This is a genomic window from Gemmata obscuriglobus (assembly GCF_008065095.1).
Lineage (GTDB): Bacteria > Planctomycetota > Planctomycetia > Gemmatales > Gemmataceae > Gemmata > Gemmata obscuriglobus.
This window is the reverse complement of sequence record NZ_CP042911.1, coordinates 4,652,193-4,767,535: the sequence shown is the minus strand read 5'-3', so window position 1 is coordinate 4,767,535 and position 115,343 is coordinate 4,652,193. Positions and strand designations below refer to the sequence as shown.

Here is a 115,343-nt window from a genome sequence, read left to right as displayed (position 1 = left end):
GCGGACATGACGGAACCCGTGAAGCCGGTGTGAAGAGCCCTAGTTAGCGTAGGGGAACGGGGGACCGAAAGAACAAAAACCCCGCGGCGCTCAATGCGCCGCGGGGTTTTCGGCCGGTACGGGCGGAACTCACTTCTTCTCGTTGAGGAGCTTCTCGAACTTGCGCCGCAGGTTCTCGAAGCCCGGCGGTTCGGTGGTGACGGTGCCCGCCGTGCCGGACGACATACCGGGGCGGCTTTCGACCTTCCCGCCGCTGCCCGCCGTGATCGGCCGGTCGGGTTCGGCCGGTCCCTTCGGCGGCGCCTTCTCGCCGCTTGCGGAGCCCTTGTTCACGTCGTCGCGCAGCTTCTCGACGTGCTTCTCGTAGCCGCGGAGGAACTTCTCGTACTCGGCGTCGGTGAAGCCCTGTTTGCGCTTGAACGCCTCGTCGTACCGCTTCTTCTCGAACTGGTCCAGTTGCAGCTCCGCGGTCTTGAGCCGGTTCCGGGCGTCCTCCTCCATCGCCTCCTTGGTCGGCACGCTGCCAGCGGGTCTGTTACCGGGCGTGCCTTGCGGTTGGTTGGCGTGGTTCTTCGCGTGCTGCTCCACCTGTTCGCGCAGCTTCTGCTCCTGCTCGGGCGTACCGGGTTGCTGCTCCTTCATCTTCTCCTGGAGGCGCTCGCGGTTCTCTTTGCCGATCTTGTCGTCCAGTTCCTTCTCGGCCTGCTCGCGGGTCTTCTGGTCCTTCGATTGAAGATCCTGGGCCTTCTTCGTGAGGGCGTCGAGCTCCTCTTTCGAGAGCTCCTGACCCTTCGCACTTTCTTTGTCCTTTTGCGCGTTTGGATCGTCGATGGGCTCTTTGCCCTTGCCGCTTTCGCCGTTTTTCTTGGCGTTTTCTTCCGCGGCGCGCTTCTCCATCTCCTTCTTGAAGTCGTCAAACTTCTGCTGCGCGGCGGCCTGCTTGTCCTTGTCGTCGGACTTCAGGTCGTTCATGAACTGCTCGGCCTCCTTGCGAGCCTGCTCACCAAAGGTTTTATCGAGCTTCTTGCGGGCGTCGGCCTTCTGCTGCTCGTTGCCGGACTGAAGGTCCTTCATGGCGTCGGCCATTTCCTTCTTCTGCTTCTCGTCGAGTTTCGGCGCGTCGCCGGGCTTACCACCGGTCTCGTTCTTCTTGCCGTCGGTACCGCCCTTCTTGTCGGCGGGGCCGTTCTGGGCTTCCTTCTTGAAGTCATCGAACTTACGCTCGGCGTCCTTGCGGGTGTTCTCGTCCGGCGACTGGCGGTCGTTGGCCACCTTCTCCAGTTCCTTGCGCTTCTCCTGACCCATCGTCTTATCGAGCTTGTTGCGGGCGTCGGCCTTCTTCTGCTCGTCGGGCGAAGTGAGGTTCTTCGCGGCTTCGTCAAACTCCTTGAGTTCCTGCTCGCTGGGCTTCTTGTCCTTGGGCGCGCCGTTGCCGGAACCGCCCTGGGGCTTGCCGGCGTTGTTCGGGTCGGGCTTTTCTCCGTTGCTCTCGTCACCCTTCTCGTTGCCCGTGCCACCGGTCGGCGGGTTCATCGCGTCGGGCTTCTGAGGCTTGGTTTCGGCGGCGCGGGTGCCGTTCGGCTTTTGCGGCTGGTTCGCGCCGTCGGGTTCGGGCTTCGCTTCCGGTTGCCCCATCCCGGCGCCGGGGTTCATCGCGTCTTCTTTCGGCGGCATTCCTTTCGATTCCCCGGCCGGTGGTGCCTTATCCGGTTTCGCCTCGCCGCCCTCGGGCTTGGTTTCTCCCTTGGCTTCCGGTGGCGCGGTGCGGCCTTTCGGGTCGGCGGGCTTCTCGGCACCGCGTGCCGGGTCCGGCGCCGGCTTGGCTTTGCTCCCGGCGTCTGCCGCGGGATCGGACTTCTCGCCAGGGTTGGGTGCGCCCATCGGGGGCTTATCCGCATCCTTCAAGGTTGCTGGCTTGGCGCTACCGCCCGCGTTCTGATCTTGCTTCGGGTTCGCCTCTTTCGGCTCCTTCGGTGCGGATTGCCCTGCTTGTGGCTGCGCCTTCTCGGTGCCCGGAGCGTTCTCGATCGGTTCGTTGCGCGGTTCGGGGGGCGCGCCGTTCTTGGGCTCCGACCCCGACATCGGGTCCGGCTGCTTTGAGCCGTCCGGCTTCGTGGTCGAGGGCTCGGGGGATTTCTCGGGGTTCCCCTCTGGCTTGCCGCTGGCGGCCGCGCCCTTTTCCGGTTGCATCGGATCGGGCTTTTGTTCGGGCTTCTGCTCCGCCATGCCGCTGGTGTTGCCGCTATCGTTCTTCGGCTGGGGCTTGGCTCGGCCCGGGTCGGTGCGTTCTTGCGCGCTCGGGGCCTCGTTCGGCTTCACGGACCCGCCGCTCTTGTTCTCCTCCTCGATCGCGTTCTTGAGCTGTTCCGCCTTGTTCTGAACGTCCTTCTCATCCGGCGTCTTGGGCGGCGGGGCGGTTTCCGCTTGGTTCATGCCGCCCGTTCCAGTGCCGTTCGGGTCGTTCGGCTGCATCGGGTTGGGCTGGGCATCGTTCATGCCCTTGGACGGATTGTCGCTCTTCTCGCCGGCCCCCTTCGGCATCGGGTTGCCTTCGTTCGAGCCCTTGTCGGGTGTGCCGTCCGCTTTGCCGCCGGAGCCGTCCTGCTTGCCCTCGGGTTTGTTCGGCTGTCCCTTTTCCTTCGGGGGCGGGTTCGCGCCCATCGGGTCGTTGCCGTCCCGCTTGGGAGTGGCGTCGTTGCCCTTTTGGGGCTCGCCCTCTTTGGGCTGTTGCTCGCCGTTCTGCTGCTGCTGCCCGCCGTTCTGCGGCTGGTCGCGCCTCTCTTGCTCCAGCTTTTGTTGCTGGTCGTCGTTGTGCTTCTGCTCTTCGTTCTTCCGTTCGTTATTTTGCTGCTTCTGTTCTTGCTTCTTGGGCTCCTCGACGACCGGCGGTGCGAGGCGCACGCGCTTGACCGCGGACCTGCCGACGTTCGGCTTTGGCTCGGTGCAGTTGTCGGTGGCCTCGAGCCAGTACTCGATCACCATGTCCGGCTTGGCCTCGAACGGCACTCCGGCGGGGGCCTTCGTCAGCTCGGCGAAGTTGACCGATCCCTTGTACTCCACGTCAGTGGGGTAGGTGCCGTCCTTCTCGCGCTTGAACGATTTGCTCTTGCCGTACAAAAAGGGGCGTTCCAACAGGTCGCGCGCCGTCGCGCCGGTGAGACGCATCTTCAGCGTGATCGTGTCGACGCCGAAGTCGTCGCCGACCTTGCCGTCGATCGCGAGCTGTCCGTTCGCCGGGACGGTGACCTCTTCCTCTTCGGGCTTGTCGATGACGAGGGTCGGCGCGGCGTCGTTCTGGACCACAATCGTGGACACGAACGGCTCGGCGCTCTTTTCGCCGTCGGTGGTGGTGTAGGTGAGCCTGTACCGGCCCGACTCCTTGAGCTTGAACCGGAACTGGAGGGCCTTCGGGTCGTCCGCGGTTGTGGTGCCCGGAACGACGGTCCCGCCGGGCTCGATGACCATCGCGCCGTCGCGAACGTCGTGGTTGGTTTGTGCGGTGAGGGTCACCGTTGTGCCGCGGTACCCCTGGATGAGCGGGCTGCTGATCGTTTCGGCCTTGCGGCGCAGGTACTTCGGGGACTCGTAGGTCGCCTGGAAGTGTGTGAACAGCGGCAGCGACCGCACCGTCACCTTGTACTCGTCCGTTTGGTCGTCCCCGGCGGCGACCTTGTACCAGAAACCGTTCTGGACGTGGTGGTTGGGCACGCGCAGCTCGAAGTCGCGGGAGGTCTCGGCTTCGACCATCGGCACTTCGATGTAGTTCGGGTCCGCCGGGTTGTGCCGGATCAGCAGCCGCACCCGCTCGGGGCTGTCGGTGCTGGGGACCTTTCCGCCGATGTGAACCGCGACCGTGACCGTCTGGCCTTCGGTGATGGTCGGTTCGGCGGGTTCGGGCTTGGTCAACTTGATCTGTGTGCGGGTCCCCACTTGCGTTGAGATGAATGGTACGAACGCGCGGGTGAGGAGCGATCCGAACTGCGACGGGCGGAACACGAAGAACAGGACCACGAGCGTAAGGGCCAGCGCGATGGCGGCGCCGCCGAGGTAGAGCAGGCTGCGGTGGTCGACGGCCTTGTTCACGTCGGCCTCGGCGACCGACTTCGCCGCGCGCCGCGCCAGGGCGGCCTTCACGGTCGCGTTGAGGGCGCCCTTCTGTTGGGCGTCGACGTACCCGGTGACGCTGTTCTTGGCGTCGTCGATGGTGCTCTCGACCTGTTTCGCCGCGTAGAGCGGGTTGATCTTCTTGCGGAGCGGGGTCACGATTGTGAGGTAGGTGATGGCCGCGAGCGCCCCGATGAACCCGAGCAGCGACAGTTGCCGGAGCCACTGCGGGAGGTCGATGAATTTGTCGAGCAGGATCACCGCGGTGGCGTAGGCCAGCACGAACGCGACGAGCACCAGCGCGCCGAGCGCGAGGTCGTGGGCGCGGATGCGGGTCGTGGCCTGTGCGAGTTGCTCGTCCACCTGCGAGCCGAGCTTCGCGGCGGCTTCCGTGGGGTCTTTCGGTTCGAGAACCGCGGCCATTTCAGCGATCTCCGAAGGCAGACGAGCTACCTGGCGTGTTCGGCACCGGGGCGTTGCGGAAACGCAATACCCGATTATACCCCTTAGACGAAGGGCCGCCACGGTGGGATTGCCCACGACCGGCGCGAAGCTGGGTAGTTACAATTCTGACCGACGCCGTGGCTCCCGCTTCGGGCTGGAACCGGCAAAGGGAAAATGGCGTTCGCAACGTCACTTCGCACAAAGCGAGGGATCATCCCAACAAGCCGTAAGTGGGTTTTGAGAGAGCGTCCGCACGTTTTAGCACTTGTGCCGCGAATTCCTGAAATTCGCCTCTGGTGTATTCGCGTCCGTTGAGTGTCAGCGATTGTAAGTTGGGGAGGTTGCCGAGCCCGACGATCGCCGTCTCGTCGTCCAGAGTGCCCAGGTCCAGTGTCGTCGAGCCAGCCGGCATATACGAGCCGCGGCGTATCACCGTCCGGCTCAGCGTCGATCGCTCGCCGCAGCGCCGCTTCATCGCTCATCGGAGCCCCTACCAGATGGCAATGCCTCGCTGGCCTCCGTATCGGTTGGCCTCAGGCGTTGCCACTCCTGAAGGACACAATGAGCGGCGAGACTGACCGCACATGCTAAACCGGACCATCGGACTCGCCGATATACCGAGGTCGCCAGACCCGCTATCGCTCAACCGCACTGACTCTCGGAAGAGGCGCGAAATGAGTATGGCCGAGGAGTCACGAATCACTCGAGCCGTTCGCCGAAGTAGTCCTTCCAGTTCTGCGGCAGCACCGGGGACCGCATGACCCTGCGGAGCAGGGTTTGGTTCTTTGCTTCCACTGTGAACAGTCGGACCACATCACTCACGGTCAGTTCGTCTTGCGATTCCTGAACCAACTCGATGGTGTCGCCGGCACCGATCTCGCCCTCAACCGCTACCGAGAAATAGAACCCGGTTCGGCCGGTCCTGAGCATCCGGCGGAGTACGTCTTGCCGCCCGAACTTGATCCCCAATTTGAAGCAGGGCATGCGGGGCTGGGTGACAACGAACTCGGCCGTCCCGATTCGGAATCGGTCGCCGATGCGCACCTCTTCCGTCAGCCCTTCGGTGGTCAGGTTTTCTCCGAACGCCGCTTCGGACAGGTCCGCGCCCGAGAGGTCCTTCTGCCACAACGGGTAGTGCTCGGACGGGTACGCGTACACGGCCTTCTCGGTCCCGCCGTGGACCGACAGATCCGACTGCTCGTCTCCTTCGATGTTGAGCGCGGAAACCCGTAGCCGGCGCTCGGTCGGCGTCTTGAAGATCGAGGTCCGCACCGTATCGCCGTTCCATTCAATCTCGCGCGGCCCGCCGACACTCAGCGCGACGACTTTCATGTGTGGCCCTCAAGATCGCCGCCCGAAGTGATCGCCCGGGCGCTTCCGAAGCAGCATTCCACCAGTCGATCCCGACATCAATGATACCACGGGTGGACTTCCGGCACGGGGGCATCGGGTGAGTCGCGTCGACGAGCCTCCGCGCCAGGGTCGGATTTAGCCCTGGCAAACTCGCGCTCAGCCGGGCACCAAGCACATGTGCCCGTCGTTCTTGCTTCCCAGGTCCATCTCGGTACCGATTTGTCCGATCCGCCGGGGGCGACACTTTCAGTCAGGGCGGCTGTAAATTCGATCTATTGATAAGGCGATTATAATTAATACTCTCTGGCTCGCCCGTATTGATTAATTACCCCTGCAAATTACCCGGCCTCGGTTCGATGATAGCTGTGCCCCCGGCCTCACTCCCCGGGGCGCTGTTTCAGAGCCAGCAGCGACCGCGGCCCGTGCTGGGAGCGGGTCGCGGTGCCTTCGCTCTCTTTAACCGGCTCCGGCGGACCCCGACCCAAGGGCACTCCGCCGGAGCCGCTAACGTTTTGCCGCCGGTCGCGCCGCAGCACCGCCTTCGCCCGTCTGTCAGTGGCCCGCGCCTGTCGCGTCGCTGTCAACGGCGGTGCGCGCCGGTCACCCGCGCTACACCGCGGCAGGCGCGTGATTGGTGCGTTTCAGTTCCACAGGCGTGGCAACACACGCCTCGGGGCAGCGGTCCAATCGCATTGTGCGGAAGCCGACGGCTGTGCGGGATCTCGGACCGTGTGCGATCGGTCAGGCGGCACTGCTCGCTCCGTTCGGCGGTGCGTAGCATACCTGCATCTCGCCACGTCTTTTTTTTGGAGTCCAACGATGTCCGCTTTGCCCGTCAAGAACCGCCAACTGTTCATCAACGGGGCGTGGTGCGAGTCGTCCACCGGTAACAAGCTCCCGGTCGTCAACCCCGCGACCGAAGAGACCCTTGCGGACGTCAGCTTCGGTAACCGCGCTGACACCGCCAAGGCCGTCGCGGCGGCGTCCGCGGCCCTTCCGGGCTGGATGAAATTGACGCCCTACGACCGCGCGAAGTTCTTGAAGAAGATCGCCGACCTGATGCGCGAGCGCGCCGATGCCATCAGCCGGGTGATGACGATGGAGCAGGGCAAGCCCCTCGTCGAGGCGAAGGGCGAGGTGATGCACTCCGCGGACACCTTCGAGTGGTTCGCGGAGGAGGGCAAGCGGGCCTACGGGCAGGTGATCCCGCCGGCCAACGCCGCCAAGCGGCACATGACCATCAAGCACCCAGTCGGTGTGGTCGGTGCGATCGCGCCGTGGAACTTCCCGCTCACGCTCCTGTGCCGCAAAATCGCGCCGGCGCTGGCCGCGGGTTGCACCATCGTTGCGAAGCCGTCGGAACTCACCCCGCTGTGCGGCATCGCGCTGTTCGAACTGATCGAAGACGCCAAGCTGCCGCCGGGCGTCGCGAACATGGTGCTGGGGCCGGGCGAAGAGGTCGCGACCGAGTTCATGGAGAACCCGGCGGTGCGCAAGGTGAGCTTCACCGGCTCCACGCGGGTCGGCAAGATCCTTATGAAGCAGGCCGCGGACCAAGTGAAGCGGCTCAGCCTCGAACTCGGCGGCCACGCGCCGTTCATCGTGTTCCCGGACGCCGACCCCGAAGTGGTCGCCAAGGCCGCCGTACTCGGCAAGTTCCGCAATAACGGACAGGTGTGCATCAGCCCCAGCCGCTTCTTCGTTCACCAGGACATCGCGAAGAAGTTCACCGAGGTGGCGGTCGAAGAGGCCAAGAAGCTTAAACTCGGCAACGGACTGGAAGACGGGGTCGTCGTGGGGCCGATGATCGAACAGAAGCGGGTCGACGCCACCCGCGAACTGATCGCCGATGCGACGGGGAAGGGGGCCGCTTGCCTGACGGGCGGCGGTCGCCCCAAGGGGTCGGCGTTCGAGCACGGCTACTTCATGGAGCCCACCATTCTGCGGGGTGTAACGCCGGACGCGAAGATTTTGACGGACGAGCCGTTCGCGCCGGTCATGCCGGTGCTCGACTTCTCCAAGCTCGACGAGGTGATCGCTGCCGCCAACAGCACGAAATACGGTCTCGCCGCCTACGTGTTTACGAACGACCTGAGCATCGCGTGGCGGATGGCGGAGGGGCTGGAGGCGGGCATCATCGGGCTGAACGACCCGGTTCCGGCAACGCCACAATGCCCGTTCGGCGGGATGAAAGAGTCCGGCATGGGGCGCGAACTCGCTCACGAGGGGCTCGAAGCATACCTGGAAACGAAGTATGTCTCGATGATGCTGCGAGGATAGCACGCGGTCCGATCGTCCCTCGGCTGCCGCTGTAACGGGGGTTACAGCGCCACTTGACGGGAGTTGGTGGGTTGTCGGCTGGACATTCGCTGCCGGCCGACTGGTCAGGAGCTGGCAGTTCACTGGCCGTTCGCTACCGCAGAAATGCCCCTTCTGGGCTCGGTTTCGCTATCCAGATCGACCGGCAAAGTCGTTCAACAGGCAGGCTAATTGTGATGCCTTCTTCATAATTCGGCCGCTCAGGTTCAGTTACCAGCGTAATCCAAGGGTTGGTTCGAGCGATTTCACGCACGATATGGGTGGGAGAACTCTATCTGTCCGCAGGTGTTAGACCGTTCATGAAAAAAACTCTACCCAAGCCGCTGCGGACGTGGTAAAGATGTAGGTGATTAGGTACGAAGAGTTAGATACCGCCCAGATCGGGCGCACCTGTCAGGGTGACTGCCATGACCCGCATGTCGCGTGAGCTGTCTCTTGTTGTGCTCGGTGCTACCGTACTCACGGGCGCGTATTTCGTGTGGCCCGAAACGAACTACGAAACGGAAGCCGACAAGCAGGCGGAACGGCGCACGGGGGGGCGATCCCGGAGCGGCGGGGGTACGTTCATTTTCATCGGCCACTTTGGCGGCGGCGGCCCCTCCGCGGTGAGCGGCCGTGGGGCGCGCCCGCCGGCGATGGCGAGCGTGTCCAAGGGCGGCTTCGGGACCGTCGGCAGCCGCGTCGGCGGCGGCTTCGGCGGCTGATCCACACGCATTCGGCGGGCGGCCGGCGCGAGCTGGCTGGTCAGTGGTGACGACACCACGCCAGCCCGGTTGCGCCGGCCGCCCGCGCTTCCGCGCACCTCGCGACCGGCCCGTTCGGTAGGAGTTCTCATGCGCAGGGTCAGCGTCGATCCCCGTCCGAACTGGCAAAAACGGGTCGAAGAGTTCGGCCTGTTCTACCACACCCTGCGCGGCGAACCGTATTGGGACGAGTCCGCGTACTACCAGTTCACCGAGTACGAAGTCGAGCGACTGTACGAAGCGACCACCGCGCTGCACAAGATGTGCCTCGACCTCGTGCAGGACGTGATCGACAAGCGGCTCTTCGGGCTGTTCATGATCCCGCAGGAGTTCGAGCAGTACATCATCCGCTCGTGGGAGAACGACGAGCCGTCCGTCTACGGCCGGTTCGACCTGGCGTATGACGGGGCGGGACCACCGAAACTTCTTGAATACAACGCCGACACGCCGACCGGTCTGGTCGAGGCGTCGGTGGCGCAGTGGATGTGGCTCAAGGACGTGGACGAGCGCGGCAACCAGTTCAACAGCATCCACGAGGAGCTGATCGAAGCCTGGAAAGAAGTGCTGAAGCGGGACAGCGGTCCGATCCACTTCGCGGCGATGACCGAACTCGACACGCCCGAGGACTACATCACCGCAGAGTACATGCGGGACGTGGCGATTCAGGCCGGCGCGAAGACCACGTTCATTGATGTCGCGGAGATCGGCTACGACCGGCCGCGCAAGGTGTTCGTGGACAACACCGGTTTCCCGATCCACCGGTGCTTCAAGCTGTACCCGTGGGAGTGGATGGTGCGTGAAGAGTTCGGCCCCCACCTCGGCACCGCTCCGACCCGCTGGGTCGAGCCCCCGTGGAAGATGATTCTGAGCTGCAAGAGCATCCTGCCGCTGCTCTATGAGCGGCACCCGGATAGCCCGTTCTTGTTGCCGGCGTCGTTCGACCCGCTCACCGACGGCAGCTATGTGAAGAAGCCGGTTCACGCCCGCGAGGGGGCCAACATCGAAGTGGTGATGGGCGGGCGCCTCGTGCAGAGCACCGACGGACCGTACCAGGGCGGGCCGTATGTGTATCAGGCGCTCGCGCCGCAGATGAAGCCCCACGACGGCCGCTACCCGGTGATCGGGAGCTGGGTGGTGAACGGCGTGGCGTGCGGGATGGGCATTCGCGAGGACGATTCGCTCGTCACCCGAAACACCAGCCGGTTCGTGCCTCACCAGATGGTGGGCTGAGCGCTTCGGGTTCGCGAGGGGTAACGTTGAAAGCGGAACCCGCCTGCCTCCTGGCGCCCGGATTCCGCCGCCTGCTCTGTGCGCGGCGTTACGGCTTCCGACGACACGACTTTCGACTTCGACCGACTATCGTAGCGGAGTGCGAATGGCCACGACGTTCATTTTCGAGGAACTCGACGAGGCGACGCGCGAGTACCTCACCGCTGTGCGCGACAACGAAGGGGTCGGGTCGCCCGGCGTGTTCGCGTCGACCAGCGATTCGCTCCCGGGGTGCGGGTGCATCGCCGGCCCGCTTATTATCGGCGCCACGCTGCTCTTCACGCTCATGCCCTGGCTGGGCATCATCCTCCACGAACCGCTCGGGGTCGCGTGCCTCCAGACCGGAGGCATCTTGCTCGGCGGGTGGCTGCTGATGGCCCGGTTCCGCACGCGCGGCGGGGCGAACGCCGGCACCTGGGTGTATGCCGACCCGCTGCACCTGTACGAAGCCTTCCGCGAGCAGGTGACCGTCACGCCGATCGACGACGTTTCCGACGCCAGCTACACGCACAACTACGACAGCAACGGGAACTATCAGAACAGCGTCATCAGTATCGCTTACGGCAAGCGCGGACTCACCACGGTGACGCTCACCAACGAGGCGCGTTCCGAGTACTTGGTGACGTACTTGAACTACCTCGCGTGGGCGCGGGGTCCGGACGGCGGCGAGCGCGGGGAACTCCCGCCCGCGGACCTGGGCGGTCTCGCGCGGTACGTCGTGCGCAACGGCGACGAGCCGAAGGACGCCGAGAACAACATCAACCTGAGCCTGATCGAGTTGGACATCACCGAGGTGCCCGAAGAGCCGGGGCGCGAGGGCCGCGCCGCGCCGCCGCTGCTGCCCTACGTGTTCATGTTCGTGGGGGCGCTGCTGTGCTTCTTCGTCATGGGTGTCATCGTTAATCCGGTGGTCCGGGACAACACGATCTTCGACACGGTGATGAAGGACAACCCGCCGCCGTCGATGACCGAACCGCGGTTCCTCCGCGCTTACCTCACCGACCCGCGGAACAAACTCCACCGGGACGCCGTGACCCGGCGGCTGGCGCAGTTCTACGCTCCCGCGATCACCCACGTCGAGACGCGGGCGGAGAATAAGCTGCTCGGCCGCGGAATGGCCGAAGTGCTGAAGGGGTTGGGCACCGCAGAGCAACCGGTGGTGTCGCTGCGGGTGAGCGAGACCGCAACCCCGCCAGGGGCAGGCACCAAAGAAGGGCGCGAGGAACGCATCCGAACCGAGTTCGCCAACGCGGTGAATACGGCATTCGCGAACGAGTCCTGGGGCAAGGCGATTCAACCGCCGCCGGGTGAGGTCTTCACCCCTGAGTCGCAGCCGCCGCCGATCGGCCATCAGCTCATCGCGTTCGTCGAACCGCCGGACCCGGACGCCAACGGGAACCCGAAGCCTGTTCACTTCGATATCGCTTATGCCCTTAAGGATGCGGGCAACGGGCTGTTCACGATCGTCGTCAATGTGACGCTGAAGGCGGACGTGACGCAGGATGACGTGGGACGCGGGCAGTTCACGCTCCCGGGGACGTACGGCCTGACGGACTTTGAAACCCGTGCGGTTCCAGCGATCCGCGACACGCTCATCCGGCAGATGATCGGTCCGCCCGGGAACCCAGGAATGCCTGGAATGCTCAGAGCGCCGTGAGGCGTGCTCTGGTTCGCTGACGGACCGCCCCGCGCGTTCGTAACGAGTGCGGCTCGCGGTGCGAAGTGCAACGGCTGACGGGCGCACACAATCAGGCGCCCGCAAGCCGATTTCGGGCCAAGACCACCCGGCGTCGCACCGCATCGAATACGGATTCAACTAACGACCACGCCGACGAGAATGTCGTAGCCGGCGTGCGCGCCCACTGCGATCCCGAACCCACGGAACACGAACAGCGAGGTGAAGAACAGCCCCGCGATCGTGCGAAACACGAAGTAGTCCGCACGCATCGGCTCGCCATAGGGGCCGACGTGGTGAGCTGCTGCAAACGCCAGAGCCGCTGCGAACGCGGCTAACGGCAGCGCCGCAACTCCCGGCAGGCCGACGACACGCAGGAGCAACACGAGACCACCGAACAGCCCGAGCCGGAACAGCACTTCCTCGTAAATGCCTGCACCGATGAAGGTGAGGATTTGGGCCGCGGGGGCGGTTTGGAAGGTGAGTTGGAGCTTGATGCCCAGGCCGTCGATAATCGGGCCGAAGTTGCGGCTGAACTGCCACAGCACGACCGCAAACAGCACGCTCTCGAACGCCATTCCGAAGAGCGCCGTCAGCGGGTCTTCGGGCCGGTCGGACCAGCGCCACCAACTCCAGAGGAGCAGCAGCCCGAGTACGATGAGCGGTGCGACGAGCACGTGCCCAGCGCCGAACAGCTCAAGTACCCACCGGAGCCACGCATCGGCACCGTTGCGGAGCCGAGTCGCCTGGTCGCCTCCGATTCGGTACAGGCCACCCTCGTAGGCTGCAATGAGCGGCAAGAGAAACAGAAAACAGACCCAAGGGTGTCGCGTTGCCGCGAGGTACGATTTCATTTCGGAGCGATTGTCAGCGGTCAGTGAGCGGCTCGCCCACCGACCGCGATCAAACGAGGTCCGGGTAGCGGGAGCCGAGCAACTCGCGCCGGCGCGCGAGGGGCACCGCTTTCACGATGCTGCCGCGATCGGAGGCGGACAAGTCGAGGTGCTCGGCGCGCGGCAGGATGGCGCCTTCCGCGTCCGTCAGAACCGCGACGACCGGGCGCCCGGGCGCCCGCGGGTCCATGCGGTTGGCGTGATTCGCCACCACGACCCCCACTCGCCCGTCGGTTAACTCGACGACGGTGTTGACCGGGTAGAACGACAGGTGGAGCAGGTATTCGGCGAAGTCGCGGTCGACCTGGCTTTGCTCGGCCAAGAGGAGTACGTCGGTCAGTGCCGCGCGCGGGTCCGACGCGGGGCGGTGGGGCCGCTCCTCGTTGAGCGCGGCGTACACGTCTGCCACGCGGAGCAACCGCCCCAGCGCCGGGATTTGCGTACCAGCAACGCCGGCCGGGTAGCCGGTGCCGTCGGTCCGCTCGTGGTGCGTGGCAACGGCTGCCGCCAGCGGGCCGGCGAGGTTCGGGAAGCGCCACAAGAGCAGCTCCGCGCCGAGCCGGGGGTGGGCCTCGATCGCCCGGCGCTCGTCGGCCGTGAGCGGCTCCGTCTTCGCCAAAACCGCGGCCGGGATCTTGAGCATCCCGCAATCCATGACGAGCGCGCCGACGACCGGCGCGAGCGGCCGGCCGGCCCACTCGTAATCGAACGGGACGAGCCGCGCGACGACCTGCGCCACGTTCAGCGCGTGGGCCGCTACGTACCGCGCCGGCACCGCATACGCCTGCGCCCCGCCCGGCGCGCTGGCCGACATCACCGGGGCGGACAGGTACCGAATGGACCGCCCCTGCCGCGCCTCTTCGAGCAGCTCTTCAGCGAGTGCTGCGACCGGCTCCATCGCCACCGGCAAGTTGCAGTGCAAGGCTGTAAAAAAGCCGGCGAGTTTGTCGATCCGGTCTTCGTCGCGGCGGCGGCGCGCGAGCAACTGCTCTTGGACGGCGAGCCGGTCCTGAACGACGCCGAGCAGCCCGTTAAGGCCGTCGCAGAGCTTGAGCTGCCCCCCAGCCGAGTCGGGTAGTCCTTGCGCGAGTCGCACCACGGAGTCGAGGATGCCGACCGTCTCACGGTGGTAGCAAACGAGCGGGTCGGTTTCGTCTGCGGCGCACGCCGCGACGAGCGGGTCGTTGGTAAACGTGCGCTGACGGTCCAGTAATGCCTTGGCACGCGTCAGGAGCCGCTGGGCGCGGTCGGTGTAGTGCGTTGTCGCCCCTTCGCCGACGGTCCCAGGGATGCGGCGAAGGGTGAACCGGAACGCCTCGACCTCGGACACGACGGGCACAACCGCTCCGGTACCGTCCACCGGGAGCGCTTCGGGGATGAGATTCGGCGTCGAGTCGAGCCGCTGGCGAAACGCGGAGATACGGTCCAGAAGGTTGCGCGTATCGCTCATTACCATCCCCCGTCCGGTCCGACAAGTGTTCCCCAACACCGGTTCAGACCCGTTGTCGGAGTGTATCGGTTGTACCGGTTGGTGGACTTGAGCCGATTTTCATTCCGAGTGTCGCAGTGCTTCGAGCTCGGGTGCTTGAGGTAAATGGGAGGAATGGGGCGACTAATCTCGTTTTCGCTGGTTGTAAACGATCCGGTGGACCTGATTGCCCTTCGCGGCATCGAGAATTGCTGTAATAACGCCCCAGGGTACGGCCTTATCGCGGTCGAGCACCATCTCCTTACGCCCCGTTGAGTTGATGACGCTTTCCATCTCTTTGAAGATCTGTTCCTTCGCGACCTCTTTGTCCTCGATCTTGATGACCGGGCGCTCCCCGTCCATCCGAACAACGACTTTGAACACCCGGTCCTTGATGTCCTTGTACTCCACCCGCGGGGTGCCTTTGCCCTCGGGGGTGTCTTCGGGCACTTCAATCGCGCGCTCGACCGACGCGTAAGTGATGGTGAGGATAAAGAAGATGAGTAGCACCAAACACACGTCGATTAGCGGGTTCATGTCGAGGTGCGTGTCGTCCACTTCCTCGGGCGGTAGCGGCTCGACATCTGCGGCGGCTTCCGCGAACGTGGGGTGCGTCTCGATCGGTTGCCAGTCGCCATCGGTCGGCCCCTTGACCTCGTCGGTGGGAAGGAAGTTGCCGTCCCGCAGGCCCGCCAGCACCTCGGCGGCGTTGGGCAGCGCGAGTACCTCAACAGCACCCTCTTTGCGAACCTGCCACTGGCTCATTTCTCGTTGACCTCGACGACGGTGGCGACGGTGGAGTTGACCAGCCCGCTTTTCCGGAGCTTCTCAAGCTCGTGCTGCAACTCGTCCACCCGCTCGCAGGGCAGACCTTTGTGGCACGCGATCCGCACTTCCGGAGCGCGAGAGGCGCCGGTCGATTTCAGCAGCGACTGGAGCGCCTGAAGGGCCGCCGCCGGCGTGGGTAGTTGGTCGTGTTCCGGTCGCGGGGCGACGTTGCCGACCCGCACCGAATAGTACACGCTCTCGGCGTTCAGCTTGTCGACGGTGATGGTCACGGCGTCGGGGTCGCCGGTGAGTTGCCCGGCGTACTTCATTTCCGGTACGTCGATCGGTGCGAGCGCTCCGGACGCCTGGATCATGATGAAGAACACCAGCAGCACCATGCTGATGTCGATGAGCGGGATCATGTCCACCTCATCGTCGTCTTCGGGCCGGCGGACGCGCCCACGCGGTTCCGGGTCCGGCAACTCGACCGCCTCGTTCGGTCGTTCGGCCGGCGCGTCGGCCGCGTCGGGTTCCTGATGTCGTGCGGGTGCTGCGGCCGGACTCGCCGGAACGGCCGTTGCTGGGGACGGGCGCGCGACGTAATCGGCGAGCAGTTCGTGCTTGCCGACGGAAACCCACGGCACTTCCGTGCCCGCGGGCCGGACCTTGTCGGTCCGGCCGAGCCGGCCCTGCGCGGTCCAGTCGGCGACGACGTTGTACGGCACGGCCTTGTACACCGTGTTCGCGGTAACGAACCACACGTCGAACGCCTTGGGGGGCTTCACAACGGCCATGTCGGGGCCTTCATAGGATGGGGCACGTCTTCGCGGGTTGGTCGCTGCGAACAGGTGGAACGTCTCTGCCGTCACACTCCGGCAAATGGCACCGCGGCTCAGTCCGCCCGCGCGCGCCGCCTGGACCTGGCGGGGCGGCCCTCGTCTTCGTCGTCTCGCTCGCCTTCCTCGCTGGTGTCGAGCAGTTTGGGGTCTTTCTTGTAGTTGGTCACGAGAGTGATGAGCTTTTGCGACGAGGATTTCACGCGGATCTCGAACTTGGCGATCCACTCTTTGAACAGCACGTGACTGAACACGAGCGGGATCGCAGTGAACAGACCGAGCGCGGTGGCGAACAGCGCGAGGCCAATTTTCGACGCGTGCCCGCCGATCTCCTTCGCCTTACCGGTTGCCGCCCCTTCGCCGATGGCATTGAACGTGTTGATCATCGAGATGACGGTGAAGAACAGCCCGACCATCGTAGCGATTTTGGCGATCGCGAGAATGGGCGCGAGGAGGAAGTGAAGCCGCGGGACGATCTCCAACTCGTTCTCGTTCGCCATACTCCGGCGCATCGCCGCCGCGCCCTGATCCGCTGCTTCGAGCCCAGCAACGAACAACCGGCTGGGGATCAGTCCCTTTTCCTCCTTGCACAGCGCGATGGCGGCTTTGACCCCGCCTTTGCGGAGGGTCTGCTGGAACACGGGCAGGAAGTCGTCCATGTCCGTTTTGGCGGAGTTGTTGAGCAAGATCCGCCAAATGACCAGCGCGCCGGCGATCAGCGACATGATCACGAGCGGGATCGAGAAGTACCACTCGTTTATGAAGAAGTCGTAAACCGCTTTCATTGCGGAGGGTCCCAAGGGAGCGAGCGAGAGGTGCCTGCTTTAGGAGTATCGACGGTTCACCAGTCAGGCGAGCAGGGCTCGCGCTGTCCAAATGACGAACGTGCGGGTCGCATTTGCGTTTGCAACGGTCGCGCAGGGCAGCGGGGGGCGACTGCCCCCCTGGTGCGTAACCGAAATTCGCATGTTCTCTAACCGACAGAGCACACCCGTTCGTCGCGACCGTTACTCCTCGTCTTCGTCCTTCTTGAGTTGTGCCCGGCTCGCGATCTGCTGCTGAACGGCGGCGGGCACCATCTCGTAGTGGCTCAGCTCCATCGCGTATGAGCCTTGACCCTGGGTCATCCCGCCGAGCTGGGCCGCGTACTTCGCCACCTCCGCGAGCGGCGCGCGGGCGTAGATCACCGTCATGTCGCCCGGCAGGCTGTCCTGGTTCTCGACGTGGGCGCGCTTGGTCGGCAGGTCGCCGAGTACCGCCCCGGTGTACCGGCTCGGGGTCGTGATTTCGAGCTTCACGATCGGCTCCAGCAGCGCCGGGCGGGCGGTCATGAACGCCTTCTTGAACGCGAGCCGGGCCGCCGTTTTGAAGGCGGCTTCCGACGAGTCCACGTCGTGGTACTTACCGAAGTGGACCTCCACCGCACAGTCCTGGATGCGGTACCCGGCGAGCACCCCGCGCTCGAGCATCTCCTTGCACCCCTTCTCGACCGCCGGGATGAAGTTGGTCGGGATGCTGCCTCCGACGGTGTGGTCCAGGAACGCGAAGTTGAACGCCGGGTCGTAATGGACGCTCCGCAGCTTCTCGAACCGCGACTTGTTCGCGAACTGCTCCTCGCACTGCTGCTGGGTCGTGATCTCGCGCGGCAGCGGGTAGATGCGCAAGTGGACCTCCGCGAACTGCCCCCGCCCGCCGGTCTGCTTCTTGTGCTTGTGATCGCCGGCGCCGTCACCCTGGATCGTCTCGCGGTACGGGATCTTGGGCTCTTTCGTGTTCACCTCCACGCCGAACCGGGCCTTCAGCCGCTCGCGGATGATGTCGAGGTGGAGCTGGCTCACCCCACTGATGACAAGCTCGTGCGTCTGGGCGTCGTGCGTCACCTTGACGGTCGGGTCTTCGGACGCGAGCTTGTGCAGCCCGATGGAGATTTTCTGCTCGTCGCCCCGGGTCTTGGGTTCGATCGCCAGCCCGAACATCGGGGCCGGGAAGTGCGGCAGGGGCAGCTTCGGTGCGTGGTTCGTGTACGCGATCGTGTCGCCGATCTCCAACCCCTCCACCTTCGCGACGGCAACGATGTCGCCGGGGCCGGCTTCGTGGACCTGTGTGGTCGCCTTGCCTTGCGCTTCTAGCAGGTGCCCGATGCGGAGCGTCTGCCCGTTGCGGAGGTTCACGACGTTGTGGTTGTGCTGGAGCTTCCCCGCCATCACGCGCACGAAACTCAGGTGCCCGACGAACTTGTCGTTGACCACCTTGAACACCTGCCCGACGAACTCTTCCTGCTCGGTCGGCTCGATCTGGTGCGTCGAGCCGTTGTGCCCGATCTGGAACCCGTCGAGCCGCTTGCGGGCGAACGCCGGCGACAGCCCGTACCGAGCGAGCGCGTCGAGCAACTCGCGGACGCCCTTGTCCTTCTTCGCGCTGACGCAGAAGATCGGGATCAGGGTTCCCGCTTCCAGCGCGCGGGTGATGTCGGCTTCGAGTTCCGCCAGCGTGACCTTGCCTTCGCTCAGGTACTTTTCGAGGAGCGCCTCGTCTGATTCCACGACCGCTTCGATCAGCGCCGAGCGGGACCGCGCCACGTCCACCGGCACCGAGGGCGGGAGGATCTGCTTGGGGTCGAGCAGGCAGTAGATCTCGCGCATCCCGGGGCCGGTGCGGTCCGGCACGTTGAACAGCACGCAGTTCTTACCGAACGACGCCTGGATGTTCTCCACCAGCGAGGGCAGGTCAACGCTGTCGGCGTCGAGCTTGTTGACCACGATCGCGCGCGACAGCCCGAGGGCGGTCGCTTCGGCGAACATCTTGCGCGTAACCGCCTCCACCCCGTTGACCGCCGACACGACGATCACCGCGGTCTCGACCGCCGCCAGCGCCTCCAGCGCCGCGCCGATGAAGTCCGGCGAACCCGGCGCGTCGAGGATGTTCAGGTGCTTACCGTCGTGGTCCGCGTGGAGGACGTGCGTGTCGATGGAGAAGTGGTGCTTGTGCTCCTCGGCGTCGGCGTCGGCCACCGAGGTGCCATCATCGACGCTGCCGAGCCGGTCGACCGCGTGGGCGTCGAAGAGCAGGGCATCGGCCAGGCTGGTCTTGCCCGCGGCGCGGTGCCCCACGAGTGCAATGTCCCGAACGTTCTCGACCAGGTGCTTAACGGCCATGACATGAACCCTCGCGGAGAGGAGCCTCAAGTCATTCGGTCGGAAGTCGTAAAGTCGAAGACGGTGAGGTGCAGGGTTTCGACTTTATGACTTGGGACTTTCGGACTTTCGACTCAAGGAAAGAGCGGCTGCGAGATCGAGAGTCCCTTCGTACAGCGCCCGGCCGATGATGCAGCCCGGAATCCCTTCGTCGATCAACCGGCGGACGTGGCCCAGTTCGCACACCCCGCCGCTGGCGATCACCGGGAGCGGGGTCGCGTTCTTCATCTCGACGAGCGCCTCGAAGTTGGGGCCGCTCATCATGCCGTCCTTCGCGATGTCCGTGTACACCACGGCCGCGAGCGGGGCGTCACTGACCTGCCTCGCGAGGTCCGTCGCCTTGGTGCGCGACACTTCGAGCCACCCCTCGGTGGCAACGTACCCGCCTTTCGCGTCCACCCCCAGGACAATGCGCTCCGGGTACCGGTTCGCAACGGCGCGGGTCCAGTCGGGGGCTTGAAGCGCGCGGGTGCCGAGTACGGCCCAGCGCACCCCCCAACCGAAAACGGTTTCGAGATCCTGATCGGTTCGCAGGCCGCCGCCGAGCTGAACGGGAACGCCGGCGGCGCTCACGATGGACTGAATAACGGTGCCGTTTACCGGTTTACCGGCTTTAGCCCCGTCGAGATCAACAACGTGGATTCGATCCGCGCCGAGTTCGACCCACTTACGGGCCACGGCGGCGGGGTCGTCCGAGAAGACCGTTTCGCGCGAGTAGTCGCCCTGCCGGAGTCGCACGGCTCGGCCGTTCAACAGGTCGATCGCGGGGAAGATGAACATGGAGACTGTCCTTCGCTCTGCGGGTATTCTCGACAGGCCGCTCGGGGAAAGCAACTCTTTTGAGGGAATTGTGAAGCGCGGTGCCGGAAACCGCCCGCAGATTCACGTGCTCTGCCGCCAACTCGGTCGTAGCAGGAAACGCCCGCTAGATCCCGTAAAGACCGTTAAATCGGCCACTGAACTTGCCCGGTAGCACTTCCAGAAGTTCGTGCTGCCGGACCGAGTGGCCTTTAGTAGTGCTTTCCTCCGGCAAGTCAAACCGGCAGGAACGGTTGATTCTGCTGTAAACAACGAGAGGGGAATACCTTGTGGCGGATCAAGTGGTGAGGGCTGAAAGTGCACCCGCGACGCGGAGCGCGAGATTCGGTGGTAGCGATGCCCCAGCGAATGACCCGTTCCCGACCACCCGGACGGTAGCGACTGTCCACCTGATGTCCAGTCGGTGCCAGGGGCGGCGCTGTAACCCCCGTTACAGCGCCGCGCCGCTGATGCGGCGGCACCACGGAGCACGACATTCGTTGCGGTCCCCATACGAGGAAGAACCCGCGGCATCGAGTCGATTCGCCTCGCCGGAACACGCACCGCCGAAAATGACCGTTCCCACTCATCCGTCACCACCCCTAAGTTGAAAAGTACCGGGGAAATCGATTGCGCTCCGCCACACCCGCCCGCGAGAGTACGCTTCATGGCAACACCCGATCCGCTGGCAGGGCTCATCGCGGCCGTCCAACTCAGTCCCGACAACCTTCCGCTCCGCAAACACCTCGCTGAAGCGTTCGCGGGGCTGGGTCGTTTCGCCGAAGCCGAGGCCGAGTACCGCGCCGTCCTCGCCACCCACGCACAGGATCTGACGGCCCGGCTCGGTCTGGCGCGGCTGTACCACCAGCAGGGCCAAACGAGTCAGGCGTTCGTCGTGCTGGAAAGCCTCGTGCGCGACCCGCAGGCGCCGGCAGAGGCTCACGTACTCCTGGCAAAACTGTGGCTCCGTGAGGGGGACATCGAGCGGGCGGTTGCCCGGTACAAGCTCGGGGTCGAGATGGACCCGGACGCTGTGGACGCGGAGTTCGCCTCCCGGCTCGGCATCGATCAGTCCCCCGATGAGAGTGAAGTTTCGGACGGCCGTCTCGCCGTCGGTGATGTCGAAGAAGCGGCCGACGTGTCGGCCCGGTTAGAGAAACCCAAGGTGCGGTTCGGCGATGTCGGCGGCATGGACGCGATCAAGGAGGAGATCCAGCTCAAGATCATCCACCCGCTGAAACACCCCGAGCTCTATGCGGCTTATGGCAAGGCGATCGGCGGCGGGATTCTGATGTACGGTCCGCCCGGGTGCGGTAAGACCCACCTTGCCCGCGCCACCGCCGGCGAGGTGAACGCGTCGTTCATTGCCGTCGGGATCGAGGACGTGCTGGATATGTGGCTCGGTTCGAGCGAAAAGAACCTGCACGCGCTGTTCGACGAGGCCCGGCGGAACCGCCCCTGCGTGTTATTTTTCGACGAGGTGGACGCCCTCGCGGCCAACCGCAGCGACCTGCGCCAGAGTTCGGGGCGGATGATCATTAACCAGTTCCTTTCGGAACTGGACGGCGCGACCACGTCGAACGAGGGCGTCCTTATTCTCGCCGCCACCAACGCGCCGTGGCACCTCGACCCCGCGTTCCGCCGCCCCGGCCGGTTCGACCGCATTCTCTTCGTGCCACCGCCGGACCTTCCGGCACGGGCGTCGATCCTGCGCGTCCTCACTACGGGCAAGCCCCAACAGTCGATCGACTTCGAGCAGGTAGCAAAGAAGGCCGATCAGTTTTCCGGCGCGGATCTCAAGGCGGTTATCGATTTGGCCGTCGAGGCCAAGCTGCGGGAAGCGATCACGAGCGGCGTCCCGAAGCCGCTGACCACAAAAGACCTACTGGCGGCCGTGCCGCAGGTAAAACCGTCCACGAAGGAGTGGTTTTCGACCGCGCGGAACTACGCGACGTTCGCGAACCAGGGCGGGCAGTACGACGACATCCTGAAATACCTCCGAAAGTGAATCATGCAAACGGATCGGTTCGCCCGCGCCCGCATTCTGATGGAGCAGAAGCGGTACGACCTGGCCAGCAACGAAATCACGGCCCGGATCGGCGACGACCCCGAAGACCCCGAGGGTTACATCCTCGCGGCGCTGTGCCATTTCACGCTGGACCGACCGGGCGCCGGGGACGCGGCGCGCCGCGCGGTCGAACTGGCCCCGAACGACTCCCGAGCCCACTTCGCACTCAGTTTGGTCGAATCGAAGTGCGGCAACCTCGACGGAGCCGAGGCGGCCATCCGCCGCGCGATCGAGTTGAACAGTTGGGCCGCCGGGTACTTCGGCCAGCTCGCCGCCATCGAGATCGGGCGTTACGACTGGAGAGCGGCCCTGCGGGCGGCGGACGAGGGGTTGGCGATCGACCCCGACGACGACGTGTGTCTGAACCACCGCGCCGTCGCGCTGACGAAGCTCGGCCGCCACGACGAAGCCGCCCACACGCTGGAAGGCACGCTGGAGAAGCACCCCGAGGACGCCTACACCCACGCCAACCGCGGCTGGACGCTGCTGCACGAGAACGAACCGCGAAAGGCCGTTGACCACTTCCGCGAGGCGCTGCGTCTGGACCCGAATTCCGAGTGGGCGAAGGCGGGTCTGCTGGAAGCCCTTCGGGCCAAGAACTGGTTTTACCGGCGGGTGTTACAGTTCTTCTTGATGCTGTCGCGGTTTTCGCCGCGTATGCAGTTCGGCCTCATTATCGGAATGGTCGTGGTCGTGCGGGCGCTCGCGGAACTGGGCGAGCAGGTTCCGGCCGCGGAGCCGTTCTTTGCGGTCCTGATTTTCGCCTACGCCGCGTTCGTGGCCGCCACGTGGTTCGCGAAGCACATCATTAACATGCTGCTCCTGTTCGACCGCGACGGCCGGGTGCTGCTGGACCGACAGCAGAAATGCCTGTCCGCGGTCTGCACGGTGCTGATGGTCGTGGTGCTGGCGCTGGTCGCCTCGGCGGTCGCGGGTACGGACCGGCGCGCCGCTCCGGCGGCGGTGTTCGTGTTCTTGGTGGCGGTTCACTTGGCGTCGGTTTTCCAGATCCCCGCCGGCCGGTTCCGGCTCTTGGGCGCCGGGGCGTCGGCACTCATCCTCGGCCTGTTCGCATACGAACGGTTTGAACGGTTCGACCTCATTCATCAGTTCGCCATGCTCCAAACGCGTGCCGAGTCGCACGACACGTGGGCGGCCGAGTTCCGGGCTCGTAAGGCGAACATGACTGAAGAGCAAACTGCGGCCACCGAGAAAGGGCTGCAGAACTCCGCGAACGTCCTGGACCGCTCACTTCAACTGTTACGCTCGCGCGCGGAGGAGCTGAACTCGTGGGAATCCGTTCTGGGGTTCGCGAGCCTGGGCGGGCTGTTGCTCCACGGATTTCTAGCCGCCAAGGCCGTGCGAGCGCGGTTCGAGTCACTGACATAGATCCAGGTCGAAACACAACCGTCGCGTGCCGGCTCACTCATTCACGGTCCGGCTGGTTGTGTCTGTTTCTTGTGGCACAGACCTTCCTGTCTGTGCAGCCTTCTCGCCCCGCACAGACAGGAAGGTCTGTGCCACGAAGACAAAACCAAAACGGACACCAACAGCCGGTTCGCGTACCAGTGTGGCCCGGCATCATTTGGGAGGCGAGAGGTTGACCGGGGCGAACGCGCTTTGGCCTCTCGTCACCGTGACCGTGCGCACCGTTTCCAGCGGCGGGGCGTAGCGGACCCGTTGAACGAGCCCGGATTCCGGGTTGCGCTCGTGTGCCACCGTGTTCCAGTTGGGGTGCCAGGCGACGAGTTCGTAAGTTCCTTCCGGCACGTGTGACAGCTCGAACCGGCCGTCCGGCCCCGAGAGGGTGAAGTACGAGTGCTCGCAGACGAACAGGTCGGCCGCCTGCCAGTGGTACCCCGACGCGCTCGTGAGTTCGATGCGGCCGGGGGCATCGAAGGTGCGCTCAAGCGCCTGGTCCGGGTCCGGGAAGGGGATCGCGAAGAACGCGGCCCCGCGCCCCCGCAGCGTGTTGAACACCGGGTCTGCGGACCGGAAACTCACGGCGGCGCCGCGGCGCACGAACCCCACCCGGCCCGGCTCGCCGCCTTCGGGAGTCACAACGATCTGCGCGTCGCGAAATTCCACCCGCACCGGCGCCGCGGCCCACGGCTTCGCGCGAGCGGGATCAACGTTCCGCAAATACACGACGGCGCCCAGGAGCGCGTAACTCGCGCGATCGATTCGCGGGGCGTAAGGGTGCGAGAGGACGCGGCGGGTGTACCCGGTGCCGTCCGGACGGGGGCGCACGTCCGCGACCGGTTCGACAACCGGTATCGCCCCGGTCCAGGTGACCGAGCCGATGATTCCGCCGGACTCGCCGTGCCGGAAACCTGCGCCGCCCTCAAGAGCCGGGGCGGAACTTGCGGGCGCCGGCGAGCCGACGGACGGCGGTTCCGAGCCGCACCCGAACGCACCGAACAGTACGGAGATTAAGAACAAAGCTCGCGGCACGGGTCGGTGTCCTCTCGAACTCGGTGGCTGCTGCGGGTAAGGTGTTCTCAATCCGCGGAGAACCACCATGCCCGCAACGGCGACGGGTTACGTCATCAAGAAGCAGAGCGAGGCGCCGAACGTGCCGTGCCCGTGCGGGGTCAGCACGCGCATCCTGACCGGTGCCGACGGCGCCCCGTGCTCGCTCCACGTCACCACCATCGCGGACGCCACCCGGCACTACCACCGCGACACGACCGAGGTGTACTACATTCTGGAAGGGCAGGGCAAGATGGAATTGAACGGCGAGTGGCACGAGGTGGGGCCGGGGACCGTGGTCTGGATCGAGCCCCGCACCCGGCACCGCGTTACAAGCGAACACGGCCTGAAAACGATCGTGTTCGCCCTGCCCGCGTTCAACCCCGCGGACGAGTGGTTCGATTGATCCGCGAGCCGGACGTTCACACCCGTTGTGTGCGCCCGGTGCTAGCGAGGATCAATACACCGCGTTCGGGTCGACCGGGCCGGTCCCCTTGACGGCGGTGCCGCCGCCGTAGCGGGCGTGCCACCCCTCGGCCGTGCGGATGCCGTGCAGGTCTTCCGTGGTGATGCCGTACTTGGCGAACCACGGGGTGCCGGTGCGGACGATCTCGTCGGTCTCCTTCACCCGGCGCACGCACTCGGTTTCGGCGAACTTCTGCCGGTCGGCCGGGTTCGCGTAGGTGAAGAACTCTTTCCAGAACGCGCGGCCGCCGAGGATGCCGCTGGCGCCCGCCTTCATCGCCATCTCGACTTGCTTCTTGTACTTGTCGTAGTCCACGCCGGCGGACAGCAGCACCCACGGCTTGGCGCAGGCGTCGTTGAGCCGCTTCAGGTTGTCCACCAGTTGGGCGTCCGACTCGACCCCGAACGTGCCGGGGAACTCGGCCTTATAGATGTCGCAGTACCGGCTCAGGTACTTGGCGGAGTCGATCACCGTCTGGGCCTTGCGGGCCTTCTGGCTGTCCGCGCCTTCCTTTTCGCCGTTGAACGGGAAGTGGATCGGCTCCAGCAGGAACAGGATGTCGTGCTCGATGCACTGCTCGTACATCTGGCGGGTGAACTCGAAGTTCTTCTCGGCGCTGTCGAACTCGGTGGGCTCGAACTGGGCCAGCAGCTTCACCGCGTCGGCGCCGCAGCGCTTGATCTTGTGGACGCCCCAACCCGGCTCCACCTCGCCGCACGGCGCGCCGGCGGCGTTCTTGTCGGCGCCGGACTTTTCGACCCGGATCAGGATGCCGGTGCCCGGCGGGACGGCGTGCGCCGCCACCGTGCTGGCGTACCCGTAGTAGCCGTCCACGAGGAGCCCGGAGCAGTGCGGGGCCAGCGCGCGGGACAGCATCACCTTCGCGTCGGCGATCTCGTCGTAGGTCGGCTCCTTGCCGGTGGCCGCCTTCATCATTTTGATCATCGAGCTGTTCTGGTCGGTGGCGACCATGCTCAGCGTGCCGTTCGGGTTGCTGATGCGCTGCAGCCCGCGGAGCTTGCCCGGCGTCAGACCGAGCCCGTACAGGCGCGTGATGGATGTGGCCATGAAGTGTGTTCCCTTTGGAAGTTCGGCGAATCGCTTGACATCTTAGAGCCGAGACATCGGACGAACAGTCTGGCCGGGCGGTGCGCCCCACTTCGCCGTACCGCCGGGGTGCGGTGGCCGGGTCCCGACCAGCGTGCGCGCTGTTCAACCGGATTTGGGTGGGAACTGGGGCGAGCGAGCGGTGAAACTGCGTGGGCTCGGGAATCTGCTCCGCCGAGCAGGCGTCACCTCATACACGTGCCCGGTGGGAGTGTCGCTTTTCTTGACGAGCCGCGACCGCCAGGGAGCGGGGTACGTGGCACCGCTCCCTGGCGGTCGCGGCTCGTCGACAAAAGCGACACCCATTGCGGGTTCATGTATCAGAGCAGAAGGACTTGTTGTGTATATTTTGTAATTGAAAATGTTCGTTTATTCGTGCAATGCCTGACGGCTATTGCCACCGCAGCAAAAGGAATCGCGAGACTGGCAGGAAGTCGCTCGGGTCCACAATCTTCCGGCAAGCACTCTCTCGCCTGGAGAATAACCGAATGAGATTGGAACTCTCACCGCCAAAAACGGCACTACCCGGACATATGACAGCCTCTCCCCACTGTCGCACGCCCGGGTAGTGTGTTTTGCTTCGATGACGATCCGTTCAGCAGCACGCCTCTCCCACCGTTCTGCTGACCGAACCGCTTCGATGGTAATAACTAAAGCACACCTCGCGCCAATTCGTCACAAACGGTAACGAAAAAGATGTAAGTCGTTTGTACTGAAGGCATTCCGCGTATTTCATTTTCCATAGCTTAGTTGCCGCCAAGGACCGAATGCTCGTTCCGTGTGCAAGGGGTAGCGTGCCTGCACACAAGCTTGGCACGCGTCCCTTTCGAGCCGAGATCTTTTTGGCGTGCTGCTTCACGAGATGGCCGAGTGGGCCAGCAACCAAGCCACCTCCCAGACGAGTTTGTCTGGTATGAACGGCTTGCCCAGGAACCGAGTGTGACTGTCCAGGGGTGGCTCCAGGCCTCCGCTGATGAGGAGAATTGGTAAAGCCGGATGCACGGAACGAATGCGTGCGATCACTTCTGTTCCGGTGAGCCCGCGTGCCCCTTGGTTGAGAATGGCGGCAACACAGTCCGGAGGTGAGCGGAGTAAAGCGGCAAGCGCCGCGGCCCTGTTTGCGACCGCAGTGATTTGGTACCCCGCGTGTGCAAGGACCCGAGTCGCGAGCTTACGAACTGCCGCATTCTCTTCGGCCAGTAACAGCTTCGGCATTCACCACCCCACCAACGACGGTTCCACCGCGTCGAAGGTTGGCCGAGATGAAAAAAGCGTACCGCATTTACCTCACTGGACGATTCAGAACCTCGTGAACCGTGTGAGCCAGAGACGCCGGGGTGTACGGCTTCTGAAGGAAGTTCACCTTGGCGGTTTCAACGCCGTGCCGCACCACAGCGTCGTCCATGTACCCGCTTGTGAAGAGAACCCGGATGTTCGGGTTTGTGCGCCAGAGCCGCTCGACCAGTTCGTGCCCACCGACACCCGGCATGACCACGTCCGTCAGGAGTAAGTCCACCGTGCCAATATGGTCCCTGGCCAGTCGTAGGGCTTCCTCCCCGCGCCCGGCTTCCAGAACCGTGTACCCGGCCTGTCGAAGCACACGTGCGGCCAGGGCACGCACCGTCGCGTCGTCCTCGGCGATCAGCACGGTTGCGGCGCGATCGGCCGGGCGAAGGGGCAATACGGGCAACCGAGGCGCCTCCGGCGCTTCCCCACGAGGCAACTGCACCCGGAATGTGGTTCCTTTCCCGAGTTCGCTGTCGACCCCGAGGTGACCGCCGAACTGATGGACGATGCCCTGAACGGTGGACAGCCCGAGTCCCGTTCCGCGATCCGGGCCTTTGGTGGTGAAGAACGGCTCGAAGATGTGCGGCAGCACGTCGGCCGCGATGCCCGTGCCGGTGTCTCGGACCGCCAGCACGGCGTACTCTCCGGCGCGCTCGCCGCTCAACACGGCGTTCCACGTCTCGACCGTCAGCCGCCCGCCGCGGGGCATCGCGTCCCGGGCGTTCACGCACAGGTTCACCACCACCTGCTCGATGAGCCCGGTGTCGGCGCGGATCGGCCACAGCCCGCCCGCGGCCCGGACGGTCAGCTCGATGTCCTCGCCGATCAACCGGCCGAGCATCGGCACCAGCCCGCGCACCACGTCGTTCAGGTCGACCCGGCACGCGACCGCCACCGACCGCCGGCTGAACACGAGCAACTGCCGGGTCAGCCCCGCGGCCCGCTTCCCGGCGGCGTAAACCTCCTGAAGGGAGTCCCGGGTGCCCGCGTCGAGTGCGGCGCCCTTGAGCAGCAGGTCGGTGTACCCGTTAATGACGGTGAGCAGGTTGTTGAAGTCGTGGGCCACCCCGCCCGCCAACCGGCCCACGGCTTCCATCTTCTGGGACTGCCGCAACTGCGCCTCCAGCCGGCGCCGCTCGGTCACGTCGAGGGCCAGCACCAGCCGGGCCGGGCGCCCGTCGTACACGATGTCGTGCGCGGCGATCTCCACCTCGCGGACGGTGCCGTCCTTTCGGACGTGCGGCCACACCCGGCCGGTCGCGTCGAGCGGGGGCGGCTTCTTGACCGCGTTGAGCAACTCCGGCACGTCCTCGGCCGGGCGGATGTCGGCCAGCGTCATACCCAGGAACTCGGCCCGCGAGTACCCGTACCGCTCGACCGCCATGTCGTTGACCGCGAGGAACCGCAGGGTCGAAGGCTCGTACACCCACATCGGGTGCGGGTTGGCCTCGAACAGCAACCGGTACTGGCGCTCGCTGTCGCGCAGCGCCTGCTCCGCCCGGCGGGCCCGGATGAGGGTCCGACACTGTGCCGTGAGCGTCACCGGGTCGGCCGGTTTGGTCAGGTACACGTCGGCCCCGTTCTCCAACCCGGCGGCACGCTCCGCGGGCTCCGCGGCGTGACCGGACAGGAGCACCACCGGGAGCCCCGCGGTGGCCGGGTCGGCCCGGAGCTGGCGGCACACCTCGTGGCCGTCGAGCCCCGGCAGGACCACGTCAAGCAGCACCAGATCCACGCCCCCGCGGGCCATGAGCAGCGCGTCGGGACCGGTCGCGGCCTCGACCGTCTTGAACCCGGCGATCTCAAGGAGCCAGGTCAGCGACAGGCGGTTATCGTCGTCGTCATCGACAATCAAGACGGTCGGGACGAAATCCGGGTGCGACGGAGTGTTTGACACGACAACGTCTCAAGGTCTCGTCACAGGTCGGACCGGGGCGACCCGAACGAACCGGGCGGGGAAGTGAACCTGCGAAAGGATATACTGTCGGCACGCCTGTACAAGTCAGGAAAATCGCCTTTCATTGGACCGAACAAGGAAAACGAGGTTTCGTTAAAGAGGAGATCGTGGACGACTGATTCGAGCTGCGCTTATACTGGGGGCGGAAAAATCATGAGGTGCTTTGTCTCCGTCGTAGCGTCTGACCAGCGCGTGCCGCTCGGGAAGGTGACCTCCGACAAATTGCTGCGGACGTTACCGCCCGCGCCCGCAACGAACAACTGGCCGAGCCCACAAACCCACCACGCGCGGATGACGACCCGCGTATCACACTGCTCTGCGCGAACCAGGGTAAGATCACGAGCTCAGTCGCTGCCCGAGCCGGTCCGCGAGCTCGGCGCGCACCTTCGAGTCGCCGGCGTACAGCCCGCGGATGTCCAGTTCGGTTTGTGGAGACAGGTACTCCGACTCGGCCAGTGGTGCGAGGTCCGACACCCGGATGTCGTCGTTGGTGCCGATGTCGAGCACCTGGAGCCGGGCGAGTTGCGGGGCCGCGGCCAGGACTTCAACCGCGTCCGGGCGGAGCTGGCAGTGAGACAGGCGCAGCCCGCTCAGGCGCCAGTGCGGTGAGTGCAGCAGCGCCTCGATCCCGGCCGCAGTGATTCGCGTACCGCTGAGGGAGAGCACCCGGAGGTTCGCGAGGGCCGGGCACTCCGCCAGGGCGCGCAACCCGGCGTCGGTGATCGATTCGCCCGGTTCGGCCCCGGCCTGGTGGTACACACTGTTTCCGTTCAGGTGCAGGGTGTGCAGCCGGGTGAACCGCCCGCTCCCAGCAATGTTTCGCAGCGACTCGTCCGAAAGGTAGTTCTGCGACAGATCGAGGTACGTGAGGGACTCGACCCAGGGGGCGGCGCAGAGCCGGGCCGCGCCGGCGTTGCGGATGGCGTTGCCCGCGATGTCGAGAACGCGCAGGTGGGGCGGCCCCGGGCGGCTGAACAGGGCTTCGAGCGACACGGGGCCTGCGGGCTCGCCGGCTTCGTCGTAATCGTTGTTGTTCGCCCAGGCGCCCTGTTGCAGGCGCAGCTCCTCCGCCTGTGTCCAGAACCGCGACGCGGCGAGTTCCTCAACATCGCCCGCTGCAAGGCCGGCCCGGTTCATGTGCAGCCGGTGAAGGTCGCGGAGCGCGGCGCACCCGAGCAGCCGCCCCAGTGCTCCCCCGAGTTGGGTGCCCGAGATGTCGAGTTCGCGGAGCCGGAACGGTGCAGCGCGGAACGCCTCCCAGCCGTCGGCCGCGATCGGGTTGTCGCGAACGTCGAGCGCGGTCAGCGCCATCAGTGCCGGTGCGGACAGCAGGGCGCGCAGGTCGTCGGCGGTCAACTGTGCCGCGACCGCCGCGAACTCGTCGAGCCGGCACGCCGAGCCCATCGCCCGGGCGAACTCGGCCGCGTCGAGCCGGCCGCCCTCGTACCCGGCCGCGCCGCACCGCAGCGCCTTCAGCCGGTCGCGGAACGGGGCGAACTCCAGCACCTCCGGGAGCGGGTCGAGCGGCCCACGGCCGGTCAGGTCCAGTTCGCGGAGCCGGTCGAAGGCCGACCGCGCGAGGAACCCGCTGATCTCGCCGAGGTCCGGGTACCAGCCGGTCAGGTCCACGGCTTCGAGCCGCGCGAACCAGCCGCGCTGCCCGGCCTCGCGCAGGTCCGCGGGGAAGTTGGTTCCCAGGTCGCCGGAGGTCACCCGCCAGCGGCGCACCGGGTGGGCGGCGCACAGGTCGGCGCCCGGACCGTTCATGAACACCGGGCTGGCGGCGACCTCGTGAACGAACCCGCGCTCGAACTCCCACTCCGTGAGTTCGGCCGTGTCGTCCGGCGGCACCCCGAGCCAGTCGCACTCGTACTCGCCGAGCAACTCGTGTTCGCGGTCCTCAAGCGGGCCGCGCTGGGGGGCGCCGTCGGGGAGTCGCGCCCGTTCCACCTGGAGACGAATGAACTCCGCTCGCGCCCCGTGCCCGTCTTCTTCGAGGAAGTCGGCGTAGACGAGCCGCGGCGTGTCCTCGTCGGGCTGGTCGCGGATCGCGCGGAGCAGGGCGGCTTCGGTGGACATGGTTACCAGGTCTCGACCGTGGGGTGGTTCTCGAGCCGGCGCCCCAGTCGGGCGGCCAGCGCGGCGGCGACGCGATCGCTCACGTGGCAGTACCGCACGTCGAGCCGGCACAGCGGCGACAGGTGCGGCGACTCGGCCAACGGCAGCAGGGCGTCCCCGCCGAGCGAGGGCGTGAACGACAGCGAGAGGGCGGTGAGCCGAGCCAGCGCCGGCGACCGCGCGAGCACCGCGGGGAGATCGCTCCCGAGATCGTACCCGCCGAGTTCCAGGCCCGCGAGCCGTAAGTGCGGGCTGCTCAGCAGCGCCTCGACGCCGCGCGCCGTCACGCGCGTGCGGTAGAGGTTCAGGGACCGCAGCCGGGCGAAGTTCGGTGCCGCCGCGAGCGCCATGACCCCTCGGTCGCCGATCGCGACTGTACACCTTTCGAGGTCCGGGCTGTTCACCCGGAGGTCGAGGTGCCGGAGGTTGGTGAACCGCCCGGAGCCGGCCATGTCCGCGAGTGCGTCGTCGTCGATCGCGTTACGCATCAGGTCGAGTTCGGTGAGCGCGTCGGCCCACGGCGCTTCGCACAGTTTGAACACGCCGCGGGCCTTGAGCTCCGTCTCCCCCAGAGCGAGCTTGCGCAGGTTCGGAGCCGGCGCCGCCGCGAGAGCCGCCATGCCCTTCACGCCCACGTAACAGCGCGTCAGCCGCAGCTCGGTGGCGCGTGCCAGGAAGTCGGTCGCCGCGAGTTCGCGTATGGCGGCCCCGCTGAGCTTCGTTTCGCCCAGGTCCAGTGCGGTCAGGTTGGCCGCGGCGGGGCTGGAAAGCAAGGTCGTCAGGTCGAGCGCCGCGGGCTGTGTGCGGGTGCCGAAGCCGATCCGCTCGACGACCGGTCGTGCCTTCTTGGCCGTGAATGCCGGCCACAGCTCCGGCCCGAGGCGCGGGCCTTCGAGGTGGACGCGCACGTCCCCCGCGGCGAACGGGGACGTGAGCAGCGCGCGCAAACCCTCTTGTGTCAGCGCGTTTTGGCTGAGCTTGAGCACCCGTACCCGGGAGCCGTTCAGGAACGGGAGCAGTTCGGCCGGGTCGCGGCGCCGGTCCCGGACGTGCAGCTCTTCGAGGTTGGCGGTCGCGGGGCTGGTTGCGAGCAGGTCGGGTAGGATCGGGTTCGGCCCGTTCTCCACGCTCGTGTCGAACCCGAACGCGCGGAGCCGGGTGAGGTGCGGCGCCCGGAGCAGGGCTTCGAGCCGGGCGAACGTCGGCGCGGTGCGGCCCGTGTCGAGATCGCGGACGTGGGACCACCAGCGCGCCCGGGCGAGCGACCGTTCTGCCCCCGTCCCGACTTCAAGCAGCCGCACCCGGCTGACCGGATGAGCTTCGAACAGCGCCGCCCCCCGGTTGGCGAGCGCCGCGGCGGTGACCTGTACGGTGGTCAAAAAACCGCGCTCGAACCGCCAGCGGGCGAGTCCCCGGGCGAGCCGATCGTGCAGCGGCCCTATCCACACCCGCTCGTACTTGCGGAGCAGTTCGTTCTCGCGGTCCTCAAGTGCCGTGCGTTCCGGGTCGGTCTCGCCCAGCGTACCCAGCCGAACCTGCGTTCGGATGAACTCGGCGCGGTCCTTCTCGCCGGGACTGCCCTGCTCGTCCAGGAAATCGGCGTAAACGAGCCGGGCGGTGTCATCGTCCGGGGAGTCGGTGATGGCGCTGAGGAACGCGGCGTGCGACATGCCGCCATGATAACAGAGGCGGCGGCGGGGCCAACTCCGGGCGGCTTACAGCACGCCGCGCTCTTTGGGATCGACGGCCAGGAGCCCCTTAAAGCTCTTCAGCACCTCGATCACCTTGAGGTAATCGTTGAAGTGTTCCATGAGCGGGTCCGGCACGTCGGTCCACACTTCGACGCGAGCCCCGGCGGCGACGTATGCCGCGGCCTCGTCGGGCTCGACGCCCGCGATGTGCCCGGCCAGCCCTTCGATCTCCTGAGCGACCCGTTCGTCGGCGGCGCGGGCCAGTGCGATCCACCAGTCCCCCCGGGCCACGTCAACGCGGTCGGCCGTTCGGTTGATGGTGAACCCCGGAAACGCCTGCGCGAGCCGCTGCTCGGCCTCGGCGACGGTGAAATCCGTATCGGGCTTCAGCAATCCGATCGCGCGGTACATGTGACACCCTGGAGCGAGTGGCGGGCGAGCCGTCCCTCAGCGAGTGTACCGCCTCGCGTGTCCCACGTACCGCTACGTCCGCGCTTTTCTCACTCACGATTCGACTGGTAATGCATGTTATTGTGGCACGGGCAGGAATGTCCGTGCCACAAAGGCATCAGCCCAAACCGGGCACGAGCAACTTAGCCGTGAATCAGGCGCGAACCGGTGGGCAGACCCGGGGGACGCCCCCGGCGCGTCACCCTCGTACCGTGGTTTCGGTGTCCTCGTCGTTCCCGTTCACCCCGTGCGGGAGGTAGAACTCGTCCACGCCCCAGAACGGGTCGTTGTACCCGCCGACCCGGATGTAGTCCGTCATGGCCCCGCCGTCGAGCGAGTCGCTCCCGTCCCCGCCGAACAGGTAGTCGCGGTCGTCGCCCCCGCTCAGCGCGTCGTTCCCCTTACCGCCGAACAGCCAGTCGTTCCCGGCCCCGCCGCTCAGCGTGTCGTTCCCCCACCCGCCGACCAGGGTGTCGTTGCCCGCCTCGCCGAACAACTGGTCGTTGCCGCCGCTGTCCAGGCTGACCCACTGGAGCTGGCCGTTCACCATCTGCTTCTGGGCGTGGTCGCCCCAGAGCTGGTCGTCACCCCCGCCGCCGCGGAGCGTGTCGTTACCCATGTTGCCGAGCAGAATGTCGGTGCCGCTGCCGCTGCTCACGAACACCCCGTTCGACCCCACCCGGTCGTCGCCCCACAGGTCGTCGTTCCCGTTGCCGCCGCTGATGAGGTCGTTCCCCAGGCCGCCGACGAGCAGCTCGTTGCCCGACCCGCCGGTCAGGGTGTCGTTCCCCGCCCCGCCGAGCAGTTGGTTCACCGCGGTGTTGGTGGCCACCACGGTCAGGGTGTCGTTCCCATCCCCGCCGTTGAGGGTGCCGCCGAACCGGGTGGCGTTGACCACCGTGTCGTTTCCGCCTCTGGCATTCACCTCGACGGTGATGGTGCTGCCGGGGGCGAAGTCGGGCGAGCCGCCCTGAAAGTTCCCGCCGCCGAGCACCACGTCCACCCCCACCGGCCGGGTCTCGCCGGCATTCGGGTCGCCGGGGTCGGCGTTGAGTAACCGCTCGGTCAGGTAGATCTGCTCGGCGGCGTTCGTGCCGTTCACCGTGAACGTGCCGACTTTGGTCTGCTCGTTGTAGTCGAATCGCCAGGTGATGCCGTTGGCGATGGTGCCGGTTGTGACCGAGAGCATGGTGCGGTCGCCCAGGTCCTCGAGACCGAGGTTGGCCCGGCGGGCGGTCGGGGCGGCGGCGAACAGGTTGCGGAGAGAGGTCATCATCGTCGTCACCGTGTGAAGTGTGTTGCGGCGGCTGCCGCGGGAACGACATCTGTTCGGTCCGACCGCCCCGGACCTAACAGCGACGGCCGAATTTTCCGAGCGGTGTCGGGCGGGCCGCGGGCGAGACGATCTCGGCCGGGCGTGCGCGCCTCGGGGAAATGAACAACGGGCGCCAGACAATGGCGCCCGAGCGTGAGAGGTCGTTCTTCGGTTGTGTCGGGTTGCTTCCGCCGACACCCGCGCGGTATCGGCCTTCTCCAAACGCATACCGGTTGCGTGGACGGATGGCTCACTGTGGCGCCGGTGCGCTCAGGTACAGCACCTGGACACGGCGCTTGTCTTTCCTGAATGTCAGACCGGTTTGTGCGGTCACAACGGGCAGCACCTTCTCGGGGTCGCGGTCGAGCGCCTCCTGCTCTTTCGTTGGGGTCCGGAAGGTGTGCTGGTGCCACGAAACGCGGAACTCGGTCGGGAGCGGCCCGTCCCACACCATCCGCGTGCCGAGGCGGTTTCCGACGGACCGCACCAGTGCCGCGGGCGTGCCGATGTCGAGTGACGTGTTGACCGTTTGCCAGTTCCGCGCCTTCGAGTTTTTGTTGTTGCCCCCGAAGTGGTCGTACTCCTTGTTCAACCCATCTTCAGCCGCGTAAAAGTCCAGTTCCTTTTTCGGCCGCCACTCGGGCGGCTTCGGCTTGAACGTCCCACCGACCACGAACACCGTCTGCTCTTCTTCTTTGAGGGTCAATCGGACGTCGAGTTTGCACTCGTCACGGAAGATGCGCTCGAGCTGGCGCACCACCTTTTCAATCGGCGCGCCCTTTCGGATCACGAAATCGCCGCTGACGGACCGTGTCACGCTCGTGTGATCTTTGCGGGACAGCAGTGGATGGTCGCTGGATTTCGGGTCGATCGCGATTTCGGGGTGCTCCCACTCGGTGACGTACGCCACCGTATCCCAGACGCTCAGCATTTTGCCGTCCCGTTCGCGCTCCGGGATATCACACAGACCCGGGGCCGACACGCTGGTTCGCGTCGTGACCCGGGCGCCATCGAAGTTGAGGAACAGGGCCAAAGTCAGTTGGTCGCGGTCCAATATCTCCCGCGCCTTGGCCTCGTCCTCGGGCGTTTGCTTCTCCGGATACCACACGCGGTACATGTACTCCTTGCGCTCGTCGACGTACGGCGGCGCGACCCGCTTGACGTACTCCCCGTCCTTCAGCGCGTACCGCTTGCGGAACGTCGCCAGCCACGCCGGTTCGGCTGACACGGGCGCGGCTCGGCGGACGACCAGCGTGTCGCCGGGCGGAGAACTCGGTGGGGCGCTCCGGTCGGTTGCGAGCAGCAGGCCGCCGACTGCCGCCGCGACGGCCAGTACGGCGGGCGCAGCCCGTTTCATGCTCAGAGACATCGTTTTCGTGACCTCCTGCGCGAGTTGGTGGATCGCCGATCCGCTTCCGTCGGCGACCCGTTTCGTCGTCGCCGCGGTCAGGGACGATGGCACCGACGCCAGCAGCCCGCCGAGCGCCAGCGGTACGCGGTGCCGGGCCAATCGCTCTGCCAGTCGCTTCCGGGCGGCGTCCAGACGGCTCGCCAGGGTGCCTTCGGGGATGCCGAGTTCGGCCGCCACTTCGGCCCGCGGTCGCTCCCGGATGAGACACTGCACGACCGGCTCGCGGAGCCGCTCGGGGAGCGCCGCCAGCTCCCGGTCCAGCCACTCGGCCGAGTCGTCCGGGGCCGGGTCGAACACGTGTTCCATACGGCCTTCGGCCGCCCGCCGCTCGTGCCGCCGGAGGCGCTCGAAGGTGGTGCGGGCCTTCTTCGCCACCCGCACGGCCACCTCGTACAGCCAGCCGCCCAGAGCCGGCCGCTGGGCGAGAGCGCCGGCCCGGTTTGCCAGAACGAGGAACACCGCCTGGAACGCGTCGTCGGCGTCGGCGCAGTTACCGAGGAGCCGGCGGCAGACGCCGTACACCATCGGCCCGTGGCGGTGGACCAGGGCGGTGAAGGCGGCCTCGTCGCGGTCGTGGACGAACCGTGCGAGTAGATCCCTGTCGGGCTGTACCGGGGCGAAGTTGGCGACCATTCGGGAAAGCGGAGCGTTCATATCGCAGGGCAGTGCCCGGTGGTGGGGGCCGGAGTCGGAAATTCCTGAACGATTTCCGATACCGTAGCCGCGATGGGTGAAGAGAGCCATCGGTTGGCGGTCGCCTGCGCAACAGTTCGGTACGCCGATGGTTAAGTCGAGCGGTGGTATCGGGAGCCGTGGCGTTCCGTGTGAGTGAGGCGGAACTGCGATCAGAAGTGGTGCGGAGAACGGACCGGACCCGAAACGCCGTGAGGTCAGCGCGTCGTAACGTGCTGACCTCATGGCGCCGGGCCGCGAGAACGGCCACGACCGAATTCGTCTGTCAGGCCCGTACGACCTTCTCGCGCCCGCTGCTCACGGTTTTGGTGGCGTTACGGGTGTCGATCACGAGTTTGCTGTGCTTCACGATGAAGTCGTAGTCGTAGGCGGTGTGATCGGTGGCGATCAGCACGCAGTCCTGCGCCGCGAGGTACTCGGGGGTGAGCGGCTGGCTCTGCATCGGCTCCAGGTGCGGCCAGTGCCGCATCCGCGGGAGAGACGGGATGTGCGGGTCGTTGTAGGTGACGCCCGCGCCCTTCTTCAGCAGCAGGTCGAGCAGCTCGAAGCTGGGCGACTCGCGCGGGTCATCGATGTCCTTCTTGTACGCCATCCCGAGCAGCGCGACCTTGCTCCCGCGGACCGCCTTCCCGGCGTCGTTGAGCGCGTCGGCCACCTTGGTAATCACGTACCCGGGCATCGCGGTGTTGACCTCGCCGGCCAGCTCGATGAACCGGGTGGTCATGCCGTGGTGCCGGGCGATCCAGCTCAGGTAGAACGGGTCGAGCGGGATGCAGTGCCCGCCCAGGCCGGGGCCGGGGTAGAAGGCCTGGAACCCGAACGGCTTCGTCTTCGCGGCGTCGATGACCTCCCACACGTCGATGCCCATGCGGTCGTAGAGCACCTTCATCTCGTTCACCAGCGCGATGTTGATTGCGCGGTAGGTGTTCTCCAGGATCTTGCACGCCTCGGCGACTTCGGGCGTCGAGACCCGGACCACTTTCGGCACGATCGCGGTGTACAGTGCGCAGGCCGCGTCGCCGCTGCCGTCGTCCAGCCCGCCGACCACCTTCGGGATGTGGCTGACGGAGTGGGTCGGGTTGCCCGGGTCCTCGCGCTCGGGGCTGAACGCCACGAAGAAGTCGGCGCCGGCCGTCAGCCCGGTCCGCTCCAGCACCGGGAGCATCACGTTCCGCGTGGTGCTCGGGTAGGTAGTGCTTTCGAGGATCACGAGTTGACCGGGGCGCAGCCGGCCGGCGATCGCGTTCGCGGAGTTCACCACGTAGGTGAGATCGGGCTCACGCGCCTCGGTGAGCGGGGTCGGGACGCAGATCAGGATCGCGTCCGGCTCGTCCAAACGCTCGAACCGGTCGGTGGCCTCGAACCCCTTACCGCGCATTTCCGCGACGGTTGTGTCCGGGATCTGCTTGATGAACGACTTGCCGGCGTTCAGCTTCTGAACCTTCGCCGTGTCGATATCGAAGCCGAGGACGCGGAACCCCGCGTTCGAGAACGCGCGGGCGAGGGGCAGCCCGACGTAGCCGAGCCCGATGATTCCGACCGTTGCGGTCTTATCCCCGATGCGCGCAAGCAAGCTCGAAAGTAGCGCCGACATGCGACCCCCATCCGTCCCTGGACCGGGCGAGATTCCGTTCCGCTCCCCCCACGGGTGGGATGTTCGCAAGTTCGGCCCGCGGGTGTCAAGGTGAACTCGGTCGTTCCGAATCGAGCCCGGTACCGGCGACCGCCCGGACCGCACGGTGGCTTGGTATCGATCATTCAATTATGAGATTTAATAAGCTGAAGCAGAACCTGTCAGGCGGCGCTAAAGAGTTTTGACAGGATTAACAGGATCAACACGATTAGAACATGAATACAAGGGGCGCGCGGGGCGCTTTGGACTTTGAATCCGGTCAATCCTGTTGATTCTGTCAAAAGCTCTTTAAAACCGCCCGTCGTCCGCCCCTCTGCGTGCGCGGATTCTCCAGAATCTGGAACTGGGCTGTTGCGTGCGTAATTGTTCCGTTGCTACACTGAGGCACCTGCCCACCAACCTCCGGCCCGTCAGGCCCTCCCGCCGAGGTTCGTCTTCATGCGGATGTTTTGCGCTCTTGTATTTGTCGCCCCACTTGCTGCGGCGCTCCCACTTACCGTACGCGCCGAAGAGCCGCCGAAGGTGAGCTATTACAAAGACGTGCGCCCCGTGTTCCAGCAGCACTGTAACGGGTGCCACCAGCCGGCCAAGCCGCTCGGTGGGTACGTCATGACCACCCACGCCGACCTCCTGAAGGCCGGCGAGCGCGAGAAGGTCGGCGTGGTCCCGGGCAAACCGGCACAGAGTTACCTCGTTGAACAGATTAAGGTACACAGCAACGGCAAAGCGGAGATGCCCAAGGGCCGTGACCCGCTCGGGGCCGCTCAGATCAAGCTCATTACCGACTGGATCGCGCAGGGGGCCGTTGACGACACGCCTGCCAGTGCGAAGGCTGCGGCTGTGGACGCGTCGAACCCGCCGAAGTACTCGGCCCCGCCGGTGGTGACCGCGGTCGCGTTCAGTCCCGACGGCGCGCAGCTCGCGGTCACTGGGTATCACGAGGTGCTGATTTACGACACCACAGAGCTCAAGCTGCGGTCGCGGCTGATCGGGATCTCGGAGCGGGTGCAGTCGCTCGCCTTCTCGCCGGACGGAAAGAAGCTCGCGGCGGTCGGCGGCGCGCCCGGGCGGTTCGGAGAAGTGCAGGTCTGGCGCCCCGGAGACGAGAAACTCCTGCTGTCGGCCCCGGTCACCTTCGACACGCTGTACGGCGTCAGTTGGTCTCCCGACGGCAAGACGCTGGCGTTCGGGTGCGCGGACAACACCGTCCGCGCGATCGATGCCGCCAGTGGTAAGCAGACCCTCCAGATGGGCACCCACTCGGACTGGGTGCTCGGCACGGTGTTCTCGCAGGACGGGGCGCACCTGATTTCGGTCGGCCGCGACATGAGCATGAAGCTGACCGAGGTGGAGACCCAGCGGTTCGTGGACAACGTCACCAGCATCACCCCCGGCGCGCTCAAGGGGGGGCTCATCACCGTCGACCGGCGCCCGGTGAAGGAGCGGCGGGTGACGAAGGTCCCGCAGGATGAGGGCGGCAAGTTCATCGAGAAGGTGTACGACGAGGTGGTCGTCGCCGGCGCGGACGGGCGGCCGCGGCTCTACAAGATCCACCGCGAGGTGAAGCGGCAGATCGGCGACGACGCCAACAAGATCCGCGAGTACGAGCCGCTGCCGGGCCGCGTGTCGGCCGTCGCCTTCAATTCAGACGGCTCGAAGTTCGCCGCGTGTAGCAGTTTGGACGGGAAGGGCGAGGTGCGCGTCTACGACTCCACCTCCGGCGCGAAAGTGGTGTGCGAGAAGGTCACCGGTCCGGTCTACACGGTCGCGTGGCAACCGGACGGCAAGCGGATCGCCTCCGCCGGGTTCGACGGCACCGTGTGGCTCCACGACCCCGCGACCGGCAAGCTCGTGAACAGCTTCGTCGCACTGCCCAACAAGTGAACGCAACCAAATCAAGAACGCCCTCCGAGACCTCCCCATGAAGCCCTTTCGATACGCCGCCGTTGTGCTCCTCCTCGCGCTCGGGCCGGCGGTCTTCGCACAGGAAAAGCTCCCGGACGGGGCGAAGGTCGTCAGACTCACCGCCCACCCCGCAAAGGTGCAACTCGCCGGACCGTTCTCGTACGCGCAGTTGCTCGTCACCGCCACGCTCGACGGTGGGGACGTGGTGGATGTCACCCGGATCGCGAAGGTGACCGCTCCGAAGGCCGCAACCGTCAGCCCGGCGGGACTGGTGCGTCCCGTGGCCGACGGCGCCGGGGAGATCGAAGTTGCCCTGGCTGGGCAAGCCGTCCGCGTCCCGCTCGCGGTCACGGGCACGGCGGAGGATAAACCGGTCAGCTTCGTCACGGACGTGCAGCCGGTGCTGAGTAAGCTCGGTTGCAACCAGGGCACCTGCCACGGCGCTCAGGCCGGCAAGAACGGCTTTAAACTGTCCCTCCGCGGCTACGACCCTGTTTACGACTACCGTGCCCTGACCGACGACCTTGAGGGCCGCCGGTTCAACCGCGCGGCGCCGGAAAAGAGCCTGATGCTGTTAAAGCCGGCCGGGGCCGTGCCGCACCAGGGCGGCGTCACGATGGCCGCCGGTGACCCGTACTACGAGGTCGTGCGCCGGTGGATCGCTCAGGGCGTGAAGCTCGACCTGGACGCCGTCCGGGTCCAGTCGCTCGAAATCTTCCCCAAGAACCCCATCATCGGCCGTATCGGTCAGAAGCAGCAGTTCGCCGCCGTCGCGACCTACACGGACGGGCGCGTTCGCGATGTGACCGCCGAGACGTTCGTTGAGAGCAGCAACACCGAGGTCGTCACGGTGGACCGGGCGGGGCTCGTGAGCACCGCGCGCCGCGGGGAGGCCACCATGCTGGCCCGTTACGAGGGCGTCTACGCCGCGAGCACTGTGGTCGTCATGGGCGACCGATCGGGGTTCGAGTGGAAGCAGCAGGCCGTTCACAACTACATCGACGATCTGGTCGATCAGAAGCTGAAGAAGGTCAAGGTTCAGGCCAGTGGGCTGACGGACGACGCCTCGTTCCTGCGCCGGGCGTACCTCGACCTGACCGGCCTCCCCCCGACGCCCGAACAGGTGCAGGCGTTCCTGGCGGACGCGCGCCCGCTGCGCGAGAAACGCGACGCGGTCATTGACGCACTGGTCGGGAGCGAGCCGTTCGTCGAGCACTGGGCCAACAAGTGGGCCGATTTGCTCATGGTGAATCGGAAGTTCCTCGGGGACGTGGGCGCGACCGCGTTCCGCAAGTGGATCCGCGACGCCGTCGCGGAGAACCGGCCCTACGACAGGTTCGCGTACCAGGTCGTCACCGCGAGCGGGTCGAACGTTGAGAACCCGCCCGCCGCGTATTACAAGACCCTTCGCGACGCCGACGCGGTGATGGAGAACACCACGCAACTGTTCCTGGCGGTGCGGTTCAACTGCAACAAGTGCCACGACCACCCGTTCGAGAAGTGGACCCAGGACCAGTACTACGGCCTCGCCGCGTACTTCGCGCAGGTGGGGCGCGCCGAGGACCCGAAGTTCAAGGGGCAGAAGATCGGCGGCACAGCGGTGGAGGGGGCGAAGCCGCTGGTGGAGGTCATCACCGACAAGAAGGGCGGTGAGATCAAGCACGAGCGCACCGGCGAGACCGCGAAACCGTACTTCCCGTACGCGGTCGCCGCGGAACTGCCGAAGGGGGGCGCGCGGCGCGAAGAGGTCGCGCGGTGGATCACCTCTCCGCACAACCAGTACTTCGCAAAGAGCTACGTCAACCGGATGTGGAGCTACCTGCTCGGCGTCGGGCTGATCGAGCCGATCGACGACATCCGCGCCGGGAACCCGCCCACGAACCCAGAACTGCTCGACGCCCTCACCGCGGACTTCATCCAGTCCGGGTTCGACACGCAGAAGCTCATCAAGACCATCTGCAAGAGCCGGACGTACCAGCTCTCGCTGGCCACGAACAAGTGGAACAAGGACGACGAGATCAACTACTCGCACGCGCTGGCGCGGCGCCTCCCCGCGGAAGTCCTGTTCGACGCGATCCACCGCGCGACCGGCTCGCAAGCGAAGTTGCCCGGGCTGCCCGCCGGCTCCCGCGCCGCGCAACTGGTGGACAGCAACGTGGAACTGCCCGGCGGGTTCCTGGAACTGTTCAACAAGCCGGTGCGGGAGAGCTCGTGCGAGTGCGAACGCGGCTCGGGGCTGAACCTCGGCCCGGTGCTCGCGATGGTCAGCGGCCCGGTGGTCGCGGAGGCGATCAAAGACCCCAACAGCCGGCTGAACCAGTTCGTGCAGTCCGAAAAGGACGACACGAAGGTGGTCGAACAGATCTTCCTGTCGGTGCTGAACCGACGCCCGACGGCGGGCGAACGGGCGGCGGCGCTGGACGCGCTCCGGGGCGCCGGCGGCTACCACGCCAAGATGCTGGCCGAGTACAAACCCAAGGCGGACGCGTTCAACGCGTACAAAGCTACCGTGGCCGCCAAACAGCAGGTTTGGGAGGAGGGGCTGCGGGCGCAGAAGCCGACCGCGTGGACCGCGCTTGATGTGCGCCGCGCGCGGGCGCAGGCGCCGGGCACGAAGCTCCAGCTCGGCAAGGACGGGTCGCTCCTCGCCACCGGAGCCGTGCCCGAAACGGATCTGTACACCGTGATCGGGCTGGTGGAAACCGATCGGCCGATTACTGCGTTGCGGCTCGAAGTTCTCCCGGACCCGACGCTGCCCGCGCGAGGCCCCGGGCGCGCCGAGAACGGCAACTTCGTGCTCAACGAGCTGCGGGTGACGTACCGGCTTCTGGACCAAATCGACAGCAATCCGGTGCCGCTGAAACTGACCGCGGCGGACCAGATCTTCGCCCAGAACGGCTTCCCGGCGGCGTTCGCCGTGGACAACAACCCGGCCACCGGGTGGGCCACTGCGGGGCGCCTCGGGCAGGACAATGCGGCGCTGTTCAAGTTCGACAAGCCGGTGAGCAGCCCGGTGGGGGCGCAGTTCACCGCCGTGCTGGACCAGCGGTACGGGAGCAAGCACGCGATCGGCAAGTTCCGGATCTCGGTGACCTCGGACCCGAACCCGAAGCTCCAGAGCCCGCTGAACCCGCAGCAGGTGACGCTGCTGGAAACGCCGGTCGAGAAGCGGACGCCGGCCCAGCAGGCGCAATTGCGACAGATGTATCTCGCCCAGGACAAGGAGTACGCGCGGCTCGCGGCCGAAGGGGCCAACGCCCCGCCGTCCGACCCGCGCGTGCTCGGCGCGCAGGACGTGGTGTGGGCGCTGGTGAACAGCCCCGCGTTCCTGTTCAACCACTGACGCGAAAGGCCATCGTCACCAGGGGAACCGACAACGGTGTCCCCTGGTGACACCGAACCGTTAATCGAGGGGCAACGACTCATCACTTGGAGCGCCGGCGCTTGCTATGATGCCGCGGTCGGAACCGAATCCGCACACGCTGGGGGACGGGGCATGGCGGCACGCATCGCGGACAAACTCCTTCAGTGGCTCGAATGGGCGGTGCAGGCCGGTGCCTCGGACCTCCACGTTGTCGCCGGGCACCCGCCCGTGATCCGACTGCACGGCGACCTGATCGAGTTGCCCGAAGCCCCGCTCACCGCGGCCGACACGGAACCGCTGTTGCTCTCGTCGTGCCCGGAAGATGTGGCCCAGCGGCTCCAGAACAGCAAGAACGCGGACTACTCGTTCGAGTGCGAACTCGGGGGCAAATCGACGCGGTTCCGCGCGACCCTGTTTCTGGCCGGCGGTGACACCGGTGGCTGCTTCCGACTCATCCCGGATGCGATTCCCGATCTCACATGGGCCGGGTTCCCGGCGGATCTGGCGGCCCGGCTCGTGGCGCTGCGCGACGGGCTCGTGATCGTCACCGGCGCGACCGGATCGGGCAAATCGACCACCTTGGCGATGCTGGTCAATCAGATCAATAAGGCGGGCGGGTACCGCATCATCACGGTGGAAGAGCCGGTCGAGTACCGGTTCCCACGTGAGCCCAACTCGGTCATCACCCAGCGCGAGGTCGGGGGCGACGTGCTCTCGTTCGCCGACGGGCTGAAGTACGGGTTGCGCCAGGACCCCGACGTGATTCTGGTGGGCGAGGTCCGCGACCGCGAGACCGCGCAAATGGCGCTGAGTGCCGCCGAAACGGGGCACCTCGTGTTCAGCACCCTCCACACCCGTGACGCGAAGGGCGCCATCACCCGGTTGCCGGACCTGTTCCCGCCGGACGCGCACTCCGGCGTGCGGTCGCAACTGGCGATGAGCCTCCGCGCGATCGTCAGTCAGCGGCTGCTGCCGAGCGTTCAGAAGAGCGAGAAGCGGCACCTCGCACTGGAGGTGCTGTGGAACACGCACCCGGTGGCGAGCGCGATCCGTCAGAACAAGGTGGAGAGCATCGACAACTGCATCCAGACCGGGCGCGAAGACGGCATGTGGACGTGCGACGAGTCGGTGCGGCTATTGTTCCGGATGGGCAAGATCACGCGGGCCGTCGCCGAGCAAAACGTCCGCGACGTGAGGTTCCTTCACCAGTGACAGCGTGACGGGTCCGGATCGGCGGAAGAACGGCGGGAACGGCCCCTGACCGGACGATCTCACCGGATCGTGCGAAGGTTCGCTGATGAAGTTGATTTATACTCGCCGGTACAACATCGGGTTCCTCGGGCTGGAGCGGTTGCACCCGTTCGACTCACGAAAGTACGGCCGGGCTTGGCGTGCCATCGGAAGTGTGGGGCGACTGCTGCGCGACCGCGCGTTGGTCGGTGTGCCCCGCCCGGTGTCGGTCGCCGAACTTTCGGTGACACACGACCCCTCATACCTCGCGCGACTCGGCGACCCGCGTGAACTCGCATGGGTGCTGGAACTGCCTTTCCTGCGCCGGCTGCCGGCGTGGGCCGTCTGGCGGGCGGTTCTACGACCGATGCGGTGGGCGGTGGCCGGGTCGCTTGTCGCCGCCCGCGAGGCGCTGACGCACGGCCTCGCGCTTAACCTGTCCGGGGGGTATCACCATGCACGGCCGAACGGCGGTGAGGGGTTTTGCGTCTTCAACGACATCGCACACCTGGTCCACGGGTTACGAACCGCCGGACGGCTCGCTCCTGACGACCGCGTGGTTTACGTCGATCTCGACGCGCACCAGGGGAACGGCGTTTGTCACCACTTCCGCTCCGATCCAAGGGTCTTCTTGTACGACGCCTTCAACCCACACATTTACCCCGCACACGACCAGGAAGCCCGGCGCCGGATCGACTGCGCCGTTCCGCTTCCGGATCACTGCACTGGGGGCGAGTACATGCGTCTGCTCAACCTGACGCTTCCGGGGTTTCTGGACTCGGTTTGTCGGTCCGGGCGGGTCGGACTGGCCGTTTACAACGCCGGAACCGACGTGTTCGCCGGTGACACGCTGGGCGGGTTGAACCTGACGGCCGCCGACGTTCTGGCTCGTGACCTGTACGTGATCGAACAACTGCGGGGCAGGGTCGTTCCCACCGTCATGTTGCTGAGCGGCGGCTACAGTCGCGAAAGCTACCGGTTGGTGGCGAACACAGCGGTCGAACTGCTGAGGCGATACCCGACCGGTCGGGGCGCGGGGTGAGGTGGTTGGATTGCGTGTCGCACCGGCACGAAACCCACAGCCGGGCGTGTGTGTCGTAACCCATTCGGCCGGCGTCAAGTCGCAGCGCTGTAACGGGGGTTACAGTCTCATGCCGGCGGCCACGAACTGGACACGCGACGGACAGCCGCTGGCCATAAGCTGCCGATTCGCTGGCGTGTTGCTACCGCCAAGCTGCTTCTGGTGGGCTGTGAGGAATGCCGGATGTGCCAATAACCGGGCCGGCAACCGCTCCGCGAACGGAAGGTGGGCACCGGCTCAAGTCTGAACGCCGTATCAGCAATCGGACGGTTCAGACGGGAGCACTTGCCTAAGTTCCGAACTGCGATGAAGCCGACGCACCTTCGCGGTCGATAAGTGTGACGGTTGTAGCAGTGGTTACGACATTGACCATTCGGACGGATGCGATGTTCCGAGCGGTTTCGGCGTGGATTTTGGGCGCTGCGTTCCTGGCGACCGTACCGGTCACCGGGTCCGGTCAATGTCCGTGTCACATCGCCCACGCGCTCGGGCTGCGGGTTCCCCACCTGGCCCCGGTCTCACCAGCAGAGCCGCACTGTAAGTGCTGCCTCACGGAGCATGATGCGCCGTCCGCGCCCGATTCGGAACCCCTCTCCCACGGGACCTGTAACGGCCCGTGTGAACACGGGGCACAGACGGGTACGGTCCCGACTGCACCGGAACGCTCCGACCCCGTGCGCGGAGAGGACGGCGCTGCCGGTCCGTTAGATGCGGTGCCCGCGGGGGCGCCGGCGGTTTGCTACACGGTCGTTGGTGAGCCGGTTCTGGGATCGCAGTCGGGTGCGCGTCTCATTCGCTATTCGTATGCCTTCCGCTGCTAGCCCTGCGCGCTGATCGGCTCGCATTTTCTCACACTTTGGAAGATTCGCGCGAGGGGCTGGTCATGCGGCTGTTCAACATCCGAACCGTTTGGCGACGAGCGGCACTGTACGCCGGCGGGGCGGCCGCGCTGGTTGCCGGTTGCGCGTCGCCCGATAGCGACGACACGCTCCTTCTTTCACGCTCGCCGGCGCCGGGAAGGGTAACGGGCCGTACGTCCCCGATTTCCCCAACGGCCGGTCGCTTGCAACCCGGTAACACGGGGGTTCAGCAGGCGGCGTTCCAAAACCCGGCGCCGTCCGCTGTGCCGGGACCGAGCACCCCGAGCGCTCCGTCCGCTTTGGAGGATTTCCTCCGGCTCGCGGTCGAGCAGAACCCGCGGCTCGCCAAAGCGAACCTGGCTATCGACGCGGCCCGCGGGCGGCACCTCCAGGCCGGACTGTACCCGAACCCCGACGTGGCGGTGAACTGGGACGAACTCGGCGACCGGTCCAGCCCCGACCGGCTCGGCATTCTCACCGCGCCGCGGATCTCGCAGACGATTGTTACGGGCCATAAGCTCACGCTCGCGCAAGCGGTCGCGGCGCGCGAGGTTGATCAGGCCACCCTCGAACTGCTCGGCGAGCGGTTCGCGGTCGTGGGCTCGGTGCGGGGGGCGTTCTACGAGGCGTTCACGCTCCAACAGCGGGCCGAGATCCTCGCGGAGGTGGTAAAACTGGCCGACGACGCGTGGGGTATCGGGAAAACGCTGCTCGACAACAAGCAGATCGCCCGGCTCGACCTGATCCAACTGGAAGTCGAGCGCGAACGGTTCCGCGCCGAACTCCAGTCGGCTCGGCGCGAACTGCCCGGGGCGTACCGGCGGCTGGCGGCCGTCGCCGGGCAGAACGCGCTGGTCCCGGAGGCCGTGAAGGCGACGTTCGACAACCTGCCGAACTATGACGCTGAAGTGGTCCGCCAGGCGGTTCTGGAGTACCACCCGCAGGCACGGTCGGCGCGGGTGGGAGTCGAGCGGGCGCAAGCGGCGGTCCGCCGGGCGGAAGTCGAGCCGATCCCGAACCTGACCGTTTCCGCGGGGTACGTGCGGCAGTTCGAGAACCGTTCGCACGACGGCTCTGTCGGCGTCAGCCTGCCTGTGCCCATGTGGAACCGGAACCAGGGGAACATTCGCGCGGCCCGCGCCGAACTGGGGATGGCGATCCAGAACGTCGGGCAGACCGAGAACGAACTGGCGGCCCGGGTCGCGACGGCGTACCAGGCGTACGCCGCCGCCCGGGAGCGCGCCGAGGCGTACCGCAAGGAACTGATCCCCCGCGCCGAAGAGACGTACCAACTGTCGCTGACCGCGTTCAAGGGCGGCCAGTTCGAATACCTGCGGGTCATTCAGGCGCAGCGGGCGATCGCCGAAGCGCGGGTGGAGTACAACCGGTCGCTCGGCGAGGCATGGAAGGCCGCTGCGGAACTGTCCGGGCTGCTGATGGAAGAATCGTGGCCCGCTCCCATTTCTGCTCCCGTTCCTGCTCCTGCTGTCGCGCCCGCTTCCGCTTCTGCTCCCGCACCGTCCAAACCCGGTGCTGGTCCGGTGCAGATGCCGCCGGAGGTCTCCAAGTTTCCGTGAGCCCGGGACGATCGGGCCGTCACGGAACGTAAGGACGCACCGCTTGGCACTGGCCACCTCAACCGAGCGGTTCGGGCCGCGCACTCTCGTTATGCCGCCCAGGCACAACCACGCGCGATGTGGTCGAACGCGGTGCCGGGCGGTGCGAGGAGTCGGTGCCCGAGGCTGGCGTTCACGTCCGCGACCCGGCACGGTGGTCTACAAGCCGGGAGGGTGGGAGTGCGGGGGAGGGGCGCCGCGGACACACGAACCAGATTTGCCAAGCAACATGACCCTTCCGCGAGACCTTGAACCGTTCCCTTGCTAGTATTCACTTCACTCCCCAGGTCTGCCTCAAAATCGAACGGAGCGAGCGATGCGCCTTGTGCGTGCGACGCTGGTGTTGGCCCTCGGGTCGGCCGTCACGGCACTGGCGGGGTGCGGTAAGGGCGCTGCGCCCCTCCCGGAGCCGGAGCCGCCGACGGTGGCCGTCCTTAAGCCGGCACAAAAGTCGTACGGCCCGACCAAAGAGTTCACCGGGCGGCTCGTCACCAAAGACCCCGTCACCGTCATACCCCAGGTGGGCGGGAAGATCCTCAAACGCGAGTTCACGGACGACGGCCCGCTGGTCCAGAAGGGCCAGAAGCTGTTCACCATCGACCCCGTCCTGTTCAAGGCGGACGTCGAGAAGGCCCGGTCGGACGTCGCGAAGGCCAAGGCCGACATCGCCAACTGGACGGCGCAGATCGACCGCGACCGGGCCGAATACGACCGCACCAAACAGCAGATCGATAAGGGCGTCGGGTTCAGATCCGACCTCGACAAAGCGGCGGCGAGCGTCAAGGTGTCCGAGGCTCAGCTTGAGGTCTCCAAGGCCACCCTGGACGCGAGCAACTCGTCCCTGACGAAGGCCCAAGAGAACCTCAGCTACTGCACCGTCACCGCGCCGACAACCGGACGCCTCCGCAAGGCGCTCGTGGCCGAAGGCGCGCTCGTGGACGCGTACAAGACCCAACTGGTCACGATCTCGCCGGTCGACCCGATCGACGCCGTGTGGGAGGTGGACGAACTCACGTCCATCTGGTACCGGGACCAGATCCTGGCCGGCGCGATCAAGGACCCTCGGAACCCGGCGACCCCGCTCACCTGCACCATCAAACTCAAGGGCGACAAGGGGTTCGACACAAAGGACCCGACCCGCAACAGCACCGTTAACTACGTGGACCCGGAAATCGTCCGCGGCACCGCCACACGCACCATCAGCGCCACCTTCACGAATAAATCGGTGGGCGGGATCACGTACCTCTCCGGGGGCGACTCGGTGCGCGTCCGCGTGGCTGCCGGCTCACCGCGGCAGGTGCTCGCGGTTCCGGAGGGGGTGGTCTTCACCCAACAGCGCAAGCAGTACGTCTACGTCGTCGCCGACGGCAAGGCGGCGCTGCGTGAGATCGAACTCGGCGACACGTTCGATGGTCAGGTGGAGGTCCGAGCCGGGCTCGCCACCAGCGATACGGTGATCGCCGACAACTTGCTCCGGGTGCGACCGGGCATCCCCGTGACCGTGAAACCGTGACCGTGCGACGGCGCCGGGCGGTTTCCGCGTGGCGCGACTCGGTGGCGCCGCCTTCATTTTTTACACTCGCACCCAGACGGTCATGCAGTTCTTCATCACGCGCCCGGTCTTCGCGATGGTGCTGTCGGTGCTCATCACACTGGCCGGCGTCCTCGCGCTCACGCAACTGCCGATCGCGCAGTACCCCGAAGTGGTTCCGCCGCAGGTGGTGGTCACGGCGGTGTACCCGGGGGCCGACGCGCGGACGCTGTCCGAAACGGTCGCGGCCCCGATCGAGCAGCAGGTGAACGGCGTCGAGGGGATGCTGTACATGGAGTCGCAGGCCACCAACGACGGGGCCATGCGGCTGACCATCACGTTCCGCCAGGGCACCGACCCGGACATGGCGCAGGTGCTGGTGCAGAACCGGGTCAACGTCGCGCTCCCGCAACTGCCCGAGGAAGTGCGCCGGCTCGGCGTGGTCACCAAGAAGCAGTCCACGGCGATCCTGCTCGTGGTGAACCTCGTGTCCACGAAAGAGGCCCGGACCGACGACGAGGTTTTCCAGCAGCAGCTCGCGGTCAGCCGGCACGCCAACAACGCGGTGAAGGACGAACTGGCCCGGCTCAATGGGGTCGGCGACGTGGCTATGTTCGGCAACCGCGATTACGCCATGCGCGTGTGGCTCGACCCGGACAAGATGACCGACGTGAACCTCGTGCCCTCTGAGGTCGTGGACGCGATCCGCAAGCAGAACGTGCAGGTCGCGGCCGGGCAGATCGGCCAGCCGCCGGTGCCGAAGGGGCAGGCCCGTCAGCTCGTGGTCAACACCCTCGGCCGGCTCAAAACGGAGGCGCAGTTCAAGGACATCGTGGTGAAGTCGGGCGAGGCGGGCGAGGCGCTCGTTCGGCTGGGGGACGTGGCCCGGGTCGAACTCGGCGCCAAGAGCTACGACTCCTCCAGCGCGCTCGACAACAAGCCGTCGGTCGGGCTGCCGGTGTTCCAGTTGCCCGGCGGCAACGCGTTCAACACGGCCCGCGACGTGAAGGCCAAAATGAAGGCCCTCCGGGCGTCCGCGGACTGGCCGGACGGGATCGACTATCAGATCGTGTACGACCCCACCGAGTTCGTCGAGGAGAGCGTCCGCGAGGTGGTGAAGACGCTGTTCGAGGCCATCCTACTGGTGTTCGTCGTGGTTCTGCTGTTCCTCCAAAACTGGCGCGCGGCGCTGATCCCGATGATCGCGGTGCCCGTGTCGCTGGTCGGCACGCTGGCGGTCATGTTCGTCCTCGGGTACTCGATCAACAACCTCACCCTGTTCGGGATGGTGCTCGCGATCGGCATCGTGGTGGACGACGCCATCGTGGTGGTGGAGGCGGTCGAGTTCCACATCGCCCGCGGGCTCGCGCCCCTCGACGCGACCCGCAAGGCGATGTCCGAGGTGTCGATGGCGATCGTCGGGGTGTCGCTGGTGCTGTGCGCCGTGTTTATCCCGGCGGCGGTGATTCCGGGGCTCACCGGCCAGTTCTTCAAACAGTTCGCCGTGACGATCGCGGTCAGCACCCTGATCTCGGCGTTCAACTCGCTGACGCTGAGCCCCGCGCTGTGCCCGATCCTGCTCCGCGACCACCACGCCGGCAAGGACCTGATCGACAAGGCGCTCCACTACCTGTTCGGGTGGTGGCTGTTCCGGGGTTTCAACTGGACGTTCGACCGCGGCACGAAGCTCTACGGCACCGCCGTCTCGTGGCTCATCCGGCTCACGGTCGTTGTGCTGCTGGTGTACGCGGGCCTATTGGCGGTGGCGGGCAGGGGCTTCTCGATGGTCCCGGGTGGGTTCATCCCGCAGCAGGACCAGGGCTACCTCGTGGTGAACCTGGAACTGCCGCCGGCCGCGGCGGTCGAGCGGACCGATGAGGTGATGAAGCAGGTCGCCGCCGCGTGCCTCTCAACGGACGGGGTGGCCCACACGGTGGAGATCAGCGGGTACTCGATTTTCTCCAGCGCGAACATCCCGAACAACGGCGGCATCTACGTGTGCCTCAAGCCGTTCGGGGAGCGCAAGGGCCGCGGGGCGGAGGCGATCACCAACGAGCTGAACGCCAAGTTCGCCCAGATCCGCGGCGGCACCGCGACCGCGTTCGGCGCGCCCCCGATCCTCGGGCTGGGGAACGCCGGCGGGTTCAAGATGCAGATCCAGGACCGCGGCAACATCGGGTCGGAGACGCTCGAAGGGATGACGTGGTCGCTGGCGACCGAGGCGAGCCGCGACCCGCGGGCCGGCATCCCGGTGGCGTTCAGCTCGTTCCGCTCGAACAACCCGCAAGTGTTCCTCACCGTGGACCGGGACCGCGTGCAGCAGATGGGGGTATCTGTCAGTGCGGTCAACGACGCCCTCCAGTCGTACATGGGGCAGGTGTACGTCAACGACATCACCCTCGAAAACCGGAACTGGCAGGTGACGGTTCAGGCGGACGGGCCGTTCCGGCGCTCGATCGACGACCTTGCCAAGATCAAGGTGCGCGGCGCGAACGGCGAAATGATCCCCATCGCCGGGTTGCTGAACACCGCTCCGTATCAGGGGCCGAGCAAGGTGAACCGGTACCAGATGTACCCGTCCGCCGACCTCAACGGGATCACCATTCCGACGCTGATCTCGTCCGGACAGGCCATGGAGAAGATGGAAGCGCTCGCGAAGCGCGACCTGCCGCCCGGTCTGAAATTCGAGTGGACCGAAATGGCGTATCAGCAAAAGGAAGCGTCGAACACGCGGGTCGAGATCCCCGGGGTGTACGAGTTCCGCGGGGACACGACGCTGCTCGTGTTCGGGCTGAGCGTGGTGATCGCGTTCCTCGTGCTCGCGGCGCTCTACGAGAGCTGGTTGTTGCCGCTGGCGATCGTGCTGATCGTGCCCATGTGCTTACTCTGTGCGGTGATCGGGCTGATCGTTACCCACCTGGACCTGAACGTGTTCAGCCAGATCGGGCTGGTGGTGCTGGTCGGGCTGGCGACCAAGAACGCGATCCTAATTGTGGAGTACGCGAAGCAGAAGCGCGAGGCCGGGATGCCGCGGTTCGAGGCCGCGGTGGAGGCCGCGACCCAGCGGCTGCGGCCCATCCTGATGACCAGCTTCGCGTTCATCCTCGGTGTCGTTCCGCTGCTGATCGGGGAAGGGGCCGGCTCCGAGATGCGGAAGGCGCTGGGCACGGTCGTGTTCAGCGGGATGCTCGGGGTCACCGTGTTCGGCATCTTCTTCACGCCGGTGTTCTACGCGGTCATCGAGCGGTTCCGCGGTGAGCCGCACCCGGCGGCACCGGCGGCACCGGAAGGTCACGCCAACCATTAAAGGCGGCACGGGGATTGCTGATATCCATACGATCGATGTTCGCGTGTCGCGAAAATCCGTCGAATTTCAGCCGTTTCCCCTTCCCAGGCCCGAGTTCCAAGTCCGGCAGGAGTCTTCCCACGAAACCCGCCCGAAGTTGTGTCGGGACGTTTCTGCCGCAGGACCTGGAACTTAGGCTGGTGGAGCTGCCATGTTATCCGAGCCGTTCCCGCTGTCCGCGCTCCGCGGACCGACCGATTTCCCGCTTCCGGTGCGGTTGCACGTGCTGGTCGTGGACGACAACCACGACGCAGCCGACTCGACCGCTGAGTTGCTCGCCATTTGTGGCGCGAACGTGGACGTGCGGTACGACGGCGCGGCCGCGGTCGCCGCCGTTCAAGAGTCCGTTCCAGAAGCCATCATTCTGGACCTGACGATGCCCGGTTTGGACGGTTGCGATGTGGCTCGCCGCATTCGGCAAGTCGCCGGCCCAGCAGTGCTTTTGGTCGCGCTGACCGCGCTAGGGGATGAGTACAACCGTGCCAGGACCGCGGCAGCCGGTTTCAACCTCCACTTCACCAAGCCGGTCGATCCGTCGGAACTGCTGGCGGTGCTCGGCGAACACCGAAAGCGAATTGTCAGCAGTCCGACCCATTAGACATTCAATCCGTTCGCAGCCGGCTCAAGTAGCCGGCCGAGCGCAGCCATGCCGAGCTCGGTGACTTGTGTCGCCTTCAGAGACCAAAGAATAGGGTTCATCAGCTCGAGCGACACCGGCCCCGCATACCCGATTTCGTTCAACCGCCGGATCACAGGTTCCAGTCGAAAGTCCCCCTCTCCGGGCAGGACGCGGTCCGAGTCGGTCATCAGCTCGCGCGGCACACCGGCCACGTCGCACACCTGAACGTGGAACAGGTTTGCTGGGGTCAGTCGCTCCAGGTCTTCGGTTTTGCTCGATCCCTTGTAGAAGTGGAAGACATCAAGGCAGATGCCGGCGTTCGGTTCGCCGCACTGCTCCACCAAGGTGACGGCCGTGTCGAGCGCCGCGCAGAACGCGTCCGTGCCGCGGAACTCCAGCGCGACCTTGACTCCAAAACCGGCGGCCCACTGCGCCGCCTGCGCCAGCGACACCACCGCACGGGCCAGGTCAGACGCCTCGGGCGCCCGTGCGAAATCCGCAACGAGCAGCAATGTCGGGATCGCGAACCGCTCGCAGAGCGCGAGCCGCCGCTTAAAGTGCTCGAAGTGGGCCTTGCGCTGCTCGCCCTGCGAGAGCAACAGCCCGCCCTGGTACGCCGCGGCGACCAACTTGAGTCCGCGGTCGTTAAGCGCCAGGAGGGTGTCTTCCGGCGACACCGCTTCGAGGTGCTGCTCGAGTTTGGTGAGCCACACTTCCAGCGCCCGGCAACCGCTGGCGGGGTAGGCCGCTACGTCGTCCGCGAAGGAACCGGGGAGCGTCGTTACCTGAGAGATGCACGGCGTCATGGTTACGAGCCCTTCGGCCGCGGTTAAGTGTGGCTTTTTTCGGCTCAGCGTCCGGCCGGCCGTGCGGGCGGCGCTGTGTTTTGACTGGAGTTGAAGCACCCACCCAGCCAAGCCGCGGCCGTCGCCATCGCCGACAGGTGCAGGCACAATCCGACGACGAGCCACAACTTCGCCCGCCGCTTCTCCTGGTCGGTCATCCGGCGGCGCCGTGTCTGGCGGGGCGCCTCATCCGGGGCGTCGTGGGCGTCTGTGAAGACGCGCGGGTCCACGCCCCAGGCATCGGGTTCCGGCTCTCCGTCTAGCGGAATCGCGACAACAACCGGAGCGGGAGGGGCAGAAGGCGTGGGCGGGGCTGCAGCGGCACCCACACCCGATAGCGGGAGCGCCATCGGGACCGGTGCTGGGGCGACCACGGGCACCACCCCGGGGCGGCAGAAGGGGGCCAGTCCGGCGACCACCTCGGAGGCGGTTTGGGGGCGGTCTGCCGGTTGCTTTGCGAGCATCCGCGTGACAAATGTAGAGAGGTCCGCCGGAACGTCCGGGCGCACGGCATGAAGTGGTGCGGGGTCGGCCGTGCGGACTTTGTGGATCAGTTCATCGAGCGTTTCCGCTGCGAACGGCGAGCGCCCCGCGAGCATCAGGTACAGGCAGGCGGCAAGACCGTAGAGATCGCCGGTGGGGGACCGCTCGGCCGAGTCGAGACGCTCCGGAGGGAGGTAAGCCAACACCTCCGCCGGGGGCGGACTGAAGGCGGCCGGCTCGCGCACGGGTATCAGGCCGGTCTCGGTCAGTTTGACGCTCGCGTTCGGGGCCGGGCGCCGTTTCGTAGTGCCGTCCGGGTTCACTTTGGTAGTCAGCGGGCCGACGAGCAGTAACCCGGGGCGCACCTCGCCGTGGCACCCGCCGCGCTCGTGGATCACCCGGAGGGCCGAGGCCACTGCCCAGCCGTACTCCGCTGCCAGGAACCCCGGCATGGCCCCGCCGACCTCCTGCACCAGCGCATCGAGCGGGGCCGCGTCGGCGGGCTGCTCAAGTACCGCGTAGAGTTGGTCGTGGTGGACGCCGGCATCCAGCAGCGGCAGCAGGTTCGGGTGTGCGAGGGTGCCGAACGCGCGTGCCCGCTCCACCACCGCCTGCGGCGTGTCAGCGGGCGCGAACCCGTTCGGCTCGAACCGGCGCAGCACGAGCGGGGTCCGGAGCGACGGGTGGAGCACCCGATATGCGGTGCCGCCGGGGCACGGGCCGATCACGTCCAGTACCGGGTACGCCCCGAACGTGAGTTCCTGCGCCCGCCCCTCGCGCAGCGCGTCCGCCTGGAACTTGCTGAGGACGCCCCGCTCCTGAAGGTAGCTGCACAGCGCCGACAGGTCGGACAGCGGGACGTCCGGCTGGCGGATGAGGTGCTCCACCTGTTCGGGGAACAGCACCCGGCTGGCTTTCGCGGTGTCCAGGAACCCGGCGATCGAATCGGACGGCATCGGAAGACTCGTGCGGGTGCGGCACAGGCGGTACAGAGATTTTAGCGTCCCGGCCCGCGGGCGGTAGCCGGTTGTTGGTGCCCGCGGTTACCAGCGGGCCGCCCATTCCGCCCAGGTGACACGAGTTGTCAAGCCCGTCGGTACGGACGGTGGTCCGTTCGCCGCTTCCCGCGGGCGGCCGTCGTAGCGCGCCGCGGCGCCGAGATCCAGCAACCCGCGGAGGGCGAAGGTCAGGCTCTCCGATTGAGCCGTCGTGAGCTTTTCGGTCCACCCCGGCGCGGGAACCCCGGCTTCGATCACCCCGCCGACGTTCTCGAACGCCAGCACGGCCGGCCCACCGATCGTCGGACAAAGCAACTCCACCTCCACGCGCTGAACACCGAACCGAACCGAACCCACCTGAACCGGGGCGTCGGCCCATTCGGGTCGGCCCGCGAGCAGCGGGAGCAGTTCGCGCTCGACGAACCGCCGGACCCCTTCGCCCGCGTGCTCGAGTTCGTGGTGCAGGTGGGCGACCTTCGCACGGTTACCGGCCTCCGACGCGCGCCGCGTTTGCCGGTGCAGCTTGGGCACCGTTCCGGAGTGGAAGCCGGGGCGCAGGAGGCCGCGCATCGACTCGCCGTGCGAGCCGATCACGACCGGCTTGAGGCCCACCGCGCGGTTCGCGGCGTACAGCCGCCAGTTTTCCTTCAGCTCCCACGCCAGGAACCCGAATACGCCGGGCAACAGAAGCTGCGTGAAGAACCAGATCTGGTACGCCAGCTTGTCGCCGACCACACCGGACAGGGCGGGAATCATCGTAATCAGCAGCGGCGCCAAAACCTTGTGCGACACCGTCACGACCGGGAAGTGCTTCACCGGGTTCACCTGCGGCTCGAACAGCAGGTAGAACCCGAACCGGGTGACGTAGGAGACCGGGAACCATAACAGCCCAAGCGCCGCCTTCAGAGCCAGTGAGCCTTGTGCGTCTCCGCTCCGGAACCGTACCCACTCGTCCACGCGGTACAACTGCCGCTCGACCCAGTTGGCCAGCATCCGGAACCAATCGATTAACGTTTCGATGAGCCCGGGCAGTAGGTTCACGCGGACCTGCCGCCACCAGTCCGCCAGCGTCTCGGCGACGCGCTCTTGAACCAGCCACCCGTAGGGCGTGTTGTGGGCCGCGGTCAGCGTCGCGAACAGCGCCGCGCCCCACCACCACAGGAACCGCACCGGCACGCCGACGATGAACAGCACGCCGACCACGAGGAGGGCGATTAGTAGCGGGGCGAAGAAGTGGCGCCGCACGAACCGGGTCGTGCTGCTGAGGCGGAGTGCTTTCAGCTCGCGGCTGCGCCAGACGGCCCCGGGGACATCCCAGAGGGCGCCGCGGATCACCCGCCAGAGGAGCACGACGAGCGCGACCACCGCCCGCCGGACCGGGGGCACGTGGATCACCAGGAGGAAGAACAGGCCGAGCCCGATCAGGTTCGGCGCGGTCACGAAGTTGTACCCGTGGTGCTCTTCTTGGGGCACTGTGCTGGACGCCGACGAGGTGAACACGTTGACCGCGACGTCCACCCGGTCGCGGTCGAGCACGGCCGGCCCACCGCCCTGGGGCTCGCTTGCGGGCGGGTCCGGTACTTCTTCCTCGTAATAGTCGGAGTTCTTGTCGTCCACCTCTGGCTTTTTGACGGGCGCCGCGGGAGCGGGTACGGTCTTGGCCGACGGGAGCGCGGACGGTACCGGCAGCACGGGCGCTGCGGGGCGGGGCTTGGCCGCGAGCGACTTCGACACGATCGCGCCGACTTTGTGGCTGATGTGCTGCACCTCCAGTGCGCTCATCAGCACCAGGAACGCGCCGCCGAACGGGAGGAGCAGGTACAGCGTCAGCACCCGGCCCCAAGGCGTGCCGAAGAACAGCGAGCTGAACCGGTTGATCCACCGCAGATAGAACTCGCCGCGGCGGTAAATGCCGTCGAGGGCGTAGGCGAGGTTGACGTCGGCGCGCAGGAGCGGGTCGCCCGCGGCGAACTCGACCGGCCCTTTCAGGTCGGGCAACTTCATCTGGTTCCGCGCGACCGCGTCCCGCAAGTTGCCGAACCGCAGGAACCCGCGGTCGCAGACCCGGTCGAGAAGTTCGGCGACGGCTTTGTCGCGCGCCACCTCCTCGACCCGGTTCTTGGGAACCAGTCCGGACGCCGTAAACGCGTCCGCCAGCACCGGACCGAGCCGGTCGCGGATCTCGTGCTCCTTGTGCTCCCGCTCGCGGTGCAAGAGCAGGTCCAGGCGGAGTTGCTCGTGCTCCCCCAATCCGGCGCGGAGCAGTTGCTGATGCGCCTTGTTCAGCGCCATCAGAATCATTACCGGGCGCGCGTGCGGCAGTTCGCGCCGGACCGCCCGCCGGCCGAACGTGCGGAGGGCCTCCGGGAGGTCCACGGCGTAAACCTCGCGGTTCAGGTCCGCGGGGATGCGTTGCAGCTCGTACAGGCATCGGGCGGCGCGGGGCCAGATGCCGGCGGCGGCCAGCGGGAGCAGTGGCGCGAGCGCCTGCCGCCACTCGCGGCGCGTGTGCTCGTCCCAGCCCAGCACCGTTCCGAGCCGTTCCACCAGTTTGGCAACCGCGCCGGAGGCCCCGGAGGTGGCCAGCGGTCGTGCCCCGGCGGTTGCGGACCCCGCCACCTGTGTGTACAGGATCGCGGCGCGGACGAGGTTCCCTTTTTGTTCGGCGTCCCGGGCGGCGCGGATGCGCGCCGGCAGGTCGCCCGGCTGCACCGCGGCGTCCTCGGTGCCCCGGGCGGCGCCCTCGGCCCAGCGCTCGTCCGGCGGGGCTTCCCGTTCGGGGTCCGCGGCTCCGGCGGGGCGCGTGGCCGCGGCGATCGTCTCCACCGGTACCCCGCCCGACAGGAGTTCGATAACCTGCGGCCCGTGGGGCAGGGCCGGGAAGAACTCTTCGACCGCGTGCCCGGTGAAATGGTGCAGGTCGAGGTACACCGCCGCGAACATCCGGTACAGGTCCGCCGCGCCGGCGCCCTCCGCCACGAGGTGCTCGGTTTCGAGCACGTAACGGATCTCGCGGGCCGCACTCGGCCCGAACGCGTTTATTCGTTCAGCACAAATGTCGGGTGTGAGAGACTTTGCGGCGATCTGGTTGTCGATCGTGGCGAGCACCGCGGCCCGGAACAGGACGCGCCAGTAGGTGCGCAACTGCTCCGGCAGGGGCCGGCGTTCGATGAGCCGGTCGTCCGGGTCGGTGACGAGCAGGAGGCGCGGTTCGGTGCCCGACAGCACTTCTCGGGCGAGCACGTCGGCGGCGGCCAGGTCGGCCCGGGAGAACCAGTACGGGAGGTCCGGGTTCGACGGGAGGACGCGACCGCGGTCGGTGAGGAACTGGAGCACCCGGCGCAGGTGCCGTTCGGAGACCAGGCGGAGCGCGGGCTCGACCGCGCGGAGGATCGGTTCCAGGCTCGAGTCGTGGGACAAAACCGGCTCCCGGGGCAGTGCTGCGAACGACCTACTCACGATCATCCGGGAACCCGCCCGCGGGTCAAGCCCCGCGGGGCGCGAACGCGCCGGCGCGAGAATCCGCCGCGCCCAACAACTGGACCAGGAGTAAGATGCCTGTGGGGGCGTGTGCCGCGCCTGTGTCCGAGTGGGTCCGCACCGATGCCAGAGACGCCGAAGCTGAATCGCCCGTGGTTCGTGGCCGTGTGGCCCGGGATGGGGCACGTCGCGCTCAACGCGGGCGTGTACCTGCTGGCCAAACTCGGGATGACCGCGGTGGCCGAGTTCGAGGCCGGCGAGCTGTTCGACGTGAACGCGGTCGAGGTGAAGGGCGGGGTGATCCAGCCGGCCCGGCGCCCGCGGAACCGGTTCTTCGTGTGGGCGGACCCCGAGAAGCGGCACGACCTGGTTCTGTTCCTCGGTGAGGCGCAGCCGCCGGTCGGGAAGTTCCCCTTCTGCCGACAGGTGATCGAGTACGCCCGCGGGCTGGGCGTCGAGCGGGTGCTCACGTTCGCGGCGATGGCGACCGAGATGCGCCCCGAGCACCTGTCGCGGGTGTTCGGCGCGGCCACCGACGAGCGCGGGGTGGACGAGCTCCGGCGGCTGGACGTGACGGTTCTTGAGGAGGGCAACATCGGCGGGCTCAACGGGGTGCTGCTCGGCGCCGCGGCCCTGGGGGGGCTCCGCGGCACGTGCTTCCTCGGCGAGATGCCCCAGGTGTTCACACAGGTGCCGTTCCCGAAGGCGTCTCTCGCCATCCTCGAAGCGTTCTCGGCGCTCACCGGGATCGAGGTGGACCTGGACGAACTGACGGACCAGGCGCGTGCGGTCGAGGAGCAACTGGGTGAACTGCTGGCGCGGGTCGAAGAGCAGTACGGCCCCCAGGCGCGGCTCGCCGAGGATAACGAAGACGAGGGCGACGAAGAGGACGACGAAGACGAGGCCGCGGGCGAGCCACCCCGCGAGGGCGTCGAATACCGGTACGAAGGGCCGGACGAGACTGTGGCGCCGCCGGCCGTCCAGCGGATCGAAGAGCTGTTCGCCCGCGCCGCCAACGACCGGGGCAAGGCGTTCGAGCTGAAGCGGGAACTCGACCGGCTGGGCCTTTTCAAGCGCTACGAGGACCGGTTCCTCGACTTGTTCAAGCACGGCGACTAAGACAGCCCGACACCCTGTCCTTGAAACGCTCCCCGCTCGAACGGATCAACACCGATGCGTCGCACGCTCGCACGCGCCGCGGCCGCCGCCGCCGCCGCCATCGCCGCGCTGGCCCTGGTTCCCGGCTCCCCGGCCGCGGACGTAGCCCCTGGGGACATGCTCGCGACGTGGCCGCACCCGAAAGGGTACGTGTGCTACCGGGCGCCGGGGCCGGTCACGATCGACGGCGATCTCAAGGCGGCGGAGTGGGACGCCGCCCCGTGGTCCGATGCGTTCGTGGACATTGAGGGGGACAAGCGGCCCAAGCCCCGGTACCGCACGCGGATGAAGATGCTGTGGGACGACGAGGCGCTGTACATTGCGGCGGAGCTGGAAGAGCCGCACGTCTGGGCCACACTCAAGGAGCACGACGCGGTCATCTTTCAGGACCCCGACTTCGAGGTCTTTCTCGACCCCGACGGGGACAACCACACCTACGGAGAGCTGGAACTTAACGCACTCAACACCACCTGGGACCTGCTGCTGACCAAGCCCTACAAGGACGGCGGACGCGCCCTGAACGGTTGGGAGATTATCGGGCTGAAGACGGCGGTCAAAGTGAACGGGACGCTCAACGACCCACGCGACACGGACACCGGCTGGACGATCGAGATCCGCTGGCCGTGGAAGGGGCTTCGGGAGCTGGCCACGTTCACAGGTGCCCCGCGGGACGGGGACCAGTGGCGCATCAACTTCTCGCGGGTCGAGTGGGACGTTCAGGTCAACGGAGGGCAATCCGAGAAGGTCAAGAACCGGCCGGAACACAACTGGGTGTGGGCGCCGCAGGGCGTGATCGACATGCACCGACCGGAGCGGTGGGGCTATTTGCAGTTCAGTACCGCGAAACCCGGGACCGCGACCTTCAAGCCGGATTCGGATTGGCCCGCGCGCGACGCGCTGCACCGGGTCTACTACGCCCAACGCGCCTTCCACAAGAAGCACGGGAAGTTCGCCGCCGCGGCCGACCTGGGGCTGAAGGATCTGGCGGACCGCCTGGAGGTCGAAACGACGCGCTCGGGGTGCGAGATTTCCTGGCTGGACCGGGGGGCGCAACCGCCCAAGCGGCGCTACTCGATCACCGACGACGCGCACCTGCGGACGCGCTGACCAGGGGGCCGCGTCAACCCGGGGGCGGCCCCGTGTGCTCGGCGAGCCGGATCGCCGCAAGGACCTCTTCGCCGCGGGTGCGGGTCCACGGGTCCGGGTCGTCGCACGCCAGCAGCAGCCCCGGGATGGCGGCACGTCCGAACCGGATCAGCGCCCGGGTCGCGGCGGCACGGGTCTCGGGCGCGCCGAACTTCATCACCAACAGCAGCGGGCGGACCGCGTCGAGGTCTTTCCACTCGCCAAGCAGTTCGGCCGCGGGCACCGCGACTCTGGGGTCGGCGTCTTCCAGCGCTTTGATGAGTGCGGCTGTTGCGGCGGTCCCCTGGTGCTGAAACCCTGAGCGGGCCGCCGCGCGCACCTCGGCGATCATGTCCTTGAACAGAACCAGCAGCAGGTCGGCGGCCCACGGTTCCGGGACGGTCGCGAGCAGCTCGGCCGCCCGGCGGCGAACACCGGGGTCGGCCGCGTGAACCTGTCTCGTGAGCGACCTTTGGTTAGCCCCGGTCGCGATTCCGACACCTAACGTCCGGGCGAGCCATCTGAGCATCGGTTTCCCTTCGCGGGTGGGCGCCGTTGCCGCGCCGGTCGCGGCAAGAAGTGCGTCGACAGGCGTTGGACGTGGCCGACCGGCGCAGAGTTCCTTTCGCCCCGCGCCGGCCAGATTTCGTTCGCTCTTAAAGGCCCTTTGCAGGGGTCACGGTCAACTTGAGTTCCTTACCGTCGCGCTTGACGACAAGCGCGACGGCCTTGCCGGGCTTGATCAGTGCGGCGGCCTGGAACGTGTCGCGCACGGTGTCCGTCCACCGCCCGTCGAGTGTCAGCAGCCGGTCCCCTTTCTTCAGCCCGCCGAGCGCGGCGGGGCTTTTCGCCAGCACCGCGGTCACCGTTACGCCGGGCGCGTCGCCGTCCGCTTCGCCACCGACCTCGAAGCCCCACACCGCCGCCGGTGCGAGCACGGCCGGCTCCGGCTTCTTGCCGCCCGACACGCGCATGAGCTTGTCCATCATCCCCGCCATCGTGTCGCCGGGGGCGAACCCGTTGGGGGTCAGGGTCATTTCCTTCTTTTCGTAGTCGATGGTCATCTTGTACCGGGCGAAGAACGGGAACCCCACGATCCCCTCGACCGGGCCGACCACGTCCGCGATGGCCGCCACCGTGGGGTGGTCCATCACCATCGTCGTCATCCCCTCGAGTTTCAGGTCGCCGATTTCGAGCTTCTTGATGGCTTTCGGCGCCGGCGCCGCCCCGAAGAGCGGGAGCCCGCCCTTGTCACCTTTGCCGAGAATGCCGGCTTCTTTCGCGATCTTGTTGTTGACGAGGTTCGTCGGCGCGCCGGTGTCGAAGATGAGCCGGTACGGCCCCTTGTCGTTGATCTTGACCTGAATCGCCATGTGGCGCGACTTCAACAATTCGAACGGCACCACGACCGGTTTCGCGTCCGGCTTCGGCTGCTCTTTCGTGGGCTCGTCGCCACGGGCCGTCGGCGCCAGACTTACGAGACCTGCGAACACGGAAAGTGCGAAGGCGGTTTTCATGGTTACAAGCCCTTTCCGAGTTCGACCACGACTTCGTTGTCTTTGCCGTCGCGGGTGATGTAAAACCGCCACTTCGTGCCGACCCCGGCCTTGGCGAGCGCCTTGGTCAGGTCCTTGGCGGAGTCGATGGAGTCGGTTTTGATGCTGGTGATCCGGTCGCCGGGTTTCAGCCCGGCCTTCTCCGCCGGGCTCCCCGCGAGCACGGCCTTGACGAACACTTTGCTGTCTTTCTCCTCGTACTCGATCCCGGTGAACCCCCGGGGGACGGCGTCGAAGTTCGGCTTGATGCCCAGCATCGTGGTGAGCATTTTCACCATCGGCCCCATCGATTGGATGCCCTCGTTGCCCTTCCCGCCGAGCGGGAGTAGGGGCGGCGGGTCGAAGTTCAGCGGCTCGAACACCAAGCGGTCGCTGGTGAGGTCGTACTCGATCCGGTACTTGGCGAGCACGTTGTAGCCGATCACGCCGTGCAACTCGACGCCCGCCAGGCCCATGCCGTTCATGCCGTCGAGCTGGATCAGGTCCTCAATGCGGCCCTTGGCGTCTTTGACCTTCAGACCGCCCTCGAGCTCGAACGAGTCGAACGAGACCCACCCCTTCTCGCCCTCTTCGGCCTTGGCTTTCTTGGCCACGCCCTTCGTGATGAAGACCGCCGGCGCGCCGGTGTCCACGATCAGGTTGAACGGCCCCTTGCCGTTGATCTTGGTTCGCACCATCAGGTGGTTGGTGTCGGTGAGGCGGTACGGCACCTCGAACGTTTCGGCCTTCGCGGCGGCTTTCGGGTCCGGCCGTTTCGCGGGTGTATCGTCGGCCCGCGACGTGAGCAGGGGCGCGAGCCCCAGGCACGTCACGAGTGCGAGCGCGGTGCGCCAGCGCATGGAGCGTCTCCGTGTGAATGGACCGTGTAGATTGTAGCCGCGGCGGGGTGACTTGTGGCACCGGTGGGGAGAAGAGTTCGACGCGCAGATCGACACGGGTGAACACGGATCGCAACGGCCCGCGGCCGAATGACACCGGCCGCACCCGCGCCGACCTCGTGTGGGTTCCTACTTCTTCAGCTCGGTGCGCGACAGGCGCACGCGCTCCTTGCCCGCCGGCGTCACGCCGAGGAACCCGAACAGCATCTCGCTTGTGGTCTCTTCGCCGAACCATACGGCTTTTGGCGGGCTGTTCGGGTTGTTCGGGTTCTTGGCCGAGTTGTCGAACACCCCTTCCACGTCGAACCGCGTTCCGGCCTTAACGGCCAGCGGCTTCGCGAGCCAGTACCACTCCTGCCAGTTGTAGTCCCAGTCCTTGATTTCCAGCATCAGCTTCGGCGCCCCGTCCGGCGGGGTCATGGTGATTTTGATACTCTTGCCGATCAGGTGCATGTGGGGCATGATGCTGTGGACGTTCGCGTCCGCGGTGATCCAGGCGGAGCCCTTCTGCACGTGGTTCGCCTTATTCGCGGGGATCGACTCCAGGAACGACATCCCGCCGACCCCGAGCATGAGCCACGGCTTCTCCACCGGTTTCTTCGCGAAGTAGAACCCGATCTTCGTGCGGTCCTTCTCGACCTTCCCGGTCCGGTGGTAGTGGAGCTGGAGCACGAGTTCCGCCTCCTTCGGCAGCAGGATGCCGCAGCCGTCGGGGAACGTCGTGCCGACCTGCCCGGGCGCCCACCCGCCCAGTATCCCGACGGCCGGGATCGAGGGCCGCGGCGCGTCGGCCTGGTTGGGGATGAAGCCGACGCCCATCGCGACCGGATAGCCGGGGCCGTGGTCGGTCTCGTCCGCGCCTTTCTTGCGTGCCTTTTCGGCGGCTTCGAGCTTCCGGGCCTTCCCGGTGGTGTCGAAGTAGTTGAGCGAGTGGTGGAGCACCGCCGCATTACCCGGTTTCACTTCGTAGGCAACGACGTGCTTGTCTTCCTTGAGACCGGTGGGAAGAACGAAGCACCGGAACACGTCCTTACCGGTCGGGCCGACCTGGAACTCCTCACCCATTTCGACGATCAGGTCCGGTTGGCCCAGCCGCCAGCCGTCCGAGAGTTTCGGCGGGGCCGGCGCGTCCTTGGGGTCGCCCTCCGGGCAGCCGTTCTTCTCCCACTGAGCCAGCGTGTCCAGTTCGCGGATGGTGAGCGTGCGGGCGTTGGCGAACTCCAACCCTGCGGTCGGCTTCCAGGGGGGCATGTCGCGGTTCTGGGTGTAGTGGACGATGTCCGCGGACCAGTTCACCGCCTGCTTGTAGGTGAGCAACGCGAACGGCCCGGCGTCTCCCGGCCGGTGGCAGCTCTGACAGTGCTTCTGGAGGATCGGCGCGACATCGCGGTGGTAGGTGACGGCGTCGGAGGTGACCGTGCGCTCTTTCGGGTCGATGTGGCAGCCGATCGCGCGGGTCGCCGGTGCCGTCACTAACTTTCCGGCAACCACAGCCTCGAGCGCGTCACGCAGGTCGTGCTCGGTGATCTGCGGGTTCTTCTTCATCCGCCCGTAATACTGGTTGTCGATCCGCCCGCGGTACCGCACGACGTGGTTGCGGTCCAGGACGAACGCTTCCGGCGTGACGGTCGACTTGAACGCCTCCGCGGCAACGAGCGTGCTGTCCGACAGCACGGGGAAGGGGAGCTTGAACTCGCCCGCCTTCTTGGTGATCTTCTCGGCGGCGTCGTCGGTGGGCACGAGGGCCACGAACCCGATCCCCTTGGCGCTGTACACCTTGTGCAACTCGGCCAGGGTGGCGGCGTAGCTGTTGGACACCGGGCAGTCGAACGACAGGAACACGACGACGGTGCCCTTGTCCTTCGCGAAGTCGCGCAGGCCGTGGGCCGTGCCATCGGCCGAAGAGAGCTTCAGGTTGTCGATTTCCTTGTTGAGCCGGTCCGTGCTGGCGGGCGGATCGGCGGCCGAGGTGTGCGGTGTGGCGGGCGCGCCCACGAGAGCCGCCATCCCCACGATGACCGCGGCCGTGAGGCCGGGAGGAACCAACCGACGCATGCGCACGTCTCCACGGGGCTACGGCGCCCGAACGGACGCGGGCGCGGCGTGTGGTTAGGATACGCGCCGGCCGGGGCACAGGTTTCACGTTCGCGGAACTCTCACATCGATCGGTGTCCGATGCGCGCCTCATCCCGTGGCCGGTTCGGGTTATGAGTGTCCAATGACACTTCGTGACTCGGGGCGAAAAGCGCTTGCGACAGGATGCTACCGCGCGCACAATTGCAAACATCTCCTCGCCCGTTCTCCCCACCTTCATGCCCCTTTCATCAAGCGAGGCCATATGGCACCGCGACGGTCCTCCCGCGCCTTTACGCTCATCGAGTTGTTGGTCGTGATCGCGATCATCGCCATTCTGATCGGGCTCCTCTTACCCGCCGTTCAAAAGGTCCGCGAGGCCGCGGCACGCCTCAAATGCCAGAACAACCTGAAACAGGTGGGCCTCGCGCTGCACAACCACCACGACGCCCACCAGAAGTTCCCGGCCGGGAGCGTCGGCTGCCCGACCGGCGGGTGGTACGGGCACTCGTTTTGGCTCTCGTTGCTTCCGTACCTGGAGCAGGACCCGTTGTTTGCGGGACTCGACAAGACCGGTAACGCGAGCGGCACCCAGTACCAGTCCACCGGGTGGATTCACGAGGGCGACGGTGCGTCCAACGCGTACAATCGGACCCGGCTCAACGGCTTCGTCCTGAACATGGGCAAGTGCCCGTCCAGTCCGTTCCAGCCCCTCACCGACCTGTCCGCGGCGACCAAGGTGTTCGTGTCCGATTACGTGGGCATCGCGGGCAGCTCGGACCACTCGTCCACGTTCACCTACGCCGGCCCGTATTACGACACGGGGATGGTGTCTTCGGGCGGCGTGCTGATCCCGAAGCGGCAGGTCGGGGTGCTCGAAATTACCGACGGAACCTCGAACACGGTCGTAATCGGTGAGCAGTCGGACTACTGCACCCTGGCGAACGGCACCAAAGCCGACTGCCGCAGCTCGTGCGGCACCGGGTTCGTGATGGGCATCGCGGCGTCGTTTTCGAGCACCAGCGAGCCGCGCATCTTCAACCTGACGACGGTCCGGTACCCGATCAGCAAGGACGCGTCGCTGGCCAACTCGGGAGGGCAGTGCGGCGGGAACAGTCCGCTCCAGTCGGCCCACGCCGGCGGTTCGGTCAACGTCGCCCTGGCGGACGGGTCGGTCCGGTCGCTGACCGCGAGCACCCCGGTGCTCACGCTCAAGCGGCTGGCGGACCGGGACGACGGTCAGGTCCTCAACGACTTCTAAGTCACGCGCACACTTGAGGAGGACGAAACATGCGGACGGCCAGATGGTGTGTGCTGGTGGCGTGCGCGACCTTCGCTGCGGGATGCGATTCCGAGCCCCCGCTCGGCGCGGCAACGGGGAAGGTCACGTTCCGCGGCGCCCCGGTGGCAGAAGGGACGGTCGTGTTCGACGGCCCCGACGGGTCGACGTACGTGGCGGACCTGGAGCCGAACGGGACGTTCGCGTTTCAGGTGGCTCGTGGGGTCGGGCTGCCGCCCGGTCGCTACGCGGTCGCGGTGCGCCCGCCGCGGCCGAACAAGCCGGGGATGGGGTACGTCGCGCCGAACATGAAGAAGGCGGAGTACCCGAACATCCCGAAAAAGTACCACGACCCCAAGACCAGCGGGCTCGAAGCGACGGTCCAGGCCGGTGCGGCCACCGCGTCCTTCGACTTCGAAATGAAGTAGCTGAACGGCGTCTCGAATGGCACGGTTCGAGACGCGTCTCACGCGACTGCAACCGCTGCGGCGGGGGGAGACCGCTTCGGAGCCGGTTGCGGCGCGGTTGTGACATCATGAACGAACCGCAGCTTCTCGACCACCTTCTCGGAAATGACGAACGGGTATCCGTCCGGCTGACCGAGACCGCGGTTGAGGTTGTTCAGCACGTATGTCAGCGGGTGCCAGCTCGCGATCATCGCGTCGAACGCCGACGGCGTGCGGCTCACGACCTTCGTGTCCGGTTTCAAGCTCGGTTCGTCGGCCCGACGCGGGCGGATCGAAATGCCACATCCGACCGCCGTTTCGAGGGCGTCCACCATGTGGAGGTAGTGCGCCCACGTTTCGGCCCAGTCCTCCCACGGGTGTGCCGTCGCGTAGGCCGAGATGAAGTTGTTTTGCCAGTCCGAGGGCGCTCCGGTGGCGTAGTGCTGCTGGAGTGCCGCGCCGTAGTCCGCGCGCTCGTCCCCGAACACGTCGCGGAACGATTCGAGGCGTCCGCCGTCGCGGATGAGTACGTTCCAGTAGTGGTGCCCGACCTCGTGTCGGAAGTGCCCCAGGACTGTTCGGTAGGGCTCGTGCATCTGGGTGCGACGCCGCTCGCGCTCGGCGTCGTCGGCCTCGGCCAAATTGACGGTGATGAGCCCGTCCGCGTGGCCGGTGAGGACCCGCGGGAGGGACGGGTCTTCGGGGTCCGCAAGGAACTCGAACGCCAGCCCGCCCGCCGGGTCGTGTGCCTTGCTGACGAGCGGCAGCTTCAGTGCAATCAGCGTGTACAGGAGCCGCCGCTTGGCCAGTTCGAGCTTGTACCACGCCGCCTTATTTGCCGGGTTCGAGAGGTTGGGAATAACCCGGGTGAGCCGGCAGGACTGACAGTACGGGTCCGGATCATCGGCCGGTACGGCCCAGTTACACACGGCGTGCTCGGTGTAGTTCTGGCACAACCGGTACGTCTTCCCCCGCGCTCGTTCCAGTGGTGAGGTCCAGAGTCCGTCTCTGCTCTGGTCGAGGGAACCGGTGACACCGAGGTCCGGCAGGTACGCGAGCGTGTGTTCACAGACCACACACATCACGCTCTCGAAGAAAACGAGGTGATCGCAGTGGTCGCAGTGGAAAACCTTCATGGGGCTCTCGGCATGTACACAGCACCCCAAGTGGGCGCGGTGCTTTAGATCAAGAGCGAAAGGCGTGCCGCTTAGTCAGTGGTAACACCGCGGGCCACCGGCGCGTACCCGACTCTCGGGTACGCGCCGGTGGCCCGCGGCTCGAAAAACCGTTGGTCAGGCCCCGCCCACTCTGCCGACGTGGCGGCGTGGGCTCCACGCGATTACTTGGAATCCAGTTCCAGTTCCACGTCGTTGGTGCCTTCCTTGATCGTGACCCGAAGTGGTGACGTGGTGACGGTCGCGTACTTTTCGGGTAGCACCGACTTCTCGGGGATCTCGCCGTCGTAGTACCCGCCCTTCGCGGTCTTCACGACCGTGACCGTGAACTCGCCGGCCGGGGCGCCGTCGTTCTTGGTGTACGTGGACATTCCGAACCGACCCGCGTCGTCGGACAGCGCGTCGCACGCGGGGCTGTACTTCTCGGTCGTCTTGTTGAACGCGTGGAACGTGATCGTCGCGCCCGTGAGCGGCTTGCCGTCGAGCTTTACCTTGCCCGTGACCGGGAACGTGGCCACCTTCTTGCGGACGCTCCCCTTCTCGTCGCTGTCCGGGAGCTTGAGGTTGGTGGGCAGTACGCCGGCCAGGTCGACGTTCACCAGAACCGGCGTTTCCTTCTTCATGGTCACCAGCATCACCTGATCGAACTCGCCGTATTGCGGACCGCGGAGTCGGCTGCCGCCGCCGGTGGTGGCGAGCTGGTAGAACTGGGTGCCGTTGCGTTCGAACACCTGATACCGGTGAACGTGGCCCACGAACACGTTGTGCTTGCGCCCGGCCAGCGACTTCTCCACCGCCGCCCAGCCGTTCTTATCCAGGTCCTTCGCCACCCACAGGGGTTTGTGCAGGAACACGAACGTCCACTTCACGTCCTTGTTCGCTTCCAGCGTCTTGGCGACCCACTCCTGCTGAGCCTTGTCAATGGTGCTCATGCCGTCCGAGTCGGGGTTTTCGGAGCACAGACAGAGGAACAGCACGCCGCGGTAGGTGAAGTGGTAGTACTTCTTGCCATACCGCTCGCCCCACTTCGTGACCTGGACCTTGTTGGTGAGGTCGTGGTTGCCGGGCACGTAGAAGAACGGCATTTCGAACCGCTTCACGTACCCGTCGAACTCGTCCCACTGCTCCTTGATGGCTTCTTCCTTGGTCGTGTACCCCTCAATGAGGTCTCCCACGGACATGACGAATTGCGGCTGGAGCCAGTTGACCTGCTGCACAGCGCGTGAGAAGACCTTTTCGCGGTGTCCGCCGGTGCGGTCGGAGACAACGGCGAAGGTGAACTGGTCGGGGTCGTTGTTGAGCTTGAGCGAGGTCCAGGGGTTCTTGTCCCCGGCCTCGATCTTGACGGCGCTGTTGTCGCCGGCGCGTGTGGCGGCGTCGGTGGCGGTTCCGGCTCGCGAGAGCAGGACGACGCCCGCGAGCAGGCCGGCGGTGGCCAGACCCAGGACGAACTGTTTCATGTGCGCAGCGTTGAAAACGGGTAGGGCGAGGGTGTCAGGTGGATACCTAACCGAAGAGTTGTAGTGGAGCAATCCCCCGCGGGCAGATTCACCGAACCTTCGCTGACGTGAGTTGAAGCCCGCGTTTGCACCACGTGTGCGGCCCCAGGGGCGGCGCTGGCGGTTCCTTCCGCCAGCGCCGCCCCTGGGGCCGCACCCTCCCAACACAGTCGCTGTCCTCAGCGTAACGCGCGTGGCGGGAGGCGGGTTTCATCGTCGCGGGTGGGGCTGATCCGGGAGCACCGCCGGCACCGACAACGAGGTGCCGCCGCCGAGCGCCTGGTACGCGTTGACGATGGCGGACAACTGTTGACGCTTGGTATCGATCAGCACCGTTTGTGCTTCCAGTTGGTCGCGCTGGGCGATGAGCACTTCGATGTACTCGACGCGGGCGTTCTGGAACAGCTTGGTTGCGGCGTCCACCGACGCCTCCAACGCCGTGATTTGTTGCTTCTTGAGCTCGATGCTCTTGCTGTAGTTCGACACCATCGCCATGCGGTTGATGACTTCGGTGAACGCGTTGAGGATCACCCGCTGGTAGTTGTAGACGCTTTCCAACTGTCTGGCGTTCGCGGCGCGGTACTCGGCCCGGATCGCGGCCTTGTTGATCAGCGGCGCGCTCAGCTCGCCCGCGAGGTTGGTCACGAACGCTTCCGGGTTGAAGATGTACTTCGGGTTGAACGCCTGATAGCCGACGAAGCCCGTCACGTCGATGCGCGGAAAGAAGTGCGCCCGGGCGACCTTCACGTCCAATCCGGCGGCGGCCAACTCGTGCTCCGCCTGGCGGATGTCCGGGCGGTTCTGAAGCAGTTGAGCGGGTACGCCGACGCTCAGAGCGTTGATGCTCAGATCGAGGAACCCCACCGAGTTCCGTTCGACCGGTTGCGGGTACCGGCCGACGAGGAAGTTGACGCGGTTCTCAGCTTCGACGATCTCTTGTGCGACGATCAGCTTTTCGCTCTGGTTCTTCCGCACTTCCGCCTGAAACCGCTGGACCGCCAGTTCCGTGCCCCGGCCCGCCTCGAACCGGGCCTTCGCGATTTCGTAACTGCGCTGCTGGAGGTCGATGGTCCGGTCCAGCGTCTCGATCCGCCGGTCGAGTGCCATGAGGGCGTAGTACGTCTCGGCGACATCGGCGATGAGGCGGGTCACGAACTGGTTCCGCCGCTCGACGGCGGCGTAATACCGCTGGATCGCCGCGTCCCGGCTGTTTCGCAGCTCTCTCCAGATGTCGAGCGGCATCAAGAAGTTAAGGCCGAGTTGAAAGTCACCCGGCAGCGAAGGGAAGTGGCGGCCGGGGCGGTACTCGAGCTGTTTCTCGGCCGCCCCTTCGGGCGTAAAAACGCTGTGCTTGTCCATGCCCGCCGTCCCGCGCACCCCGACGAGTGGCAGGTACGCCCCACGCCGTGACAGGATCTCGGCCCGAGCGATCTGGACGTCCTCCTCCAAGATCTTCAGCTCTTGGTTGGTCACCAGTCCCTGATCGACCAGTCGGGTCAGTACCGGATCGTTGTAAAACTCGGCGACGCCGAGCCGCGCCGAACTGTCCGCTTGCGGCGTAACCGGATGCGGAGTGCCAGCAACTGCGGCCGCCGGTCCGCCGGCCGCCGCAACAGCGGCCGCAGCGGGTAGGGTCTCGACCGCAGGGGTATTAAAGGCGGGCGGCAGGCCCGGTCCGGCGTCCGCTTGTCGCAGGTTCGGGATGCGGCAAGACGGCAGAACCAAGAACAGGCAGCAGGAGACGGCCCGCGTCAAAACGCGGTACCGACGCGGTGTGGCCGCAGATTTCAGCACGCGGTTCATACTCCTCGTCCTTGAGGGGGTTTACACACGTTGAGGTAATATCTGCTCTTATCGGCAAACCTGGCAGTTCCGGAACAGGCGATCTGCTCGTTTCAATCGGAGCGGCTGTCGCTCAAACGAAAAACCGTGTGGAGCCGCCGACAGTGCTTAACGGAATGCCACAGCGGCCCCCTCCGCGCAACCAAAGGTGCGAGGAGGGGGCCGCTATCGGCCGGTCACACACCGGCATCATCCGACGGGTCCGGGTGGTGCGATGGGCCGTCCGCGGGGCCGGCGTCGAACGGCAGGTGTTCGGCCGGCGCGTGGTGCTCATCCGCATTGTGATGGAGCTCCGGCGCGTGGTGCGTGAACACCTCGCTGAGCGGTCCGTCGACCTCGTCGGCCAGGAGCTTCCGGCCGTCGGCCATTCTGCCGAATAGGTAGTAAAGGCCGGGGATGACCAGAATGCCGATCACCGTGCCCACCAGCATCCCGCCCGCCGCGGTGGTGCCGATGGTGCGGTTCCCGATCGCACCGGCACCGGTTGCCACCACCAGCGGGAGCAGGCCCGCGATAAAAGCGAACGAGGTCATCTGAATCGGCCTGAAGCGGAGCTTCCCGCCCTCAACGGCGGCCTCGATAAGCGACTGGCCCTCCTGGCGGCGCTGGACGGCGAACTCGACGATCAGGATGGCGTTCTTGCCGAGCAAACCGACCAGCATGATCAGACCGATCTGGGCGTACACGTCGTTCGAGAGCCCCAGGGCCTGGAGGCAGAAGAACGACCCGAAGATGCCGATCGGCAGCGACAGGATCACGGCCAGCGGCAGCAGAAAGCTCTCGTACTGCGCGACCAGAACGAGGTACACGAAGACGACGACGATCGCGAAGATGAGGATCGACGGGCTGATTTCCACGTGCAGCAGCTTCGGCACCTCGACCTCGACGCCCTTCTTCGACTCGTCGTACGACAGCCCTTCCCAGCCGATGCCGTAGCCGTAGGGGAGCGTTTCGGCGGCGACCTCCTGAATCGCCTTGATGGCCTGCCCGCTACTGTAGCCGGCGGCTGGCGCCCCTTGAATGGCGGCCGACGGGTACAGGTTGTAGCGCGTGATCTCGTTCAGGCCCTGCTTCTTTTCGAGCTTCATGAACGCGGAGTAGGGCACCATATCCCCTTCCACGCGGACCTTACGCGTTTCCCCTTTTTCGTTCTTGATCTCGACCTCGCGCTCGCTCTTTACGAACAGGTTGTCCAAGTCCTCGGGGTACCGGCGGAACTCCGGCGAGGACTGCACGTACACCTTGTAGAACTGGTTGAAGAGGATAAACCCTTGCTCGTAAGTGCTGCCGATCAGAATGTTCAAGTTGTCCAGCGCCTTGCCGATCGACACGCCCTTCTGCATCGCCACGTCGTTGTTGATGATCAGCTCGTACTGGGGGTAGTCCGCCGTGTAGAAGGTGAACAGGTTCTTCAGCTCCTTGCGCTTTTCCAGCGCGGCCATGAACTTCTCGGTCACCTCGCCGAGCCGCTGGTAGTCGGTGGTGTTCGTCTTGTCGAGGAGCCGCATGGAGAACCCGCCGGCGGCGCCGAAGCCGGGGACCGCCGGGGGCTCGAAGAACTCGAGCTTCACGTCGGTCATCTGGCGGCTCTTGGCCTCGAGTTCTTCAATGATCTCGCGCGTGGTGCGCTCGCGCTCGGACCACGTTTTCAGGTTGATGATGCAGGTCCCGGCGTTCGACCCGCGGCCCTCGGTCAGCACCTCGTAGCCGGCCAGCGAGGTGACCGAGGTCACTTCCTTGATGTCTCGGGCGATCGCCTCGAGGTTCTGCGACTTGGCGTTCGTGTACTCGAGTGTGGAGCCCGGGGGCGTTTGAATAACCGCGTAGATGATGCCCTGGTCCTCGCCCGGGATGAACCCGCTCGCGAGCTTCAAATTGACCCCCACGACGCCGGCGGCGAACCCCCCGACGACGCCCATGGTCAGGACCCGCCGCGTGACGATCAGCCGCAGGATACCAGCGTACCGGGCCGTGACCCACTCGACGGCACGGTCGAACGGCTTGCGGACGACGGGCAGGACGATGAGCAAGAATCCCAGCTCGCCCCACAAGTGGTACGCCAGGTAGACCATCGGCCCCAGGATCAAGACGGCACCGATGAGGTACAGAGCTATGGTTTGCAGCGAGAACCGCTTTTTCGCGTGGCCCGCGTGACCCGACCCGGGAGCGTGGTCGTGCGGCTTGAGGATCATCGCGCACAACACCGGCGTGAGCGTCAGTGCCACCACACCGGACAGGACGATCGACGTTGACATCGTGATGCCGAACTGGCGGTAGAACTGCCCCACCGGTCCGGGAACGAACGTCACCGGGACGAACACGGATGTCATCACCAGGGTGATGGCGATGATCGCCCCGCTGATCTCGTGGAGCACCTCCATCGTGGCCCGGTACGGTGACAGGTGCTTCTCGGCCATTTTGGCGTGCACCGCCTCCACCACCACGATGGCGTCGTCCACCACGACCCCGATCGCGAGCACCATCGCGAAGAGGGTAATCAGGTTGATGGAAAGGCCCATCAGCTTCAGAACGAAGAACGTCCCGATGAGGGAGACGGGCACCGCGAGGATCGGGATCAGAGTGGAGCGGATGTCCCCGAGGAACATGTACACCACCAGCGACACCAGAATGAACGCCTCGATCAGGGTGTGCAGCACCTTCTCGGTGGACGCTTCCAGAAATCGCGATACATCGTAAGACAGTTCGTATTTCATGCCAGGCGGGAACGATTCCTTCTCGATCCGCCCGAGTTCGGCTTTGATCTCCTCAATCACCTCGGCGGCGTTCGAGCCGGGGCTCTGCTTGAGAATGATGGACGCGGCGGGGCGGCCGTTGATGTCCGAGTAGATGTCGAAGAACTCCGACCCCAGCTCGACGCCCGGGGACTTCTGGACCTCTTTGCCGTCCTTGATCTCCTTGACCCCGCAGATGTCCTTGAGCCGCAGGATCTCGCCCTCCGCCGTCTCCCTCAGGATGATGTTCTCGTACTGCTCCTTCTTGTTGTAACGTCCGACATACGTCAGAACGTACTCTTTGGACTGTGAGGTGATCCCGGTCGCCTGCCCCAGGCGCCCGGGCGAGCCGATCACGCTCTGCTCCGCGAGCGCTTTCATCACCTCGTCGGTGGCGATGTTGTAGCGCCGCATGCTGTCCGGGTTCAGCCAGATGCGCATCGCGAACGCGCGGTTGCCCAGGTTCCGGGGGATGCCCATGCCCTGGATGCGCTTGAGCCGCGGCATGACGAAGACGTTGGCGAAGTTGAACAGGTCCTTCTGGTCGGCGTTCGGGTCCTCGCTGTAGATGTTCACGTACATCAGCATGCTCGGCACCACCTGGCTGACGAGGATGCCCTCGCGCTGCACCAGCGGCGGGAGCCGGTTCATCATGATGTTGACCCGGTTCTGAACGTTCACCACGTTGATGTTGGGGTCCGTGCCCGGCTCGAAGTAGATGCGGATCACCGCCTCGCCCGCGCTGGTGGCGGACGAGGCGATGTACCGCATGCCCTGCACGCCGTTGATGGACTGCTCCAGCGGGATCAGCACCGAGTCCACCAGCACGTTGGCGCTGGCGCCGGGGTAGGCGATGGCCACTTCGACGGTGGGCGGCGCGATGTCCGGGAACTGGGCGACCGGCAGGGTCTTGATCCCCAGAACCCCGAGGAACAGGAGGATGATCGAGATGACGATCGCGAGGGCCGGGCGGTAGAGGATTTGCGTGAACATAGTTCCGGGAGGGTCGAATTAAGTTTCGTGGCGGGGCGCGCGAAGGGCGCCCAGAAACGTTCGCCGGGGGCGGTCGGTCGCACGGACCCTCACGCCCCCGCATCGTTCGTGTCGTCGGAACAACAGGGGCCGTTTGGCTACTCGGCGTGGTGCTTCTGGTTCGCGAGCACGTCTTCCGGCTTGCGGAACTCGAACTCCACCGACTGGCCGTCGCGCACCTGCCTAACCCCATCCAGGATAAACTTGTCGGTCGCACTCAGGCCGCTTTTGAGCACGAAGATGTCGTCCATCTCGTGTTCGATCGTGATCAGGCGCTGGTGGACCTTGTGATCTTCGCCCACGACGAACACGTATCGCTTGTCGAGGGTTTCGAACGTGGCTCGTTGCGGGATCACCGTGGCGTGCGGCAGCTTGCGGTTGATCAGAACGGTTCCTGTCTGGCCGTGCCGCAACAGATTTTTGGTGTTAGGGAAGTCCGCGCGGTAGGCGATGTTTCCGGTCTCGCTGTTAAACTTCCCCTCAATGAGAACGGCCTGGCAGTGCTGCGGGAACTTGCTGCCGTCGGCCAGCACGAGTTCGATTTGCTGGCTGTTCAGCCCCTGGCCGGTCATGTCCGCCAAGTAGCGGGCCTCGGGGACGTTGAAGTACGCCCGCATCACCCCGTTGTCCGAAAGGGTGGTGAGAATGTCCTTCTTCTCGATCAGGCTGCCGAGCTGCTTGAGCTGGCGGTCGACGATGCCGTTGAACGGCGCTTTGACGACGGTGAAGTCGACTTCGGCCTCCGCCAGTTTCACCCGCGCGTTCGCTTTGTCCAGCTTGGCTTGCGCCAGGTTCACTTCCTGAACCGAGACGACCGGCGGGGTGCTCTCGTACAGCTTCTTGGTGTTCAGGAACTCGATCTGGGCGAGCTGGGCCTCGGCCCGCTCGGCCGCCAGCCGCGCCTTGTATAGCGTGGGGAGGATTTTGAACATCACGTCGCCCTGCTTCACCGCCTGACCTTCCTTGACCAGAATCTCTTCGAGGTATCCGTCCTGGAGGGCACAGACCTCAATGTGGCTCTGGGAGCGAATCTGACAGACGTACTGTTGCGTGAGGATGACGTCCTTGGCCTGGGCGGTGGTCGCCACGATCTTGTGCTCGTCGTGGTGGTGCTCCCCCTTTTCTTCCGCGTGGGTGCGGTCGCAGGCTGGTAGCGACAGGGCGAAGGCAGCCACCAAGACGGCGTACAGCGGCTGATATTTCATGGCGGTATTTGCTCGCTAGTTGACTTCGCGCGCCCGTTCGGCGTGTCCGAAGAGTTTGGAGGGGGCCGAATCACTGATCGTTTTGGGGCGAACGCACGCCCTCTCAAGGGAACTGTCCGTTCGTTCCCTGACAAATGCACTCTGCGGATTCGTCGAGTGAGCCGAATCGCCCCGATCGGCAGAGCATGCCGATGTTTCAATGTTGGGTGACATTCGTTTGCAATGCAAATCGTTTGCGGATTTACACGGCACGAATCATACTCCAAATATGGGCCACACAGATGCGGCAGGTCGCTTTGACCGCCAAAGCAACTCGCGGGCCAATTTGGTTGCGAGTTGCCTCACGGCAGCGAGCGGATGGTACTTTCCCTCGATCTCCGAACTGACGTTTTCGATCGCTGTGAGTTCGGGATGCGGCATTAGGCATAGGTAGTGTGAGGGACCGTGCGGACGCGGCGGCGTTCGTGATCCACTCGCCACATCGCATTTGGTCGCGGGCAGAGCGCGATGGCGTGCTGCCGGGAAAGCCAGAGTTTGATGCAAAAAGTGAGTTGTGGGGGAGTGAAAGAGGCGAGGTTTTATGATGCGTCTGTTAATTTTAATGTTAATGCGCCGTGCCGCTCCCTCCGTTTCATCAACTACGGGCTATGCGATTGTTAGATATGCGTCTACTAATTGCTTGGGTCCTCCCAATCAGGGGACAACCCGGTGTCAAGATTTTCGGGCGGTATGTCGGAAACCAAGGCCCGGTCCTGACGGGTGCGATCCTTAACGGAAGCGAGGTAGTGGCCGTTCGGCGACCACCCTGGCTCGGCTGCGGTACCGGCGCAGGTGGGCCGCTGGGGATAACGGGCGCGGCGTCGGGGCCATAGCGGTTCGTTGTCGGACGAGAGGTTCTCGTCGGGTCGCAGAGTAAAGTTGCGTCACGGCGCGGAATCAAGGGGTCATGTGCGAAATCGGGTAGCATTTCGTTGTCAATGCGTGCCGGCGATCAGGTGGGGAAGGTATTGTTGCGCCGGCGCGCTTCACTTCGGCCCGTGCGGCATCTGAACTACAGGGCGGATCATGACGGGGCACGGCGAACTCCGACCGGTCGAAGCTTACGCCGAGTACCTTCGTCTGCTCGCGCGAGTTCACCTGGCGCCACAACTGAAGGGGAAAATGGACCCGTCGGACGCGGTCCAGCAAACGATTCTTCAGGCGCACGCGTGCCGGGACCAGTTCCGGGGGCGGACCGAGGAGGAGTGGGTCGGGTGGCTCCGGGTGATCCTCGCCAACGTGCTCACCGCAGCCCTGCGGGCGTACGGCCGGAAGGCCCGAGACCTAGGCCGAGAGCGGCCGCTCGACGCGGGACTGGAGGCGTCGGCCTCGCGGATCGAGCAGTGGCTCGCGGCCGAGCAGTCGTCGCCCAGCCAGCGGGCGTCCCGGCACGAGCAGTTGGTGCGCCTTGCGGTCGCGCTCGCCCGGCTGCCGGCGGACCAGCGGGAGGCGGTCGAGTTGCACCACCTCGGGGGTTACAAGATTGCCGAGGTCGGGGAGCTGATGGGCCGCTCGAGGGCGGCGGCGATGGGGCTGGTGTTCCGCGGGCTCCAGCGGTTGCGTGAGCTGCTCGGGGAGGGCGTCGGTGATGAGGATCGCACTGGGGGCTGACCCCGACGACCGCCTGAACGCGGTCCTGGTGGAGTACGTCGAGGCGGTCGAGCGCGGGGAGCGCCCGGACCGCCAGCGCGTGTTAGCCTGCTTCCCGGAACACGCCCGCGAGCTGGCCGCATTTTTTGCGACCCGGGACCGGCTCGAAGAGATCACCGCCCCGCTCCGCGCCGTGGCCGGGCCGGACCCGTCGCGCGATACCGGTCCGGCACCCGCACTCGACGGCGCCGTGGCGACCCGGCCGGACGTGCCGCCGCTGGGAGCCGAACTCGGCAGCATCGGTGATTTCCGCCTGCTCCGGGAGGTGGGGCGGGGCGGGATGGGGGTGGTGTACGAGGCCGAGCAGCTCTCCCTGCGCCGCCGGGTGGCGCTCAAGGTACTCCCGTTCGTGTCCGCGCTGGACCCGCGGCACCTCCAGCGGTTCCGCAACGAGGCCCAGGCGGCCGCCCAGTTGCACCACACCCACATCGTGCCAGTGTTCGCGGTCGGGGCCGAGCGCGGGGTCCACTACTACGCGATGCAGTTCATCGACGGCCAGAGCCTCTCGCAGCTCCTGTCCGACCTGCGGGCCGCGGACGCGGACGCCAAGTCGTCCGGCGCCGCCACGCCGCTCGCGGGCGCCTCCGTCTCGGCCGAGCGGGCGTCCCGCCGCCGCCAGTACTTCCGGCGGGTGGCGGGGCTGGTGAAGCAGGCCGCCGAGGCGCTCGACTACGCCCACCAGGTCGGGGTGGTGCACCGGGACGTGAAGCCCGCGAACCTGATGCTCGACGACGCCGGGCGGCTGTGGGTGACCGACTTCGGGCTGGCCCAGATGCGCAACGACTCCGGGCTCACCGCCACCGGCGAGGTGCTCGGCACCGCCCGGTACATGAGCCCCGAGCAGGCCGCCGGGCAGCGCGGGGTGGTGGACCACCGGACCGACATCTACTCGCTCGGGGCCACCCTGTACGAGCTGCTCACCCTGGCGCCGGTGTTCGACGCCGAGGACGGCCGCGCGCTGCTGTACCAGGTGGCGTACAAGGAGCCCCGGCCGCCGCGGGCGGCGGACCGGTCGGTCCCGGTGGAGCTGGAGACCATCGTACTCAAGGCCCTGGCGAAATCCCCCGACGAGCGCTACCGCACCGCCCAGGAGCTGGCCGCCGACCTCCAGCGGTTCCTGGACGACCGCCCGGTGCTCGCGCGCCGCCCGTCGTTCCGGGACCGCACCGCGAAGTGGGTGCGGCGGCACCGGGCGCTCGTGGCCGTCGCCGCCGGCGTGTTCCTGTTCGCGACCGTGGGGCTGGCGATCAGCACGGCGCTGGTCGCGCAGGCCTACCAGAGGGAGCGGGAGGCAAAGCAGCACGAGAGCCAGCGCGCCAAGGAGGCCGAGCAGGAGCGCACGCAGGCCGAGCAGAACTACCAGCGCACCCGCCGGGCGGTGGACATGTTCGTGGAGCTGAGCGACGAGGAGCAGTTCAACTTTTTACCGCTGACCGGGCTCCGGGTGCGGCTCCTGGAAACGGCGATCGCGTACTACCAGGAACTCAGCGACAGCCGCGCGGACCCGCAGGTGCGGGCCAGCCTGGAGGAGATCAAGGCGCGGGTCGCCCGGCTGCACGACGAGCTGACCGCGCTCAACGAGGTGACCCGGTTGCTGCTGCTGGAGCAGCCGGTCGTGTGCGCCGACCTGGGGCTCTCCCGGGAAGCGGTCGCCCGGCTCGCCCCGGCGCTCCAGCGGCTCTGGAGCTACCGGCAGGGGCCGGAGGTGCGCGACGCGCAGGAGGCGCGGCAGCAACCGCAGATCGCCGAACTGGCCGCGGCGGCCCGCAAGGAGGTCCAAGAGACGCTCACCGTGGCCCAGTACCAAAGGCTCCGGCAGATCTTTTTGCAGATCCCCGGTCCCCACGTCTTCGGCCGCTCCGTGCTGGACGAACTCGGGCTCGTCGACCCCCAGCGGGACCAGATCCGCCGGATCCGCTCCGCGGCGCTGCGGGACTCACTCAAGTTGTGGAGCACCGCCGAGACGCGGTGCGAGAGCCAGAAGGATTTTGAGGAGATGTGGAAGCGGACCAATAACAACATCGCCGCACAACTCAACCCCGCGCAGCTCGAGAAGTGGAAGGCGATGCGGGGGGCTTCGGCTCCGGCCGGCGTTCAATTCCCGTTGCACAACTCCACCCGCACCCGCACCCCCTGACCAGCGGCCGGGCGGCCGTCACAGAATCGGCCGCCCGGCGCGCTTCATTTCCCGGACACCGTCATCTTCACTTTCAGACCCGCTCCGTGCGGTCCGGTTTTGGCCCTCCTTACCACCGATCACATTGAGGAAGCACCGTGCGCTCGGCCTCGTGGTTCACCTTTGTTTTTGCGCTGGCGTTCGCGGCCGGCTGCTCCAAGCCGGCGGGCGGGCCGCCCGGTGGTCCCCCTGGCGGCCCGCCCGCCGGCCCGACGGAGGTCGAGGTCAGCGCGCCGGTCCGCGGCACGGTGACGGACGCCGAGGTGTTCACCGGCCGCACCCAGCCCGTCATGGCCGCCGACCTCCGCTGCCGTGTGTCCGGGTACTTGGAAAAGGTGCTGTTCCGGGAGGGCGACGAAGTCGAAGCCGGGGCGCCGCTGTTCCAACTGGAGCAGCGGCCGTTCGAACTGGCGGTGCGGCAGGCGCGGGGGAATCTGGACCAGCAGAAGGCGCAACTCAGGTTCAACGAGGTCAATTACAAGCGGTTGAACGACACGTACATGCAGGGCGCCGGCAGCGTCAGCGACCTCCAGCAGGCGCTCTCCGCCCGGGACGCCTCGCTAGCGGCCGTCGAGGCCGCCACCGCCGCGCTGGAGACGGCCGAGCAGAACTTGCGGTGGGCGACGGTCCGCGCCCCGTTCGCGGGGCGGATCAGCCGGCGCCAGGTGGACCCGGGTAACACGGTCGCCGCCGACACCACGGTCCTCGCCTCGCTCGTTCAGCTCGACCCGCTGTACGCGTACTTCGACATTGATGAGCGCACCGTGCTGCGGGTGCGCTCGCGGCTCGCCGCCGGCTCCGCCCACAGCCTGCCGGTTTCGCTCGGCTTGTCGGACGAGCGGCCGGAAGAGTTTTCGCGGTCCGGGGTGCTCCAGTTCACCGACAACAAGGTGGACCCCAACACCGGCACGCTCCGGGTGTGGGGCACGTTCGCGAATCCGAAGCGGGACCTGCCGCCGGGGCTGTTCGTTCGGGTCCGGCTCCAGGTCGGGGAGCCGCGCCAGGTGCTGATGGTGGCGGAGGCCGCGCTCGGCTCGGACCAGGGGCGCCGGTACGTCTACACCGTCAACGCGGAGAGCCGGGCGGCGCGGGTGCCGGTCGAGGTCGGGCCGCGGGCGAACGGCCTCATCGCGATCGAGAAGGGGTTGACGGGAGACGAGCGGGTGGTGGTGCGCGGGCTCCAGAACATTCGCCCGAAAGCCGAGGTGACGCCCAAGGTGATTGAGATGCCCCGCGCGAAAGTGGGCGGGGCGCCGGGCGGGCCGCCGGTCACGGGGCCGGGCGCGAAGAAGGGCGACGGGGGCCTGACGGGCGGGAGCCCGTCGTCCGGCGAAACGCCTCCGGCACCGGTCGCGCGCCCCGCACCCGGCGGCTCGGGCGGCTCGGGCGGTCCGAAGGGCCGCCGCCCGGGCCAGTGAGCACCCCGACCGTACCGCACGAGAGCGCACATGCTGAGCTACTTCTTCATCGACCGGCCGGTGTTCGCCACCGTCCTGTCGCTCGTCGTGACGCTCGCCGGCGGGGTGGCGCTCGTCAACCTGCCGATGACCCAGTACCCGCCGATCACCCCGCCGAACATCACCGTCGTCGCCAGCTACCCCGGCGCCAGCGCGCAGGTGGTGGCCGACGCGGTCGCGGCGCCGATCGAGCAGGAGGTGAACGGGGTCGAGAACATGATGTACATGTCCTCGAACTCGGCCAACGACGGGTCGTACAGCCTGACCGTCACGTTCAAGCCGGGCACGAACCTCGACTTCGCGCAGGTGCTGGTGCAGAACCGGGTGAACCTGGCGCTCCCGCTACTCCCGGACGTCGTGCGCCAGGCCGGGGTGACCACCCGGAAGCGCAACCCGGACATGCTCATGGTCATCAACCTGTACTCGCCGACCGGGGAGTACGACCAGCTCCACCTGAGCAACTACTCGTCGATCTACGTCCGCGAGGAACTCGCCCGTGTGAAGGGCGTGGGCGACGTGGGGCTGTTCGGGAGCCTCGACTACAGCATGCGCGTGTGGGTGGACCCGGACCGGCTGGCGTCGATGGGCATCACCGCGGGCGACGTGCTCGCCGCGATCCGGGAGCAGAACCAGCCGTTCGCCGCCGGGCAGGTCGGACAGTCCCCGGTCCCGGACGGGCAGACGTTCGAGTTCCCACTTCACGTGCGCGGGCGGCAGTCCGCGCCCGAGGAGTTCGCCGACATCGTGATTCGGCGGGCGCCCGACGGGCGCCAGGTGCGCATCAAGGACGTCGGGCGGGTCGAACTCGGGGCCAAGAGCGTCGACACCTCGGACAAACTCGACGGGCGCCCCACCGCGAACATCGGGGTGTTCCAGCTCTCCGACGCGAACGCGCTGGACGTGGCCGACCGGGTGCGGGCGAAGATGGAGGAACTGAAGGAGGCGTTTCCTCCGGGGATCGACTACACGATCGCCAACGACAGCACGCCGTTCATTCGGGAGTCGGTGCGCGGGGTCGTCACAACGCTCCTCGAAGCGATCGGCCTCGTGGCGGTGGTGGTGCTCCTGTTCCTTCAGAGCTGGCGCGCCGCGCTGGTCCCGCTCGCCGCGGTTCCGGTGGCCATCGTCGGCACGTTCGCGGCAATGGCCGCGCTCGGGTTCACCCTCAACACCTTGACCCTGTTCGGGCTGGTGCTGGCGATCGGCATCGTGGTGGACGATGCCATCGTGGTGGTGGAAGCCGTTCAGCACAAAATTGAGCACGGGCAGGCCCCGCGCGAGGCCACCCGGCAAGCGATGGCCGAGGTCTCGGGGCCGGTGGTGGCGACCGGGCTGGTGCTGGTCGCGGTGTTCGTGCCGTGCGCATTTTTGGGCGGCATCACCGGGCTGTTCTTCCGCCAGTTCGCGGTGACCATCGCGGTTTCGACCGCGCTCTCGGCGCTCAACTCGCTAACGCTCAGCCCCGCGATGTGCGCCATCTTGCTGCAACCCGCCGGGGCGCGGAAGGACATCCCTGCCCGGGTGATCGACTTCCTGTTCGGGTGGTTCTTCCGGTTGTTCAACACCGGCGTGGTGCGCTCGACCGGGCTGTACGCCCGCGGGGTCGGGCTGTCGGTCCGGGTGGCGCCCCTGGTGCTGGTCGCGTACCTCGGGCTGGTGGGCCTGACGTGGTGGGGCTCCGAGCAGTTGCCCACTGGCTACATACCGAGTCAGGACCAGGGGCGGCTGATGTGCTCGATCCAGTTGCCCGACGCCGCCGCGCTCGAGCGCACCCAGGAGGTGGTGGACGAGGTGTCGCGGATCGCCCGTGAGACCCCGGGCGTGGCCCACACGGTTGCGGTTTCGGGCCGGTCGCTGCCACTTGGCGCGAACGGCTCGAACTACGGCACGATGCTCGTCACCCTGGACCCGATCAACGAGCGCACCCATCCGTCGCGCTCGGCCAACGCGATCAGCGCCAGCCTCCGTAAGGCGTTCGCCCAGCTTCCGGACGCCCAAGTGACGGTCATGGCCCCGCCGGCGGTGCCCGGTTTGGGCTCTGCTGGCGGGTTCAAGGTGATGGTGGAGGACCGGAGCGGAGAGAACGACCCGGTCCGGCTCCAGGGGAACACCCAGCGGCTCATCGCGGAGGCCCGGAAAGACCCGCGGCTGGCCGGGGTGTTCAGCGCGTTCCGGGCGGACGCCCCGCAACTGTTCGTGGACGTGAACCGCCAGCAGTGCCAGACGATGGGCGTGCCGGTCGGCGACGTGTTCGCCACCCAGCAAGCGTTCCTCGGCTCGCGGTACGTGAACGACTTCAACCGGTTCGGTCGGACGTGGCAGGTGATCGTTCAGGCCGAAGGGCAGTTCCGCAACAGCATCGACGACGCGAAGCGGATTCGGGTCCGCAACGACCAGGGCGGAATGGTGCCGCTGGGCGCGGTACTCGACATCCGGGAGGTGGCCGGGCCGCTCGTCATCACCCGGTACAACATGCACCCGGCGGCGGCGGTCATGGGCTCCACGGCGCCGGGCGTCAGCTCCGGGGACGGGATCACGGTGATCGACCGGCTCGCGAGCCGGGTGTTCCCGGAGGGCACCGCTCACGAGTGGACCGAGATCAACTACATCCAGATCGACGCCGGGAAGAACGTCTGGAACAAGCTGATTTTCCCGCTGGCGGTGTTGTTCGTGTTCCTGGTATTGGCGGCGCAGTACGAGAGCTGGGCGCTGCCGCTGGCCGTGATCCCGATCGTGCCGCTGTGCGTGCTGAGTTCGCTGGCGGGGGTGGTGGTCGCCGGGTCGGACATCAACGTGTTCACGCAGATCGGGTTCGTCGTGCTCATCGGGCTGGCGTGCAAGAACGCGGTGCTGATAGTCGAGTTCGCGCGGGCCTTGCGGGCGGCCGGCAACTCCCCGCGTACCGCCGTCGTCGAGGCGTGCCGGTTGCGCCTGCGGCCGATCGTAATGACCTCCGTCGCGTTCATCCTCGGGGTGGTGCCGCTGGTGTTCGCGACCGGGTCCGGGGCGGAGATGCGGCGGGCACTGGGCACCGCGGTGTTCGCCGGGATGATCGGCGTGACCGCGTTCGGGCTGCTCCTCACGCCGGTGTTTTTCGTGGCGGTCGAATGGTTCGCTGAGGGGCGGCTGTTTCAGGCGTCGTGGATGAAACGCCTCGGGCGGGGCGGACTGAACCTGATCCGGCTACGTCCCCTGCTGGCCCTTGGGCGGGTGACCGTTCGGGCGGTCAAAAAGCGCGTGAGTGCGGCGCCCCAATCACGTCGCCACCCCAAAGCACAAGAAGTCGAACCGACAGAAACTCGCGGGACCGGTGCCGTTGCGCCGACCGACCACTCCGAGGTGGCATCATAATGTCGCACTTTTTCATCGGGCGGCCGATCTTCGCGGCCGTCCTGTCGCTCGCCGTGGTGCTGACCGGGGGCATCGCGCTGTCGACTTTGCCGGTCGCGCAGTACCCGGAGATCGCGCCGCCGACGGTTGAGGTTTCGGCCGTGTACCCCGGGGCAAACGCCCGCGTGGTGGCCGACACGGTCGCGTCCCCGGTCGAGCAGCAGGTGAACGGCGTCGAGAAGATGCTGTACATGTCGTCGCAGTGTACCAACGACGGCACCTACACCCTCACCGTGACCTTCGAACCGGGCGCGGACCTGAACATCGCCCAGGTGCTCGTGCAGAACCGGGTGTCGATGGCCGAGCCCGTGCTGCCCGATCTGGTGCGCCGGCGCGGGATCTCGGTGAAGAAGAAGTCGCCCAACATCCTGATGATGGTGAACCTGTTCACGACCGATCAGAGCGGCGACGCGGCGGCGACGAACCTGTTCCTGAGCAACTACGCCACGATCCAGATCGCCGACGGGCTGAAGCGCATCCCGGGGGTCGGCGACGTAACCTACCTGGGCCAGCGAGACTACAGCATGCGGGTGTGGCTGGACCCGCAGAGGCTGCAAGCGGTCGGCATGGCCCCGCAAGACGTGATCGCGGCGGTCAACGAGCAGAACATCCAGGTGGCGGCCGGGCAGATCGGCCAGCAGCCGACGCCGTCCGGGCAGGTGTTCCAGTACACGATGACCACGCTGGGTCGGTTGGAGAGCCCGGAGCAGTTCGGGGCGATCGTTTTGAAGCGCGGGACCGAGGGCACGCTCGTGTACCTGCGGGACGTGGCCCGGATCGAACTGGGGGCGCTGTCCTACGATCAGACCTGCACGCTCAACGGGCGCCCGTCGGTGGCGCTGTCGGTCTACCAGCTCCCGGGGTCGAACGCGCTGGAGGTGTCCGGCCGCGTGAAGGCGAAGATGGAGGAGCTTCGCGAGCACTTCCCGGCGGGCATCGAGTACGAGATCGTGTACGACACCACGCCGTTCATTAATGAGTCGATCCTGGAAGTGTTCCGCACCCTGATCGAGGCGGTGGTGCTGGTGGCGGCGGTCGTACTGCTGTTCCTCCAGTCCTGGCGCGCCGCGATCATTCCGCTCGCCGCGGTCCCGGTGGCGGTCGTCGGGACGTTCGCGGCGCTCACCTGCGCCGGGTTCAGTTTGAACACCTTGACGCTGTTCGGGCTGGTGCTTGCCATCGGTATTGTGGTGGACGACGCCATCGTCGTGGTCGAGGCGGTCCAGCACCACGTGGACCACGGGATGTCGGCGCGTGACGCGGCGGCGCGAGCCATGACCGAGGTTGCGGGGCCGGTGGTCGCGGTCGGGTTGGTGCTATCGGCCGTGTTCATACCCTGTGCGTTCCTGGGCGGGGTGACCGGACAGTTTTTCCGCCAGTTCGCTGTGACCATTGCTGTGAGCACGCTGCTGTCGGCGTTCAACTCGTTGACGCTCAGCCCCGCCCTGGCCGCACTCCTGCTTCGCCCGCAACGGGGGCGGCGGGCGGAGGCGCTGCCGCGCATCGGGTATCTGGCGCTGGGTGCGGGGCTTGGTGCGGTCGCGGCTGCGAAGTGGCCGGTGCCTGTGAGCGAACTCATCGGCGTGCCGCTGCCGGGGTGGGGGTGGCTCACGCTCGGCGGGCTCGCGGGAGCGGTTGTCGGCTGGCTCCTCGCGCGCCCCGTAGATGCGGTGCTCGGATGGGTTTTCGTGTGGTTCAACCGCGGGTTCGACCGCGGTACCGACTGGTACACCCGGGTCGTGGGCGGGCTGCTCCGCGTCACCCCGCTCGTACTGCTCGCCTACGGCGGACTTGTCGGGCTCACGTACACCACGTTCACCCGCACCCCGACCGGGTTCATTCCCGCGCAAGACAAGGGCTACCTGCTCGTGGACGTGCGACTGCCGGACGCGTCGTCCGCGCAGCGCACCGCCGAAGTGGTCCGACGGGTGGAGGCGGTCGCGCGCCGCGCTCCCGGCGTGAAGGACACGATCGCGGTGTCCGGGCAGTCGCTGCTTCAGAACGCCGCCGCACCGAACTTCGGCTCGCTGTACCTGATGCTCGACCCGTTCGACCAGCGGCGGGCGCACGACCGCGCGGCCGACGCGATTGCGGCCTCGCTCCAGGAGCAGTTGCGAACCGAGGTGCCGGAGGCGGTGGTCGCCGTGTTCGGAGCGCCGCCGGTCGAGGGGCTGGGTACCGCGGGCGGGTTCAAGATCATTGTTGAGGACCGGGCCGCGGGTGAGTTGGTCGACCTCCAGACTGCTGCCGATCGGGTGGTCGCGTCGGCGTCTGCCGACCCGGCGCTGCGGCGGGTGTCCACCAGCTTCCGGGCCGACGTGCCGTGGCTGGAACTGGTGATCGACCGGGAACAAGCCAAGGACCGCGGGGTATCGATTGACGCGATCCGCACCACCGTGGAGGCGAGTCTCGGGCCGTACTACGTGAACGACTTCAACCGGTTTGGACGGACGTGGAAGGTGAACGTTCAGGCGCGCGACGCGTACCGCCAGGACGCGGAGGCGGTCGGTCAGTTGAAGGTGCGCGGCGCGAGCGGTGGGATGGTGCCGCTCGGGTCGCTGGCGTCCGTGCGGCCGACCAGCGGGCCGACGCTGGTGATGCGGTACAACATGTATCAGTCGGCGGCGGTGAACGCGGACGCGGCCCCGGGTAGCAGTTCGGGCGAGGCGCTCGCCCGGCTGGGCGGGACCGCCCGCAGCGGGTTGCCGCCCACCATGCGCGCCGAGTGGACCGAACTGGCGTTGTTGCAGCTCCAGGCGGGGGACTCCGCCATGTGGGTGTTCGTGCTTGCGGTGGTGCTGGTGTTCCTGGTGCTGGCTGCGCAGTACGAGAGTTGGGCGCTGCCGCTGGCTGTGATCCTGGTCGTCCCGATGTGTCTGCTGTGCGCGCTCGCGGGTGTGCTGGCGGCCGAACTGGACATGAACATCTTCACGCAGATCGGGTTCGTGGTGCTGATCGGGCTGGCGTGCAAGAACGCCATCCTGATCGTCGAGTTCGCCAAGCAGAAGCGGGAGGAGGGGATGAACGGCCGGGCGGCAACGCTGGCGGCCTGCCAGTTGCGGCTCCGGCCGATCGTGATGACCTCGATTGCGTTCATCCTGGGCGTGGCCCCGCTGCTGGTGGCGGAAGGGGCGGGTGCGGAGATGCGGCGGGCGCTGGGGACCGCCGTGTTCGCCGGGATGATCGGCGTGACCGCGTTCGGTGTCTTCCTGACTCCGGTGTTTTACTACGCCATTCAGTGGCTCGGGAGTCGCACGGTTTCGGCACCCGAGCCGGTCCCGGGCGGCGAGCATCTGACGGGTACGCAGAGCGGGAGTGATGCCGTCTGATTCACGGCCCGATTACTGATGTCTACTTTGGCTTTATCTTTGTGGCACAGACAGGAATGTCTGTGCCACAAGTAGCAAACAAATTAACAATCAATTGAATAATCACCGCCTTGGCGTCGGGGCGGCCCTGATACCCGCGCTTGCGCTGCAGAACGCGGTACTACTTCTTCAACTTCACGTAGATTCGGTCGCCCGGTAGCAAATGATAATTCGTGTTGCTGATTCCCTGCATCGTGATCCCCGACCAATCAACCGGTAGGATTTGAGGTTCTTTACCTTCTTTCCCTTTCCGTGCGACCCAGATCTTGGTTTCGGGCCGGATCGCGCCTCGCCAGTTCGCGAGCGCGTCAAGAACCGCATCCCCGCCCGTCACCGGGAACGGGTAGACGGCTTCACCGTTGCCCTCGTCCACGATGACGTAGTATTTCTTGCTGTTGTACGCCACGACATCGACTATCACGGCCAAAGAGTCAGTGGTGTCCCGCTGGTCCTTGAGTGCGGCGTAAGCGGCCACGTGCGCGCGAATCGCCGCGGCGGCTTCGTTCAGTGTCCGCCCGGCGACAGACACGCTCCCCAGAACCCGAGTCCCACGGTTCCGTCCGGGCGAACCTGGAACTGACCACTAATCGGCTGCAACGTCAGGCGCTCGGCGACCGGCCCATCCACGCCCTTCCTCTGAACGACCACCTCGATCAGGAGCGTGTCCGGTGCCTCGATCACGTAAGGGGACAGACCGTCCTTTAGCGATATGGGCGCCAGCTCCCGAACAGGAATAACCGGTGTATCGTTCCCGCCGGCGCGGACCGCGCTGGCGATTTCGTTTCTGACCGCTTCCGGGCACCCCGGGTCGAAATGAACTTTGAGCGTTTTGGGACCTGCGGGATCATTCCGGCTGCGCGACACGAACCGGGTGAGCATTTCGGGGCTCGTCGTCTCGACACTCCCGATGCTCTTGCCGCCGGTCTTGAACTCGGTAACCACGATGCGTGGGGCCGGTCCGCTCCCCACCTCGATCAGCAGGCGCGGGGCGTTTTCCTCGGCCGCGGCTAACCGGGCGCGCACGGCCTCCAGTTCCGCGACTCTGCGCCGGGCGGCCTCCAACTCTTGCTCCACCCGCGCCCGCTCGTCCGGCGGTTGTGACGGGGGACCGGGTTGAGCGCTCACCGGGACCGTTGGCCCGGCGAATAAGCCGGCACCGATAGCCAATGCTGCCACCGCGGCGACCGTAATGGCTACCACCGCGGCCAGTTGTTTCATGCGGACCATATGAAGGACTCCGTTCGCCAAGGCGGCCACTGTCGGAGGGACGGCAGCGGCCGAAAACGATGTCGAATACTGGATTGCGGCTCGGGTCGTGGAGACGGCCAGCGCCGAAGGGACCACTGCCGGCGCGGCCGCGGCGAGAACGGCCGCCGGCTCGCGTCCGGCCAACCGGCGCCTGAGTTTCGCGAGCCCTCGCGCGACGAGCGAAGCAGCCGTACTTTCAGGGCACCCGAGGTGGTCCGCCAGTTCCCGGCGGGTCCACCCTTGGAGGTGACAAAGGATCACCGGCTCGCGGTACTTCCGCGGCAGCGCGGACAGGGCGGCGTCCACGTCGAGCCGGGCGTCGGTGTCGGTCGGCCGGGCCGGGGTCTCGGCCAACGGGCCAACCGCCGCGAGCCGCACCGCGTTGCGCCTGCGAAGGCTGCGCGCCGTGAGCACGGCCACCCGGTGCAGCCACGGCCCTACCGGCCGCCCACGCACCGCGCCGGCCCGGCGCACGAGCACGATGAACGCGGCCTGAAACGCGTCCTCCACGTCGAGTGGGTCGGGCAGCAGCCGGCGGCACGCCCCGTACACCAGCGGGCCGTAGCGGGTCACGAGCGCGGCGAACGCGTCGTGGTCTCCGTGACGGGCGAACCGGCGTAACAGTTCGTCGTCGGGAACGCCGACAGCCGGAACAATACCGATTCGCTTCCAAAGGTCGAAAAGGCGTCGCATGCACACATCATGTTCCGGTGAGGGCCGCACCGCGCACGATTTTTTCACGCCGGCCGACGGTCGAACGATGTCAGCCTGCGGTCGAGCAGCAGACGAAGGCGCAAGAGTTTTTTCGATATGGTTTTGCGTCGCGGGCGGGCTCTCGGAATGGTTGCGTTCAGTGGGGCGGAGTTGGGGTTCGCTGTCGGAGTCGCGTCGGTTCGGTGACGCCGTTGAGCACGCCGGGTAGGAGTTCTGCCACCGCGACCGGCGCGTCGCCGAGTGGCGCGGACTGGACGTTTTGGCTCACGTCGATTTGCACCGGCCGGTCTCCCCGGGCCGCCGACAATATGCCCAATCCGACGCGGGTGAGCCGGTTGCACGAGAGGTCCAGCGCGCGGAGCTGGTCGAAGAGCCGACTGAGCCGCTCGTAAGACGCGTTCAGGCCCGCGTCGGTCAACTGGTTCCGCGCCAGTTGGAGCGTTTTGAGCCGCTTCAGATATGGGGATTGCAGCAGAGCACCGATTCCCGTGTCGCCGAGATAGTTGTGCGACAGGTCGAGATGCACGCACGATTTGAGTGCCGGGGAGGCCGCGAGCGCCGCGGCCCCGGCGTGCCCGATCGCATTCGCCCGGAGCACCAACTCTGGGGACGCCGACAGCATCCGCCCGAGCAGCGGGGACCGTGCGAGCGCCGCGGCGCCGGCGTCACCGATCCGGTTACTCGCGAGTCGCACGGTGCGGAGCACCGGAAGGTAGTTCGTTCCGGCGAGCGCGATGGCACCGGCGTCGCCGATGTCGTTTCCGGACAGGTCGAGCGCGGTGAGCCCTGCGAAGAAGGGGGACTGTGCGAGGCTTCGCACCCCGGCGTCGCCGATCGTGTCGTTGTCGTTCAGTGCCAGCACGGTGAGGGACGGAAGTTCGCTGCTGCGGGCGAGAACGTCAATCGCAGTGTCGTCGAGCTTGTTGAACCCGAGGTCGATCACTTTGAGGTTTTTCAAGTGCGGTGAGCGGGCGAGTGTCTCCAGCCCGCGCGGCCCCAAATCGCAGTTACACAGATCCAGTTCACGAACCCCGGCGAGCAGCGGGCACGCGGCGAGCTTCGGCAGTACCGGTGCGGCATCCCGAACGCTGAGCCGCCGCACACGGAGGCGTCGGAACAGCTCGTCTCCGCGTTCGAGAAAGGTCGCAGCGTCCACCGACGCGGAGTCGGGGATGCCGCGCCGGAAGTCCACCGAGATGACCAGCCCGGCCAGGTGTGCGGTCCACGCGGCACGGTTGTCGTTCAGCAGTTCGACCTGTCGGTCGAGCAGCGGCGGGCGGCGCGGGTCGTCTTCGGACAGGCGCGCGAGGGCCAACTGGACGCGGATCAGTTCCGCGCGCTCGGGCGCCCCAGAGTCGTCGAGGTAATCGGCGTACACCAGCCGAGGGCCGTCGTCCGCGTACCGCTCGAACACCGCGTCGAGGAACGGCTGTTCGTCCGTGACGTGCATGTCCGCATCCTACCCCACGCGCGGGCAAGGAACAGCAAAAATCGCCCGCGTCATGAACCAGGAGAGGCGCGACCGACGTTCGTGTTCCTCCGGTCGTGCGCCGTCCGGGTGGTGTAGTTCGTCCACGAAAGGAGTAGCTCTTTCGGCGGGTCGATTCCGATGACCTCCCGCTATCAGGCGCCGTCCTTCCAAGGGCACAATCAAGGAGAAGGCCGGTTCCGCCGAACTACTTCACATGCGATCGGCGCGGAATGTGCTTATTGCGCCGCACGCCGTGTCGTTCTTATCGGAGCTTTCGGTGAACTGGCAAACGCTTCGGGTCTGCCTCAAGGTCGGGTTGGCGGTTGGCCTCGCGTACTTGCTCACCTATGGGGAGCGCTCGCACAACTCCCTGTACGCGGTGCTCACCGCCGCACTCATCGTCGGGGAGAATTTTGGTGAAGACCTGAACCAGTCGCTCGTCCGGCTGGTCGGCACGCTCCTGGGCGCGGGCGTCGGGGTGGTGTTCCTCGTCACCCTGGGCGTGGACATTTGGGGCGTCGTTGCGGCGGCCATTGTCGCTGCCGTGCTCTCGCGCCTCATCAAGCTCGAACAGCTCAGCCGGGTGACGCTGGCCGTGTGCATGGTCACTCTGCTGATACGCCCCGACCACGTCGTGTCCTACGGCCTGTACCGGTTCCTCAACACACTCATCGGCGCCGGGGTCGGGTTGGGGGTGAGCCTCCTGGTGTGGCCGGTGCGGGCCGAGGTTGCTGCCACCCAGGCCGTGAGCAAACTGCTGTTACTGGCGTCCCATGTTCTGGAGACGGTCGGGAAGCCGCCACCCGAAGGCGAAGAAGAAACGGACCAAACCGAGCTGCAGTTGGGCAAGGTGTTCAAGGCGATTCGCGACGCCCGGCGCGAGGGGCAGGTGTTCCGGACCTCGGCAACCGCCACGGCCGAGCGCGCAATTCTCGGTGGGCAGGTCGGGTTGGGCGCAATTGCCGTTGCCAGCGGGTGCGAGCGGTTGAGACAGAACGCGTCGGCGGCTCCGTTCGTGGCGGCCGTCACGAAGGCGTCCGGTCGCCTCGCCGAGCGGGTGGTTGCCCTGACCAAGCGGGCCGATTCCGCGCCAACGTATGAGCCCTTTCCTGAGATGCCGACACCGCCGGCGGATGCCGACTTGAACGCGACGGAGGGCGTCCTCATGGCGGGGGTGATCGGCGAACTGCGGGTGATCGCCTCGGCCCTCGCGGTGCTGGAACGGGTGAACGTGAAGCCAACGAAGCACGAGGTGGCCGATCAGGCGAAGGAGGATAAGGCCAAGGGTGCGTAAGCCGTCCGTCAGGAAGTCGTAAACGGCGGCTCGCGCCACAAGAAACAGGCACGGCCAGTTGAAGGGACTGCGTCCAAAGGGGTTGCGCGGAGATCCCGGGCCGAATGCCTCAACGGGATGAGTAAAACATGAAAGATGACTGATGTCTATCGATGTGGCAGTCGCGCGGCGGTGCCGCCGGCCCGCTTCGGTGGGCGGGCCGGCAAACGTCTGGTGCTCAGCCTGAGCGGAGCCACTTTGCCACGTCGCGGGCGTGGTACGTCAGGATCATGTCCGACCCGGCGCGGCGGATGCTGGTGAGGATCTCGAGGGTGACGCGGCGCTCGTCGATCCAGCCGTTCTGGGCCGCGGCCTTCACCATGGCGAACTCGCCGCTCACGTTGTACGCGGCCACCGGCACCTGGAACCGCTCCTTCACCCGGCGGATGATGTCGAGGTAAGACAGCGCCGGCTTCACCATGATCATGTCGGCCCCTTCCGCGAGGTCGATCGCCACCTCTTTAAGGGCCTCGTCGCCGTTCGCGGGGTCCATCTGATACGTGTTGCGGTCGCCGAACGACGGCGGGGATTCGGCGGCCTCGCGGAACGGGCCGTAGAACCCGCTCGCGTACTTGGCCGCGTAACTCAGGATCGGGACGTTCTGGAACCCGGCGTCGTCGAGGCCGGTGCGGATCGCGCGCACCATGCCGTCCATCATTCCGCTGGGCGCGATCACGTCGGCGCCGGCCTTCGCGTGGCTCACGCACTGCTGGGCGAGAATGGGCAGCGTCGCGTCGTTGTCCACGTCCAGAATCCCGCCGCGGTCGCACAGGATGCCACAGTGCCCGTGGTCCGTGTATTCGCAGAAGCACTCGTCCGTGATGAGAAGAACGTTCGAACCGTGCGCCTTGCGCAGCACCCGCAGTGACTGCTGCACGATGCCCTCGTCCTTCAGCGCGCTGGAGCCGGTGGCGTCCTTGAACTCCGGGATGCCGAAGAGGATGAACGCCTTGATCCCCAGGTCGCGGGCGGCGCCGACCTCGTCCACGAGGGTGTCGGGGCTGAGCTGGAAGTTCCCGGGCATCGAGCTGATTTCCTGGCGCACGCCCGCCCCGGGGCGGACGAACAGCGGCAGGATGAGGTCGCGCGCGGAGAGTTCCGTCTCGCGCACCAGCTCACGAACCAGCGGGTTGTAGCGGAGCCGGCGCGGGCGCGCCACCGGAAAGGGAGGGGAGGGCGGGGTGTCGCCGCAAATCGGGTGGTTCATCGGTTCGGGGGCTTGAGTGGAGGCGAGTTCGCGCTCCGCCATCTTACCGGGGCTGGTTCCCGTGTGCAGGGGTTCGGTCACTCACCGGCAAAAGCGCCGGTGAGTCGTGACGCTTTTGACAGCAAGGTTCGGGTTCGCCGGGTGGAGGGCCGTGAGCGCGGGGATGCACCTTTACGCTTGGCGAAATGCGGCAAACCGGGGTTGCGGGTCACTTTCGGAGCCGTCATTCTGCAGGTTGGGTCGGCCGTCTTGGCGGGGCCACACAGTCGGGTGACGTGATGGATTTGTTCGACGATTTGAGGGACGAGAACCGCCTCCGCGCGCGTCCGCTGGCCGCACGGATGCGCCCGCGGACGCTCGACGAGTACGTCGGGCAGACGCACTTCCTCGCTCCCGGCAAGCTGCTCCGCCGGATGCTCCTGGCGGACCGGTTGAACTCCCTCATTTTCTACGGCCCCCCGGGGTGCGGTAAGACGGCTCTGGCCCACGTCATCGCCAAGCACACGAAGAGCCGGTTCAAGCCGTTGAACGCCGTAGCCGCGGGCACAAAGGACGTGCGCGAACTGCTCGCCGAGGCCCGCGGGCACCTGGAAGAGTTGGGGGAGCGCACGATCCTCTTTCTCGACGAGATCCACCGGTTCAACCGCGCCCAGCAAGACGTGCTCCTGCCCGACGTGGAAGACGGCGTCATCATTCTGATCGGCGCGACCACGCAGAACCCGTTCTTCGCGATCAACACCCCCCTCCTATCTCGAAGCCAGATCTTCCGGTTCGAGCCGCTCTCGCGCGACGATGTTCGCACCCTCCTCCTGCGCGCCGTCTCCGACACGGAACGCGGACTCGGCAAACTGAACGTGACGATCACTGACGACGCACTGGCGTTCCTGGTCGAGGTGTGCGACGGCGACGCCCGCCGCGCGCTCACGGCGCTGGAGATCGGGGTGAAGTCGTCACTGGCCCCCGAGAACGCGAAGGCCGCGTCGTCCATCCGGTTCGACCTCGAACTGGCGCAGGACTCGATCCAGCAGAAGGTGATCGAGTTCGACCCCACCGGCGACACCCACTACGACACCGCCTCGGCGTTCATCAAGAGCCTGCGCGGCAGCGACCCGGACGCGGCGCTCTACTGGATGGCCCGGATGCTCGAAGGCGGCGAGGACCCGCGGTTCGTCGCCCGGCGCCTGGTCATTTTCGCGTCGGAGGACGTGGGGAACGCGGACCCCTTCGGGGTGGTGCTGGCCAACGCCGCCTGGGACGCGGTGGAAAAGGTCGGGCTGCCCGAGTGCCGGATCAACCTGGCGCACGCGGTGACGTACCTGGCGACCGCGCAGAAGTCGAACGCGAGCTACATGGCCGGCGAGGCCGCCGCGAAGGACGTGAAGGAGGGGCGCACGCTGCCGGTCCCGCTGCACCTGCGTGACAAAGGGTATCGCGGGGCAAAAGAGGTGTTCGGGCACGGGGTCGGGTACAAGTACGCGCACGACTTCGAGGGCGGGTGGGTGGAGCAGGAGTACATCCCGACCGACGCCGAGTATTACCACCCGACCGACCGCGGCCACGAGGCCAAGATCAAGGCCCGGCTCGAAGAGTTGCGGAAGCGCAAGCAAAAACCGGAGGGGGCCGGGTGACCGGATCGCGTCGACCAGACCCGGCGTCAGCGAACCTCGCGCGTCGGAATCGGCGGCCGTCGGCGTCACTTCGCGACGAGCAGCTTTCGGCCGTCGGGCATGATGAGTTGCCAGCCCTGCGGGGTGCGTTCCAGGGTCTTCGGCTTGTACTCCACCGCGACCGGGGCCGCTCGCACCACCACTTCCGCGGGCCAGAGGTGGCCCGCCAGGGCGTTCGACGGCAGCGCCGGCGCGCCCAACAGTTCCGGGAGCCCGTCGGTCGGCGCGGTGGCCGGCAGTAAGACCCCCTTAGCGTCCACGGCGCGCTTGGTTGCTGCGTGCGGCACGCACAGCACCGGCTTACGGAAGGTCAGAGCGACGGCAACCACGTCGGGCGGTTCGATGGTGACGGAATCGACGCGGAGCACCCACGGGTGAGCGGCGAAGGCTCCCGTGAGGCGCGGCTTCAGTTGCGGATCGAGCAGTTGGAGCGTCGAGCCTGCGGCGGCGGTGTAACGCACTTCGGTGAGGAACGTTTCCCGGTCCGTACCCGGTGGCGGGTCGCACCGGATGTCCGCAAACGCCACGGAGTACCGGTCGCGCGGGCCGATGCGGCGCTTCGCCTGATCGCCCAGCAGTGACAACCCGAACAGCAGCGCCGCCGCGAAGCCGAGCGTCAGCACGACGGTCAGGACAGGGCGCCCGCCGCGCGGCGGTGGCGGGGCAGGGCGGGCCTTCTTGGCGCGTTTCACCAGACGTGCAGCTCCCGCTCCAGTGCCACGCCGGTGCGCTCCTTCACCTTCGCCTTAACGTGATCGGCGAGCTGGATGATGTCGCGCGCCGTGGTGCCCGGGTGGGCCACCGCGTAGTTCGAGTTCCGCTCGCTCAGCTCGGCGGCCCCCGTGCGGGCCTTGGTGAGCTGAGCGCGGTCGATCAGCGCCGCGGCGGTGTTGCCCGGCGGGTTGCGGAACAGCCGCACGTACTTCTGGAAGCTGAGCGGTTCCGAGGTCTTCCGCTGGATCCACGCCTTCCGCATCTTCTTGAGCACCTGCTCCGGCGGTTCGGTCTCAAGTTCGAACTCGACCGACAGAATGACGGCCTCGTCGATGTCGCTGTCGTGCTCGCGGAACGTGAGCTCGTCGCGGCCGCGCACCTGCACCTTGCCGGCGTCGGTGAGCACGGTGACGTTGCGGACCGCCTGGCTGATCTCGCCGCTGCGGTCCCCGACGTTGCACCGCACGCTGCCGCCCACGGTGCCGCGAATGCCGACAAGGGTTTCGAGCCCGCCCAGCCCGTGTTTGACGGCGAACGCGATGAGGTCGAACAGTGCGGCACCGCCGCCCGCGGTGACTTTCTTGCCGTCCCGCCGGAGGAACGTGAACGGCTCGGCGGTCAGCCGGATCACCGCGCCGGGGACCGGGTCGTCCTGGACGAGCAGGTTGAACCCGCCGCCGAGCATCCGGACGGGGACCTTGTCGCGCTGGCACGCGGCCAGCACGGCGTTCAGCTCGTCCACCGAACGCGGCTGAACGAGGAACTCGGCCGGGCCGCCGATCGTCAGGTGCGTGAACGGGGCGAGCGGTTCGTTCCGCTTCGTGATTTCCGGGAACTCGTCGGCAAGGGACATGCACGGCCTCCTTGCCCCTTACTGTATCGCTGCAACAAAGTGTTTTGTAGCAACGCGCGCGAACTTCCCTGGTCGGTTTCGGGTTGCCGGCCCGCGTCGATGCGCCACGGGTGCTTTGTCGCACGCGTGGAGACATCACCGGCGGAGAACGCCGTGCGAAACATGCCCGGGAATCGCGTGTCCGGTGAGCGTGCGAGCCCATCGGTTTTCCGGCAGCGGGTGTGGCGGGGCGTTCAAGCACAAAGGCCGGGTTCGAGGAACGAAAATCCACACTCTTGCGTCGAACCGGTACGAGAATTCCGTTGTAGTGTTAAAAAACAGGGCGCCTCCGGTTCCGGGCGCGCCGCGAGTCCGGACCTACCTTTCGCGGAGTTGAGTATGGGGGCCACCAAGCTGATGCGGGCGATGTGCGCGATCGCTCTGTTCAACGGCGCACTATTCCTGTGCGTCAAGGACGAGGCTTTTGCCGGCGAGAAGGAGGAGCGGGTCAAGAAGCTGACCGCCGATCTGCGGAAGAGCAAGGACGCGAAGGCCCGCGTCACCGCGCTTCAGGAACTCGGCGAACTGGCGCAGATCAAGAAGTCGCTGGTGCAGGACTCGCTGCCAGACATCTACAAGGCCGCGGAGGACAAAGATCCCGGTGTGCGCGCGGCCGCCGCGGAGACCCTCGGTAAGGCCGACGAGCCTTACGAGAAGGCCGGCGAGATACTGGTGAAAATGCTCAAGGACGACAAAGAAACCGGTGTGAAGATCGGGGCGGCAAAGGGGCTCGCCGCGATGGGCATGACTGCCAAGGCTGCACTACCTGCGCTACAAGGTGTGGCGAAAGAGACCAAGGGCGAAAAAAAGGGGCCACTTAGTCAGCTCAACAAAGCTGCCACAAGTGCTGTTCAGGTGATTAAAGGCATGCGGAAATAAAAGCGCTCGCCATCGCTCGCACGGCCCGCTCGCGACGCGAGCGGGCCTTTTGCTTGTGTGCCAGGCATGTTGCGTATGAGGAGGTGGAAGTCCTCCGCGGGCCGTGGTGAGCGGAACCGCAAGGCGAGGCAAGGGTGCCCGTCGCGAGGCGGAATCTGAAGGAAGCCGAAGCCCCCAGTCGGGAGCCGACGAACAGGAACCGGATATCAGGCCGGCGTGGCGGGGTCAGCGGGCAACGGACCGCGAAGCCCAATCTCACTCGGACGCACACGCGGGTAAATCCGGCGGTCGCTCGACGAAGCAACGCAACTTACCCTGGGAGATCTCCCGATCCGCGAAGGCGATCTTCGCACCGCGACCGGTAACGGTGGGGGGATGGTTCGGGAGAAGTCAGCCGAGGCCGTAGTAACTCGTCCGTCCGGTGGAGCGATCCACGGGGGAGGCACCCACACCTCGTAAGGACGAACGAAGGGCCGAACTTAATGTGCCAAGGAGCAGCCGGAGCCGACTCGATGGGCGTGAAGCGACCGCAAGGCCGGCCGGACCAACGGACCCTCTTCGAGGGCTCGGAGGCCGACCGGCGCCACGACACAACCGGCGAAGGCGGAACCGGAGCGGGTGTGGTCGAGGAGTCACAAGCGTCTGCGGCGTTGGAGCCGTCACGCGCCTTGACGGATCGTCTGATGGAGGAGGTGTGCCAGCGAGGCAATCTCAACCAAGCTTACTCTCGGGTGAAGGCGAACAAAGGGGCACCGGGAATCGACGGGATGACCGTCGAGGACTCGCTCCGCTGGATCGCCGAGCACAAGCAGGAACTGCTGTCGAGTCTGCTCGACGGGTCGTATCGTCCGAGTCCGGTGCGTGGGGTTTTGATCCCGAAGCCGGGCGGAGGCGAGCGGCAGTTAGGGATTCCGACGGTGGTGGATCGTCTGGTTCAGCAGGCGATTCTGCAAGTGCTGACGCGTTTGTTGGACCCGACCTTTTCGGAATCCAGCTACGGCTTCCGTCCCGGCAAGAGCGCTCACCAGGCGCTGTTGAAGGCGAAGGAGTACGTGGCGGATGGTCGAGCGATTGTGGTGGACGTGGACCTGGAGAAGTTTTTCGACCGGGTGAACCACGACATCCTGATGGCCCGGCTGGCGCGTCGTGTGTCGGACACGCGCTTGTTGCGGATCGTGCGTCGCTTCCTGGAAGCGGGGCTGATGCAAGACGGTGTGTGTGTCGCACGTCACGAGGGGACGCCGCAAGGGGGTCCGCTGTCGCCGCTGCTGGCGAATCTGCTGTTGGACGACCTGGACCAGGAACTGGAGCGCCGGGGCCACACCTTCTGCCGGTACGCGGATGACTGCAACATTTACGTGCGGTCGGAGGCGGCCGGTCGTCGGGTGATGGCGTCGGTCGTGACGTTCCTGGAGGCGAAACTCAAGTTGCGCGTCAATCGGGAGAAGAGTGCGGTGGCACGGGTCGAGGAGCGGAAGTTCCTCGGCTATCGCCTCCTGAGCGACGGGCGGTTGGGGATCGCGCCGGCGAGTCTGGAGCGGGCCAAGGACCGCATCCGGGCGATCACCCGTCGGAATCGGGGCATCGGCCTCGAGCGGATGGTCAGGGAACTCAACTCGTTTCTGACCGGCTGGGTGACGTATTTTCGCCACGCGGCGATGAAAAATCACCTGACCGAGCTGGACGGCTGGGTTCGCCGGAAGCTGCGGTGCGTGCGGTTGAAGCAGTGCAAGCGAGTGAAGCCGATGGTAGATTTCTTCGCTCGGCAGGGCGTGTCGCTGCGTCAGGCGTGGTGTACCGCGTTGTCGGGGAAGGGCTGGTGGCGGAAGTCGGGGACGCCGGTGGCGAACCAGGCGATGCCATCCAGTTGGTGGGAGACGCTCGGATTGGTGAATCTCGTCGGTCGGTACGAGAAGTTGCAAACACGTTAGGAACCGCCGGATACGTAAGTACGTCCGGTGGTGTGGGAGGACGGCGGGGCAATCCCGCCTCCTACCCGATTTTCCCCCGTCGATATTCGCAATGACTTCGATTGCACAATCATATTGGCCACAAAATGACTTACGGCAACCCGAACGGCGGGAGCCGCGGACGAGCGTGTAGGAATCGTGGCCGGCGGAGGTATTTTTTAGGAATTCCGTTTCGGTTCGTGCCCGGAGCGTTGACTTAACCAAGAACAGTGTGTCAGCGTTCGGAGCGCTCACGATGCCCGCGGTACCCCAAGGATTGGCGCAGCGGATCCGAGAACTCGCCTTGCCGCTGCGGTGTGAGTCGCGAACCGATGCGGAACTCCTGTCCGCGTTTGCCACGAGCCGGGACGAGGACGCGTTCGCCGCGCTCGTCGTCCGGTACCGGCACGTCGTGTGGGACACCTGCCGGCTGGCGCTGGGGAGCGACGCCGACGCCGAGGACGCGTTCCAGGCGGTCTTCATCGCCCTCGCGCGAGACGCCGGGAAGGTGTGCCCGGGCACGCTAGAGGGGTGGCTGCGCACGGTGGCGTTGCGGGCGAGTGCGAACGCCCGTGTGGCCGCGCGCCGGCGCGAACTCGCCCACCGGCGGCTGTCCGCTCAGGCCGCCCCGGCGGTCGAGGAGGTGGCCCCCGAAGAGGACCTGCTCGCGATCGTTCGGGAGGAGCTGGCCGGGCTGCCCGCCGGGCTGCGGGTCGCGCTTTCGCTCTACTACCTCGAAGGCAAAACGCAGGCCGAGGTCGGCCGCATTCTGGGCGTGACCGACCGGGCCATCGCCGCGCGCCTCCGCCGCGGGCTGGAGGCGCTGCGCGGCCGGCTCGTCCGGCGCGGGACCGCCGTCTCGGCTGCGACCCTGGTCGCCGTCCTCGGGGGTGTCGCGACCGGCGCGGGCGAAGCGGTTCCTGCCGGGCTGACCGCGACGGCGACCGCCGGCGCGCTGGCTGCGGCGGGCGGGAAGTCGCTGGCCAGCGCCGCAGCCCAGTTGGCCGTCGGTTTGACCGGTTCGGGTGAGGCCGCCCGGTTCAAGTTGTACGGGTTGCTACTGGCGCTCGCCGGCCTCGTCGGGCTCGGCGCGATCGGCGGGGCCGTGGTGCAGGCGGAACGGCCCGCGGTCGTGTCACCGGAGCCCGCGGCCCCGCTGGCGCCGCAACCGGCTCCGCTGGTTGACGGGCTCGGCGACGAACTGCCGACCGGCGCCGTGGCGCGGATCGGAACGGACCGGTTCCGGGCCGGCCGGGCCGCCGGGGCCGAGGACGTGGCCTTTTTCCCGGACGGCAAGACGCTGGCGTCGGTCCACGGCGGGGCCGAGGTGTCGCTCTGGGACGCTGCGACGGGCAAGCGGGTTCTGACGTTCGACGGCCCGGCCGGTGCCCGCTGGGTGGTCGCGGACCCGACCGGTCGGCGGCTGGCGGTGGCGGGGGCGGCGGAAGTGTGGGTGTGGGAACTCGGCGCCGGCGCGCCGCGCGTCGCCTGGACGTGGCGTGCGAAACAGACCCCGCCCCAACCGGCCGTCCCCGCGCTCGCGTTCTCGCCGGACGGGAGCGTCGTCGCGGCCGGCGACTGGGACGGGAAGTGTACCAGGCTGTTCAACGCCGGCACGGGGGCCGAGGTCGCGAACCTGCCCGGGCGAACCCGTGCGGTGTCGGCGGCGGGCGGGAAGTACCTCGCCGTCATCTGCGGTAGCGGCCGGGACGCCTGGGCGGACCGGCTCGTGTTCTGGGACGCCCCGGCCGGGCGCGCGGCCCGCGCGCTGGACGCACCCCCGGGCGAGGTGTTCGTCGACGTGAGCCAGTCGGCCGACGGCCGGGCGGTCGTGCGGGCCGCGAGCGGGGCGGTGCGGCTGGTCGATGTCGCGAGCGGTAAAGAGCTGGGGAGCTGGACGGTTCGGGATGGCGCGCGTCGCGGCCTCGCGTTCCTCCCGGGCGGCAAGGAACTCGTCGAAGTCGAAGGCGGGCGGGTTCGGGTTCGGGCGCCCGCGACCGGTGCGGAGGTCCGAGGCGCGCTTCCCATCCCTGCGCTCGTGCTCCACACGCTCAACAACAACCTGGATGTGGCCAAGCAGCTCTCCCCCGACGGGAAGTATCTGGCCACGTCTTCGCTCGGTGCGGTCACGGTATGGGACCTCGCGACCGGTCGGCCCGCGGGTCCGCGGGGACAGGTGCAAGGCGGAATACGGGCGGTGGCGTTCTCTCAGGACGGGCGCTCGGTGCTGACGTTCGCCGATCGGGCGGATGAGGTCTGCGTCTGGGACGCGGCGACGGGCGAACCCGGCTCGCCTCTGGTTCCACCGGCGGGGACCGGGTTCGTCGGGCTGGGGTGGGCGACCGGTTCGCGGCCGCTGACGCTCTGCCGCCCGCCCGTCCCGCCCGACCCCGGTTCGATTCAAGTGCTGGACCTGCGGACCCGCGCGGCCGAGTCGGTGGCGCTCCCGAGCGGTCAGACGTGGGTTTCCGGTACGTCCGGGCACCTCGCCCCGTTCGCGGTGGCCGCGAGCGGGGAGCGGGTCGCGGTGGCGTCCGGCGCGACGGTTGACGTGATCGATCCCACCGGGAAGGGCGTTCGTCGGCTGACGACGCGCGCGACGGCGGCCCGGCTGGCGCTCTCCGCGGACGGGCGGACGCTCGCGGCGGTGACCCACGACTGGCCGCCGCGTGCGCCGGGGGGCGGTCCACTGCCGCCCCGGGTCGCGGTCGAGTTGTGGGACGTGGCCGCCGGGCGCGCGCGCCCGGTGTCGGTCTCGCAGACGAGCTGGGACCTGTTCCAGGTGGCGCCCGCTCTGTCGGCCGACGGGCGGTGGCTGGCGGCCGTCACCTGGGAGGGCGCGGTCTCGCTGGTGGAAGTGTCCTCCGGGCGGACGGGCCAGCAACTCGAATGTCCGGAGCGGCCCGGGGCGTTGGCGTTCTCGCCGGACGGGCGGCTCTTAGCCGCCGGGGGTACGGACGGGGCGGTCGCGGTCTGGGACTTGGCCACCGGCCGGCTCGCCAAACGCTTCCGTGGGCACCGGGGGGCGGTTGTTGCCCTTGCGTTCGCGCCCGACGGCCGCCGGCTCGCGTCCGGCAGCGTCGACGGGACCGCGCTCGTGTGGGGCGTCACGGACCTCCGCAACGCGGGCGGGGGCCGGCCCGTCGGCGAGCTCCGCGACGCGGTTCTGGGGGCCGACGTGGGGGCGGCCCACCGGGCCGGGCTGGCCCTGTCCGAGCGGCCCGACGACGCCGTCCGGTTGCTCGCCCCCAAACTGGCCTCGCCCCCGGAACCGGACGCGGCCGACGTCGCGCGCTGGATCGACGAACTCGGTGACGACGCCTTCGCGGTTCGCGAGCGGGCACAAACCGCCCTTGAGAAGGCGGGCGAGGCCGTCGGCCCGGCGCTGCGGAAGCGGTTGGCCTCGGACCCGCCCGCCGAGGCGCGGTTCCGGCTGGAGCGACTCGTCGCCCGGCTGGAGTCCGCCGCCAACCCGGCCCGCGCGACCGCCGCCCGCATCGTGGCGACCCTGGAGCGGGCGGGCACCCCGGCCGCGCGGCGTGCCCTGGAGGACGCGGCCCGCCGCGGCAGCCCGGGACTCAAGGCCGAGATCGAGGCGGCGCTGGCCCGGATGCCCGCGCCGCCCGCCTCGCGCTGATCCCGACCGGTTCCCTCTCCCTCCTGAACCGGTCGTTTATTCTCGGGGCACCACCGGCCGCCGTCGGACACTGCCCCGGTCGTTTTCTTTCCGGAGGTTTCGCCATGATCGCGCGCGTGTCCGGTCGCCGACCGGGCTTTTCGCTGATCGAATTATTGGTGGCGATCGCGATCATCGCGATCCTCATCGGGCTCTTGCTGCCGGCCGTTCAGAAGGTCCGCGAGGCCGCCTACCGCGCCCAGAACCAGAACAACCTCAAGCAGATCGCGCTGGCCGCGCACAACTACGACGCGACCCGCAAGGCGCTGCCGATCTACTGCGGCTGGTCGCCGTCCACCCCGGGCGACGGCGGCACCAACGGCACGGCGTTCTTCGCGCTGCTCCCGTTCGTCGAGCAGGACACGGTGTTCCAGGCGGCGTACGGGGTCGGGTCCCCGGTCTACAGCGGCCGGCCGCCGAACATCACGGTGACCTACCCGCCGGGCTACCAGTTCAACGCGTTCCGCGGCAGCAAGGTGCCGAGCAGCGCGGTGGTCAAAGTGTACACCGACCCGAACGACTCGTTCAGCAGCCCGGCCGTCAGCTACCTGTGCAACTACCAGGTGTTCGACGGCACCCGCTCGCTCGCGCTGATCCCGGACGGCACGACCAACACGCTGCTCCTGGCCCAGGGCGTGGGGAGCGTGTACCAGACGATCACAGCGGGCGGCAACTCGTACTCCTGCGTCCGCAGCGGCTCGCTCATGATCGGCGCGGAGAGCGTGGGCAACACGTACACCCCGTCGGGCTACTACAAGGGCACGTTCAACGTCGGCCCGACCTTCGGCGCGAACCTGATGACGAACGACACCCCGCCGGTGCCGATCGAGGTCCCCGCCCTGACGTTCGAGATCCCGACCGGCACGTCCGCCGCGAGCGCCATCGCCCCGCAGTCCCGGCCGCGGTCGAACGTGCTCCAGGTGGCCAAGGCGGACGGGAGCGTGGGGGGGATCACGTCCGCGGTCAGCCAGGCCACGTGGGACGCGCTCGTCACCCCGGCCAAAGGTGACGTGCCGGGCAGCGATTACTAACCGCGCGAGGCGCGGATATTTGGTCGGCGCGCGGCCCCGCGCGGGGCGCGAACGTGCCGACAGGGCTCCGCACCGGAGGGCAGGTATGAAGCGGAAGCGTGCGACACTGGTGGCCGCGGTGGTGTTGATGGCTCTGGTCCTCGTCGGGGCGGCGGCGGTCCTGATGGCGCGCCCCGGGCAGGCCATTCAGACCCCCGCCCCGCCGGGCGGCGGGTTCGGCACCGGCGCCGCGAACACCCTCATCACCGGTACGGTGACCTGCGACGGCAAGCCGCTGCCGACCGGGGCGGTGTTTTTCATCGGCCCGCAGGGGCTCGCCGGTCAGGGGATGGTCGGGGGGGACGGCCGGTACCAGGCCGGGCTGGTGCCCGAGGGGCCGATGAAGGTGGCCTACACCAGCCGCCCGCTGACCGAGCGCCAGATCCAGGTGCAGCTCGGGAACCCCGACCCCGGGCCGGGCTGGGACTGGATCGACCAGGCGCCGCCGCCGGCGGACGTGCTCCGCACGGCACTCGCCGCCGAGGCCCGGTACGGCCCGGCCAAGACTGCACTCCGCTACACCGTTGTGCGCGGCCCGCAGACGTTCGACGTGGCGCTCACCAGCCGGTAACGCCGCGGGCCTTTCATCCCATTCATCATTCTCAGGCAGAGGCCATGGCCACTTCGTTACCGCCCGCCGCGCCCCGCCGCGGGTTCACGCTGATCGAACTCTTGGTGGTGATCGCGATCATCGCGGTCCTCATCGGGCTGCTCCTGCCCGCCGTGCAGAAGGTGCGCGAGGCGGCCGCCCGGACCGAGAGCCAGAACAACCTCAAGCAACTGGCGCTGGCCACGCACAACTACCACGACGCCCGGCGGTGCATGCCGCCGCTGTTCGGCTACACCGCCGGGGGCGCGAGCGGCTCCGGGAGCGGCCCCTACGGGCCGGCCGTGTTCCACATCCTGCCGTACATCGAGCAGGCCAACCAGCTCACCCCCGCGCCGGCGACCGCGAAGCTGCTCAACTACCCGGGCGGGTACGAGAGCCCGACCGGCGGCCCCTGGCAGGCGAACTGGACCGCCCCGGCCGGGCGCGTCCCGTGCCTCGTCTCGCGGCTCGACCCGACGCTCGACACCGACCCCGAGAACACCGGCCCGTGCAGCTACATCGCCAACGGGTTCGGGAGCGGTAACGACCGGGTGTTCTCCAGCTCGGGCGGGCAGGCGAAGTTCGGCCAGATGCTCGACGGCGTCTCGAACGTCGTGTTCTGGACGGAGGCCTACGCCGCCGCCACCATGACCACGGTGACCACGTCCGGCCAGACGGTCACGAAGCGGCCGGGGTGGAACTTCCAGCCCTACCAGTACCGGCCGGACAACAATTCCTCGACGACCAACCCAAAGATCATTTACAACTACTTTTACAACCAAACGGTCACCAGTCGGCCCGCCAGTTGCGGCCCGGCGTCGAGCCTGGTCCCCTTCCAGGTGCGCCCCGCGCAGAGCCAGGCCATGTACGACTGCCCGCAGGGGCTGTCCGCGGGCGTGCTCCAGGCGGCGATGGGCGACGGGAGCGTGCGGGCGTTTAACGCGTCCATCTCGCTCGACGCGTGGGGGAACTGGTGCAACCCGGTCGACGGGAACGTGAACACCGACTGAGACCGCGGCGCGGGCGCCTGGCGCGCCCGGCACCTCGAAGGCGCGAACGGCACCGGTCAGGAAAACTCCTGGCCGGTGCCGTTGTTGTTTTCTCCTGCGCGAGTGGCAGATACATTCCTACACGAACCCGTCGTGGGTGTCGCTATCTGATGAGCCGGCATCGTCCGGGAGCGGTAACGTGCATACCGCTCCCGGGCGGTCGCGTCTTGTCAAGAAATGCGACACGATCACCGGTCGTGTTTACGAGAACGGGCGGCTTTTTGCGCCCCGCACGGGCCGCGCGCTTTCGAAGACAGTTTTTGACAGGATCGACGGGATGAACAGGATAAAGACCGATCGATTTTAAATCCTGTTCATCCCGTCGATCCTGTCAAAAACTGTCTTCGCATCCTCATCGCGCGTTCGTGCCCTGCTCCCGGGCGGTCGCGTCTCGTCAAGAAATGCGACACGACCACCTGGCATGTGTATGAGTACTTCACAGGTTCCCAGTTTAGAGTTCCAAGTGGGCCGGAACAGAAACGTCCGTCGCTCCCAGTGGCCGTATAACCCGAGGGCCGAACCGCATGCCCGGCAGTTCGGACCCGACGGCCCATTTGGAACTCGGAACTACGGGAACGCGGAACGACTGATACTGACCACCGCACCACGCAGGGGGCCGACATGCTGCCATTCGACCGCCGCTCGTTTTTGACCGCGTCCGCTCTCGCCGCGAGCGCCTGGGGTGCCCGCTCGCCATACGCCGGCGGTACGGATTCCCCGCGCACGAAGCCCCCGAAACGGGCCAAACCGGCGGCGAAGAAGCTGGCGGTGGTGTGTTCCACGTACCACTACCTGTCGCACGCGTACCACATCGCGGGCCGCTACCTCGACGGGTACATGAAGGGCGACGAGCACCACTTCCCCGACTTCGGCATCGCCAGCGTTTACGCCGAGCAGGTGAAGGGTAACGACCTCAGCCGCGAGCTGGCCAAGGAGCACAGCTTTCGGCTCTCGGAGGCCGTTGACGACGCGCTCACCCTGGGAACCGGAAAACTCGCCGTCGACGGCGTGCTGCTGATCTGCGAGCACGGCGACTACAAGTACAACGACCGCGGCCAGAAGCTTTATCCGCGGTACGAGTACTTCAAACAGATCACCGCAACGTTTGAGAAAAGTGGCAAGACCGTTTCGGTGTTCTGCGATAAGCACCTGAGCTACGACCGCACGAAGGCGGCCGAGATGGTCGCCACGGCGAAGAAGATGAGCTTCCCGCTCATGGCGGGTTCGTCGCTGCCGGTCACCTGGCGCCGGCCCGAACTCGAGTTCACGCTCGGGACCAAGATCACCGAAGCGCTCCTCGTGTCCCGCGGCGAACTCGAGATCTACGGCATCCACGCGCTCGAAGCCCTTCAGTGCATGGTCGAGCGGCGGTTCGCCGGGGCGGACCCGAGGCCCGCGAACCAGGGCGTGAAAGCCGTGACCTGCTTGCAAGGTGACGCCGTCTGGAAGGCCGGGGACGACGGGGTGTGGTCGTGGGAACTGCTCGAACACGCGCTCGGGCGCAGCACCTCGCGCAACGCCGGCGATATTCGCGCGAACTGCCGCCGGTTCCCGCGCCCCGCTACCTGGGGCAACTTCGTGAAGGGGCCGATCGCGTTCGTGGTGGAGTACGCCGACGGGTTGAAGGCGACCGTGCTGCAACTCGACGGGCACGTCGCGGACGAAACGTTCGCGTGCCGGGTGGCCGGCGAGAAGAAGCCGTCGTCGTGCCTGTTCTGGCTCCCGCCGCCCCCGGGCGCCGCGTTCCTCGAGGCGCTGGCGGCGCACACCGAGACCTTCTTCGCCACGGGTAAAGCGCCGTACCCGGTCGAGCGCACGCAGCTCACCGGCGGCGTCCTCGATTACGCTCTTGAGTCGCGCGTGAAAGAGTCCAAGCGGCTCGAAACGCCGGACCTCGACATTCGCTACAACCCGCCCGCGGACAGCGGGTTCATGCGCGGCGATTACGCGAAACCCGTGAAGTAGCAGCCGCACCAGCGACCCGCGCTCGGCCAATCGTTGTGAATTTCCCGTGAGCCGTTGACGCTCCTGAGCTTGCGGCATACGATGGATTTTTCGATTCCCTCAAGCCGTCGCTGGAATCTGGGGCTTCTGCGGATGTCCGAGCCGAGCCTGACTGCCGAGTCGTTTGCTGCCGCCGCGGGCCGTCTGGCCGCGTACCGCGATCGCACGGTGGTGGTCAAACTCGGCGGCAGCGCGATGGAGGAACCGGCCGCCACCGACGCCTGCCTGCGGTCGGTCAATGTGTTGAGCCTGTTCGGCGTTCGCGTCGCGCTGGTCCACGGGGGCGGCAAACCGATCGACCGTGCCATGGCCGCTGCCGGGCTGACGCCGCGGAAAGTGGCCGGGCGTCGGTACACCGACGCCGACACCCTTGCGGTTGTGGTTCGCGTGCTCGGCGAGATCAACTCCGACCTGGTTCAGCGGGCCGACCGCATCGGTACCCGGGTTCGTGGGTATTACGACAACGGTGCCGGTTCGGGCGATTTCGCGGGCTGGCCACTCACCGGCGCGCGCCTCTCACTGACCGACGCGACCGGTGCGCCGGTGGATCTCGGTCACGTCGGGACCGTTACCGGCGTTGCCGTGAACGCACTCCGCGCAGCACATCAGCCGAGCGACGGCCGAGACCCGTCCGTGCCGATCCTTCCGTCGCTCGCGCGGGACGCCAGTGGCGGGTGGCTCAACATCAACGCCGACACGGCCGCGTCCGCTGTTGCCGGTGTGCTGAAGGCCGACATGGCCGTCTTCCTCACCGACACGCCCGGCGTGCTGCGCGACCGCTCCGACCCGAGATCGCTCATCTCGAAGTTGACCGAAGCCGAGGCCCGCGGGCTGATCGCTTCGGGCGTCATTAACGGCGGAATGGTCCCGAAAGTGGAAGCGTGCTTCGAGGCGCTCGAGGCCGGAGCCAAATCGGCGCTCATTCTCGACGGACGTGTTCCCTACTCACTTTTAGACGTGTTTTTGAAAGACACGTTCACCGGCACCGTCATCACGCGGTGACCCCTTTCCCGCGCGCGACTAACCCGTTTCCCTCACCCACGTTCCCTGCCGAAATGACGACATCCGACACGCTTTCGAGCGAGCAGGTCATCAGCCTGGCGAAGCAGCACCTTACCCAAAACTACACGCGGTACCCCGTCGCGCTGGTCCGGGGCAGCAACTCGTGGGTGTGGGACGCCGAAGGGAACCGGTATCTGGACTTCTTCCCGGGCTGGGGCTGCGGCATCCTCGGCCACTGCCCGCCGCGGGTCGTCCAGGCGGTCCAGGAGCAGGTCGCGACGCTGATCCACGTTCCGAACACGTGGTACACCGAGCCGCAGGCGCTGCTCGGGCAGGCGCTCGGCGAGCGCACGGACTTCGGCGGCGTCAGCTTCTTCTGCAACAGCGGGACCGAGGCCAACGAGGCCGCCATCAAGCTGGCCCGGCTCAACGGCAAGCCGAAGAACAAGTACAAGATCGTGACGCTTACGGGTAGCTTCCACGGCCGCACGATGGGCGCGCTGACCGCCACGGCGCAGCCCAAGTACCACGCCGGCGTCGAGCCGATGCTGCCGGGGTTCAACTACGCCCCGTGGGGCGACCTGGACGCGGTCGCGAAGGCGATCGACGGCGAGACCTGCGCGGTGATGTTCGAGCCGATCCAGGGCGAGGGCGGGGTGAACGTGCCGCCGGCGGGGTTCCTGGAAGGGGTCCGCGCCCTCTGCGACCATCACGGCCTGCTGCTCATACTTGATGAGGTGCAGACCGGGATGGGCCGCACCGGGAAATGGTTCGGCTACCAGAACTGGGACGTGAAGCCGGACATCATCACCCTCGCGAAGGCGCTGGCGGGCGGGGTCGCGATGGGCGCCCTCGTGGCCCGGCCCGAGGTGGCCGAGAAGCTGAAGCCCGGTACGCACGCTGCGACCTTCGGGGGCAACCCGCTGGCCGCCCGTGCGGCGCTGGCGACCATCGAGACCATCGAGCAAGAAGGTTTGCTCGAGCGCGGCGTGCAACTCGGTGCGCGGTTCCTCCATCGATTCACGGAGCTGAAGGAGAAGTGCCCGCTCGTCACCGACGTGCGGGTGAAGGGCACCATGATCGGCGTGGAGCTGAACGTCGAGGGCGCGCCGGTGGTGCAGGCGTGCCTCGAAAAGGGGCTGCTCATCAACTGCACGCACCAGACCGTGCTGCGGCTGCTGCCGGCGCTGACGCTGTCCGACGAGCAACTCGAGGACGGGTGCGACATCATCGCAGACGTGCTGCTGGCCCTGCGGCCTTGAACGCGGAGCGCGGAACCCGGAACGTGGAACTGAAGGTACCCGCTTCAAACCCGTTTCGGGCCTCGCGCTCATTGACCGTCTTTGTTCCGCATTCCGAATTCCGCATTCCGCAATCGCGATGAAACACCTCCTGAACCTCATCGACCTGACCGGCGACGAGCTGCGGCACCTCCTGAGCGAGGCGGCGCGGCTGAAGGACGCGCACGCGCGGCGCATCCCCGCCCACAGCCTGACCGGTCGCGTGGTGGGGCTCGTGTTCGAGAAGCCGTCGCTGCGGACCCGGGTCAGCTTCGAGAGCGGGGTGGCCCAACTCGGCGGGACCGCCCTGTACCTGCCCGGGAACGAGGTCGGGCTGGGGTGGCGCGAGAGCCTGGCCGACTTCGCCCGCACCATCTCCAACTACGTCGATGCGCTGGTTCTGCGGGTGTACAAGCACTCCACGCTCGACGGGATCGCGGCGACCGGGAGCGTGCCGGTCATCAACGGGCTGTCGGACTGGTCGCACCCGTGTCAGGGGCTGGCCGACCTGTTGACGGTGCGCGAGCTGTTCGGCAGCGAGAACGGGCGGACGGTGGCGTTCGTGGGCGACGGGAACAACGTGGCCCGGTCGCTGGCGGTCGGGTGCGGCAAACTGGGCGCCAACTTCGTGCTCGCCTGCCCCCCCGGGTACGGGTTCGACGAACCGTTCAAGGCCGATTACGCCGCGCGGGTGGGGGGCGAGCCGCCGAAAGAGTTCAACGACCCGTTCGCGGCGGTGAAGGGCGCGGACGTGATTTACACGGACGTGTGGACCAGCATGGGGCAGGAGGCGGAGCGCGAGGAGCGGCTGAAGAAGTTCGCCCCGTTCCAGGTGAACGCTCAGCTCCTGTCGAAGGCCGCACCGAACTGCAAGGTGCTGCACTGCCTGCCCGCGCACCGCGGCGAGGAGATCACCGACGAGGTGATGGAAGGCCCGGCGTGCGCCGCGTTCCAGCAGGCCGGCAACCGCCTCCACGCGCAAAAGGCCGTGCTGGAATGGTTGTTGAAGTGAACAGTTTCACCGCCGCGCGGTATAGGACGCTGAGGTTCTCCCGGCCCATAGTGTTGATCTTTGTGCCTTTTTGGTGAACTCTTTCATGCCCCGTCCGAACGACCGCTCCCCGACCGCGCTCCGTGAACTCAGCTTCACCCGCGGGTACACACGCCCGGCGCCGGGGTCGGTGCTGGTGAAGATGGGCCGCACTACTGTTCTCTGTACGTGCTGCGTGGAGCCGAAGGTGCCCGACTTCCTCGTCGGGAAGGGGAAGGGCTGGCTGACCGCCGAGTACGGCATGCTCCCCGGCTCGACGCACACGCGAAAGCCGCGCGACAAGGCCGGGAAGGTGGACGGGCGCAGCGTCGAGATTCAGCGGCTCATCGGGCGCAGCCTTCGGGCCGTCGTGAACCTCGACAAACTCGGCGAGCGCACGCTCTGGATCGACTGTGACGTACTCGAAGCCGACGGCGGCACCCGCACCGCGAGCATCACCGGTGCCTTCGTCGCGGCGGTCGATGCGATCAACTCCATCAAGTCGCTGCTTACCGTGCCCGTTACGGAGGTGCTGACGGATAGCGTCGCGGCGGTCAGCGTGGGGTTGATCGAGGGGGAAGAGCGCCTCGACCTGGAATACGTCGAAGACCGCGACGCGGACGTTGACATGAACCTGGTGATGACCGGGTCCGGGAAGATCATTGAGGTGCAGGGGAGCGGCGAAGAGGCCACGTTCACGCGCAAGCAGCTCGACCGGTTGGTCGATCTGGGCGAGGCCGGCATTCAGGCGATCACACTCGCGCAGAAAGCAGCGCTGGGGAGTGCGTGGCCGTTTTGAGGAAGACAGTAAAACAGATTGGCCACAAAAACGCACAAAGGGCACAAAAGGAAACCAAGACGAAGACAGAAGAGTGTGTTTAAAAACACTGCTCTGGTTTTGTTCTTTGGTTCCCTTTTGTGCCCTTTGTGCGTTTTTGTGGCCAATTTTCTGCTTTATCTGCCCACGGCGTACATCAGTTTCCCTTCGACCACCACCGCGTACTCGGGTTCGGGAATCGCGGCGGTCGGGATGAGTTTGATGGCCCGCACGTCGTGCAGGCGCTTCACGCCGTCGTGGAACTCGGCGAGCACCAACTGCGGGAACTTCACGCACACCGCATGGAACAGCTCTGGGAGCGGGCAGGGGGGTGTGACCCCGGACTCGGCCCGCTTGTCGAGGTACTCGAGCGCGCTCAGCGCCCACGGCACGAGCTGACCCACCGGGGCGGCGATCACCTGCCCGCTCGCCTCGGCGCGGCGGAGGGCCGCTTCGCACCGCTTCGCGAGTTCGTCGAGCCGTGCCAGCATCGTCGCCGCCTTCTCCTCGAAGTTCGCGGACAGCGCGGCGAGTTCGGCCCGCGCGTCCGCCATGAACTGCGGCACCCCCGTGCGGGTGGTCAGGAGCACATCCTTCAGCTCGCGCAGGATCGAGCGCGGGGAGTCGTGATCGTGAACGAACCCGACCGCCTTCGGGGTCGCGCAGACCCACTCCGTAATGAGCTTCCCCTTCGCCTCGGTGCGGACCGTTTCGAGCAGCCCTTCGCGGAGCGCGAGCAGGGCCGTTTCGTTGGAGAGGCCCGCGCGCGACGGGAACAGCCC

General features: G+C 66.7%; 77 protein-coding genes (2 of these 77 cut by a window edge). 37 read left to right on the top strand and 40 right to left on the bottom strand.

Going from position 1 to position 115,343, the window contains the following annotated elements:
- The 4 genes from nadB to GobsT_RS19685 form a co-directional block, all read right to left on the bottom strand.
- Nucleotides 1-8, bottom strand: the 5' end (the start) of a protein-coding gene (gene nadB, locus GobsT_RS19700; protein ID WP_109570997.1) for an L-aspartate oxidase. It extends 1,612 nt beyond the left edge of the window; only the first 8 of its 1,620 coding nucleotides appear in the window; its start codon is at nucleotides 6-8; its stop codon lies beyond the left edge, outside the window.
- A gap of 121 nt (nucleotides 9-129) precedes the next feature.
- Complete coding sequence (locus GobsT_RS19695) at nucleotides 130-4,527, bottom strand: hypothetical protein (protein ID WP_109570998.1); 4,398 nt, start codon at nucleotides 4,525-4,527, stop codon at nucleotides 130-132.
- A gap of 83 nt (nucleotides 4,528-4,610) precedes the next feature.
- Nucleotides 4,611-5,030: a TIGR02996 domain-containing protein gene (locus GobsT_RS19690; RefSeq protein WP_071529347.1), complete on the bottom strand. Its 420-nt coding sequence runs from the start codon at nucleotides 5,028-5,030 to the stop codon at nucleotides 4,611-4,613.
- Nucleotides 5,031-5,247: 217 nt separating this feature from the next.
- A complete protein-coding gene (locus GobsT_RS19685; RefSeq protein WP_010048958.1) occupies nucleotides 5,248-5,880 on the bottom strand; it encodes an MOSC domain-containing protein in 633 nt (210 codons plus the stop codon).
- A gap of 840 nt (nucleotides 5,881-6,720) precedes the next feature.
- Between GobsT_RS19685 and GobsT_RS19680 the strand changes: the two genes are divergently transcribed.
- The 4 genes from GobsT_RS19680 (at nucleotide 6,721) to GobsT_RS19665 (ending at nucleotide 11,889) form a co-directional block, all read left to right on the top strand.
- Entirely contained in the window at nucleotides 6,721-8,181 is a 1,461-nt protein-coding gene (locus tag GobsT_RS19680) for an NAD-dependent succinate-semialdehyde dehydrogenase (protein ID WP_109570999.1), read from the top strand.
- A gap of 446 nt (nucleotides 8,182-8,627) precedes the next feature.
- Entirely contained in the window at nucleotides 8,628-8,924 is a 297-nt protein-coding gene (locus GobsT_RS19675) for a hypothetical protein (protein WP_109571000.1), read from the top strand.
- 129 nt (nucleotides 8,925-9,053) lie between these two features.
- Nucleotides 9,054-10,193 (top strand): glutathionylspermidine synthase family protein, encoded by a 1,140-nt coding sequence (locus tag GobsT_RS19670; protein ID WP_010045008.1) that lies wholly within the window; start codon nucleotides 9,054-9,056, stop codon nucleotides 10,191-10,193.
- Between the two features lie 145 nt (nucleotides 10,194-10,338).
- Nucleotides 10,339-11,889, top strand: a complete 1,551-nt coding sequence (locus GobsT_RS19665) for a hypothetical protein (protein WP_010045007.1) — start codon at nucleotides 10,339-10,341, stop codon at nucleotides 11,887-11,889.
- A 155-nt stretch (nucleotides 11,890-12,044) separates the two neighbouring features.
- Here the strand turns inward: GobsT_RS19665 and GobsT_RS19660 are convergent, their stop codons facing one another.
- The 7 genes from GobsT_RS19660 to hisA all read right to left on the bottom strand — a co-directional run bounded on the left by GobsT_RS19660 (nucleotide 12,045) and on the right by hisA (nucleotide 19,846).
- A complete protein-coding gene (locus GobsT_RS19660; RefSeq protein WP_157506876.1) occupies nucleotides 12,045-12,584 on the bottom strand; it encodes a CPBP family glutamic-type intramembrane protease in 540 nt (179 codons plus the stop codon).
- A gap of 226 nt (nucleotides 12,585-12,810) precedes the next feature.
- The gene (locus tag GobsT_RS19655; protein WP_010045004.1) at nucleotides 12,811-14,250 is read right to left on the bottom strand and encodes an HD-GYP domain-containing protein; all 1,440 of its coding nucleotides are present in this window, start codon (nucleotides 14,248-14,250) and stop codon (nucleotides 12,811-12,813) included.
- A gap of 162 nt (nucleotides 14,251-14,412) precedes the next feature.
- The gene (locus GobsT_RS19650; protein WP_010045002.1) at nucleotides 14,413-15,033 is read right to left on the bottom strand and encodes an ExbD/TolR family protein; all 621 of its coding nucleotides are present in this window, start codon (nucleotides 15,031-15,033) and stop codon (nucleotides 14,413-14,415) included.
- A complete protein-coding gene (locus GobsT_RS19645) occupies nucleotides 15,030-15,830 on the bottom strand; it encodes an ExbD/TolR family protein (protein WP_010045001.1) in 801 nt (266 codons plus the stop codon). The genes GobsT_RS19650 and GobsT_RS19645 overlap by 4 nt, the downstream gene beginning before the upstream one ends.
- A 98-nt stretch (nucleotides 15,831-15,928) precedes the next feature.
- Nucleotides 15,929-16,657, bottom strand: coding sequence for a MotA/TolQ/ExbB proton channel family protein (locus tag GobsT_RS19640; protein WP_010045000.1), 729 nt, complete (start codon nucleotides 16,655-16,657; stop codon nucleotides 15,929-15,931).
- Nucleotides 16,658-16,879: 222 nt separating this feature from the next.
- On the bottom strand, nucleotides 16,880-19,027 hold the full coding sequence (locus tag GobsT_RS19635; RefSeq protein WP_109571001.1) for an elongation factor G: 2,148 nt from the start codon (nucleotides 19,025-19,027) through the stop codon (nucleotides 16,880-16,882).
- Between the two features lie 84 nt (nucleotides 19,028-19,111).
- Entirely contained in the window at nucleotides 19,112-19,846 is a 735-nt protein-coding gene (hisA, locus tag GobsT_RS19630; RefSeq protein ID WP_010044988.1) for a 1-(5-phosphoribosyl)-5-[(5-phosphoribosylamino)methylideneamino]imidazole-4-carboxamide isomerase, read from the bottom strand.
- Between the two features lie 685 nt (nucleotides 19,847-20,531).
- On the opposite strand from hisA, the gene GobsT_RS19625 reads away from it, so the two are divergent.
- The gene (locus tag GobsT_RS19625; RefSeq protein ID WP_010044986.1) at nucleotides 20,532-21,872 is read left to right on the top strand and encodes an ATP-binding protein; all 1,341 of its coding nucleotides are present in this window, start codon (nucleotides 20,532-20,534) and stop codon (nucleotides 21,870-21,872) included.
- A gap of 3 nt (nucleotides 21,873-21,875) precedes the next feature.
- Nucleotides 21,876-23,321 carry a tetratricopeptide repeat protein gene (locus GobsT_RS19620; protein WP_010044984.1) on the top strand — a complete coding sequence of 482 codons (1,446 nt, stop codon included), beginning with the start codon at nucleotides 21,876-21,878 and terminating at the stop codon, nucleotides 23,319-23,321.
- 192 nt (nucleotides 23,322-23,513) lie between these two features.
- On the opposite strand, the gene GobsT_RS19615 is transcribed toward GobsT_RS19620, so the two are convergent.
- Nucleotides 23,514-24,386, bottom strand: a complete 873-nt coding sequence (locus GobsT_RS19615) for a hypothetical protein (RefSeq protein WP_148087808.1) — start codon at nucleotides 24,384-24,386, stop codon at nucleotides 23,514-23,516.
- Nucleotides 24,387-24,453: 67 nt separating this feature from the next.
- Here GobsT_RS19615 and GobsT_RS19610 point away from each other — a divergent pair, with 67 nt between their 5' ends.
- Nucleotides 24,454-24,810 carry a cupin domain-containing protein gene (locus GobsT_RS19610; RefSeq protein WP_010044978.1) on the top strand — a complete coding sequence of 119 codons (357 nt, stop codon included), beginning with the start codon at nucleotides 24,454-24,456 and terminating at the stop codon, nucleotides 24,808-24,810.
- Nucleotides 24,811-24,861: 51 nt separating this feature from the next.
- On the opposite strand, the gene GobsT_RS19605 is transcribed toward GobsT_RS19610, so the two are convergent.
- The 9 genes from GobsT_RS19605 to GobsT_RS19565 all read right to left on the bottom strand — a co-directional run bounded on the left by GobsT_RS19605 (nucleotide 24,862) and on the right by GobsT_RS19565 (nucleotide 38,493).
- Nucleotides 24,862-25,938, bottom strand: coding sequence for a tagatose 1,6-diphosphate aldolase (locus GobsT_RS19605; RefSeq protein ID WP_010044977.1), 1,077 nt, complete (start codon nucleotides 25,936-25,938; stop codon nucleotides 24,862-24,864).
- A gap of 894 nt (nucleotides 25,939-26,832) precedes the next feature.
- The gene (locus tag GobsT_RS41120) at nucleotides 26,833-27,192 is read right to left on the bottom strand and encodes a response regulator (protein ID WP_071529259.1); all 360 of its coding nucleotides are present in this window, start codon (nucleotides 27,190-27,192) and stop codon (nucleotides 26,833-26,835) included.
- 67 nt (nucleotides 27,193-27,259) lie between these two features.
- On the bottom strand, nucleotides 27,260-29,161 hold the full coding sequence (locus GobsT_RS19595) for a response regulator (protein WP_010037424.1): 1,902 nt from the start codon (nucleotides 29,159-29,161) through the stop codon (nucleotides 27,260-27,262).
- A gap of 396 nt (nucleotides 29,162-29,557) precedes the next feature.
- Nucleotides 29,558-31,300 carry a TIGR02996 domain-containing protein gene (locus tag GobsT_RS19590; RefSeq protein ID WP_010037418.1) on the bottom strand — a complete coding sequence of 581 codons (1,743 nt, stop codon included), beginning with the start codon at nucleotides 31,298-31,300 and terminating at the stop codon, nucleotides 29,558-29,560.
- 2 nt (nucleotides 31,301-31,302) lie between these two features.
- Nucleotides 31,303-33,009 (bottom strand): TIGR02996 domain-containing protein, encoded by a 1,707-nt coding sequence (locus GobsT_RS19585; RefSeq protein WP_010037416.1) that lies wholly within the window; start codon nucleotides 33,007-33,009, stop codon nucleotides 31,303-31,305.
- A 45-nt stretch (nucleotides 33,010-33,054) separates the two neighbouring features.
- On the bottom strand, nucleotides 33,055-33,441 hold the full coding sequence (locus tag GobsT_RS19580) for a hypothetical protein (protein WP_010037410.1): 387 nt from the start codon (nucleotides 33,439-33,441) through the stop codon (nucleotides 33,055-33,057).
- A 238-nt stretch (nucleotides 33,442-33,679) separates the two neighbouring features.
- On the bottom strand, nucleotides 33,680-34,756 hold the full coding sequence (locus tag GobsT_RS19575) for a calcium-binding protein (protein WP_050790240.1): 1,077 nt from the start codon (nucleotides 34,754-34,756) through the stop codon (nucleotides 33,680-33,682).
- 289 nt (nucleotides 34,757-35,045) lie between these two features.
- Nucleotides 35,046-36,860, bottom strand: coding sequence for an RNA polymerase sigma factor (locus tag GobsT_RS19570; protein WP_157506629.1), 1,815 nt, complete (start codon nucleotides 36,858-36,860; stop codon nucleotides 35,046-35,048).
- A 304-nt stretch (nucleotides 36,861-37,164) separates the two neighbouring features.
- Nucleotides 37,165-38,493 carry a nucleotide sugar dehydrogenase gene (locus tag GobsT_RS19565; protein ID WP_010037398.1) on the bottom strand — a complete coding sequence of 443 codons (1,329 nt, stop codon included), beginning with the start codon at nucleotides 38,491-38,493 and terminating at the stop codon, nucleotides 37,165-37,167.
- Between the two features lie 477 nt (nucleotides 38,494-38,970).
- Here GobsT_RS19565 and GobsT_RS19560 point away from each other — a divergent pair, with 477 nt between their 5' ends.
- The 8 genes from GobsT_RS19560 (at nucleotide 38,971) to GobsT_RS19525 (ending at nucleotide 54,063) form a co-directional block, all read left to right on the top strand.
- A complete protein-coding gene (locus GobsT_RS19560; RefSeq protein WP_029600776.1) occupies nucleotides 38,971-40,416 on the top strand; it encodes a WD40 domain-containing protein in 1,446 nt (481 codons plus the stop codon).
- A gap of 37 nt (nucleotides 40,417-40,453) precedes the next feature.
- Nucleotides 40,454-43,780: a DUF1549 domain-containing protein gene (locus tag GobsT_RS19555; protein ID WP_010037390.1), complete on the top strand. Its 3,327-nt coding sequence runs from the start codon at nucleotides 40,454-40,456 to the stop codon at nucleotides 43,778-43,780.
- Nucleotides 43,781-43,933: 153 nt separating this feature from the next.
- Nucleotides 43,934-45,013, top strand: a complete 1,080-nt coding sequence (locus GobsT_RS19550) for a type IV pilus twitching motility protein PilT (protein ID WP_010037389.1) — start codon at nucleotides 43,934-43,936, stop codon at nucleotides 45,011-45,013.
- Nucleotides 45,014-45,098: 85 nt separating this feature from the next.
- Nucleotides 45,099-46,073 (top strand): histone deacetylase family protein, encoded by a 975-nt coding sequence (locus GobsT_RS19545; RefSeq protein ID WP_010037388.1) that lies wholly within the window; start codon nucleotides 45,099-45,101, stop codon nucleotides 46,071-46,073.
- A gap of 1,198 nt (nucleotides 46,074-47,271) precedes the next feature.
- The gene (locus tag GobsT_RS19540; RefSeq protein ID WP_010037387.1) at nucleotides 47,272-48,549 is read left to right on the top strand and encodes a TolC family protein; all 1,278 of its coding nucleotides are present in this window, start codon (nucleotides 47,272-47,274) and stop codon (nucleotides 48,547-48,549) included.
- A gap of 355 nt (nucleotides 48,550-48,904) precedes the next feature.
- Nucleotides 48,905-50,101: an efflux RND transporter periplasmic adaptor subunit gene (locus tag GobsT_RS19535; RefSeq protein WP_010037386.1), complete on the top strand. Its 1,197-nt coding sequence runs from the start codon at nucleotides 48,905-48,907 to the stop codon at nucleotides 50,099-50,101.
- 82 nt (nucleotides 50,102-50,183) lie between these two features.
- Nucleotides 50,184-53,426 carry an efflux RND transporter permease subunit gene (locus GobsT_RS19530; RefSeq protein WP_033198052.1) on the top strand — a complete coding sequence of 1,081 codons (3,243 nt, stop codon included), beginning with the start codon at nucleotides 50,184-50,186 and terminating at the stop codon, nucleotides 53,424-53,426.
- A gap of 190 nt (nucleotides 53,427-53,616) precedes the next feature.
- The gene (locus tag GobsT_RS19525; protein WP_010037382.1) at nucleotides 53,617-54,063 is read left to right on the top strand and encodes a response regulator; all 447 of its coding nucleotides are present in this window, start codon (nucleotides 53,617-53,619) and stop codon (nucleotides 54,061-54,063) included.
- On the opposite strand, the gene GobsT_RS19520 is transcribed toward GobsT_RS19525, so the two are convergent.
- The 3 genes from GobsT_RS19520 to GobsT_RS19510 form a co-directional block, all read right to left on the bottom strand.
- Nucleotides 54,060-54,890, bottom strand: a complete 831-nt coding sequence (locus tag GobsT_RS19520; protein ID WP_010037378.1) for a sugar phosphate isomerase/epimerase family protein — start codon at nucleotides 54,888-54,890, stop codon at nucleotides 54,060-54,062. The genes GobsT_RS19525 and GobsT_RS19520 overlap by 4 nt on opposite strands.
- Nucleotides 54,891-54,934: 44 nt before the next feature.
- Complete coding sequence (locus GobsT_RS19515; protein WP_109571003.1) at nucleotides 54,935-56,368, bottom strand: serine/threonine-protein kinase; 1,434 nt, start codon at nucleotides 56,366-56,368, stop codon at nucleotides 54,935-54,937.
- A gap of 87 nt (nucleotides 56,369-56,455) precedes the next feature.
- Nucleotides 56,456-59,830 (bottom strand): hypothetical protein, encoded by a 3,375-nt coding sequence (locus tag GobsT_RS19510; RefSeq protein WP_010037375.1) that lies wholly within the window; start codon nucleotides 59,828-59,830, stop codon nucleotides 56,456-56,458.
- A 183-nt stretch (nucleotides 59,831-60,013) separates the two neighbouring features.
- Between GobsT_RS19510 and GobsT_RS19505 the strand changes: the two genes are divergently transcribed.
- Entirely contained in the window at nucleotides 60,014-61,009 is a 996-nt protein-coding gene (locus GobsT_RS19505; RefSeq protein WP_010037374.1) for a PAC2 family protein, read from the top strand.
- Between the two features lie 54 nt (nucleotides 61,010-61,063).
- On the top strand, nucleotides 61,064-62,155 hold the full coding sequence (locus GobsT_RS19500; protein WP_010037373.1) for a carbohydrate-binding family 9-like protein: 1,092 nt from the start codon (nucleotides 61,064-61,066) through the stop codon (nucleotides 62,153-62,155).
- A 13-nt stretch (nucleotides 62,156-62,168) separates the two neighbouring features.
- Here the strand turns inward: GobsT_RS19500 and GobsT_RS19495 are convergent, their stop codons facing one another.
- The 4 genes from GobsT_RS19495 to GobsT_RS19480 all read right to left on the bottom strand — a co-directional run bounded on the left by GobsT_RS19495 (nucleotide 62,169) and on the right by GobsT_RS19480 (nucleotide 66,662).
- Nucleotides 62,169-62,702, bottom strand: a complete 534-nt coding sequence (locus GobsT_RS19495) for a HEAT repeat domain-containing protein (protein ID WP_010037372.1) — start codon at nucleotides 62,700-62,702, stop codon at nucleotides 62,169-62,171.
- Between the two features lie 127 nt (nucleotides 62,703-62,829).
- A complete protein-coding gene (locus GobsT_RS19490) occupies nucleotides 62,830-63,690 on the bottom strand; it encodes a PDZ domain-containing protein (RefSeq protein WP_010037370.1) in 861 nt (286 codons plus the stop codon).
- Between the two features lie 2 nt (nucleotides 63,691-63,692).
- Nucleotides 63,693-64,568: a PDZ domain-containing protein gene (locus tag GobsT_RS40805; RefSeq protein ID WP_010037368.1), complete on the bottom strand. Its 876-nt coding sequence runs from the start codon at nucleotides 64,566-64,568 to the stop codon at nucleotides 63,693-63,695.
- 168 nt (nucleotides 64,569-64,736) lie between these two features.
- Nucleotides 64,737-66,662: a redoxin family protein gene (locus tag GobsT_RS19480; protein ID WP_010037366.1), complete on the bottom strand. Its 1,926-nt coding sequence runs from the start codon at nucleotides 66,660-66,662 to the stop codon at nucleotides 64,737-64,739.
- Between the two features lie 283 nt (nucleotides 66,663-66,945).
- Between GobsT_RS19480 and GobsT_RS19475 the strand changes: the two genes are divergently transcribed.
- On the top strand, nucleotides 66,946-67,941 hold the full coding sequence (locus tag GobsT_RS19475) for a DUF1559 domain-containing protein (RefSeq protein ID WP_010037363.1): 996 nt from the start codon (nucleotides 66,946-66,948) through the stop codon (nucleotides 67,939-67,941).
- Nucleotides 67,942-67,970: 29 nt separating this feature from the next.
- Nucleotides 67,971-68,387, top strand: coding sequence for a peptidase associated/transthyretin-like domain-containing protein (locus GobsT_RS19470; protein WP_010037361.1), 417 nt, complete (start codon nucleotides 67,971-67,973; stop codon nucleotides 68,385-68,387).
- 38 nt (nucleotides 68,388-68,425) lie between these two features.
- Here the strand turns inward: GobsT_RS19470 and GobsT_RS19465 are convergent, their stop codons facing one another.
- The 5 genes from GobsT_RS19465 to GobsT_RS19445 form a co-directional block, all read right to left on the bottom strand.
- A complete protein-coding gene (locus GobsT_RS19465) occupies nucleotides 68,426-69,541 on the bottom strand; it encodes a zinc-binding metallopeptidase family protein (protein ID WP_010037359.1) in 1,116 nt (371 codons plus the stop codon).
- A gap of 203 nt (nucleotides 69,542-69,744) precedes the next feature.
- Nucleotides 69,745-71,040, bottom strand: coding sequence for a metallophosphoesterase family protein (locus GobsT_RS19460; RefSeq protein WP_109571004.1), 1,296 nt, complete (start codon nucleotides 71,038-71,040; stop codon nucleotides 69,745-69,747).
- Nucleotides 71,041-71,289: 249 nt separating this feature from the next.
- The gene (locus tag GobsT_RS19455) at nucleotides 71,290-72,882 is read right to left on the bottom strand and encodes a TolC family protein (protein WP_010047778.1); all 1,593 of its coding nucleotides are present in this window, start codon (nucleotides 72,880-72,882) and stop codon (nucleotides 71,290-71,292) included.
- A gap of 215 nt (nucleotides 72,883-73,097) precedes the next feature.
- Nucleotides 73,098-76,646 (bottom strand): efflux RND transporter permease subunit, encoded by a 3,549-nt coding sequence (locus GobsT_RS19450; RefSeq protein WP_010047777.1) that lies wholly within the window; start codon nucleotides 76,644-76,646, stop codon nucleotides 73,098-73,100.
- Nucleotides 76,647-76,783: 137 nt separating this feature from the next.
- On the bottom strand, nucleotides 76,784-77,890 hold the full coding sequence (locus tag GobsT_RS19445; protein ID WP_010047775.1) for an efflux RND transporter periplasmic adaptor subunit: 1,107 nt from the start codon (nucleotides 77,888-77,890) through the stop codon (nucleotides 76,784-76,786).
- 1,065 nt (nucleotides 77,891-78,955) lie between these two features.
- Between GobsT_RS19445 and GobsT_RS19440 the strand changes: the two genes are divergently transcribed.
- From GobsT_RS19440 to GobsT_RS19420, 5 genes are all read left to right on the top strand, one after another.
- On the top strand, nucleotides 78,956-79,540 hold the full coding sequence (locus tag GobsT_RS19440) for a sigma-70 family RNA polymerase sigma factor (protein WP_010047773.1): 585 nt from the start codon (nucleotides 78,956-78,958) through the stop codon (nucleotides 79,538-79,540).
- Nucleotides 79,518-81,716, top strand: coding sequence for a serine/threonine-protein kinase (locus tag GobsT_RS19435; RefSeq protein ID WP_010047772.1), 2,199 nt, complete (start codon nucleotides 79,518-79,520; stop codon nucleotides 81,714-81,716). The genes GobsT_RS19440 and GobsT_RS19435 overlap by 23 nt, the downstream gene beginning before the upstream one ends.
- A 137-nt stretch (nucleotides 81,717-81,853) precedes the next feature.
- Entirely contained in the window at nucleotides 81,854-83,173 is a 1,320-nt protein-coding gene (locus tag GobsT_RS19430) for an efflux RND transporter periplasmic adaptor subunit (protein WP_109571005.1), read from the top strand.
- 30 nt (nucleotides 83,174-83,203) lie between these two features.
- Nucleotides 83,204-86,563: an efflux RND transporter permease subunit gene (locus GobsT_RS19425; protein ID WP_010041209.1), complete on the top strand. Its 3,360-nt coding sequence runs from the start codon at nucleotides 83,204-83,206 to the stop codon at nucleotides 86,561-86,563.
- A complete protein-coding gene (locus GobsT_RS19420; RefSeq protein WP_010041208.1) occupies nucleotides 86,563-89,931 on the top strand; it encodes an efflux RND transporter permease subunit in 3,369 nt (1,122 codons plus the stop codon). The genes GobsT_RS19425 and GobsT_RS19420 overlap by 1 nt, the downstream gene beginning before the upstream one ends.
- A 160-nt stretch (nucleotides 89,932-90,091) precedes the next feature.
- Here GobsT_RS19420 and GobsT_RS19415 read toward each other — a convergent pair whose 3' ends face one another.
- The 3 genes from GobsT_RS19415 to GobsT_RS19405 all read right to left on the bottom strand — a co-directional run bounded on the left by GobsT_RS19415 (nucleotide 90,092) and on the right by GobsT_RS19405 (nucleotide 93,382).
- Nucleotides 90,092-90,445 (bottom strand): polysaccharide biosynthesis/export family protein, encoded by a 354-nt coding sequence (locus tag GobsT_RS19415; protein ID WP_148087807.1) that lies wholly within the window; start codon nucleotides 90,443-90,445, stop codon nucleotides 90,092-90,094.
- Between the two features lie 29 nt (nucleotides 90,446-90,474).
- Nucleotides 90,475-91,911 carry an RNA polymerase sigma factor gene (locus GobsT_RS19410; protein WP_010041200.1) on the bottom strand — a complete coding sequence of 479 codons (1,437 nt, stop codon included), beginning with the start codon at nucleotides 91,909-91,911 and terminating at the stop codon, nucleotides 90,475-90,477.
- A 157-nt stretch (nucleotides 91,912-92,068) separates the two neighbouring features.
- Nucleotides 92,069-93,382: a TIGR02996 domain-containing protein gene (locus tag GobsT_RS19405; RefSeq protein WP_010041198.1), complete on the bottom strand. Its 1,314-nt coding sequence runs from the start codon at nucleotides 93,380-93,382 to the stop codon at nucleotides 92,069-92,071.
- A 298-nt stretch (nucleotides 93,383-93,680) separates the two neighbouring features.
- Between GobsT_RS19405 and GobsT_RS19400 the strand changes: the two genes are divergently transcribed.
- Nucleotides 93,681-94,697 (top strand): FUSC family protein, encoded by a 1,017-nt coding sequence (locus GobsT_RS19400; RefSeq protein WP_157506758.1) that lies wholly within the window; start codon nucleotides 93,681-93,683, stop codon nucleotides 94,695-94,697.
- Between the two features lie 217 nt (nucleotides 94,698-94,914).
- Here GobsT_RS19400 and hemB read toward each other — a convergent pair whose 3' ends face one another.
- On the bottom strand, nucleotides 94,915-95,943 hold the full coding sequence (hemB, locus tag GobsT_RS19395) for a porphobilinogen synthase (protein ID WP_050790279.1): 1,029 nt from the start codon (nucleotides 95,941-95,943) through the stop codon (nucleotides 94,915-94,917).
- Between the two features lie 278 nt (nucleotides 95,944-96,221).
- On the opposite strand from hemB, the gene GobsT_RS19390 reads away from it, so the two are divergent.
- Entirely contained in the window at nucleotides 96,222-97,571 is a 1,350-nt protein-coding gene (locus GobsT_RS19390) for a replication-associated recombination protein A (RefSeq protein ID WP_010041191.1), read from the top strand.
- 65 nt (nucleotides 97,572-97,636) lie between these two features.
- On the opposite strand, the gene GobsT_RS19385 is transcribed toward GobsT_RS19390, so the two are convergent.
- Together GobsT_RS19385 and murB are read right to left on the bottom strand one after the other, a co-directional pair.
- Nucleotides 97,637-98,302, bottom strand: coding sequence for a cell division protein FtsQ/DivIB (locus GobsT_RS19385; protein ID WP_010041189.1), 666 nt, complete (start codon nucleotides 98,300-98,302; stop codon nucleotides 97,637-97,639).
- A complete protein-coding gene (gene murB / locus GobsT_RS19380; protein ID WP_010041187.1) occupies nucleotides 98,299-99,177 on the bottom strand; it encodes a UDP-N-acetylmuramate dehydrogenase in 879 nt (292 codons plus the stop codon). The genes GobsT_RS19385 and murB overlap by 4 nt, the downstream gene beginning before the upstream one ends.
- A 378-nt stretch (nucleotides 99,178-99,555) precedes the next feature.
- On the opposite strand from murB, the gene GobsT_RS19375 reads away from it, so the two are divergent.
- From GobsT_RS19375 to rph, 11 genes are all read left to right on the top strand, one after another.
- Nucleotides 99,556-100,095 (top strand): HEAT repeat domain-containing protein, encoded by a 540-nt coding sequence (locus GobsT_RS19375; protein WP_010041185.1) that lies wholly within the window; start codon nucleotides 99,556-99,558, stop codon nucleotides 100,093-100,095.
- A gap of 683 nt (nucleotides 100,096-100,778) precedes the next feature.
- A complete protein-coding gene (ltrA, locus tag GobsT_RS19370) occupies nucleotides 100,779-102,026 on the top strand; it encodes a group II intron reverse transcriptase/maturase (protein ID WP_010041184.1) in 1,248 nt (415 codons plus the stop codon).
- Between the two features lie 274 nt (nucleotides 102,027-102,300).
- Nucleotides 102,301-105,681 (top strand): sigma-70 family RNA polymerase sigma factor, encoded by a 3,381-nt coding sequence (locus tag GobsT_RS19365; RefSeq protein WP_010041183.1) that lies wholly within the window; start codon nucleotides 102,301-102,303, stop codon nucleotides 105,679-105,681.
- Between the two features lie 104 nt (nucleotides 105,682-105,785).
- Nucleotides 105,786-106,751 (top strand): DUF1559 family PulG-like putative transporter, encoded by a 966-nt coding sequence (locus tag GobsT_RS19360; protein ID WP_010041182.1) that lies wholly within the window; start codon nucleotides 105,786-105,788, stop codon nucleotides 106,749-106,751.
- Nucleotides 106,752-106,836: 85 nt separating this feature from the next.
- Entirely contained in the window at nucleotides 106,837-107,361 is a 525-nt protein-coding gene (locus GobsT_RS19355; protein WP_010041180.1) for a hypothetical protein, read from the top strand.
- A gap of 44 nt (nucleotides 107,362-107,405) precedes the next feature.
- Nucleotides 107,406-108,389 (top strand): DUF1559 family PulG-like putative transporter, encoded by a 984-nt coding sequence (locus GobsT_RS19350; protein ID WP_010041177.1) that lies wholly within the window; start codon nucleotides 107,406-107,408, stop codon nucleotides 108,387-108,389.
- A gap of 660 nt (nucleotides 108,390-109,049) precedes the next feature.
- Nucleotides 109,050-110,393, top strand: a complete 1,344-nt coding sequence (locus tag GobsT_RS19345; protein ID WP_109571006.1) for a hypothetical protein — start codon at nucleotides 109,050-109,052, stop codon at nucleotides 110,391-110,393.
- A gap of 132 nt (nucleotides 110,394-110,525) precedes the next feature.
- A complete protein-coding gene (gene argB, locus GobsT_RS19340; RefSeq protein WP_010045329.1) occupies nucleotides 110,526-111,434 on the top strand; it encodes an acetylglutamate kinase in 909 nt (302 codons plus the stop codon).
- 53 nt (nucleotides 111,435-111,487) lie between these two features.
- Complete coding sequence (locus tag GobsT_RS19335; protein ID WP_010045325.1) at nucleotides 111,488-112,696, top strand: aspartate aminotransferase family protein; 1,209 nt, start codon at nucleotides 111,488-111,490, stop codon at nucleotides 112,694-112,696.
- Nucleotides 112,697-112,814: 118 nt separating this feature from the next.
- Nucleotides 112,815-113,726, top strand: a complete 912-nt coding sequence (argF, locus tag GobsT_RS19330) for an ornithine carbamoyltransferase (RefSeq protein WP_010045323.1) — start codon at nucleotides 112,815-112,817, stop codon at nucleotides 113,724-113,726.
- Nucleotides 113,727-113,811: 85 nt separating this feature from the next.
- A complete protein-coding gene (gene rph, locus GobsT_RS19325) occupies nucleotides 113,812-114,543 on the top strand; it encodes a ribonuclease PH (RefSeq protein ID WP_010045322.1) in 732 nt (243 codons plus the stop codon).
- Nucleotides 114,544-114,698: 155 nt separating this feature from the next.
- On the opposite strand, the gene GobsT_RS19320 is transcribed toward rph, so the two are convergent.
- A protein-coding gene (locus GobsT_RS19320) for a hypothetical protein (RefSeq protein ID WP_010045320.1) crosses the window boundary here: on the bottom strand, nucleotides 114,699-115,343 show its 3' portion. It continues 132 nt past the right edge of the window; 645 of the gene's 777 nt are visible here — the last part of the coding sequence; its start codon lies off the right edge, out of view — the gene reads right to left on this strand; the stop codon is at nucleotides 114,699-114,701.

Bases quoted from the DNA above. Each gene is read 5' to 3' on its own strand.
- GobsT_RS41120 (WP_071529259.1), bottom strand. From the start codon at position 27,192: ATGCCGAAGCTGTTACTGGCCGAAGAGAATGCGGCAGTTCGTAAGCTC.
- hisA (WP_010044988.1), bottom strand. From the start codon at position 19,846: ATGTTCATCTTCCCCGCGATCGACCTGTTGAACGGCCGAGCCGTGCGA.
- GobsT_RS19670 (WP_010045008.1), top strand. From the start codon at position 9,054: ATGCGCAGGGTCAGCGTCGATCCCCGTCCGAACTGGCAAAAACGGGTC.
- GobsT_RS19455 (WP_010047778.1), bottom strand. From the start codon at position 72,882: ATGAACCGCGTGCTGAAATCTGCGGCCACACCGCGTCGGTACCGCGTT.
- GobsT_RS19425 (WP_010041209.1), top strand. From the start codon at position 83,204: ATGCTGAGCTACTTCTTCATCGACCGGCCGGTGTTCGCCACCGTCCTG.
- GobsT_RS19410 (WP_010041200.1), bottom strand. From the start codon at position 91,911: ATGCGACGCCTTTTCGACCTTTGGAAGCGAATCGGTATTGTTCCGGCT.
- GobsT_RS19440 (WP_010047773.1), top strand. From the start codon at position 78,956: ATGACGGGGCACGGCGAACTCCGACCGGTCGAAGCTTACGCCGAGTAC.
- GobsT_RS19685 (WP_010048958.1), bottom strand. From the start codon at position 5,880: ATGAAAGTCGTCGCGCTGAGTGTCGGCGGGCCGCGCGAGATTGAATGG.
- GobsT_RS19585 (WP_010037416.1), bottom strand. From the start codon at position 33,009: ATGTCGCACGCCGCGTTCCTCAGCGCCATCACCGACTCCCCGGACGAT.
- GobsT_RS19590 (WP_010037418.1), bottom strand. From the start codon at position 31,300: ATGTCCACCGAAGCCGCCCTGCTCCGCGCGATCCGCGACCAGCCCGAC.
- GobsT_RS19610 (WP_010044978.1), top strand. From the start codon at position 24,454: ATGCCCGCAACGGCGACGGGTTACGTCATCAAGAAGCAGAGCGAGGCG.
- GobsT_RS19450 (WP_010047777.1), bottom strand. From the start codon at position 76,646: ATGTTCACGCAAATCCTCTACCGCCCGGCCCTCGCGATCGTCATCTCG.
- GobsT_RS19365 (WP_010041183.1), top strand. From the start codon at position 102,301: ATGCCCGCGGTACCCCAAGGATTGGCGCAGCGGATCCGAGAACTCGCC.
- GobsT_RS19675 (WP_109571000.1), top strand. From the start codon at position 8,628: ATGACCCGCATGTCGCGTGAGCTGTCTCTTGTTGTGCTCGGTGCTACC.
- GobsT_RS19500 (WP_010037373.1), top strand. From the start codon at position 61,064: ATGCGTCGCACGCTCGCACGCGCCGCGGCCGCCGCCGCCGCCGCCATC.
- argF (WP_010045323.1), top strand. From the start codon at position 112,815: ATGAAACACCTCCTGAACCTCATCGACCTGACCGGCGACGAGCTGCGG.
- GobsT_RS19650 (WP_010045002.1), bottom strand. From the start codon at position 15,033: ATGAGCCAGTGGCAGGTTCGCAAAGAGGGTGCTGTTGAGGTACTCGCG.
- rph (WP_010045322.1), top strand. From the start codon at position 113,812: ATGCCCCGTCCGAACGACCGCTCCCCGACCGCGCTCCGTGAACTCAGC.
- GobsT_RS19695 (WP_109570998.1), bottom strand. From the start codon at position 4,527: ATGGCCGCGGTTCTCGAACCGAAAGACCCCACGGAAGCCGCCGCGAAG.
- GobsT_RS19480 (WP_010037366.1), bottom strand. From the start codon at position 66,662: ATGCGTCGGTTGGTTCCTCCCGGCCTCACGGCCGCGGTCATCGTGGGG.
- hemB (WP_050790279.1), bottom strand. From the start codon at position 95,943: ATGAACCACCCGATTTGCGGCGACACCCCGCCCTCCCCTCCCTTTCCG.
- GobsT_RS19535 (WP_010037386.1), top strand. From the start codon at position 48,905: ATGCGCCTTGTGCGTGCGACGCTGGTGTTGGCCCTCGGGTCGGCCGTC.
- GobsT_RS19355 (WP_010041180.1), top strand. From the start codon at position 106,837: ATGAAGCGGAAGCGTGCGACACTGGTGGCCGCGGTGGTGTTGATGGCT.
- GobsT_RS19620 (WP_010044984.1), top strand. From the start codon at position 21,876: ATGCAAACGGATCGGTTCGCCCGCGCCCGCATTCTGATGGAGCAGAAG.
- GobsT_RS19405 (WP_010041198.1), bottom strand. From the start codon at position 93,382: ATGCACGTCACGGACGAACAGCCGTTCCTCGACGCGGTGTTCGAGCGG.
- GobsT_RS19555 (WP_010037390.1), top strand. From the start codon at position 40,454: ATGAAGCCCTTTCGATACGCCGCCGTTGTGCTCCTCCTCGCGCTCGGG.
- GobsT_RS19635 (WP_109571001.1), bottom strand. From the start codon at position 19,027: ATGGCCGTTAAGCACCTGGTCGAGAACGTTCGGGACATTGCACTCGTG.
- GobsT_RS19520 (WP_010037378.1), bottom strand. From the start codon at position 54,890: ATGACGCCGTGCATCTCTCAGGTAACGACGCTCCCCGGTTCCTTCGCG.
- GobsT_RS19575 (WP_050790240.1), bottom strand. From the start codon at position 34,756: ATGATGACCTCTCTCCGCAACCTGTTCGCCGCCGCCCCGACCGCCCGC.
- GobsT_RS19345 (WP_109571006.1), top strand. From the start codon at position 109,050: ATGCTGCCATTCGACCGCCGCTCGTTTTTGACCGCGTCCGCTCTCGCC.
- GobsT_RS19545 (WP_010037388.1), top strand. From the start codon at position 45,099: ATGAAGTTGATTTATACTCGCCGGTACAACATCGGGTTCCTCGGGCTG.
- GobsT_RS19335 (WP_010045325.1), top strand. From the start codon at position 111,488: ATGACGACATCCGACACGCTTTCGAGCGAGCAGGTCATCAGCCTGGCG.
- GobsT_RS19570 (WP_157506629.1), bottom strand. From the start codon at position 36,860: ATGAACGCTCCGCTTTCCCGAATGGTCGCCAACTTCGCCCCGGTACAG.
- GobsT_RS19690 (WP_071529347.1), bottom strand. From the start codon at position 5,030: ATGAGCGATGAAGCGGCGCTGCGGCGAGCGATCGACGCTGAGCCGGAC.
- GobsT_RS19495 (WP_010037372.1), bottom strand. From the start codon at position 62,702: ATGCTCAGATGGCTCGCCCGGACGTTAGGTGTCGGAATCGCGACCGGG.
- GobsT_RS19665 (WP_010045007.1), top strand. From the start codon at position 10,339: ATGGCCACGACGTTCATTTTCGAGGAACTCGACGAGGCGACGCGCGAG.
- GobsT_RS19565 (WP_010037398.1), bottom strand. From the start codon at position 38,493: ATGTCGGCGCTACTTTCGAGCTTGCTTGCGCGCATCGGGGATAAGACC.
- GobsT_RS19445 (WP_010047775.1), bottom strand. From the start codon at position 77,890: ATGAAATATCAGCCGCTGTACGCCGTCTTGGTGGCTGCCTTCGCCCTG.
- GobsT_RS19530 (WP_033198052.1), top strand. From the start codon at position 50,184: ATGCAGTTCTTCATCACGCGCCCGGTCTTCGCGATGGTGCTGTCGGTG.
- GobsT_RS19550 (WP_010037389.1), top strand. From the start codon at position 43,934: ATGGCGGCACGCATCGCGGACAAACTCCTTCAGTGGCTCGAATGGGCG.
- GobsT_RS19460 (WP_109571004.1), bottom strand. From the start codon at position 71,040: ATGAAACAGTTCGTCCTGGGTCTGGCCACCGCCGGCCTGCTCGCGGGC.
- GobsT_RS19475 (WP_010037363.1), top strand. From the start codon at position 66,946: ATGGCACCGCGACGGTCCTCCCGCGCCTTTACGCTCATCGAGTTGTTG.
- ltrA (WP_010041184.1), top strand. From the start codon at position 100,779: ATGGAGGAGGTGTGCCAGCGAGGCAATCTCAACCAAGCTTACTCTCGG.
- GobsT_RS19505 (WP_010037374.1), top strand. From the start codon at position 60,014: ATGCCAGAGACGCCGAAGCTGAATCGCCCGTGGTTCGTGGCCGTGTGG.
- GobsT_RS19560 (WP_029600776.1), top strand. From the start codon at position 38,971: ATGCGGATGTTTTGCGCTCTTGTATTTGTCGCCCCACTTGCTGCGGCG.
- GobsT_RS19420 (WP_010041208.1), top strand. From the start codon at position 86,563: ATGTCGCACTTTTTCATCGGGCGGCCGATCTTCGCGGCCGTCCTGTCG.
- argB (WP_010045329.1), top strand. From the start codon at position 110,526: ATGTCCGAGCCGAGCCTGACTGCCGAGTCGTTTGCTGCCGCCGCGGGC.
- GobsT_RS19470 (WP_010037361.1), top strand. From the start codon at position 67,971: ATGCGGACGGCCAGATGGTGTGTGCTGGTGGCGTGCGCGACCTTCGCT.
- GobsT_RS19655 (WP_010045004.1), bottom strand. From the start codon at position 14,250: ATGAGCGATACGCGCAACCTTCTGGACCGTATCTCCGCGTTTCGCCAG.
- GobsT_RS19490 (WP_010037370.1), bottom strand. From the start codon at position 63,690: ATGAAAACCGCCTTCGCACTTTCCGTGTTCGCAGGTCTCGTAAGTCTG.
- GobsT_RS19640 (WP_010045000.1), bottom strand. From the start codon at position 16,657: ATGAAAGCGGTTTACGACTTCTTCATAAACGAGTGGTACTTCTCGATC.
- GobsT_RS19350 (WP_010041177.1), top strand. From the start codon at position 107,406: ATGGCCACTTCGTTACCGCCCGCCGCGCCCCGCCGCGGGTTCACGCTG.
- GobsT_RS19390 (WP_010041191.1), top strand. From the start codon at position 96,222: ATGGATTTGTTCGACGATTTGAGGGACGAGAACCGCCTCCGCGCGCGT.
- murB (WP_010041187.1), bottom strand. From the start codon at position 99,177: ATGTCCCTTGCCGACGAGTTCCCGGAAATCACGAAGCGGAACGAACCG.
- GobsT_RS19435 (WP_010047772.1), top strand. From the start codon at position 79,518: ATGAGGATCGCACTGGGGGCTGACCCCGACGACCGCCTGAACGCGGTC.
- GobsT_RS19375 (WP_010041185.1), top strand. From the start codon at position 99,556: ATGGGGGCCACCAAGCTGATGCGGGCGATGTGCGCGATCGCTCTGTTC.
- GobsT_RS19625 (WP_010044986.1), top strand. From the start codon at position 20,532: ATGGCAACACCCGATCCGCTGGCAGGGCTCATCGCGGCCGTCCAACTC.
- GobsT_RS19580 (WP_010037410.1), bottom strand. From the start codon at position 33,441: ATGTACCGCGCGATCGGATTGCTGAAGCCCGATACGGATTTCACCGTC.
- GobsT_RS19525 (WP_010037382.1), top strand. From the start codon at position 53,617: ATGTTATCCGAGCCGTTCCCGCTGTCCGCGCTCCGCGGACCGACCGAT.
- GobsT_RS40805 (WP_010037368.1), bottom strand. From the start codon at position 64,568: ATGCGCTGGCGCACCGCGCTCGCACTCGTGACGTGCCTGGGGCTCGCG.
- GobsT_RS19515 (WP_109571003.1), bottom strand. From the start codon at position 56,368: ATGCCGTCCGATTCGATCGCCGGGTTCCTGGACACCGCGAAAGCCAGC.
- GobsT_RS19680 (WP_109570999.1), top strand. From the start codon at position 6,721: ATGTCCGCTTTGCCCGTCAAGAACCGCCAACTGTTCATCAACGGGGCG.
- GobsT_RS19605 (WP_010044977.1), bottom strand. From the start codon at position 25,938: ATGGCCACATCCATCACGCGCCTGTACGGGCTCGGTCTGACGCCGGGC.
- GobsT_RS19465 (WP_010037359.1), bottom strand. From the start codon at position 69,541: ATGAAGGTTTTCCACTGCGACCACTGCGATCACCTCGTTTTCTTCGAG.
- GobsT_RS19360 (WP_010041182.1), top strand. From the start codon at position 105,786: ATGATCGCGCGCGTGTCCGGTCGCCGACCGGGCTTTTCGCTGATCGAA.
- GobsT_RS19645 (WP_010045001.1), bottom strand. From the start codon at position 15,830: ATGGCCGTTGTGAAGCCCCCCAAGGCGTTCGACGTGTGGTTCGTTACC.